87 protein-coding genes (2 of these 87 cut by a window edge) are annotated in these 115343 nt (G+C 71.0%); 36 read left to right on the top strand and 51 right to left on the bottom strand.

What is annotated here, in order from left to right:
* Both LV79_RS14370 and LV79_RS14365 read left to right on the top strand, forming a co-directional pair.
* Positions 1–37: the 3' end of a hypothetical protein gene (locus tag LV79_RS14370; RefSeq protein ID WP_253836504.1), read on the top strand. 923 nt of this gene lie to the left of the window's left edge; only the last 37 of its 960 coding nucleotides appear in the window; its start codon lies beyond the left edge, outside the window; the stop codon is at positions 35–37.
* A gap of 160 nt (positions 38–197) precedes the next feature.
* Positions 198–743, top strand: a complete 546-nt coding sequence (locus LV79_RS14365) for a GNAT family N-acetyltransferase (RefSeq protein WP_253836502.1) — start codon at positions 198–200, stop codon at positions 741–743.
* Positions 744–761: 18 nt separating this feature from the next.
* Here LV79_RS14365 and LV79_RS14360 read toward each other — a convergent pair whose 3' ends face one another.
* Complete coding sequence (locus LV79_RS14360) at positions 762–1796, bottom strand: Dyp-type peroxidase (RefSeq protein ID WP_253836500.1); 1035 nt, start codon at positions 1794–1796, stop codon at positions 762–764.
* A gap of 148 nt (positions 1797–1944) precedes the next feature.
* Here LV79_RS14360 and LV79_RS14355 point away from each other — a divergent pair, with 148 nt between their 5' ends.
* On the top strand, positions 1945–3279 hold the full coding sequence (locus tag LV79_RS14355; RefSeq protein WP_253836499.1) for a right-handed parallel beta-helix repeat-containing protein: 1335 nt from the start codon (positions 1945–1947) through the stop codon (positions 3277–3279).
* 2 nt (positions 3280–3281) lie between these two features.
* On the opposite strand, the gene LV79_RS14350 is transcribed toward LV79_RS14355, so the two are convergent.
* Positions 3282–3998, bottom strand: a complete 717-nt coding sequence (locus tag LV79_RS14350; protein WP_253836497.1) for a hypothetical protein — start codon at positions 3996–3998, stop codon at positions 3282–3284.
* A 180-nt stretch (positions 3999–4178) separates the two neighbouring features.
* On the opposite strand from LV79_RS14350, the gene LV79_RS14345 reads away from it, so the two are divergent.
* The gene (locus LV79_RS14345; RefSeq protein WP_253836495.1) at positions 4179–6656 is read left to right on the top strand and encodes an SdrD B-like domain-containing protein; all 2478 of its coding nucleotides are present in this window, start codon (positions 4179–4181) and stop codon (positions 6654–6656) included.
* 85 nt (positions 6657–6741) lie between these two features.
* Here LV79_RS14345 and LV79_RS14340 read toward each other — a convergent pair whose 3' ends face one another.
* From LV79_RS14340 to LV79_RS14325, 4 genes are all read right to left on the bottom strand, one after another.
* A complete protein-coding gene (locus LV79_RS14340; RefSeq protein WP_253836493.1) occupies positions 6742–7188 on the bottom strand; it encodes a hypothetical protein in 447 nt (148 codons plus the stop codon).
* Between the two features lie 99 nt (positions 7189–7287).
* The gene (locus tag LV79_RS14335) at positions 7288–8388 is read right to left on the bottom strand and encodes an S-methyl thiohydantoin desulfurase family protein (RefSeq protein ID WP_253836491.1); all 1101 of its coding nucleotides are present in this window, start codon (positions 8386–8388) and stop codon (positions 7288–7290) included.
* Positions 8378–9946, bottom strand: coding sequence for a hydantoinase/oxoprolinase N-terminal domain-containing protein (locus tag LV79_RS14330; protein ID WP_253836490.1), 1569 nt, complete (start codon positions 9944–9946; stop codon positions 8378–8380). The genes LV79_RS14335 and LV79_RS14330 overlap by 11 nt, the downstream gene beginning before the upstream one ends.
* Before the next feature lie 14 nt (positions 9947–9960).
* On the bottom strand, positions 9961–11286 hold the full coding sequence (locus tag LV79_RS14325; protein WP_253836489.1) for a purine-cytosine permease family protein: 1326 nt from the start codon (positions 11284–11286) through the stop codon (positions 9961–9963).
* A 210-nt stretch (positions 11287–11496) separates the two neighbouring features.
* Between LV79_RS14325 and LV79_RS14320 the strand changes: the two genes are divergently transcribed.
* The 7 genes from LV79_RS14320 to LV79_RS14290 all read left to right on the top strand — a co-directional run bounded on the left by LV79_RS14320 (position 11497) and on the right by LV79_RS14290 (position 22038).
* On the top strand, positions 11497–12531 hold the full coding sequence (locus LV79_RS14320; protein WP_253836488.1) for a DUF917 domain-containing protein: 1035 nt from the start codon (positions 11497–11499) through the stop codon (positions 12529–12531).
* On the top strand, positions 12532–14037 hold the full coding sequence (locus LV79_RS14315) for a PucR family transcriptional regulator (protein ID WP_253836486.1): 1506 nt from the start codon (positions 12532–12534) through the stop codon (positions 14035–14037).
* 98 nt (positions 14038–14135) lie between these two features.
* Positions 14136–16787 (top strand): CHAT domain-containing protein, encoded by a 2652-nt coding sequence (locus LV79_RS34455; protein WP_253836484.1) that lies wholly within the window; start codon positions 14136–14138, stop codon positions 16785–16787.
* A gap of 308 nt (positions 16788–17095) precedes the next feature.
* Positions 17096–17554 (top strand): cupin domain-containing protein, encoded by a 459-nt coding sequence (locus LV79_RS14305; protein ID WP_253836482.1) that lies wholly within the window; start codon positions 17096–17098, stop codon positions 17552–17554.
* Positions 17555–17930: 376 nt separating this feature from the next.
* Positions 17931–19337, top strand: a complete 1407-nt coding sequence (locus LV79_RS14300; RefSeq protein WP_253836480.1) for a DEAD/DEAH box helicase — start codon at positions 17931–17933, stop codon at positions 19335–19337.
* A gap of 1126 nt (positions 19338–20463) precedes the next feature.
* Positions 20464–20682 (top strand): hypothetical protein, encoded by a 219-nt coding sequence (locus tag LV79_RS14295; RefSeq protein ID WP_253836478.1) that lies wholly within the window; start codon positions 20464–20466, stop codon positions 20680–20682.
* A gap of 174 nt (positions 20683–20856) precedes the next feature.
* The gene (locus tag LV79_RS14290; RefSeq protein ID WP_253836477.1) at positions 20857–22038 is read left to right on the top strand and encodes an esterase/lipase family protein; all 1182 of its coding nucleotides are present in this window, start codon (positions 20857–20859) and stop codon (positions 22036–22038) included.
* A gap of 45 nt (positions 22039–22083) precedes the next feature.
* On the opposite strand, the gene LV79_RS14285 is transcribed toward LV79_RS14290, so the two are convergent.
* The 4 genes from LV79_RS14285 to LV79_RS14270 all read right to left on the bottom strand — a co-directional run bounded on the left by LV79_RS14285 (position 22084) and on the right by LV79_RS14270 (position 27224).
* Positions 22084–24993, bottom strand: coding sequence for a helix-turn-helix transcriptional regulator (locus LV79_RS14285; RefSeq protein ID WP_253836476.1), 2910 nt, complete (start codon positions 24991–24993; stop codon positions 22084–22086).
* A 341-nt stretch (positions 24994–25334) separates the two neighbouring features.
* A complete protein-coding gene (locus LV79_RS14280) occupies positions 25335–26117 on the bottom strand; it encodes a class I SAM-dependent methyltransferase (protein ID WP_253836475.1) in 783 nt (260 codons plus the stop codon).
* 130 nt (positions 26118–26247) lie between these two features.
* Positions 26248–26571, bottom strand: coding sequence for a YciI family protein (locus LV79_RS14275; protein WP_253836473.1), 324 nt, complete (start codon positions 26569–26571; stop codon positions 26248–26250).
* 44 nt (positions 26572–26615) lie between these two features.
* Entirely contained in the window at positions 26616–27224 is a 609-nt protein-coding gene (locus LV79_RS14270; protein WP_253836471.1) for a dihydrofolate reductase family protein, read from the bottom strand.
* Between the two features lie 202 nt (positions 27225–27426).
* Between LV79_RS14270 and LV79_RS14265 the strand changes: the two genes are divergently transcribed.
* Positions 27427–28377, top strand: a complete 951-nt coding sequence (locus tag LV79_RS14265) for a LysR family transcriptional regulator (protein WP_253836469.1) — start codon at positions 27427–27429, stop codon at positions 28375–28377.
* Positions 28378–28407: 30 nt separating this feature from the next.
* Here the strand turns inward: LV79_RS14265 and LV79_RS14260 are convergent, their stop codons facing one another.
* Positions 28408–30897 (bottom strand): collagenase, encoded by a 2490-nt coding sequence (locus LV79_RS14260; protein WP_253836467.1) that lies wholly within the window; start codon positions 30895–30897, stop codon positions 28408–28410.
* Positions 30898–31117: 220 nt separating this feature from the next.
* Here LV79_RS14260 and LV79_RS14255 point away from each other — a divergent pair, with 220 nt between their 5' ends.
* Positions 31118–32266: an alpha/beta hydrolase family protein gene (locus LV79_RS14255; RefSeq protein WP_253836465.1), complete on the top strand. Its 1149-nt coding sequence runs from the start codon at positions 31118–31120 to the stop codon at positions 32264–32266.
* Between the two features lie 6 nt (positions 32267–32272).
* Here the strand turns inward: LV79_RS14255 and LV79_RS14250 are convergent, their stop codons facing one another.
* Genes LV79_RS14250 through LV79_RS14235 form a run of 4 tightly spaced genes read right to left on the bottom strand, consistent with a single transcriptional unit; the run spans position 32273 to position 34752 of the window.
* Complete coding sequence (locus tag LV79_RS14250) at positions 32273–32518, bottom strand: hypothetical protein (protein ID WP_253836463.1); 246 nt, start codon at positions 32516–32518, stop codon at positions 32273–32275.
* A gap of 26 nt (positions 32519–32544) precedes the next feature.
* The gene (locus tag LV79_RS14245; protein WP_253836461.1) at positions 32545–33096 is read right to left on the bottom strand and encodes a hypothetical protein; all 552 of its coding nucleotides are present in this window, start codon (positions 33094–33096) and stop codon (positions 32545–32547) included.
* Entirely contained in the window at positions 33080–34468 is a 1389-nt protein-coding gene (locus LV79_RS14240) for a hypothetical protein (protein ID WP_253836459.1), read from the bottom strand. The genes LV79_RS14245 and LV79_RS14240 overlap by 17 nt, the downstream gene beginning before the upstream one ends.
* Positions 34465–34752, bottom strand: coding sequence for a hypothetical protein (locus LV79_RS14235; RefSeq protein WP_253836450.1), 288 nt, complete (start codon positions 34750–34752; stop codon positions 34465–34467). Before LV79_RS14235 ends, LV79_RS14240 begins: the two co-directional genes overlap by 4 nt.
* Positions 34753–34910: 158 nt before the next feature.
* Here LV79_RS14235 and LV79_RS14230 point away from each other — a divergent pair, with 158 nt between their 5' ends.
* A complete protein-coding gene (locus LV79_RS14230; RefSeq protein ID WP_253836448.1) occupies positions 34911–35522 on the top strand; it encodes a class I SAM-dependent methyltransferase in 612 nt (203 codons plus the stop codon).
* 154 nt (positions 35523–35676) lie between these two features.
* Positions 35677–36099, top strand: a complete 423-nt coding sequence (locus tag LV79_RS14225) for a pyridoxamine 5'-phosphate oxidase family protein (RefSeq protein WP_253836446.1) — start codon at positions 35677–35679, stop codon at positions 36097–36099.
* 1 nt (position 36100) lies between these two features.
* Here the strand turns inward: LV79_RS14225 and LV79_RS14220 are convergent, their stop codons facing one another.
* Complete coding sequence (locus LV79_RS14220; RefSeq protein ID WP_253836443.1) at positions 36101–36529, bottom strand: DinB family protein; 429 nt, start codon at positions 36527–36529, stop codon at positions 36101–36103.
* Positions 36530–36721: 192 nt separating this feature from the next.
* Here LV79_RS14220 and LV79_RS14215 point away from each other — a divergent pair, with 192 nt between their 5' ends.
* Both LV79_RS14215 and LV79_RS14210 read left to right on the top strand, forming a co-directional pair.
* Positions 36722–37024 carry a hypothetical protein gene (locus tag LV79_RS14215; RefSeq protein ID WP_253836440.1) on the top strand — a complete coding sequence of 101 codons (303 nt, stop codon included), beginning with the start codon at positions 36722–36724 and terminating at the stop codon, positions 37022–37024.
* Positions 37025–37302: 278 nt separating this feature from the next.
* The gene (locus tag LV79_RS14210; protein ID WP_253836438.1) at positions 37303–37701 is read left to right on the top strand and encodes a hypothetical protein; all 399 of its coding nucleotides are present in this window, start codon (positions 37303–37305) and stop codon (positions 37699–37701) included.
* Between the two features lie 57 nt (positions 37702–37758).
* Here LV79_RS14210 and LV79_RS14205 read toward each other — a convergent pair whose 3' ends face one another.
* The 6 genes from LV79_RS14205 to LV79_RS14180 all read right to left on the bottom strand — a co-directional run bounded on the left by LV79_RS14205 (position 37759) and on the right by LV79_RS14180 (position 47948).
* Positions 37759–39117, bottom strand: a complete 1359-nt coding sequence (locus tag LV79_RS14205) for a condensation domain-containing protein (RefSeq protein ID WP_253836430.1) — start codon at positions 39115–39117, stop codon at positions 37759–37761.
* Positions 39114–40463, bottom strand: a complete 1350-nt coding sequence (locus LV79_RS14200) for an MATE family efflux transporter (RefSeq protein ID WP_253836427.1) — start codon at positions 40461–40463, stop codon at positions 39114–39116. Before LV79_RS14200 ends, LV79_RS14205 begins: the two co-directional genes overlap by 4 nt.
* The gene (locus tag LV79_RS14195; RefSeq protein WP_253836420.1) at positions 40463–44047 is read right to left on the bottom strand and encodes a type I polyketide synthase; all 3585 of its coding nucleotides are present in this window, start codon (positions 44045–44047) and stop codon (positions 40463–40465) included. The genes LV79_RS14200 and LV79_RS14195 overlap by 1 nt, the downstream gene beginning before the upstream one ends.
* Positions 44048–44057: 10 nt before the next feature.
* Entirely contained in the window at positions 44058–44879 is an 822-nt protein-coding gene (locus LV79_RS14190; RefSeq protein WP_253836418.1) for an ACP S-malonyltransferase, read from the bottom strand.
* Positions 44880–44891: 12 nt separating this feature from the next.
* Positions 44892–45854 (bottom strand): hypothetical protein, encoded by a 963-nt coding sequence (locus LV79_RS14185; RefSeq protein WP_253836416.1) that lies wholly within the window; start codon positions 45852–45854, stop codon positions 44892–44894.
* Positions 45855–46283: 429 nt separating this feature from the next.
* Entirely contained in the window at positions 46284–47948 is a 1665-nt protein-coding gene (locus LV79_RS14180) for a hypothetical protein (RefSeq protein ID WP_253836414.1), read from the bottom strand.
* A 141-nt stretch (positions 47949–48089) separates the two neighbouring features.
* On the opposite strand from LV79_RS14180, the gene LV79_RS14175 reads away from it, so the two are divergent.
* Entirely contained in the window at positions 48090–48317 is a 228-nt protein-coding gene (locus LV79_RS14175) for a hypothetical protein (RefSeq protein WP_253836412.1), read from the top strand.
* A 54-nt stretch (positions 48318–48371) separates the two neighbouring features.
* Here the strand turns inward: LV79_RS14175 and LV79_RS14170 are convergent, their stop codons facing one another.
* Positions 48372–49154: an isocitrate lyase/PEP mutase family protein gene (locus LV79_RS14170; RefSeq protein ID WP_253836410.1), complete on the bottom strand. Its 783-nt coding sequence runs from the start codon at positions 49152–49154 to the stop codon at positions 48372–48374.
* 183 nt (positions 49155–49337) lie between these two features.
* On the opposite strand from LV79_RS14170, the gene LV79_RS14165 reads away from it, so the two are divergent.
* On the top strand, positions 49338–50564 hold the full coding sequence (locus tag LV79_RS14165; protein ID WP_253836408.1) for an SGNH/GDSL hydrolase family protein: 1227 nt from the start codon (positions 49338–49340) through the stop codon (positions 50562–50564).
* 72 nt (positions 50565–50636) lie between these two features.
* Positions 50637–50780 (top strand): Lsr2 family DNA-binding protein, encoded by a 144-nt coding sequence (locus LV79_RS34880; RefSeq protein WP_425547598.1) that lies wholly within the window; start codon positions 50637–50639, stop codon positions 50778–50780.
* Between the two features lie 84 nt (positions 50781–50864).
* On the opposite strand, the gene LV79_RS14155 is transcribed toward LV79_RS34880, so the two are convergent.
* The 4 genes from LV79_RS14155 to LV79_RS14140 form a co-directional block, all read right to left on the bottom strand.
* Positions 50865–51446 carry a hypothetical protein gene (locus LV79_RS14155; RefSeq protein WP_253836404.1) on the bottom strand — a complete coding sequence of 194 codons (582 nt, stop codon included), beginning with the start codon at positions 51444–51446 and terminating at the stop codon, positions 50865–50867.
* Positions 51447–51514: 68 nt separating this feature from the next.
* Positions 51515–52165: a hypothetical protein gene (locus tag LV79_RS14150; RefSeq protein WP_253836402.1), complete on the bottom strand. Its 651-nt coding sequence runs from the start codon at positions 52163–52165 to the stop codon at positions 51515–51517.
* 9 nt (positions 52166–52174) lie between these two features.
* Positions 52175–53416, bottom strand: coding sequence for an RNA polymerase sigma factor (locus LV79_RS14145; RefSeq protein WP_253836400.1), 1242 nt, complete (start codon positions 53414–53416; stop codon positions 52175–52177).
* Position 53417: 1 nt separating this feature from the next.
* Complete coding sequence (locus tag LV79_RS14140) at positions 53418–53768, bottom strand: YciI family protein (protein ID WP_253836398.1); 351 nt, start codon at positions 53766–53768, stop codon at positions 53418–53420.
* A gap of 75 nt (positions 53769–53843) precedes the next feature.
* Between LV79_RS14140 and LV79_RS14135 the strand changes: the two genes are divergently transcribed.
* The 4 genes from LV79_RS14135 to LV79_RS14120 all read left to right on the top strand — a co-directional run bounded on the left by LV79_RS14135 (position 53844) and on the right by LV79_RS14120 (position 60120).
* Entirely contained in the window at positions 53844–54581 is a 738-nt protein-coding gene (locus LV79_RS14135) for a TIGR04222 domain-containing membrane protein (protein ID WP_285470194.1), read from the top strand.
* Positions 54582–54655: 74 nt separating this feature from the next.
* Complete coding sequence (locus tag LV79_RS14130) at positions 54656–55006, top strand: hypothetical protein (RefSeq protein WP_253836394.1); 351 nt, start codon at positions 54656–54658, stop codon at positions 55004–55006.
* 3 nt (positions 55007–55009) lie between these two features.
* Positions 55010–58498 carry a tetratricopeptide repeat protein gene (locus LV79_RS14125; protein ID WP_253836393.1) on the top strand — a complete coding sequence of 1163 codons (3489 nt, stop codon included), beginning with the start codon at positions 55010–55012 and terminating at the stop codon, positions 58496–58498.
* Between the two features lie 77 nt (positions 58499–58575).
* A complete protein-coding gene (locus tag LV79_RS14120) occupies positions 58576–60120 on the top strand; it encodes an exonuclease domain-containing protein (protein WP_253836391.1) in 1545 nt (514 codons plus the stop codon).
* Here the strand turns inward: LV79_RS14120 and LV79_RS14115 are convergent.
* Both LV79_RS14115 and LV79_RS14110 read right to left on the bottom strand, forming a co-directional pair.
* The gene (locus LV79_RS14115) at positions 60117–60500 is read right to left on the bottom strand and encodes a hypothetical protein (RefSeq protein ID WP_253836389.1); all 384 of its coding nucleotides are present in this window, start codon (positions 60498–60500) and stop codon (positions 60117–60119) included. The two genes, LV79_RS14120 and LV79_RS14115, sit on opposite strands and share 4 nt — an antisense overlap.
* Before the next feature lie 307 nt (positions 60501–60807).
* Positions 60808–61704, bottom strand: coding sequence for a patatin-like phospholipase family protein (locus LV79_RS14110; RefSeq protein ID WP_253836387.1), 897 nt, complete (start codon positions 61702–61704; stop codon positions 60808–60810).
* Between the two features lie 451 nt (positions 61705–62155).
* Here LV79_RS14110 and LV79_RS14105 point away from each other — a divergent pair, with 451 nt between their 5' ends.
* Genes LV79_RS14105 through LV79_RS14070 form a run of 8 tightly spaced genes read left to right on the top strand, consistent with a single transcriptional unit; the run spans position 62156 to position 76343 of the window.
* Positions 62156–63112: a quinone oxidoreductase family protein gene (locus tag LV79_RS14105; RefSeq protein WP_253836385.1), complete on the top strand. Its 957-nt coding sequence runs from the start codon at positions 62156–62158 to the stop codon at positions 63110–63112.
* Complete coding sequence (locus LV79_RS14100; protein ID WP_253836383.1) at positions 63109–63975, top strand: HpcH/HpaI aldolase/citrate lyase family protein; 867 nt, start codon at positions 63109–63111, stop codon at positions 63973–63975. Before LV79_RS14105 ends, LV79_RS14100 begins: the two co-directional genes overlap by 4 nt.
* Entirely contained in the window at positions 63972–65201 is a 1230-nt protein-coding gene (locus LV79_RS14095; protein WP_253836381.1) for an aminotransferase class I/II-fold pyridoxal phosphate-dependent enzyme, read from the top strand. Before LV79_RS14100 ends, LV79_RS14095 begins: the two co-directional genes overlap by 4 nt.
* On the top strand, positions 65198–65767 hold the full coding sequence (locus LV79_RS14090) for a MaoC family dehydratase (RefSeq protein WP_253836379.1): 570 nt from the start codon (positions 65198–65200) through the stop codon (positions 65765–65767). The genes LV79_RS14095 and LV79_RS14090 overlap by 4 nt, the downstream gene beginning before the upstream one ends.
* A gap of 5 nt (positions 65768–65772) precedes the next feature.
* Positions 65773–67005 (top strand): MFS transporter, encoded by a 1233-nt coding sequence (locus LV79_RS14085; protein ID WP_253836377.1) that lies wholly within the window; start codon positions 65773–65775, stop codon positions 67003–67005.
* Between the two features lie 22 nt (positions 67006–67027).
* The gene (locus LV79_RS14080) at positions 67028–75697 is read left to right on the top strand and encodes a type I polyketide synthase (RefSeq protein WP_253836375.1); all 8670 of its coding nucleotides are present in this window, start codon (positions 67028–67030) and stop codon (positions 75695–75697) included.
* Between the two features lie 42 nt (positions 75698–75739).
* On the top strand, positions 75740–76066 hold the full coding sequence (locus tag LV79_RS14075; protein WP_253836373.1) for a DUF3253 domain-containing protein: 327 nt from the start codon (positions 75740–75742) through the stop codon (positions 76064–76066).
* Positions 76059–76343 carry a hypothetical protein gene (locus tag LV79_RS14070; RefSeq protein ID WP_253836371.1) on the top strand — a complete coding sequence of 95 codons (285 nt, stop codon included), beginning with the start codon at positions 76059–76061 and terminating at the stop codon, positions 76341–76343. Before LV79_RS14075 ends, LV79_RS14070 begins: the two co-directional genes overlap by 8 nt.
* Here LV79_RS14070 and LV79_RS14065 read toward each other — a convergent pair.
* The 3 genes from LV79_RS14065 to LV79_RS14055 are packed head-to-tail and all read right to left on the bottom strand — an operon-like array spanning position 76340 to position 78794.
* Positions 76340–76720: a PRC-barrel domain-containing protein gene (locus tag LV79_RS14065; protein ID WP_253836369.1), complete on the bottom strand. Its 381-nt coding sequence runs from the start codon at positions 76718–76720 to the stop codon at positions 76340–76342. The genes LV79_RS14070 and LV79_RS14065 overlap by 4 nt on opposite strands.
* A gap of 44 nt (positions 76721–76764) precedes the next feature.
* Positions 76765–77985 (bottom strand): MFS transporter, encoded by a 1221-nt coding sequence (locus LV79_RS14060; RefSeq protein ID WP_253836362.1) that lies wholly within the window; start codon positions 77983–77985, stop codon positions 76765–76767.
* The gene (locus LV79_RS14055; protein ID WP_253836361.1) at positions 77982–78794 is read right to left on the bottom strand and encodes a TIGR02569 family protein; all 813 of its coding nucleotides are present in this window, start codon (positions 78792–78794) and stop codon (positions 77982–77984) included. Before LV79_RS14055 ends, LV79_RS14060 begins: the two co-directional genes overlap by 4 nt.
* A gap of 247 nt (positions 78795–79041) precedes the next feature.
* Here LV79_RS14055 and LV79_RS14050 point away from each other — a divergent pair, with 247 nt between their 5' ends.
* Positions 79042–79629 (top strand): RICIN domain-containing protein, encoded by a 588-nt coding sequence (locus LV79_RS14050; RefSeq protein WP_253836360.1) that lies wholly within the window; start codon positions 79042–79044, stop codon positions 79627–79629.
* 220 nt (positions 79630–79849) lie between these two features.
* On the opposite strand, the gene LV79_RS14045 is transcribed toward LV79_RS14050, so the two are convergent.
* From LV79_RS14045 to LV79_RS14030, 4 genes are all read right to left on the bottom strand, one after another.
* On the bottom strand, positions 79850–80656 hold the full coding sequence (locus LV79_RS14045) for an ABC transporter permease (RefSeq protein ID WP_253836359.1): 807 nt from the start codon (positions 80654–80656) through the stop codon (positions 79850–79852).
* Positions 80653–81591, bottom strand: a complete 939-nt coding sequence (locus LV79_RS14040; RefSeq protein ID WP_253836357.1) for an ATP-binding cassette domain-containing protein — start codon at positions 81589–81591, stop codon at positions 80653–80655. The genes LV79_RS14045 and LV79_RS14040 overlap by 4 nt, the downstream gene beginning before the upstream one ends.
* Before the next feature lie 26 nt (positions 81592–81617).
* Positions 81618–82469: a DUF4097 family beta strand repeat-containing protein gene (locus tag LV79_RS14035; protein WP_253836355.1), complete on the bottom strand. Its 852-nt coding sequence runs from the start codon at positions 82467–82469 to the stop codon at positions 81618–81620.
* A 94-nt stretch (positions 82470–82563) separates the two neighbouring features.
* Entirely contained in the window at positions 82564–83070 is a 507-nt protein-coding gene (locus tag LV79_RS14030) for a YlcI/YnfO family protein (RefSeq protein WP_253836353.1), read from the bottom strand.
* A gap of 467 nt (positions 83071–83537) precedes the next feature.
* Between LV79_RS14030 and LV79_RS14025 the strand changes: the two genes are divergently transcribed.
* A complete protein-coding gene (locus LV79_RS14025) occupies positions 83538–83783 on the top strand; it encodes a hypothetical protein (protein ID WP_253836351.1) in 246 nt (81 codons plus the stop codon).
* Between the two features lie 44 nt (positions 83784–83827).
* Here LV79_RS14025 and LV79_RS14020 read toward each other — a convergent pair whose 3' ends face one another.
* Both LV79_RS14020 and LV79_RS14015 read right to left on the bottom strand, forming a co-directional pair.
* Positions 83828–84622, bottom strand: coding sequence for a GNAT family N-acetyltransferase (locus LV79_RS14020; RefSeq protein WP_253836349.1), 795 nt, complete (start codon positions 84620–84622; stop codon positions 83828–83830).
* Between the two features lie 74 nt (positions 84623–84696).
* Positions 84697–85167, bottom strand: a complete 471-nt coding sequence (locus LV79_RS14015) for a GNAT family N-acetyltransferase (protein WP_253836347.1) — start codon at positions 85165–85167, stop codon at positions 84697–84699.
* 170 nt (positions 85168–85337) lie between these two features.
* On the opposite strand from LV79_RS14015, the gene LV79_RS14010 reads away from it, so the two are divergent.
* The gene (locus tag LV79_RS14010; RefSeq protein ID WP_253836345.1) at positions 85338–87431 is read left to right on the top strand and encodes a M6 family metalloprotease domain-containing protein; all 2094 of its coding nucleotides are present in this window, start codon (positions 85338–85340) and stop codon (positions 87429–87431) included.
* 257 nt (positions 87432–87688) lie between these two features.
* Positions 87689–88921: an MFS transporter gene (locus LV79_RS14005; protein WP_253836343.1), complete on the top strand. Its 1233-nt coding sequence runs from the start codon at positions 87689–87691 to the stop codon at positions 88919–88921.
* Here LV79_RS14005 and LV79_RS14000 read toward each other — a convergent pair.
* The 13 genes from LV79_RS14000 to pgsB all read right to left on the bottom strand — a co-directional run.
* Positions 88911–90290, bottom strand: coding sequence for an amino acid adenylation domain-containing protein (locus LV79_RS14000; protein WP_253836341.1), 1380 nt, complete (start codon positions 90288–90290; stop codon positions 88911–88913). The two genes, LV79_RS14005 and LV79_RS14000, sit on opposite strands and share 11 nt — an antisense overlap.
* A complete protein-coding gene (locus LV79_RS13995) occupies positions 90287–93337 on the bottom strand; it encodes a non-ribosomal peptide synthetase (RefSeq protein WP_253836339.1) in 3051 nt (1016 codons plus the stop codon). The genes LV79_RS14000 and LV79_RS13995 overlap by 4 nt, the downstream gene beginning before the upstream one ends.
* A 67-nt stretch (positions 93338–93404) precedes the next feature.
* Positions 93405–94340 carry an SDR family NAD(P)-dependent oxidoreductase gene (locus LV79_RS13990; RefSeq protein ID WP_253836337.1) on the bottom strand — a complete coding sequence of 312 codons (936 nt, stop codon included), beginning with the start codon at positions 94338–94340 and terminating at the stop codon, positions 93405–93407.
* A 1-nt stretch (position 94341) separates the two neighbouring features.
* Positions 94342–97374 carry a type I polyketide synthase gene (locus tag LV79_RS13985; protein WP_253836335.1) on the bottom strand — a complete coding sequence of 1011 codons (3033 nt, stop codon included), beginning with the start codon at positions 97372–97374 and terminating at the stop codon, positions 94342–94344.
* Positions 97371–99119, bottom strand: a complete 1749-nt coding sequence (locus tag LV79_RS13980; protein ID WP_253836333.1) for a non-ribosomal peptide synthetase — start codon at positions 99117–99119, stop codon at positions 97371–97373. Before LV79_RS13980 ends, LV79_RS13985 begins: the two co-directional genes overlap by 4 nt.
* Positions 99116–106681 (bottom strand): non-ribosomal peptide synthetase, encoded by a 7566-nt coding sequence (locus LV79_RS13975; protein WP_253836331.1) that lies wholly within the window; start codon positions 106679–106681, stop codon positions 99116–99118. The genes LV79_RS13980 and LV79_RS13975 overlap by 4 nt, the downstream gene beginning before the upstream one ends.
* A complete protein-coding gene (locus tag LV79_RS13970; RefSeq protein ID WP_253836329.1) occupies positions 106678–109776 on the bottom strand; it encodes a non-ribosomal peptide synthetase in 3099 nt (1032 codons plus the stop codon). The genes LV79_RS13975 and LV79_RS13970 overlap by 4 nt, the downstream gene beginning before the upstream one ends.
* A gap of 38 nt (positions 109777–109814) precedes the next feature.
* Complete coding sequence (locus LV79_RS13965; protein ID WP_253836327.1) at positions 109815–110546, bottom strand: thioesterase II family protein; 732 nt, start codon at positions 110544–110546, stop codon at positions 109815–109817.
* Positions 110547–110548: 2 nt separating this feature from the next.
* Complete coding sequence (locus LV79_RS13960) at positions 110549–110758, bottom strand: MbtH family protein (protein ID WP_253836324.1); 210 nt, start codon at positions 110756–110758, stop codon at positions 110549–110551.
* 506 nt (positions 110759–111264) lie between these two features.
* Positions 111265–111669, bottom strand: a complete 405-nt coding sequence (locus LV79_RS13955; RefSeq protein WP_253836317.1) for a hypothetical protein — start codon at positions 111667–111669, stop codon at positions 111265–111267.
* Positions 111670–111843: 174 nt separating this feature from the next.
* The gene (locus tag LV79_RS13950) at positions 111844–112926 is read right to left on the bottom strand and encodes an NlpC/P60 family protein (RefSeq protein WP_253836316.1); all 1083 of its coding nucleotides are present in this window, start codon (positions 112924–112926) and stop codon (positions 111844–111846) included.
* Positions 112927–112930: 4 nt separating this feature from the next.
* Positions 112931–113413: a poly-gamma-glutamate biosynthesis protein PgsC/CapC gene (locus LV79_RS13945; protein ID WP_253836314.1), complete on the bottom strand. Its 483-nt coding sequence runs from the start codon at positions 113411–113413 to the stop codon at positions 112931–112933.
* On the bottom strand, positions 113410–115343 hold the 3' portion of the coding sequence (pgsB, locus tag LV79_RS13940) for a poly-gamma-glutamate synthase PgsB (RefSeq protein ID WP_253836313.1). The gene runs 265 nt beyond the window's last position; 1934 of the gene's 2199 nt are visible here — the last part of the coding sequence; its start codon lies beyond the right edge, outside the window; its stop codon occupies positions 113410–113412. The genes LV79_RS13945 and pgsB overlap by 4 nt, the downstream gene beginning before the upstream one ends.

Here is a 115343-nt window from a genome sequence, read left to right as displayed (position 1 = left end):
CCCGCGCAACCGCAAGCGCGGCGGCGCCAAGAGCTGAAGGCACGGAACCGGGTTGCCCTCGGAGCGCACACCTTCGCCACCCTCGCCCGATTCTCCGACGTGGCCCCCATCCTCATCGGCGGCCTCTGACCTCCCAGCACGACACTCCGCCCGCGTTGGCGGCAAGAAAAAGTGCGGCATCGCCTACTCTCCACGCCATGCGTCTTAGTGCTGAGCGGCTGGTGCTGCGTTCGTTCGAGCCGGGGGACGCGGAGGCGTTCGCGGCCTATCGGTCGGATCCGGAGGTTGCTCGGTACCAGGCGTGGGAGACGCCGTTGTCGGTGGAGCGGGCGGGCGAGGTCGTCGCGGGGTATGCGGTCGATGATCCGGGGGCGGTTGGGTGGTTTCAGTACGCCATCTCGCTCGATGGGGTGTTGATCGGCGATCTCGGGGTGAACCTGCACGAGAACCGGATGCAGGCCGAGATCGGGTTCACCATCGCGGCGTCGTCGCAGGGGCTCGGGTATGGCACTGAGGCTGTGGCGCGGGTGCTGCGGCATCTGTTCGTCGACCGGGGACTGCACCGGGTCTCGGCGGAGTGCGACCCGCGCAACGAGGCGTCCGCGCGTCTCCTGGAACGGGTGGGCTTCCAGCGTGAGGGCCTGCGACGGGCGAACACCTGGCTGCGCGGCGAGTGGACCGATGACCTGCTGTTCGGTCTCCTGGCCGCCGACTACCGCGCTGGTCAGCCAGGGGTCCGTTGACCCTCAGCGGTGTGGCTGCTAGCGGAAAACCGTTGCGCCCAGCGGGTGTGTGTCGTCGAAGCCGGGGAGTATCAGGAACGTCGCGCAGGCGGTCGTGGTGGTGAACGGGAGCAGCGCGTCCCCGTTGCTCATGTGGGTGAGGGTCTTGGTGAACGTCCGGATGTCGTTCTGGAAGCTGATGAAGAGCAGACCGGGGACGGGGTCGGTGATGCTGTAGGAGCGGCGCAGCATGAGGCCGACGCCCACCGCGGCGGGGTGGGCTCGGCGCACGTGGGCGTCCGCGGGGATCCGGTAGCGGCCGTCGGGGGTCTTCGCGGTGAGGTCCGGGTCGGAGGCGATGGTGCCGCCGGAGAGTGGTTCGCTCGTGTGGCGGCGTCGGCCGAAGACCGCTTCTTGTTCGGTGACGGGCAAAGCAGCGAATCGCGGCAGGTCGAGCTGGATGCGGCGGAGTACGGCGATGGTCCCATCGGTGGCGGGACCATCGGGAAGCCAGAGGTTCTGGTGCTGCTGGGCGGTCGTGCGCGGGCCGACGATGCCGTCGGTGAAGCCGAAGAGGTTTCGCGGCGCGGTGTGGCCACCCTCCACCGGGACGGTCGTGCCACGGTGGCCAGACTGCCGCCACCGCTCTCGCAGACCGCGGCTCTCCAGCAGGGCAGCGGCCGCGATCGGCGGGATCATCGGATCGCTGGCGCAGATCTGCAGCAACAGGTCGCCGCCGCGCGCCGACGGTGGGATCTGCTCGTGGGGGAACTCCGGGAGGTCCTCCGCACCAGGAAGTGCTGGGTCAGCCATGCGCACGAGCCTGGGGCCGATGCCGATGGTCACGGTGAGATCACCCGGTGGCAGGCCGAACAGCCGCGCGTCGGCTCCCGCCGTGAGCGCTTGGACGGTCTTACCGAGTTCGGCCACCAGCGGACCGACAGCCACTCCGTCGTGGAGATCTGCCACAACGACCAACACGGTGGCCTGGGCTTCCTGGGGCGCGACGATCCCCGCCTGGAAACGCCCGGTTGGCGGTACCGGAGCGATCGCCGTGGAGGTCTCCCGCGGCACGTCGGACTCGCACGCCGCGGTGAGGCTCCCGACCGCAACAGCCGCTGTAGCACCGAAAAACGCACGACGTGACGGTTGGCGCACCGGTGGAGAGTGCCACATTCGCCCTGCTGTCGGCGAATCCGGCCACCGTGCCAGACTGGGACCCATGCTTGGTCGAGGTCTCGCCCCGGTCTTGGCGGTACTGGCACTCGCGGGCTGCGGCTCCGACGGTGGCGGACCGGGCAGTGCCGGACCGGGCAGTGGTGTGCGACCCGAGGGCGCGCACGTGACGATCCGGGTTCCCGCTGACGCCCCGACGATCACAGCGGGCGTATCCCTCGCACGGCCCGGGGATCTCGTGCTGGTCGCACCCGGCGTGTACCACGAGTCCGTCAAGGTCAGCACCGAGCGGGTCACCCTTCGCGGAGAGTCCCGGGACGGGGTCGTCATCGACGGGCGGTTGCGGCAGCCGAACGGGATCGTCGTCACCGCGCCCGGCGTCGCGGTGCAGAACCTGACGGTGCGCGGCAACACGCAGAACGGGGTCCTGGTCACCGGGTCGGCGCGGGCCGCCGCCGGGTCACCCGGCCAGGGCGGCTACGACACCGGCGACGAACCGGTCACGTTCCTGAGATCCTTTCTGGTCTCCCACGTGACCGCCACCGGCAACGGCCTGTACGGCATCTACGCGTTCTCCGCCCAGGACGGGGTCATCGAGCACTCGTACGCCTCAGGTTCGCCCGACTCGGGCATCTACGTGGGGCAGTGCAAGCCCTGCCGCATCGTCGTCCGGGACAACGTCGCCGAGCTCAACGCGGTCGGCTACGAGGGCACCAACGCCAGCGGCGAGATGTACGTCGTCGGCAACCGCTTCGCCGGGAACCGGGTCGGTCTCACCACCAGCTCCGACCACCAGGAGAAGCTGCTCCCCCAACAGGGCGCCACGGTCGCGGGCAACCTGGTGTCGGACAACCAGCAGGCCTCGACACCGGAACAAGCCGACGGCGGCTGGGGTATCGGCATCGGCGTGGACGGCGGTAGCGACAACACGTTCGTCCGCAACCGGATCACCGGGAACGCGAACGCGGGTCTGGTGATCACCGCGACCTCCGACATTCCCGCCAACGGCAACGAGGTCGTGGACAACGTGTTCGCGACCAACGGCGTCGACATCGGGTGGGCGTTCCCCACCGCCACTCGCGGCCAGGGCAACTGCCTGCGGGGAAACGACTTCACGACCACGGCACCCGCCGGGCTCGCGACGTCCGCCGCGTGCCCGACCACCGACGTGTCGCCTTCCGGCACGTGGGCACGACCGAAGCCGCCCCGTGGTATCCCGTTCACCGACGTAACAGCGCCTGGCCCGCAACCGCAGTTCCCCAATGCCACTACCGCCGGTCCGACCGTCGTCCCCGATGTCCCGGTGCTACCGGACCTCGCGAACATCCCGCTGCCAGCGGTGTCCCTCCTCGCCGATCAGGCAGTGGTGCGTCTTGAATAGCGCTACGGCGTGACACCGGGTGCGGGTTGTACGGGCACGTATGGCCGGGCGTTGAGGTCGATGACCACCGGCTGGGGTTCGGACGCCACATCGGCCTCCACCCGGTGCAAGGTGCTGTCCGAATCCACCCAGTAGCGGACGTTGCCCGCGGTGTCCGGCTTGGCGCGAGCGGCTGGACCGGCCATGACGTCCACGCGGCGGCCGCGCACCTGGTCGTCGCGGACCCACGTGGCGCCGTTCTGCGGCAGCAGTTCCGCGTTGTCCGGCCGGTCGTTGCCCAAGCCGAGGGTGATCAGCAGCGCGCTGTCGAGCGAACTGCCGGACGTGGTCAGCGGACGCTGGTGCCAGCCCGAACCCGGTGGTGTGACAGGGGGTTCCGCGAGGGAGTCCGTCATCGGATGGACGAACACCGCGGTGCTGTTCCACTGGATCAGCCCATCGCTGGACGTGTCACGGCCGGTGCCGCGCACCACGCCATAACCCAGATGGGCCCGGTAATCGACCGACCCGGTGATCACCAACCCGCCCGAGGTGGTCGGCACGGTGATCGTCACCGCGCGACCACCCGCCTGGTAATTCAGGAACCGCGTGACCGCCAGCCGGTTCGCCTCGTCGGTAGTCAGCGGACGCGGGCCCCTTGGCGTCGCGGGGGAATTGGCGATCAGGGTCACTGCCACGCCGATCGCCACGGCGGCCACGACAGCGGTGACGACCACCATTCGGCGTCGCGGTGACCACGAACGCCGCGCAGGACGTTGTCGAGCTCGAATGCTCCGCACGCGGCGTGATCTTAACGGGCCGCTGGTTCACCCCCCTGATTCACCCGGTCGCCCGCACCCAACGAGTCGCCGTTCTGGTTGTCTGTGGCGGTTCGCGACGACTTCCACGAGGGGACGGCGATGCGCCGGACAACCTGGCGACGCACGGTCGGGCAAGCACGGGTGGGATTCGCCCTGGCACTACTCGCGTCCAGCGCGATGATCGGGACGTCCGGTGTGGCCGCAGCGGACGCGACGGACGGAACCCTGACGGTCCAGGTATTGCGAGACTTCTTCGGCACCGGTGTCATCAACGCGACGATGGACGTACCGCAGCGGGGTATCGACGTCCGGGTGTCCGACCGCGGGGGCCGCCAGGTCACCGGAACCACTGACGCCACCGGCAAGGTCGTGGTTCCGCCGTCCACCGCGCTGGTCGGCGGGAGCTATCGCGTCGATGTCACGATTCCGGCCCCCTACAGCGACTACTTACAAGCGGCGCCCGCCTCGACGGCGACCAACCACTTCGACAGCTTCACCACCTTCGTAGAAGTGGCGAACGGCAAGGACGCTTCGGTGGTCACCGGGGTGTGGAACGCGGCGGACTTCACCCTGCCGGACTCCCGCTACTTCGTGCCGATCCAAAGTGGAGGAACCGGCACGGACACCCGAGCGTTGGTGTCGTTCGGCGTGAACACCCGCGGCACGTGCCCCGCCCAGATCGCGTGCCCGACGACTCTCGCCACGCAAGCGCAGGTGGGCACGACCTTCGGCCTGGTCTACGACAAGTACCGGAATCGGCTGTTGCAGAGCGCGTTCGCTCGGCGCCACACCCTCTACGGCCCCGATGGCGGCGACGCGATCCACGCCGTGCCGGTCGATGGCAGCGGCGCACCCACGCTGTTCGCGAAGGTGCCGGGCGCCGCGGTGACGCCGCACGACACGGCGAACCTCACCAAGGACGCCGCGTTCACCGAGGCGCCGACGAAGGAAAGCATCGGCGGCCTCGCGTTGTCCGAGGACGGTTCCAAGCTGTACGCGGTGAACCTGCTGACCCGCAGCCTGGTCACGTTCGACGCGACCGGCAGCACCGCCGCGGCGCCCCAGGCCACTGTGCCGATCCCCGACCCGGGCTGCGCGGCGACCGCTGACTGGCGTCCGTTCGCTGTGTCCACACACGACAACACGCTCTACGTCGGCGGGGTGTGCAGCGCGGAGAGCACCCAGAACCGGGCGGACCTCAAGGCTGTCGTCTACGCCTACAAGGGGTCGCAGTTCACCGCGGTGCTGACCCAGCGGCTCGACTTCGCGCGCGGCGAGGTCCTCGTGGGCTCGACCGGCAGCGCGCAGGGCAGCCACTGGAACCCGTGGGACACCGCACTGGCGACGTGGGGCACGCACGATGTCGGTGGCGGCTCGATGATCGACCCGCAGCCGCAGCTGGCCAGTCTGGCCTTCGCCCGTGACGGGTCGATGATCCTCGGCTTCCGCGACCGGTTCATGGACGTGGTGGCCTGGGGTGGGCTGGACCCGCGGCCGGGCAACAACGCCGCGCAGAACGGGTTCTCCGGCGGCGACATCAACATGGCTTGCGTGAACCCCGCTGGCGGGTACTCCTGGGAGGGCACCGGGACCTGCCCCGACCACGCGGCCACCACCAACAACGGCCAGCAGGGCGCCGGGGTGGTCGAGTACTTCCCCGGTGACTACTTCGCCCCACAAGGGCCGACGACGCGCGGACCGCACCAGGAGGCCGCGCAGGGGGCGGTCGCCTATATCCCCCAGCAGCAATGGGTGGTCAGCACGCAGATGGACCCGACGACCCGCGTCATCACCGGCGGGACCGGGTACTACGACATCACGACCGGCCAGGGGCCCGGCAACAACCCGAACGCCAACGCGTACGAGTTCGTCGGCCCGAACCAGAACGGTTTCGGCAAGGCGGGCGGGCTCGGCGCCCTCGCCTACCAGGCGGCGAACGCGCCCGTCCAGATCGGCAACCTGGTGTGGTTCGACGGTGACCACAACGGCGTCCAGGACCCGGCGGACGTACGACTGCCCGGGGCGACGATCAACCTCCTGGACGCCAACGGCAACCAGGTCGCCACCACCAAGACCGACGCCGCGGGCGAGTACTACTTCGGCGGCGTGGGCGCGACCTACACACTCACCCGAGGCGCGAGGTACACGGTCCAGTTCAACGTGTGCACCGCGAACACGGACAAGGTCCCCGGCAAGCCCGCCGCGACCGACCTGCGGTTCACCCTCCCCGTGGCAGGCACCGACCGTGTCCACGACTCCAACGTCACCCCACCAACCACAGGCCAACTCTGCGACGGATCCACCCCCGTCACAGCCCCCAACACCCCCGGCGAGGTAAACCACACAATCGACGCGGGCGTGTACATCCCGCAGCCGCCGCCGACAACAACACCCGCCCCCACCACACCCCCACCAACCACGACCTCACCGCCCCCCGCCCCGAACAACTCACGCCCACCCCTACCCGACACCGGCGTCTCCGGCATCCCCTGGCTCCTAGGCCTGGGCGCCCTGACACTGGCCGCAGGCACCGCCCTCATCCTCGTGACCCGAAAGCGCCGCCCGAAGCGAGACTGACCCCATGCGGGATTGCGGTTCTGGCTGTGCTCGGCGCTGGTGCGCCGGTGGTTGTCGCGGCGGATGCGGTGGGGCGAGTGGCGGGTCAGTCGTGCCAGAGTTGGATGAGCCAGCGTTCGATGCCGGAGGTGAAGGTTCCCTCGGCGAGGTCGGTTGCCGCGTCGCGGTTGCCGACGTGGATGCGGGCGTGGTGTGAGCCCGGGTGGGCGATCGGCAACGTGTGTGTGGAGAAGGACGCGGTGACGGACTGCAGGCGGACCGCTGAGTCGATGTCGCAGGTCAGTTCCAGGACCTCGTCCCAGTCGCCGGGTGCCGTTGGCGGAACACCGTCCCAGAGTTCGAGGCGCACGGTCGGGTAGTGGTCGTTGGCGGCGCTGTGCAGCAGCAGGCCGCCTGGACCTCCGACGGCCGTCCACGGCCCGGCTGGAATCCCGACGGCCAGCGCGTGGCGCATCATGCTGACCTCCTGCACGGTGAACTGGCCGTACTCGACGTCCACCATGTCGTCGAGCTCCCCCAGCAGGTTCGACATCCGGACCCCCTCCGTGTCAGTGAAGGCGATGGTAGCGGGGTCCTTCCTCAGGCCCCCGCCGACATCAGGCACCGGAGCGGGCGGTCGCCGTCAAGGTGCCTAGACCGGGGCGAGGGCCTCGACGGGGGTCCAGGGGTCGTGGAGGCCGAAGGCTTGCGGGCCGAATACCTCCAGGGCTTCGGGGGTGCGCATGATGGGTGGGGTGGACATGGCGAAGATCTTGACGCGTTGGCCGTAGCGGAGGGATTCGGTGGTGATGGGGTTGGCGGTCTGGGCGTCCAGGACGGAGATCAGGTCGGGGACGATGGCCAGGACGCGGCCGTCGTGGTGGGCTACGAGGTGTTCGTTCTGGAAGGTGAGGGTGACCGCGGTGTCGCCGTCGAAGGTGCTGACGGTGGCTGTGCCGCGGACGAAGCCGTCGGAGCTGCTGCGTTCCACGTCGATGACCTTGCCCTCCAGGAGGACCCGGCCGGACCCGTAGATCGACCGTTCGAGGGCCTGGCCCAGCGCGTCGAACGGGTCGCGGTGGTGTTCTCGGGCCTCGCGGATGCACCGGCCGAGGGCGAGCGCCAGGCTCATCGTGCCGGGGATGGCGGTGCGCTTCACCTCGGCGCCGGTCATCGGGTACTCCGCGATGTAGGACACGCCGCCCATCCGGATCGTGACCCCGCGGGCGAGCCACTCCATCTGCTTGTTGTCCACCCCAGTGTCGATGACCGTGGTGTGGCCGTTCGAGTCGCAGATCGCGATCGGGGACCCGGACACCCCGTACACGCCGAAAGTCTCCATCTGGAGTTCGGGGAACGCCCTGCCCATCCCGTCCCCGTCCACGATCGGGATACCCGCTCGGGCCGCGACCAAGAGCGGGATCATCGAGTTGAGGCCCCCGCACTCCATCGGGATGATCGCGTCAACCGCACGCCCCAGACGCCTCTCAAGCGTGCGTAGGGCCGTGACGGGCTCGTCCCCAGACGGGATCTTCTCCACGACAACGGTCGGTGCCCCCATGAACGCGCTGGCCACGACGAGGTCATCATCATCGACCTCGTCAGTGGTGAGCAGCCTGATTGTCCTGCCGCGCCGCAACTCCTCGCTGACCAGGAGCAGGCCGATGTAGGGATCCCCTCCCCCGCCGGTGCCGAGCAAAGCCGCTCCCCTGGCCAGGTCGGGCAGGTCGTCGAGCGTGATGTCAGTGGCCACGTCGGCCTCCCATGTCGTTTCCGAAGACGAGGTCTCCCACAGCCTTGACGCGAATCCGGGTGACGTTCCCCGGCAGATAGGCCAAAGGAACCTCCTCGACCTCAACAATCTGCACCGTTTGGGGACGCGCTCCCGCCGCGACGGCCCGGTCGACCGCTTCCTGCTTCGCGGCGTCGAGCACCGATTCCCGGGTCCCCGACGCGACCGCGAACATCCGGTCTACTTCCCCACCCACCTGGGCGATCGCGGCACCGATGGCGTTCGCGACGCCGGAGTGCTCAGGCCGGTGGACCTTCCCAGACCCCTCAAGCATCTCGGGCACCAGGATGTTCCCTCCACCAACCGCGACCACGGGAAGAGGCGTCGCACTGGTCCGCATGCGGTCGACAGCGGACGCGATCTCCCGCGACATGTGCGCGAGCACGGCGTCCACAAGGGACGAATCAAGATGGGCCACCAGGCTGGGGTCGCCGATTTCCGCGATCCCAGCGGCGACAGCGATGTCCGTGGCCGTGAGCGTGTCCCCACCGAACACCAGCCCCTCCTGCCGGATGCGGTACCCGACGCTATCCGGTCCGACGGTGGGCTCACCGAGACGCACCCGACTCCCTCCCCCGATGCCGATGGACAGGACGTCGGGCATCCGGAAGTTGGTGCGGATCCCGCTCACGCTGACCTCGGTCGTCGCCTCGCGCGGGAAGCCGTTCTGCAGGATGCCGATGTCGCTGGTGGTCCCGCCGACGTCGATGACAGCGCAGTCACCAAGCCCAGAAAGGAAAGCGGCTCCACGCATCGAGTTCGTCGGCCCCGACGCGAAGGTGGCGACGGGGTAGCGCCGGGCGAAGTCCACGTCCATCAACGTTCCGTCGTTCTGGCTCAGGAACAGGGGTGCGCGGATCCCAGCGTCAGTCAGCGCGCCGGAGAGCCCGTCGCAGATGTGGCCCGCGAGTTCGCGCAGACAGGCGTTGATGATGGTCGCGTTCTCCCGTTCGAGCAGCCCCATGCGGCCGAGTTCGTGGGACAGGCTCACCGCCACGCCGGGGATGTGCTCCGACAGGATGTCGCCGACCTCGACCTCCAGCTCGGGGTTCGCCGGTGAGTACACAGAGGACACCGCGATGCTGCGGATCCCCTTCAGGGCGATGTCGTCGGCGACCCGCTTGATCTCGTCGCGGTCGAGGTGGCTGATCAGCCTGCCGTCGTACTCGTTGCCCCCGTGGCAGAGGTAGCCCTCCCCCTTGATCGCCGCCACCAGGTGCTCGGGCCACCCGACGAGCGGCGGCAGGGCCCGGGTCGCGGGCAGTCCGAGGCGAACCGCCGCCGTGGGGGCCAACCTGTTCGCTTCGACGATCGCGTTGATGAAGTGCGTCGTGCCGATCATCACCGCCCGCACGTCCAGCGGGTCGAACGGCGACGCCTTGCGGAGTTCGGCGATGGCCGTGACGATGCCCGAGGTCACGTCCGGTGTCGTCGAGGTCTTCACCTCGGCCAGCACCCGGCGGGCGTCCATGAGCACGGCGTCGGTGTTGGTGCCGCCGACATCGATCCCGATTCGCATGGCAGTCCCCCGGTTCAGGCGTGCTGGTCGTCGGCCGGCTGAGCGGTCCCGGTGCGCGATATCCCCAGCGGCCGCACCAGGCCCAGCTTGCCCGCGACCAGGTACAGGACGAACGAGGCGACCAAGGCGTTGATCGAGGCGATCCCGAAGTCCACGTAGTACCCGACGGCCCACGACAGCCCCCAGACGACCAGGGTGGTGGGGACCCAGGTGGGACAGCCGGCGGGCAGGTCGTCACCGGACTCGTCCAGGTCCGAGCGCCACAGCTTCACGAAGAAGTACTCCGCGATGATGATCCCGGCCAGCGGCGGGAAGGCCACGCCGAGCACGATCAGGAAGTCGGTGAACTTCTCCAGGATGCCCGCGGCGGCCAGGACGCTGCCGATGCCGCCGACGGTCAGCGTGACCAGCCCCCGGTGCAGCTTCACCCCGAAGACGGTCTTGCCGAAGTTGACCACGCCGAGCGAGGCGGAGTAGAGGTTCCAGTCGTTGATCTTGACGGTGCTGGCCACGATGATCAGGGTCCCGAGCAGGCCCGCGCTCGAGGTCACGATGCCGATGATGTCGCTGGTGCCCACGGCGTGCGCGAGCAGCACCCCGACCAGGGCGATCACGTACTCGCCGATCGTCACCCCCACGAAGGTCTGCTTGACGACGTCGCTCGTCGAGCGGTTGAACCGGGTCATGTCGGGGGTCATGACCATCCCGACGATGAACCCGCCCGCGACGAGCGTCGTGCCCGCGGCGAGGCTGATCTGCGGCCCCGGCGCGGGTGAGCTGACCAGGTCCGACAGGGAGTGCTTGGACAGCTCGCTGATCACCGCGTAGCCCGCGAGCAGCAGGAACGCCGGGACGGTGATGTAGGCCGTCCACGCCATCGAGCCGAACCCGTACATCACGATCCCGGTGACGGCCATCCCGAACACCAGCGCCCAGCCCCAGGTCGGGAGGACGCCGATCAGCTCGGTGAGCCCGCGCGCGGAGATGGCGCTTTGCACGCCGAACCAACCGATCAGGCTCAGCGCGATCGCTAACCCGACCAAGCTGGACCCGTAACGGCCGAAGCCCGTCCAGCGGGTCAGCACCGACGTGGAGAGGCCCTCGCGCTGGCCTGCGATGCCGGTGAAGATCGCGACGACCTCCAGGATGACCGACCCGAGCGTGATGGCCAGGACGGCCGACCAGAACGACATCCCGAAGCCCAGCGTGGCCCCGATCAGGAACTGCGAGAGGCACGAGAGCTGCCCGAAGCGCTGGACGCAGACCGACCACCACGAGTAGCGGGCCCCGGCGGGCACGCGTTCCAGTGCGTAGTCGTCGACTCCCTGGGTGGATGACATGGCTGACCCTCCTGAGTTCCGGGTCAGCCTGTGATGCGGCTCACCGAGAGCCAGAGATTAGGCCGTGCGTCGTCCGCGGCGCAGTGTGCACTGTGTCCGTTCGACCTGGACAGAGGAGTGCACTATGCCCCCTTCGCCACTAGCCTCGGTGGTGGCGATCGGAGTAACCTCCGTGGTCCGCTACCGCTCCGACCTACGGACACCACGCCTATGTGGACGATCGATCGTGAGACGCTGCCCGCTCTTGAGCTGGGTGCGGCGTTGTTGGGATCCGGTGGCGGAGGCCAGACCACCCTGTTCCGCGTGCTCGCCGAACAAGCGGTGCGGGACCACGGGCCGGTCACCGTGATCGATCCGAGCGAAGCCCCGGATGACGTCACCGTGGTGCACGTCGGGCTCGTCGGGGCGATCACGGCGTTCGCCGAGAAACCTATGGGCGGCGGGGAGTTCACGCACGCGTTCACCAGCCTCGTCCCGACGGGTGGCGGGCCGCACCTGGTCGCCGGGTACGAGGGCGCCGGGGCCAACGCCTTCGCCGGGATCCTCGTCGCGGCCGAGACCGGCACGCCGCTGCTGGACGTCAGCGGGATGGGGCGAGCGTTGCCGCGGCTCGACCAGACGACCTACACCGCGGCCGGGTTGAGCATGTCCCCGTTCGCGCTCATCGACACCAGCGGAACCCTTGTCCGCATCGACACCGACACCCCGTCGGAGGCCGAGCGCCTGCTCCGGGCGAACACGGCGCTGCTCGGTGGGTGGGCCGGCTTCGCGGGCTACCGGCTTCCCATCGCGCGGGTACGGCAGCACGGGGTCGCGGGCACGCTGCGCGCGGCGACAGATCTCGGCACGGCGCTCCTGGAGGTCGACTCGACTGCGAAGTCGGTCACCGGGGCGCGGCACCTCGCGTCAGGTCGGGTGATCGAGGTCGAGTGGCGGCACGGCTCGTCGTTCGGCGCGGGCAGCCTGACCCTGCGCACCGCCGACGACCAGCGGGTGCTCAGGATCGAGATGCAGAGCGAGTTCCTCGTGGTCATCGATGACGGCATCCCGGTCGCGACCACGCCCGACATCATCTGCCTGCTCGACCAGCGATCGCTGCGGCCGATCCAGGCGGAGCGCGTGTCGGTCGGGTCTGAAGTTCACGTTCTCACGCTCGGTGCGCCTGCCAGGTGGCTTGAAGAGGACGCGCTCCCGCTGGTGGACCCGCGTGCCTTCGGCTACTCACTCGACTACGTGGGGCTGTAGATGGCCAGACCGTCAGTGCGAAACCTCCTCGCCGAGCAGCCGCTCGACACAGCCACGGTGGTCGGCGGGTCGGCCAACCTCGATGTCATTCCGACCGAGGTGCTCGCTCTCACGCCAGGGCGAACTCCCGACGTGCCGCGCGGGGCGATCGTGGTCACCGGAGCACTCGAGGGTTACGAACTCGAACTGCTGCTCCGCCGGGCGCACGACCGCGAAGCGAGCCTTGTCGTCACGGCTGTAGACGCGCGGCGACGGCTCCTCTCCTCGACAACGGTCCTCGCCGAACGCCTCGCCCTGCCCCTGGCGGTGATCGAGGGCGATCCACTTGAGACAGCGCGCAGGCTCTGGGTGCGGATCCACGAACCCGCGTCCGAGCACGGGCTCGCGTTGGCACGACTGGCAAGGCGCCTGCAGGGTGTCGGCGACGCGAAGACCGTGATCAAGCTGCTGGACATCGAACTCGGCATCCGCAGTGCACTGGTCGGCGCCGAGCACGTCGTCCTCGCGGGAACGGAACCTGTTCGCGCACTGCACATCGACACACGCGGTGGGACGAAGACCTGGCGGGACCGCGACGGTTTCACGTGCCTGGTCCCCATCGAGGTCGGTGACCGGGAACCCCCGCGGCTGTGGCTCGTCGCGGAGACCGGCGAGATCGGCGACGACGACGCCGTCAAGATCGAGAGCGCGCTGAACCTCGCCGCCTGCTCGATCACCGCGTGGGCCGCCACCGAGCGGCTGCGGGCCGAGCGCGACGCGACGTTCCACTCGACGGTCCTGGCCGAGCTGCTCGGCTCGGGTCCGCAGGTCCCCCGGCGCGTCCTGAGCCAGGCGGTCGCGGCGGGGTGGCGGCTGGAGGGGTGGCACATCGGCGTGCACCTGCTGCTGGTCGGCGGCTCGGCGCCGGAGGACGTGCGGTCGAGGACCCGCGACGTCCGCGACGCACTCGCCGCCCAGCACCTCACCGGTCCGCTGGTCGAACGGGGCGACGGCTGGTCGACGTGGATCACCGACGGCACGGAGGCCACCCCGCAACGACGCCGCGACATCGTCGGCAAGCTCAACACGATCCTGCCGCTCGTGCCCGAGTCGACCCTGGTGGCCGGGGTCGGACGCCCGCTGCTCGGCGCCCCCGGCCTGGTCGAGACCCTCGTCGAGGCGCAGGAGCTGAGTCGGTTCGCGGGCTCCTCGCGCGGGCGCCAACGAGTGGAGTTCGCGGACGAGGCCGGTGTTCGACGCCTCCTCGCCGCGGCCACCTCGGAGGACGTCCGCGCCAGGTCCCAACGCATGCTCGGCGCCCTGCTCTCCCCCGCCAACGCCGACCTCGCCCGGACCCTGGAGACCTACCTGGACCTGGAGTCATCCGCCACCTCGACGGCCGCCCGCCTCGGGATCCACCGCAACACGGTGGTGAAACGGCTCAGCAGGATCGAGGAGCTGCTCGGCGCGAACCTGTCGGACCCCGAAGTCCGCCTTGCCCTGCACCTGGCGTGTCGGGCCAAGTAGGGCACCTTCGCACCGGGCGGTCGCCCGCCACTCCCCGGTCCGTCAGGAAGAGACAGCGTCCCGACATCGGGTGGGACGGGGACGGAAGGACAGTGCCAGTGGACGACAGCGGGGCCATGACCACCGAGGCGGTGCTGGCCCGGTGTTCGCACACGCTCGGGCGGGTCGAGGTGGGCGAGGTCGACGTCGCGGCGGTGGCCGAGTTCATCGTCGACCTGCGGCGGGTGCCCGAGGAGCGGCCGGAACGCGCGCGGCTGGCGGCGGGGATGGTCGGTGCGCTGGTCGAGCGGTCGAGGACGGCCTGGACGCGGGTCGTGCCGATGTTCGGTGATCTGCTGGCCCTTGCTGATCCGCCGCCGCCTGGGCCGGAGTGGCCGGTGGTGCGGGCAGGTGCCCGGGCGGCGTACCTCGCGCACTGCCTGATGGGACTGCCCGATCTCGATCTCGTTGCCGCCGAGCAGGAAGCAGCCGAGTTGGTCGCGACAACGGCGGGCTCACCGCGCCACCACGTTTTCGCTGTGCTGGCGCAGGAGGCGGTGAAGCAGAGCGCGGCGACTCGTGACGGTGATGAAAGCGTGCGGCTGAGGTCCCTGGACCGCCTCACGGCGCTGTTGACACTCTCGGACGACGACCCCCGACGAGAACTCATCGACCACCTCCGGGCGGGCCTCGTGGCCAACCAGAGCGGAGACGGCGCGGAGGTGGTCCGGCGACTCCGAATGTTCACCGAAGCCCATGGGGAGAATCCCATTGGTGATGGCATGCAGGCGATCTTCGCCGACGCCCTCGCCAAGGTGCAGACGCTGGCAACAGTGATCGAGACCCCGTCGACCGAGAGGATCCAGGCCGAGATCGTCCGGCTGCGCGCCGACTCCGTCGGGGTGGACGACGACTGGATGGCGGCCAAGATCGCCACCACGGCGATGCTGTTCAGGTTCCAGCAGGAGACCGACCTCGGCCGCGTCGAGCAGGCACTCGACGAGTGCCGGGAGCTGGTCGCGGCCGGGCAGAGCCGATTCGTGCACCCCTACGCGCTGGCCGCCCTCGCCTTCGGGCTGCTCCGGCGCGCGGAACTGGCGGACACCGTGGACGGGCTCGACGAGGCTCAGGCCGTGCTGCTGGACGCGAAGGCGCTGATCAACGGTCCGCAGAGCCCGTTGTGGCCACTGGTCAACGACTTGCTGTCCCACGTCGGCCACTACCGCGGTGACCACGGGGCCGCGGCCGAGTCCGGGGTCGAGGGCCAACTCCGGTACGTCGTGCGCGCGCTGCTGGAGTCCGACACCGCCGGTGCCAAGGTCGCGATCGCCGACGCGGTGGGCGGCGCGGTCAGGTACGCCCGCGGGTTCCTGCTGGCCGACCGGGTCGAGGACGCGCTGCGGGTGCTCGACACCGGGCGCGGGCTGATGCTGTTCGCCGAGGTCCTGCGGCACGACCTGCCCGACCGGCTCACGGCGGCGGGGCGGATCGACCTGGCCCGGCGCTGGGCGGCGGGCGAGGACGAGTCACCCGCGCTGCGCGACGAGGTCGTCACGGCGTTGCTCGGGTTGACCGGCCTGCCCGGCGACCCGCTGCGGCCGCCCGCGCTGACCGAGATCACCGCGGCGTTGCGCGCCACCGAAGCCGACGCGTTCGTCTACCTGGTGCCCGGCGGCGCGGGCCTGCCCGGGCTGGCGGTCGTCGCGCCAGCCGAGGGACCGCCCGGCTTCGTGGTGCTGCCGGACCTCCACGTGGCGGCGGACACGGAGGTCGAGCGGTACCTGGCCGCGCTGGCGAACCGGTCCCGCGAGCTGGGCCCGGTCGACGGCGAGTTCGCCGACCGGGTCGACGCGCTGTGCGACTGGGCGTGGCGCGCCGCGATCGGGCCACTGCTGGAGTCCTTCGCCACCCGGACCGGGGGCGCGGTCCCGCACCTCGTGCTGGTGCCGATGGGTGACCTGGCCCGCGTGCCGTGGCAGGCGGCGCGCCGACCGGACGGCACGCACGCCGTCGAGCTGGCGGCGTTCTCCCTGGCGGTGTCCGCGCGGCTGTTCTGCCTGGCCGCCGCCCGGACACCGGTGCCGCCGTCGTCGAACGGCTTGATCGTGGCCGATCCGGACACCGGTGGCGCGGGTGCCCCGCTCGTCGCGGCCCGGCGGGAGGCGCACGAGGTGCGGCAGGCGTTCTACCGGGACGCCCGCTACATCGGGCGCGGCGGGCCCGCCGGGTCCGACGCGGGAACCGTCGCGCAGGTCCGCGCCTGGCTGACCGACCAGGACGCCGGGTCGATGCTGCACCTGGCCTGCCACGGCACGTTCACCACCGACCCCGGCGGCACCACGGCGTCCCTGCTGCTCGCACCGGACGAGTCGGGCGCGGGCGCGCTGACCGCCGACGAGATCGTCCGGCTGCTGGCGTCGGTGCCCGAGCGCGACCTGGGCCTGGTGGTCATGGCCGCCTGCCACACCGGCCGGTCGATCCACGGCTACGACGAGGCCTACAGCCTGGGCACGGCATTCCTCGCGGCGGGCGCCCGCACGGTGCTGTCGACGCAGTGGGCCATCCCGGACGAGTCGACCTCGTCGCTGATGTACCTGTTCCACCACTTCCACCGGGAGGAGGGTTTGGCCCCGTGGCGGGCGCTGCGGGCGGCACAGCTGCGGATGCTCGACCCGTCGCTGCCGCTCCCCGAGCACATGCCTGACCCGCTGCGGGTCGCCGCCGACAACCACGTCGTCTCCTGGGCCGGTTTCGTCCACAGCGGCCAGTGACCGATGGCGCGCGGATCCCACCTCGCGCCGTTGGTGATCAGGTGGGCTTCATTCCTTGTGCTGGCGGAGGAGTGCATGTGTCGCGGCGGCGGCGCCCGCGCGGACGGGGATGTCGTTGTCGGGTCTGCTGTACAGGTGGGGGGGGTGAGCCAGTCGACGAACTCCGAGTCACCCGCCACGACCGCGTAGGCCGCCGGGGACGTAACAGCAACCAGCGCACGGAAGGGGTCCTTGAGAACGTCTCCACGCGTTGACAATGCGCTATCGTCGGGGCGTGATTCGCGGGGGCTGACCAGGAACGAGGACCGGTGACAAGTCCGTACGAGCACCTGTTCGTCAGGAAGATGCCGAACTGCCTCGACGACCTCGTCAACGAGGGCGCCGGGTCCGGGGTCGTGGAGCCGCCGAACATCGGGGAGGCGCTCGCGTTGATGCGGTCCCAGGAGGTGCCGGAGAGCAAGATCCACCTCACCTACTGCTGGATCACCGAGTGCGACAGCCCGGTGGAGTGGGTCAAGGAGCACGTGCACGACTACGACGAGGTCCTGATCTGGCACGGCAACGACCCCACCGACCCCGACCACCTCGGCGCCGAGATCTACTTCGACATCGAGGGCGTCCGGCACACCGTCACCACCAGCGGTTCGGTGTACATCCCGGCGGGTGTGCGCCACTGCCCGCTCGGGTTCACCCGGGTCGACCGCCCGTTCCGGTTCAGCGCGCTGTCGCTGAGCCCGAACTACGCGTCGGCGGACAAGACCGCGTAGCTGGTCACCGCGCCCGCCCCGCCCGGTATCAGCGGGGCGGGCGTCGCGAATGGACGTATGGCGCACAACGGGCGCGGAAGGCGGACGCGAGAGGTCACCTCCGAGGGCGGCTTGACACCGCGTGGCCACGGCCGGCTCCCACTGGTCGGCAGGTCAGCTGCCTCGATGGTGAATGTCATCGGACAGGGGGCCGGTGGTCCTGTATGGTTGGTGGCGCGGTCTCACCTGCATCGCTGCGGGCTGCCTTGGCATCGTGCCTGCGACGCGCGCTTGGATTTGGCGGCGTGTGTCGCGCAGACCGTCCCTCGACGTTCCGGAGTTCCTTATGGCGGCTCGCCGCCCCCGCACGACCAGTCCGTCCACCACCGGTCCGGCCATGACCAGTCCGGCCACGACGGCTGAGGACACCCCCACCAGCGGGCGCACCTTCGACCAGCTCGGCGTGCCCGCCGCGCTGGTCGACGTGCTGAGCGCCCGCGGTATCACCACCCCGTTCCCCATCCAGACCGCCACGCTGCCGGACTCGCTGTCCGGTCGTGACGTGCTCGGTCGCGGGCGGACCGGGTCGGGCAAGACCTACGCGTTCGCGCTGCCCCTGCTCGCGCGGCTCGCGGCGAGCACCCGGCCGCGGCGCCCCGGCAAGCCGCGGGCCCTGGTCCTGGCGCCGACCCGCGAGCTGGCCGACCAGATCGCGGCGACCGTCGCCCCGCTGGCCGAGGCCCTCGGGCTGACCGCCACGACGATCTACGGCGGCGTCCGGCCCGGGCCCCAGGTGGCCGCGCTGCGCGCCGGGGTCGACGTGCTGATCGCCTGCCCCGGCAGGCTCGCCGACCACATCGCCACCGGGCGCGCCCACCTCGACGCCGTCGAGGTCACCGTGCTCGACGAGGCCGACCACATGGCCGACCTGGGCTTCCTGCCGGTCGTCACCAAGCTGCTCGACAAGACCCCGCGCGGGACCCAGCGGCTGCTGTTCTCCGCCACCCTGGACGCGGGCGTCGACGTGCTAATCCGCCGGTTCCTGTCGAACCCGGCCACGCACAGCACCGACCCGCCGTCCGCGCCGGTCACGGCCATGACCCACCACGTGCTGCACGTGCAGCCCGCCGCCCGGCTCCCGGTCCTCGTCGACCTGGTCGCCGCGCCCGGTCGGGCCGTGGTGTTCACCCGGACCAAGCGGGGCGCGACGAAGCTGACCCGCCAGTTGGTCGCGGAGGGCGTCCCCGCGGTGGAGCTGCACGGCGACCTCGGGCAGACGGCGCGCACCAGGAACCTGCTGGCGTTCACCGACGGCCGGGTGAGCACGCTGGTGGCCACCGACATCGCCGCCCGCGGCATCCACGTCGACGACGTCGCCCTCGTGATCCACGCCGACCCGCCGGTCGAGCACAAGGCCTACCTGCACCGCTCGGGCCGCACGGCGCGCGCCGGGGCCTCCGGCACCGTCATCACCCTGATGACCGACGCCCAGGTCGCCGACGTCCGCGACCTCACCCGCAAGGCAGGCGTCACCGCCACCACCACCCGCCTCCGCCCCGGCCACCCCCTCCTGGCCGAACTGGCCCCCGGCGAACGCACCTTCGTCGCACCGACCGCGGCCACCCAGCCCGCCCGCGCCCCACGCGCCGCCCGGAAGCCCGCCGGCGCCAAGCGCCAGCAACCCTCCACCCCCAAGCGAACCCGCTCAGCCGTCCCAGCGGCCGCAGCCCCCGTCGCCGTGAAGACCACAAGCGTGGCCGCCTTCTCCGCAGGCTCCCGAGCAGGCCGCCGCGGCGGCCGATAGGGATCCCGACTTCTGGGCTGCCAACCACCGCGAGACTCTTCGCGGTGGTTGGCCCGTCTAGTGCGAGGCAAACCCGGCTGGGTCGTCCCACTGGCGGCCCACCCGATCGCACCTCCGGCAGCCAACTCCAGTCGCCGGGTAGCGCCCGCAGGCCCTTGAAGCACGTCCGCAGAGCCGCCTCCAACGACACCGCGTCGGTCCGCACCAGTCCCCCGTCACCGACCCCCGGCCCGGACAACACCATCGTCCACCGACTCCCACCCTCAGCGGCCCGGACGCAGTCGACCTTGAGCAACACGGCGATCCCGCGCTCCCCCATCAACTTCTCGACGTCGATCACGCCACGATTGTCTCCATCCCAGTCCCCCAATTCCTGCGAGACAACACCAACTGTCTAGTTCGGAATTCAGTAGACCAACTGAGGCGTCCCGACGCGAAGTTGCTACTCACTGTGCTTGGGGCGTGGTGGTGCTGGGGGCGGGTCGGAGGTGGCGGGATTGTTGGTATTGTCGGGCCGCGCCGGGATGGCGGGTGGACTGGGGAGAGTTGAAACGTGCTGGTTAGAGCTGTGGCTGTGGGTTGAGTTGCGCTATGTCGTTGGCTGCGTGCGGGGGCGCGAAGGAGGCCTCGCCCGCTGTTGCGACGACGTCGGGGACGTCCGCGGTGGTGACGACTTCCGCGGCTCCGGTTACCAAGCGTTACGGGGATGTGGGTGGGCTGGTGCGGGCGTTGGAGGCGGCGAACTCCGGGGGGTCGGCGAAGTTCACGACGGACGCGGGCTTCGATTCGCCGGATTACAAGGCTGAGGGGGTGCTCAATCTCGGCGCGGGGACGCTCAGTGGGAAGGTGAACCGGCGGCCGGGTGCGCCCGAGGAGCTGCTCTTGGCCGAAAACCGCGCCTACCTGCGCGACGACTCCGGGTGGTTGTTGCTCCGGGTCGACTCCAGTGACGAGAGCAGTGCGATGATCTCCCGCCTGTTCGACGCCTACACCGAGATCGACCCCAAGCGCGTCGTCGCCGAGATCGCGGAGTCCGGGAAGCTGGTGAAGCAGCGGCCCCGCACCCCGCGACGCCGCCGAGGAGCAGTACTCGATCGACCTGAGTCTGCCGGACTCGCCCGTCAAGATGCTCGGTGCCACAACCGAAGCCGTCACCTACGCCGCGCAGTCCGGTGCGCCCGTCGAGCTCGACATCTGGGTGGACCAACAGAACCACCTGACCCACTACGAGGCGCGGGCCAAGTTCGGTGGCACCGCGACCATCATCAAGACGACTTTCCGCGAGTGGGCCGCTCCAGCCACCATCACCGCGCCGGATCCCAACGAGGTCATGCTCATCCGGTGAGCCGCGTGCGTCCTGATGGGTGGTAGCCGGTTCGTCGGTTCGACGGGGTGTGGGTGTGGTTCCACTGGGCGTATGAACTGGTCCGGCTATCAGGTGACGAGGGGTTACGGCGCCTGCCGGGGCGCGGCCAGGGTGGGTGTGGTTGATCAACTTCCACCCCTGGAGCGTTCACCGATGCCCGAGCAGGACCAGCCCGTCGTCGAGCCCTTCGGGTTCCTCGCACCGCTGCCCAAGCCGATCCCCACCCCCGCACCGGAACCGGACGAGACCTGGTCGCTGCCCGGTGGCACGGCGTGGGTCTACTACGCGGAGGGTCAGCAGGGCCTTGTGCGGCCGGTGATCCTCGCCGACGGCTTCAACAGCGGGCCCAGCGACCTCAACGAGCTGTGGGACGGTCTGGAGCGCGGCGACTTCCCGTTCATCTCCCGGCTGCGGCAGCAGGGGCGCACGCTGGTGCTCATCGGCTACGACGAGCGCAGCGAGTCGATCCTGCGCAACGCCGAGGCCGTGACGGCGGCGATCCTGCGGACGGGCGCCGAGCAGGTCGGGGACACCCGGTTGCTGGTCGGCGGGTTCAGCATGGGTGGCCTGGTCACCCGGTACGCGCTGGCCAAGCTGGAACTCCAGCGGGTCGACCACCGCGTCGGCGTCTACCTGTCCTACGACAGCCCCCACCGCGGCGCGTGGGTGCCGATCGCGCTGCAGAACCTGGCGCACTTCCTGACCTCCGTGCCCGCGTTGTCTGAGCAGATCAACAGCCCGGCCTCGCGCCAACTGCTCTGGCGTCACGTGGAAAGCGTCGGTGCCGAGCCCCGCGTCGACCCGCTGCGGGAGGAGTTCCTCGCCGAACTCGACCGCGTGGGCAACTGGCCGCGGATCCCTCGCCTGCTGGGTGTGGCGAACGGCGTCGGCAGCGGGGAGGGCAACGGGGTCCCGGCCGGCGAGAGCGCGCTGTCGGTCGAGGGCGGCTGGTTCACCGGGACTGACCTCAGGACCCAGTCGGCAGGCGAGGCGGATGTCGCCCGGCTCAAGGGTTTGCTCAACGAGCACGAGATCACCACGTCCGGGCTTCCGGAGCTGGACGGCGCGCCGGGCGGCACCTTGGAGACGTTCGGCATCGCGGGCGACAAGCTCAAGGTCACCGGCAAGGTGACGATCACGCACCGCACGGTCGGGTTCGTCCCCACCGTCAGCGCGGTGGCCATCGGCGACCTGGACGACCCCTACGCGGTCGTGGACAACCTGGCGCCCGAGAGCAGCGAACTCGACGACTTCCTCGTCGCCAGCAAGAACGAGCCGCACACCAAGATCACCGCCGAGCTCGGCGAGTGGATCCTGGACCGCCTGCCCGACTAGGCCAGGTCATGGGCCCGGGGCAGACATCAGCCCCGGGCCCACGCGTCAGCCGAGGTCCTCGCCCTGGAGTTCGGCTCGGGACGTCACGCCCAGCTTCCGCAGGACACGGGCAGCGTGTTGTTCCACCGTGCGGGACGAGAGGAACAGGACCTCGGCGATCTCCCGGTTGGTGTGGCCAGCGGCCAAGAGGCGGGCGACCTCTTGTTCACGCGGCGAGAGGTCGTTGCCATAACCGCGGCGGCCTCGACGGGATGGTTTGGCACCGCCCGCGTTGCGGAGCAGGTGGCGGCACCGGGCAGCGTCGCGGGTGGCGCCCATGGTGTCGAACGTATCGATGAGGGTCGAGAGCGCCTCCGCGCCCTTGTCGGCGTCGCGGTTCAGGGTGCAGACGGCTTCGCGTTCGGTGACCAAGGCCGCGTAGTACGGGGCGGGAAGTCTTTCGTAGCGGGCGATCGAGTCCCGGTAGTGCACGAGCGCGGCGTCGATATCGCCCCGGGCCTCGGAAAGGCGACCCCGGCACTGGGCGAGGGCAGCCGCGCTCAGCGGCACGTCAAGGGCGGCGATCCCCTCGGCCATCGACTCCACGAACGTCTCGGCGTCCAGTTCCCGGCCCGCTGCAAGGAAAGTCGCCACAGCGGCTGGGCCAAGCTCCGGCGCCCAAGCCCACACTCCCTTGGCGCGCAAGATGTGCACGCCCCGGTCAACATCCACACAGGCCCGGACGACGTCGTCCTGCGCGAGCGCGGTCAGTGCCAGCGCGGCGCACCCCGCGATGGCCACCGGCGTGATGGCCTCCTCCGGGGTGAAGGCGCCGGTCTCGGTCAGGTAGCTGGTCGCCTCGCCCCACTCGCCGCGGGCCATGGCCAGGGACCCGAGGATCAGGCACAGCTCGCTGGAGTTGGGGAACAGGTCGCGGTACTCGTCGAGCAGCCGCAGGGACCGGTCGACGAGGCCGTCCCAGTCGCCGGTCAGCCAGTCCAGGCGGGCCCGGGTGACCCGACCGGTGCTGGCCACGAACGGCGCCCCGCTCTCGGCGGCGTGCCGCAGCCCGCTGCGCAGCAGGTCGTCGGCGAGCCGGAAGTGGCCGCTGGAGGTGCACGCGTCGGCGAGGTTGCAGTGGACCCTGGCGAGCTGGCGCTGCTCCCCCAGGGTGTCGACGGTGTTCGGCAGGGTCTCCAGCGCGGGGATCACCGCCGGGTCGCCGATGTGCAGGCGGGAGCCGAGTTCGTTGGCCAGCAGGGAGAGCCGCAGCTCCGGGTCCGCGGTGAACTGCCGGTCGCGGGTGGTGCGGTCGAGCCACACGCCGAACTCGGCCAGCGGGATCATCCCGGTGAACGGCTGCGCGAGCACCGAGGTGCCCTTGGCCGCGAGGTCCGGCCGTTCGCTGAGGTCGGCGATCGCCATCTCGATCTCCGAGCGGCCCTCCTCGGCGCCGCCCGCCTGCCGGATCAGCAGCAGCCCCCGGTAGAGCCGCACCTCGCCGCGCGCGGAGGTGGACAGCCTGCGGTCGACCAGCAACCGGTCGAGCGTCGTGGTCGGGTCGATCTGGTCGATGCCCAGGTGCGCGACCTGGCCGAGCTTGACCGCCAACCGGTCGACGTCGGCGGCGGGCACCGACGGTTCGGCGAGCAGGGCGCGCAACAGGGACGTCGCCGCGCCCGCGTCGCCGATCTCGGTGGCGTGGTCGGCGGCCGCCTCGCCGTAGCCCAACCACGCGGCTGTGCGGCCCGCGCGGTGGCTGTGCTCGGCGAGCTGCACGAGCGGGAGCGGGTCGACCAGCCGCAGCGCGTCGATCGCCCGGTCGTGGAGCTGCTGGCGGTCCGGGCCGCTGAGCGTGTCGTAGACGGCCTGCTGCGCCAGGGCGTGCCGGAAGCCGTAGCGGCCCGCGTCGACCTCGTGCAGCACCTGGCCGTCGAGCGCGTGGGTGAGCGCCGCACGGACCCGTTGGTCGCCGAGGGCGGCCACCTCGCCGAGCAGCTCGGCCGGGGCGGGTACGCCGAGCACGGCCGCCGCCTGGGCGAGGCGGGTCGCGGTGACCGGGAGCGCCGCAAGCCGTTCGGCCATGGCGTCGCGCAGCAGCACCGGGACCTCGACAGTCTCCAGGAGCCTGCGCGCGGCGGTGCTGTCCGCGTGCACCGCGCCAGCCGGGTTGCGCAGCGCCCGCAGCGTCTCCTCGACCACGAACGGGATGCCCGCGGTGCGCTCGCGCAGCTTCGTGGCGAACTCGAGCGACACCACGTCCTCGCCGAGGATGGCCGCGGTCAACGTCCTGACCTCTTCGACGTCGAGCGGGCTCAGGCGCAGCACGACGCTGGCGATCCCGGCGGGCGGGCGGTACGCGGTGCCCAGCGGCATCCCGCCGGGGACGTCCTCGCGCCGGTAGGTGACCACGATGGACAGGGTGGGCGGCGGGTCGCCCATCAGGAACCGCAGCAGCTGGCGAGAGCCGCTGTCGGCCCAATGCAGGTCCTCCACGACCAGCAGCACCGGCCCGAGCGCGCCGAGCAGCTCGCGCAGCGCGCGGAAGACCCGGTGGCGCTCCGTGCGCGGGTCACCCGTCGAGACTGGCGGGTCGGGCAGGAACTCGGCGATCTCCGGCAGCAGCGGTCCGACGACACCCGCGACCGGGCTCAGCTTCGGGCGCCGCCGCGCCAGCAGGTCCGACGTGCCGCGCAGCGCCTCGAGCACCGCGCCGTAGGGGAACGGCTCGCCGACCGGCTGGCAGTAGCCCATGAGCACCAGCAGCGGGTCCAGGTCGGTTGCCAACAGCTCGCGGACCAGCCTGCTCTTGCCGACCCCGGCCTCGCCCTCGATCATCACCACCGCGGGCTGGGCGGGGACGGTGGAGCGCAGCGCGGCCAGTTGGTCGTTGCGCCCCACCAGCACCGGTGAACTGGTCCGCATCAGAGCCGAACCGCCGGACCGCCGCGCACCCGGCTTCGCTGCCCGCGTCATCGACTCACTCCCACCCACCGTTGGCCCGCACGCTCCCGAAGGGGACCTCCGGAGCCTAGGGGCCAGGCAGGACAACGGACACTCCAGTCCGCTGGCCCACGCCCGCGCGCCCACTCCGGCGGGATCACCCACCAAGATCAACTTACGTGGTGGGGCCCGCCCTCCCGAGTTCCGGGGTCCCGCGTTCGACCCTAGCGAGGTGGGCGACTTGTCAAGAGGGGCGCGGAGAAGCTGTGGATGGCTCGGGGCATTGTGGACAACTCGCACCGGGGAGGCCGCTCGGTGTCCGGCAGGATGACGATCGGCGGGCGTCACACTGACGAGTGATTCTTGCTGGTGGTCTAGCCGCGGGTGCCTGTGACCGACACCAGCGGGTACGACCACACCGCGAACGCCGGGTCTTCGAGCAGCGCGTAGAAGGCGGCCAAGGTCCGCGGGGACACGCCCGCGGCGGCCAGCGGTTCGGCGAGCTGCTCCACGTTCACCCGGTGCAGCTCGATCTCCTCGGACCCGCCGCGCCACAGCGCCGTCGTGGTGTCCACCCGGACGTCTTGGAGCCCTCGTGCGATGAACGCGTCCGGCAGGGACCTGGCCCAGGTGGCCCCCACCTCGCGGGACTCGAAGACACCCAGCAGCGGCGCGTGCACTGCGTCGAAGGTCGCGACGTGGTGCGGGTCCGCGGTGCGCGGGGTCAGCGGGTGCCGGAGGTCGAACTCCTCCACGACGAGGCGACCGCCGGGCTTGAGGGCGGAGACGAGCCGGTCGAGGACGGCCTGGCGGTCGGGGAGGTGGATCAGGACCAGGCGGGCGTGGATGAGGTCGAAGGTGCCCCCGGGCAGCTCGTCGGTGACCACGTCGTGGCGGCGGACGGTCAGGTCGGGCCGGTCGGGCGCGGGGATCCACCGGGGGTCGATGTCGGTGACGAGCACCGAGCCGCCCGCCCCCACCTGCTCCGACAGCCAGTGGCCGATGCTGCCGTCGCCGCCACCGACCTCCCAGCAGGTCCAGCCCGGCGCGACCCCGGCCGCGGCGAGGGCGGCGTGGCTCGCGGGGTCGAAGGCAGCAAGCGCGGCGAACCGGGTCTTGGTGCGGGTGTCGGCGTTGTCGAACACGTAGTGGGTCATCGCGCTGCCTCCGGTCCGGGGTCGACCCGCAGGATGGCACTCCACCCACCGACCCGACCCGGCGTTCACCCGGCGGCAGGAACGGACCACACGGGTGGGCCAGGCCGACCGACCCCGGCGGTCGCACCGATCACAGGAAGGGCCGCACCTCGACCTTGCGGTTGCACGCCCTCGACCCGTCGGTGGCCAGCCTGAGGGCGACGTCCAGGTCGGCGGCCTCGATGATCCAGAAGCCGACGAGGAACTCCTTGGACTCCAGGAACGGCCCGTCGGTGACCAGCGCCTGCCCGCCCCGGTTGTCGACGACGGTGGCGGCGGTGGGCGTTCCGAGGCCACCGGCGAAGACCCAGTGGCCCTCGGCTTGGAGGCGGTCGTTGAAGGCGTCGATGGCCACCATCTCGTCCTCGGGGGCGAGGTCGGGCGAGTCGTGGATGACGGAAAGCAGGTACTGCATCTCGGGTCTTCTCCTCTGGTTGTGCGGATCAGGTGGTCGACGGGTCACTCGGGCGTCGCGTACCGGGGGCGGCCGTTGGGACGGTAGACGTGGGCCACGATGCCGTTGGGGAACACACGCGTGTCGACCAGGTCGAGGGCGATGTCGCGACCGGATGCCGGGAACAACCGGGTGCCCTCGCCGACCACGACGGGGACGACCAACAGGGTCATCTCGTCGACGAGGTCGCGCTCGAGCAGCCACCGGACCAGCACCCCGCTGCCGTGCACCTGCAACTCCCCCGTGCCGTTGGCCCGCAGTGCGCGGATGGCCGACTCGACGTCGCCGGAGAGGATCGTCGTGTCCGCCCACAGCGACTCGGTGAGGGTGTTCGACGCGGCGTACTTCGGCCGCTCGTTCAGCGCGTCCGCGATGGGGCCGCTGCCCGGTGGCATCGTCCCCCAGTACCCGGCGAACAGCTCGTAGGTCCGCCGCCCGAGCAGGAACGCGTCGGCCCGCTGGATGAGGTCGCCGACGAACCGCGCGGACTCGCCGCCGAACAGCGGCCTGGCCCACCCGCCCCGGTCGAACCCGGGGTCGAGCTCCTCGTTGCGCCCGCCGTTCGCCTGCATGACCCCGTCGACCGAGACCTGCGTCGTGACCGTCAGCTTCATGGCCGTGGTTCCTGTTCGTCCCGGGCGGCCCCGTGGCCGCCTCTCACCACCGCAACGAACGGCTCGACGCCGATCCGACAACCCGGCCCGAACTTTCTTCGAAGATCTTTCCGCCGGGCCAGCCGAGGAGCGTTGTTCGACCACTGTGGACGGGCCTCGTCGCGGGGTTCCGGCAGGTCGGGACCGGGGATAGGCTGCTCGGATGGACCTGGAGATCCGGCACTTGCGGGCGGTCTGCACGATCGCCGAGGCGGGCAGTCTGTCCCAGGGGGCGACGCGGCTGGGGATCTCCCAGCCGTCGCTGTCGACGTTGTTGCAGCGGGTCGAGCGGACCGTGGGCGGTCGGCTCTTCGAGCGCAGCCGGACCGGTGTGGTGCCGACCGAGCTGGGCACGGACCTGGTGCGGCGCGCCCGGGTCGTGCTGGCGGAGCTGGACGCCTTCGGCGCCGGTACCTCGGCGGACGCGGGCGGCCCGATCCGGTTCGGGACGGTGCACATGGAGTGCGTCGCGACGCTGTTCGAGCGGGTGGAGCGGTCGTTGCCCGGCGCCGAGGTGTCGATGCAGATCGAGCCGTCGAGCACCGCGCTGGCCCGCTCGCTGACCCTCGGGCACCTGGACGTGGCGGTGCTCGGGATGGCCGAGGACCACGACATCCCGCTGCCGAGGGACATCGGGCAGCGCATCATCGTGCCGTGGGTGCCGGTGTACGTCGCGTTGTCGGCCGAGCACCCGCTGGCGAGCGCCGCGGCCGTGCCGCTGGCCGGGCTGGCGGACGAGGCCTGGATCAGCCCGCCGGGTGCGGACGACGGGTCGCTCGCCGCGTTGCGAGCCGCGTGCAGGCAGGCGGGGTTCACGCCGGACGTCCGGTTCGAGGTGCCCAGCGGTGGTGGGCGGCGGCTGATCGCGGCGGGTCGGGCCGTGCAGCTGGTCGAGCCCACCTCGCAGGGCGGACCGGGGATCGCGGTCCGGCCGCTGGCGGGTGAGCCGATGCGGATCCGGCTGCTGCTGGCGTGGCGCAGGCAGCGCATCGGCTGGGAGCAGGCCAACCGCGTCTACGCCGAGGTGGTGGCCGCCTACTCCGAGCAGGCCATGGCGAGCACGGTGTTCCGGCCGTGGTGGGAGGACCACCGCGAAGCCCGCCCGCCGGCCTGAGCCGACGGACGGGCACCCTGCGGAGAAGGGTCAGTAGCGGCTCGTCACGACGACCCCCGCACAGTCGTTCGCGCCCTTGAGGCTGACGTAGAGGTAGCCCGCGGGCGGGGCGGTCACGGTGATCGCCTCCTGGTTGGTGGCGCTGGTCGAGCGGTGGGTCGCCGTCGACGTCGTCGCCCACGCGGTGGTGCTGGCGTACAGATCGCAGTTGCCCGTGCCACCCGAGGTCGCGATGCTCACCCGAGCGGTTCCGGACGGCACCGACAGGTACAGGTAGTCGTAATTGCCGCTGCTGGCCGAACGGGCGGAGCGCTGGCAGTTCTTGCCCAGGACCCTGGTGTCCGTGCCCCCGCACTCGGGCAGCGCGCCGGAACCGATCGTGACCGCCTTGGTCGCGGTCACCGCCGCTCCCCGGTCATCGGTGACCGTCAGGCGGACGGTGTAGGTGCCGTCGGCGGCGTAGTTGCGGCTGGGCGAGGTCGCGGTGGACGTCGTGCCGTCGCCGAAGTCCCAGCGGCGCGACGCGATCGTGCCGTCCGCGTCGGAGGAGCGGTCGGTGAAGGTCACCGCGCGGCCGTTGACCGAGGCGGTGAAGTCCGCGACCGGGGGTTGGTTCGTGGTGCCGCCACCGCCGCAGTTCCCGGCGGCGCAGGCCGACAGCCAGGTGTACCAGTCGCTGTCGTAGCGCGAGCCGATGGTCGTCTTGAGCACGGTGCGGGCCGCCGCCCAGTTCCCGGACCGGTAGTGGCCCAGGACCGTGGCCACGTCGGCGGGGTGGGACTGGATCATGTACCGGACGGCCAGGTAGCCCCATCGGTAGATGCGCGTGGTGTCGTGCGAGTAGGTGGTGTCGAACAGTGCGCTGAGCGCGTAGGTCCGCTTGCCCGCCTCGGCGATGGCGGCGTCGTAGGGGACGTTGCGGTACTGGTAGGAGACGTACTCGGCGAAGCCCTCGATCCACCAGATGGTCGGCGTGGTCACGTTGGAGGTGAAGTCGCCCGCCATGTCGAACCGGCCGTCGAGGTAGTGCGTGTACTCGTGGTTGAGGTTCCAGATCTGGAACGTCGGCCGCACCCACTCCGCCTCGTAGGCGATGAACCGGGCCTGGTTGCCCGCCGCCGAGGGGTCGCCCTCCAGGTACATGCCACCGTTGTTGGTGTCGATGCCCCACATCACGCCCGCGTAGGTCTGGTAGTCGGTGCTGGAGTCGTAGACGACGACCTCCAGCGCGGTGTTGCGGTCCCCGGTCACCGGGCCGGGATCGCTGACCACGCGGTGGAAGTACGCGTCCTGGTTGAGCAGGCTGGCGCAGGTCTGCGACAGCTCGGTGGCGGTCATCTCCTGGGCGCGGATCCGCAGGGTCGACGCGCAGGTGTGGTTGACCGGCAGGACCTCGGCCTGGAGCCGGTTCTGCAGGTCGCAGGCCCCGTAGTAGGCGCAGTTGGCCTTGTCGTAGTTGTCGACCATCTCGGCGACCCCCACCCACAGCGGCGCGGTCACGCCCCGGATCGCGGACACGTCGGTCAGCGCCTTCGCCTTCGGCCTCGCCGTGGCCCGCAGCGCCGAGTGCTGGAGGAATCGGCCCAGCTCCCGCCCGGCGTTGGAGGTGAGGTAGGCGCGCTCGGTCGAGAGCAGGCCGAGGTTGCGCACCGCGAACGCCCGCAAGGTCTCCAGCACGCTCGGGTCGGCGGTCACCGTCGTGACGAACTCCGGGACCTGGTGGCCGCGGAACAGGACGGTGTAGACATTGTTGACGGCGTTGAGCATGTACCACGACTGGTCGTAGGTCGAGTTGTAGCCGTCGAGCAGCCGCTTCACCACGAACAGGTAGCGCGCGTTCTCCTGGGCGCTGTCGATGAGGGTGACCGTCTCGGCGAGCGTCTCACCGTTGGCGTCGCTGACCGTGAACGCCCGCGGGTTCGCGAAGAAACTGTCCAAACCAGACCGAATGGCGGAGCGCATCGCGGTGCCGTACGGGCCGACGACGTCCGGGTTGTACCACTGGACGTAGTAACCTGCCCGCAGGTAGAGGACGAGCTGCGCGGTCCCGGTCGCGTTGGTACCGGGATAGGTCGACCCGTTGTCGCGCAACCCGTAGGCGACGTAGGTCATCTGGTCCTCACGGAAGGCGCGGTTGGCGTCGGTTCCGGTGAGGGAGAACAGGGTGTTGACACAGTCCGTTGTGGAGGAACGGATGAAGTCGACCAACGCCCACCCGGTCCGACTGGTGAACCCGCTGGTGTCACACGCGGCCAACGCACTCTTGGGGCGCGCGGCCACGTCGTAGTCGCTGCGCTGCTGGGTTTTCGACGCGGACAGGGGCGTTCGCCGCGCGACGGGTAACTGCTCTCGGGCGATGTGGTCCGCATCCTCGGCGACCCCAGCCGACGGCGGCAGAGTCGCGCTCTGGACGGCCACCGGCCGACCGGACGCGGACGGGGAGAGGACAACGACTAACAGGGCCAAGGCGCTGACGACCAACACCAGCGGCCCGGTTTTCCGGACACGCGAAGGGGACATGGGTTTTCCGTTTCTCGGCACGGCCGCTTCCGCGACCATTCGGCGGAATACGCAGGGAACCGCCTGCTCAAGCAGACTCACACAGCCCGAACACACGTGGTCATGCCACTCGTCTATAGAACGGCGCTATGGATCGACCGCGTATGCGGGTCGCGGATCGGGGTCAGGTCCGGGGATGACCCCGATGGCGGCGCGCTTGTGGTCCGGCACTCTCGAAGGCATGGGTTCATTCGGACGACGTGGTGCGCTCGTGGGTGCGGCGGGGGTGGCGGCGGGGATGCTGCTGCCCGCGCGGGCCGGGGCGGAGAACACCGTGTGGTTGCCGACTCCGCGTGGTGGGCACGCGGTGGGTGCGGTGACGACGCGGTTGGTCGATCGGGGTCGGGTCGATCCGTGGGGGTCGGGGCCACGGGAGTTGATGGTGACGGCGCACTACCCGTCGGCTTGGTCGGCTGGGTGTGCGCGGTTGCCGTACATGCTGCCGAGGGCCGCCGCGCACTTCGGGGCCGTCAGCGCGTCGCGGTACCTCGGGCTGGACCTGCCGTGGGTGGCCTGGGACCGGGTCGTCAGCAACGCGCGAGTGGGGGCTCCAGCGGCGGCGGGTGGGCCTCGGGCGGTGGTGCTGTACTCGCCAGGGCTTGGCGAACCGCGGACATGGGGGACGGTGTTCGCCGAGGAGTTGGCCAGTCGCGGGTTTGTGGTGGTGTCGATCGACCACACCCACGAGTCACCGGAGGTGGAGTTCCCGGATGGTCGACTGGTGACGCTGGAGGTACCTAGCGACCCGGATGCTTTCGTTCGCAAGGCGTTGGCGGTCCGCGTGGCCGACGTTCAGTTTGTTGTGGACAGTCTGGCCAACTGGCTGCCGCGCGATGTGCGGGTCGACCTCAACCGGGTGGGGATGTTCGGCGCGTCCATGGGTGGGTCCGCCGCCGCGGTGGCGATGGCCTCGGACGCACGGATCCGCGCAGGGGTGAACCTGGACGGGAACCTCACCTACCCGGACGGCTCGCTCCTCCCGGTCGCCGAGTCCGGCCTCGACCGCCCGTTCCTGCTGATCGGCAAGGACGGCCCGACCAACACCGGCCCCGGCTGGCAAGCGTTCCGCGCCAGCACCCCGGGGTGGAACCGGCACCTGACCCTGCTCGGCGCCGAGCACGCGTCCTTCACCGACGCACAAGCCCTTCTCCCCCAACTGAACCTGCCCGCCGACCGGCTGACCAGCTACCTGGGCACGCTGCGCCCGGCCGAAGCACTCCGCACCCGCCACGCCTACACCATCGCGTTCTTCGACCACGCCCTCCGCGGCCACCCCACCACCCTGTTCGACGGCCCGTCACCCGCCTACCCGGCGATGGGGTTCGCGTAAAGAGCGTCAGAGATCGCTGGGAGGCTTGTCGCGGTGGCGCAGGGATCGGTGGGCGAGGGCCAGGATGAGGGCCACGGGGGTCAGGACCGCGGCGAAGAGGACTCCGGCGAAGATGCCGTAGCCGTGGGGGTCGCGGGTGAGGCCGGTGGCGCTGAGGACGACCGAGGCGACGAGCAGCACGATCAGCGCGACGGTGATGACCAAGGCGCCGAACACGAGGCGGCGCAGGGTGGTGCGCAAGGGGGTGTTCATGGTCGGCTCCGTGGGGTCCGCCGAGATCAGCCGGGGTCGGGGGTGCAGACGGTCAGGAAGGACTTCTGGTTCTCCCGCTGGACGTCCGTCGGGTCCAGCCAGCCGCGTTGGCCGAACAGGTAGCTGCTGGGCGGATGTTGGGCCGATTCCCGCAGCACTCGGTGGACGTCGACCCTGGCGCCGTTCGCGCGGGGGCCGTCGACGGAGAAGTTGATCGACTCCGCCTTGGTCCAGTCGTAGTCCGTGGGCAGCGGCACCCGGACTTCGAGCGCGCCGTCAGGACTCGAGCCGCCGGTGATGTCGAGCAGGTCCATGCGTTCCAGCGGTACCCCTGGTGGCGGCGCGGCCCAGACCACCTGCTTGCTCTTCGAGGTACCCGAGTCGAAGATCAGCGTCACGCCGGTGACGCCCTGGCACGGAGTTCCCGTCCACAGCTTGAGGATGCCGTCGTCGACGCGGAACCCGGCCGCCGGGGGCAGCGAGGGCTCGTACTGCGCCTTGGTGTCGCACGCCGTGGTCAGTGCCGCCACGAGCAGGGCGGCGCCGACGACGTGCGGCCACCTAGCGATATCCGCCATCGGACAGTCCCGCGTCTTCCTCGGTCTCGTTGCCGCCGGTGACCTGCTCCCACACGTAGGAGGCGAGGAAACCGGAGTAGCCCTCGCGCGCCCACTGCTGGGAGTGGCGCTCCTCGTGGTGGAGCAGCCGGTCCATGTCGAGGTCGCCCCGCTGGGGGCCACCCTCGCCGTCGTACCACGCGTGCCCGGACGCGGCCACCTCGCGGAGCTGCTGCGCGGGGTCGGCGGGGTTGTCGATGTTGAGCATGAACGTGTCACCCCAGGTGGTCCCGCCGCGCTGGCTGAACTGGTCCTGGATGAGGTTGCCACCCAGGCCCATCATCATGCCGTTCGGGGTGGTCACCAGGCGGCCGCCGTTGCCGTGGACGAACGCGACGTCGTCGTCGTAGCTCCAGGAGTTCGCCCGCTGCCGGTCGACGATCCGCTGGAGCTCGTCGGACCCGTACGGGGTGGGCGCGAAGTCGCCGCCGCTGTAGTCGGTGCCCGCGTTCATGATGTAGGTCATCCGCACGGCCTTGGCGGCGTCGTCCCCGCTGATGTCGGTGGGCATCAGGAAGTACGACTTGGAGGTGCCGTCGCCGTCCTCGTCCTCGCGGATCTCCTCCATCCCGTCGAGCACCGCGAAGTCCTCCGGCGTGATGTGGTGGTCGACGATCATCTCCTTGATGGTGTCGACCGGCACGCCCCGCAGCACGGCGTTCTCCAGCCACTGCCGGTAGTGACCGGACGCGGGCGGCCCGGTCAGCAGCCCCGCGTCCCGCAGCGACTGCTCCATCGCGGCGACCTGGGCGTCGAGCTCCCCGCCCTTCTTGGCACCGGCCAGCGTGGTCGCGTCGTGATCGCTGACCTTGCGGTCGTGCGCGAGCTGCATGACCCGGGCCAGGGCGGCGTCGATGCCGTTCGCGGCGGTCAGGATCGCCTTGGTCTCCTGCTCCAGCTGCCGCCTGATGGTGTCCCGGTGCCGCCTGGCCTCCGCGAGTTCCTCGGCCTCGTACCGCGACCGGGGCTGGGGGTCGGCGGGCTTGTTGTCCACGATCGCGCCGTCGGGGGCGATGCCGAACTGGTAGGTGGCGGCGAGCGAGTCGTTGTTCGCGACCCGGGACGTCAGGGTCGTGACATCGTCCGACGCGACCTGCAGGGCCCGCTCTACGGCGGACAGCTCCACGATCAGGATCTCGGCGTTGTTGCGGGTGTCGCCCAGGGAGTTCCGTGCACGCTCACCCGCGGGACCGTGCCAGTCGGGCAGCCTCCGGGCGTCGTCGAGCTCGTCCTGCAACCCGATGAGCTTGTCCCGCCGCCCCCGCAGGTTGGTGGCCGCGGCGTCGAGCGCCTCCGCGTCCCAGGTGCGGACGTCGTCATACCCGATGGTCATCCCCCGAACGCCCCTTCCGCGGAGTCCTCATTCTCGGCATAGGCCGTCGCGGAGGCCGCCACCGACTCACTCCACTGCCGGATCTCGCCCGCCCACCCGGACCCGCGCTCGTTGAACGTCGACTCCAGCGCGGGGGCACCGCTCGCCGCTACCCCACCAGGCAACGCCGTTGCGATCGCGCCTAGACCGTTGCCCGGCTCCACCACCCTGGCCTGGTCCGCCGCGGACCCCGCCGCCGTGGCCGCGCTCCGTAACTGGCCGATCTCAACCTCGTACCCACTCACCCGCGCATACCCCCTGACCTGGTCATCTGCCGGCACTGTACGGGAGTTCACCGGCGGGCACAGCCGGTTCGCGGACACTGTGGACACACTCGGGTGCACCTGATCCCCGCTGTCGCGAGAAGCTGGACCTAACCTTGGCCGGTGACTGGGGGGCGATCGTGAGCCAGAAACACGGACTGGTGGCGGGAGCGGCGGGCTACGGGGGCGCGGCCGACTCGTTGGCCCGCCAGTACGAGGCGTTGGTCTTCGACGAGGTCCACGCCGCGGTGTTGGGGTGGGTGCCGGACGCGCCTAGTCGAGTGCTGGATGTCGGGGCGGGTTCTGGGCGTGACGCCGCTGCTCTCGTCGCACGCGGGCACGCGGTCACGGCCGTCGAGCCGACCCCGGAGTTCCGGGCGATCGGCGAGGCGTTGCACGGTCCGACCCTTCGGTGGCTGGACGATTCGCTCCCGGAACTCCGATCGGTGCGCGGCGTCTTCGACCTCGTGCTGCTCAGCGCTGTCTGGATGCACTTGGACCCCACCGAGCGGCGCACCGGCATGGCGAGGATCGCGGGCCTTGTCGCCCCTGGCGGTCACGTGATCCTGACCCTGCGCCACGGCCCAGTCCCTCCGGACCGGCGGATGTTCGACGTGACCGCACCCGAGACGATCGACCTGGCCGGGCACCACGGCCTGCGAGTGGTGCACCACAGCGAAACGGCGGACGCGCTGGGCAGACCCGGCGTCCGGTGGAGCTCTCTCGTCCTGACCCGCGAGGAGCAGGCATGACCGACGCCTTCTACCGCGTCGAACGCTCCCCGTGGTCATCGTGCGCCCCATTTCCCCCAGCCGAGCGTCCTTCTCGCAAGCGGTGGTCGATCACACGGGTGGTCCGGACTCCTGTTGACTGGGGGTGACCTGGGACCCCGTCGGAAGGGCTGTGATGAGTGGCAGTTCGTTGACCAGTGCGGATCTGGAGTTCCTCGGGCGGCCGCTGCACGGGTTGTTGTCGGTGGCGGCCGGGCCGGTGCCCGCGCAGCCTCGGCCGGTGTGGTTCGAGGCGACCGAGGAGGGGACGGTTCAGCTGTTCACCGGGCCGGGGACGGTCAAGGTGCGGCGGTTGCGGCGTGATCCTCGGGCGTCGATCGTGGTCGTGGCGCCGGTGGGGGAACGTGAGCGGTGGGTGTCGGTCGCGGGGACCGTCTCCGTGGAGGTGGACGGGGCGCATGAGTTGGCGGCGCGGCTGGCGGCTCGGTACTGGGACCTCGACGACCCGACTCGGGCCGCTGACCTGGCGGGGATCCTGGCCGAGGAGCAGGTCCGGTTGGTGATCCACCCGGAGACCGTGAACCGGTTCGCGTACTGACTCACGGGTCGATCTGCTCGCGCAGGATGTCGCCGTGGCCCGCGTGGCGGGCGAATTCCTCGATCATGGCGAGCAGGGTCCACCGCATGCTGACCTCGCCTTCCCGGGGGTTGACCTTGGTGTCGTCGAGGGCGAACCGGGCGGCGATCTCGCGGGACCGCTGGCTCGCGCGTTCGAACTCGGCGATCACGTCGGCCAGGGACTCGTCGTCGGTGACGGTGAAGGTGCCCTCGTCGCGGCGCGAGTAGCCGTCGCAGTCGGCCTCGTCCAGGTCCGCCCAGAACCGCTGGAACCAGATCCGCTCGGCGGCCGCGGCGTGCTTGAGCAGGGAGATGGGTGTCGTCAGCGACGGGACGAGCCTGCGGCGGGCGTCGACCTCGGAGAGGCCCCGCGCGGTGTCGATGAGGGCGGCCCGGTTGCGGTCGAGCATGTCCTCGATGATGGCCCGCTCGGTGCCGTTGGTGATCCTGTTAATGGCGTTGACTCCGTTCGGAAAGCCGCGTGGTGCTTGGGGGTGTGCATATGGACGCGGGCAGAGACACCGCAGTCGGGCGAGTCACCGGGCAGATCCAGTGACCGCAGAGACCTCACTCTACCGCTGTCCATCCGGTAGAAAGGCGGCATGACCGTCATCTACGCCGTCCGGGTCCAGTTCACCGACGAAACCGTGCGCGACAACTACCTGCGGTGGATCACCGACGGCCACGCTGCCGCGGTCGTCGCGGCGGGGGCGCGGTCGGCCGAGGTGGTGTCGCTGGCGGACGGGGCCCTGGAGATGCGGTACGCGTTCCCCGACCGCGCCGCCCTGGCCGCATACGAGTCGGGACCCGCGATCGCCCTGCGCGCCGAGGTAGCCGACCTGTTCCCGCCCGACGCGTTCACCGTGACCCGCAGCACCGGGGAGATCGTCGCCACGTTCGACTGAGCCGCGGGGTTCACTGGGGCCGCTGGGTAGGGCTGACGCTGCCGGGTATGACTGAAGCCGCCGGGGCAGCTAAGGCCGCTGGGTTCGCTGGGCTGGCAGGGTTCGCACGGCTGGCAGGGTCGACCTGGGGTTGCCGGGTTCAGGTGGGGCGCGGGGCAACGTGCGGGCCACGTGGGACGTCCCAGGGGGTGACCCGATCCCGGGGTGCTGGGCGGGATCGGTGATCATTGGTGGACGGGTGGGCGCGGTGTCGCGCCCGCGGGTGAAGGGGTAGCGAGATGGCACTGGCCGACCTGACGGTGAGCGCGGACAACGATGGGCCGTGGGTGGCTGGGGGAACCGGGACCTACACCCTGTCCGTCAGCGCCGACCTGGCCCACGCGCAGTCCGACAAACTGGTCACCCTCACCCACACCCTGCCGATGGGCCTCACCCCGACCGCCGCGGACGGCGACGGCTGGAGCTGCGCGATCTCCGGCCACCGCGTCGTCTGCCTGTCCAGCCGCACCGTCGCCCCCGGCCAGTCCTACCCCCCGGTCACCGTCACGGTCCAGGTCGGCAGGCACGTCACCGGCAGCACCGAGTCCATCACCGCCCTCTCCGTAGCGGGCACCGAGGCGAACACCACCAACAACACCTTCGCCTCAGCGGTCCACATCGACCCAGCCACCCGCTGACACCCCGTGACATCGGGGTTCGCCCCGGACACGGCGCTGATCGCCGATAGTACGAGGTCATCCCTGCCCAGGTAACCCAGAGCGATCCAGCAGGACGTCGGCTTCGGACCATTGGATGGCCAGGTGTTCGAAGGTGTGGAGGAAGGTCTCCAGGGCGGCGCGCGGGAGGATGGTGGTGTCGGCCATGGCGCCTAGGTGGATTCGGGTGGGGGTGCCTCGGACGTCCAGGTAGAGGGACATGGATTCGGCGTCCGAGGTTGCTGGCCAGGTCAGGGTGGTAGCGGTGAGGGCGGTGGGTGGGGGTCCTTTGGGGAGGGTCGACCACATGTCGTTGAACTGGACGCCAGGGGGTAGGGGCTGGGCGGAGGTGCGGAGTACCTCGCGGGCGGTGCGGTTGTCGTAGCGGGAGTGGGCGCGGGCCACGGCCATGGTGCGGGTGGCTGAGTCGAGCAGGTCCGCGAGGGTGTCACCGGTGAGGTCGGCGACGGTGTGGACGACCTGGTTGAGGGTCGTGATGCTGGCGGCGACGTCCGGGGTGGTGCGGTTGCTCTGCATGATGTCCAGCCGCAGCCGGGGTTCTGGCCAGAACGAGCGCACCAGTGCCGTGGTGATGGCCAGCAGGACCACCGAGGTGCTGGTCCGGCACCGGCGCGCGGTTCGGCGGACCGCGTCCGCGAGCAGGTCCGACTCCAGGTCCGCCCCGATGAACCGGGGCGACTCCGCGACGGCCTGCGGCGGGATCGGAGCGGGCATCCGGTCCAGAACGGACCGCAGGTGCCGGATCGCGTCGACGTTGCGGAGTTGACCCTCCGGCGAGCGCTCGGCGAGGGCCAGGTCCAACGGCTGCGCGGCGCGGCGCACGGGAGGCAGCGGCGCGCCAGAGGTCTTGGCGTCAAGCATGGCGGCCAGCTCACGCACCAGTGCCTCAGTCGCCGTGTAGTCGGCCGCCAAGTGCGACAGCGTGAACGCGATCACCACCGGGATGCCTTCGTGCAGCGCCACCGACAGCCGCAACGGCAGCTCGACCGAGTGGTCCAAAGGACGGGCAGTCCCCCGCTCCCAACAAGTCGCCACGATGTCCTCGAACTGGACCGGGTCATCAGCGGGACGGTCGTACACGTCGACCGGCAGCGTGCCCGAGGCCAGCACCCGCTGGGTCGGCTCACCGCCTGCCCGCTGCGAGACGTGCGTGCGCAGCGATTCGTGCCGCACGAGCAGTTCGCCGACCACGTCCAGCACGTCCCCCAGCTCCAGCAGCAGCGGCACCGGCAGCCAGCGGGTCAGGAAGAAGAACGGCTTCACCTCCGGGTACCACTGGGCGAGGCTGTCCCACGTGCCTTGTTGGCCCCAGCACAGCGGCCCGGTGCGCGCGGTGCCGCCGTGGAACTCGACCACGGCCTGGCTCTCGGTGATCACGTCGGCACGACCTCTCTGTGGACCTGGGGGACAAAGAGCACGCGGCGCAGGCACAGCACCGAGTAGGTCAGCCCGGCGGTCCACCCGGCGACCACCGCCCACATCACCGCCTCGACGCCGAACGCGCCGTGGAACAGGTAGGCGAACGGGATCTGCACCAGCAGGAACGCGATCACCGTGCAGATCAGCGGCGCGGTCGTGCGGCGGGACCCGTTCAGGTACCCGTGCAGCACCACCATCAGCGTGTAGAGCGCCAGGAACGGGTAGATGATCAGCAGGTACCGCTCGGTCAGCGCCCGCGTCGCCGGGTCGTCGGTGAACAGCGCGGCGATCGGACCGCGGGCCACCAGCACCACGGCGGACGCGATCACCGTCAGCACGGCGGTCAGGCCGAGCGTCCGCACCAGCCCGGTCCGCGCCCTCGGCTGGTCGTCCGCGCCGAGGTTCTGCGCGGTGAACGCGGTGATCGCGCCGGAGAAGTCCAGGAACAGCATCGCGGTGACCTGCTCGACCCGGGCCACGATGCTGAACGCGGCCAGCACCACCGGCCCGAACGCCTGCAGGATCCAGACCAGCACCATGATCCCCAGCGCCAGGATGATGTGCTGGCTGGCCAACGGGAATCCCAACCGCACGGCGTCCACGAACTCGCGTCGCACCGCGGGCCGCTCACCGGTCCTGGCCACCGGGTACTTGCGCGCGGCCACCACCAGTCCGACGACCAGCGCCGCGGTGGACGAGATCGCTGTCGCCAGCGCGGCACCGGCGATCCCCAGGTCCCAGACCGCGACCAGCAGCAACACCAGCGCCGCGTTGGCAATGCTGCCGAAACCCGCCACCCACAACGCTGTCCGCGAGTCACCGAGTCCACGCAGGTAGGCGCTCACCGCGGCTGTGCCGAAGATGCCCGGGAAGCCGAGCGACAGGGTGCTGAGGAACACCGACGCGTCGTGCGCCAGTTGTCCACGCAGGCCCATCACCGCCAGCGCCGGGTCCACCAGGGCCGTCGCCACCAGCACGCACCCCACCGACCAGACCACCGTGACCAGGGCCAGCGACAGCACCACCCCGCGCCGGGCATCGGCGTCCCCGGCGCCGCGCAGGTGCGCCAGCCGGATGGTGAACGCCGTGCCCAGCCCGATGAACATCGCGTTGAGCAGGTAGAACAGCGGGCCAGCCGCACCGATCGCGGCGAGTCCGTCGACGCCCGTCCAGTGCCCGACGACCACGCCGTCGACCAGCAGGTACCCCTGCTGCAACAGGTTCGCGGCGGTCAGCGGGAGCGCGAACCCGAGCACCTTGCGCAGCGGCGGCCCGGTGGTCATGTCGGTGGCGTCGGCCCCCATCAGACGGCCTCGGGGTTCATGTCGGCGAAGGTGACCAGGTCCTCGATGTGGTAGGCGATCTCGCTCACCGTGCGGTCGGCCAGCAGGTCGGCCACGTCGTAGGCGACCCCGTGGACCGTGGCGATCGTGCTCGCGACGGTGGCCGCCATGATGGAGTCGCCGCCTAGGTCGAAGAAGTCGCCCTCGACGTCGAGTTCGTCGTACCCGAAGGCGAGCGCGAGGCACTGCGCGACGGTCCGCTCCACGTCGGTGACGTCGTCGCGGCCGGTCAGCTCGACCTCGACGGCGGCGACGGTGGCCTTGGTCTTGTCGGCCGCCGCGCGCAGCCGCTCCCGCAGCGCCAGCATCTCGTGCTCCACCTTGGCCTCGATGTCGGCCGAGAGCGCGACGTCGTAGGACCGCAGCAGGTGGATCAGCTCGCCGCGGTAGTTCAGCTCACCCGCGAACAGCCGCGACCTGGTGGACCGCAGTCCCGCCTCGAGCACGTCGAGACCGGTCTCGGTGGGCAATGCCTTGAACATGGTGTCGCCGTTGGTGCCGAAGTCGACCGCCATGCCGATCTCCTTCCACGCCACCCAGTCCAGGGCGATGACGTGGCAGGGTCCGCCTGCCTGGGCGCGGGCCAGGTTGTCCAGGTAGTAGTTGGCGGCGGCGTAGTCGGCCTGGCCGGGCGCGGGGAAAACCGAGGCCACGGAGGAGAAGTGCGCGATGAAGTCCGGCCGGTCGGCCTCGGTCAGCTGGTCGAGCACGAAGGCCGCGTGCAGCTTCGCCCGCACGACAGCGTCGAAGTCGGGCCGCTCGCGGAACATCACCGTGCTGCCACCGGGTAGGCCTGCCGCGTGCACGACGCCGTCGATGCGGCCGTGGTCGCGCTGGATCTCGGTGATGGCGGTCCCGAAGGCGGCCGGGTCCCCCGCGTCCGCCGCGACGACTCGCACCCGGGCGCCGGTCTGCTCCAATTCACGCACGGCGGCGATGCGGCGAGCCACCGGGGATCCGGTCGGCACCGCCGTCACGTCGTCCCAGTGCTCGCGCGGTGGCAGTCCGGATCGGCTCAGCAGCACCAGGTTGATGTCCGGCTGAGTGGTGGCGAACCGGGCCGCGACAGCGAGACCGAGCGCCCCGGTACCACCGGTGATCAGGTAGGTTCCGCCCGACTTCAGGTGCTCAGCAGGGCCGTCAGTGTCGACTTCGGACACTTCGACGAACACCTCGCGCAGCCGCTTGTCCCCGCGCAGAACCGAAAGTCCACGATCCTCGGACAGCACCTCGGCGCGCAGCGCCTCCGGGGACACCGCCGGGTCCACGTCGACGTGGCTGACCTTGATGTACGGGTACTCGCGCTCGACGACCTTGCCGAACCCGACCAGTGCCGCGTTCTCCGGCACCACCTGCTCCCCCGGCACCGCGCACACCGCCGTCCTGGTGAGCACCACCAATCGGGTCTTCACCCCGGCCGCCATGAGCGACTTGGTCAGCTGGAACAGGCCGTCGAGGTTCTTCGCCACCCGTTCGTCCACATCGGACACGTCCAGCACGGCCTTGTCCTCGAAGGCGGTCGCGTGCACCACGTGGGTGATGCTGTCGTCGACGAGTCGCGCCACCTCGGCGCAGGCGGCCGGGTCGGTGGGCTGGAAAGGGGTGCCACCGGGTTCGACGGGTTCGCCGATCCGGATGAACCGCACGTCACCGAGTCCGGCGGCGGTCAGGGCCTCCTCGGCGTCGGTGTCCGGGTCCACGATCGCCAGCACCCGAGCAGGACCCGTTGACACGGCGGACAATGGAACCTCTCGGAGCTCCACGTCGTGGGTCACCGGGTGCCGCTCGTCGTGCGTGGTCAGGTTCATCGTCTCGCGCCACGTGTCCGGGAACTGCACCCACGCCAGCGTCTCGTCGAACACGTAGCCAGGCAGCCGGACGATCCGCGGCTGTCGATCAGTCGGCTCCAGGTCGACCTCGCCATCGCGCAGGAAGGCTGCCGCGGCCGCCCCCAACGACCCCTGCGGGAGCGGGTCGCGCTGCTCGACCAACAGGCCCGTCAGTTGACGGCGCAGGTCAGCGGCATCGGTGACGACGACCGCGATCCGGTGCCGGTGCCCGCCGCGGGAGACCCGAGTCGTGTGGCAGACGTCGGCGATGTCCAGGTCGTCCAGCCCGCCCGCGTCGATGAACGCGATGTGCCGCTCCACGGTCCAGATCAGCGACTTGATCGTCGCCGCGCTGAGCACGAACAGCTGCGGACCGGTGGACGCGGGCCGCTCGTCGACCGCGACGTGCTCCTCCAGCACCGCGTGCGCGTTGGTGCCGCCGAGGCCGAACGCGCTCACACCCGCGCGGCGCGGCCCGTCCGGCTGCCACGGCCGCGCCTCGGTGGGCAGGTACAGCGGGCCGGAGGTGAAGTCCAGCTTCGGGTTCGGCGTCCGGTAGTTGGCCTGCGGCGGGATGACCCCGTGGCGCAGCACCGCGATCGCCTTGATCAGGCCGACCACGCCGGAGCCCTCGAACAGGTGGCCGACGTTGGCCTTCACCGTGCCGACGGCGCAGAACTGGCGGTCGGTGGTGTGCCGGGCGAACGCGCGCTTGATGCCCTCGTGCTCGATCGGGTCGCCGACCCGGGTCGCGGTGCCGTGCGCCTCGAAGTAGCCGATGGTGCGCGGGTCGACGTCGGCGTCGCGCCAGGCGCTGAGCAGCAGGTCGGCCTGGGAGTCGCTGTCGGGGTTGGTGATCCCCTCGGTGTTGCCGTCGTGGTTGACCGCGCTGCCCTTGAGCACCGCGTACACCTGGTCGCCGTCGGCCAGCGCCCGGTCGAGCCGCTTGAGCACCACCGCACCGGAGCCCTCGCCGAACCCGGTGCCGTCCGCCGCCTCGTCGAAGGTGCGGGTGACGCCGTCGGAGGACTCGATGCCGATGTTCGAGTGCTGGTGCTTGACCGGCGCGAACACGATCCGCGCGCCGCCGACCACCGCCAGGTCGCAGTCGCCCAGCAGCAGCGCGTTCTTGGCCTGGTGCACCGCGACCAGCGTCGCCGAGCACGCGGTGTCCACCACCATGCTGGGCCCGCGCAGGTCGAGCAGGTGCGAGAGCCGGTTGGCCAGCATCGCCGGGATGTTGCCGGTGATCGCCTGCTGGCCCACCGACGGGTCGACCCGGCTGATGTAGTCCAGGTAGGTCGAGCCCGGGTTGACCGCGAAGCCGACGAACACCCCGGTCCGGCTGCCGCGCAACCTCTCCAGCGAGTAGCCCGCGTCCTCGAAGGCCAGGTACATCGCGCGCAGCACCATCCGGTGGTGCGGGTCGGTCAGCGTCGCCTGCCGGGGGTTCATGCCGAACGCGGTGTGGTCGAAGTGGTCGACGGTGTCGAGGAAGTAGCCGTTGTGGTAGTCGACACCCGGCTCGGGGACCGGGTCGATGCTGGTCGCGCGCAGGTAGGCGATGTACTCGGCGAGCTTGGCCGCCCGGTCGGCCGGGAACGGCCGCGCGGTGCCCGACCCGGTGCTGACCAGCCGCCACAGCTCGTCGAGCCCGGACGCGCCGGGCAGGTCGACCGATAAGCCGACGACCGCGATGTCCTTGTCGTGCCCCATGACTCCCCGCTCAGTGGATCCGGGTGACCAAGGCGGTCACCGTCCGGCCGTTGACCTCGTCGAACTCGGTGACACCCAGCGCGCGCAGGGTGTGCACCACGCGCACCCACTCGACCGGCTCGGCCAGCTGGCGGGCCAGCAGGTCGGCGCCGTCGGCGGGGTCGAACAGCTCGCCGGTGACGCTGGAGACCACCGGGACCGCGGCGGGCGCGAAGGTCTGCTCGGCGAGCACCTCGCGCAACCGGGCCGCGGCGGGGGCCATCAGCGGGGTGTGGAACGGGCCGCTCACGTTCAGCGGGATGACCCGCGCGCCGGGCAGCGCGGCGATCGCCTTGCCCGCCACGGCCAGCTCCGCGCGGTCACCGGCGATCGTGGTCTGGGTGTCGGCGTTGAGGTTCGCCAGGAAGACGTTCGGCAGTCCGGTCTCGACGAGGGCGCGGCGGACGAACGCGGCGGGCACGCCCTGCACGGCGGACATGCCGCCGCCGGTGACCTCGGCCATCAGCTCGGCGCGCCTGGCCACCAGCGCCAGTCCGTCGGCCAGCGTGAGCACACCGGCGGCGACCAGCGCGTTGTACTCCCCCAGGCTGTGCCCGGCCACGCAGTCGGGCCGGGGTTGCTCCGCCGCGAGGAGCGCGTTGACGAAGAACACCGCGGGCTGGGCGAAGCGGGTGTCGCGCAGCCGGCGCAGCGGGTCGCGGGCGCACAGCTCCTCGATCGAGTAGCCCAGCACGTCATCGGCCAGCGCGGTCGCCTCGGGGTGGCGGGCGAACAGGTCCGTCCCCATCCCGCGCTTCTGCACGCCTTGACCCGGGAACAGCAGACAACGCACGGGTAGCTCCTCTCAGTGGGCTTGTCGCAACGGCTGGAAGCGGACGGCGGGGGCGCACTCGCGGGCGAACCGGCGGGCACCCGGTCCGGGGCCCGCGTCCAGGACGGTGTCGGCTCCCGCGTCGGCGATCGCGTGGTGGACGGCGCTCGCCCAGTCGTTGGGCCGCACGAAGACCTGGTGCAGGTACTCGTCGACGAGGTCGTCCGCGGTGCGCAGGTCTTGGCCGCCGTCGGCGGCGTAGACGGGTAGCGCGAGGTCGCGCGGGCTGGGCAGGGGGCCTATCGCGGGCAGGTCGTCGCGCACCTGGGCGGGGAGGTCGGCCAGCAGGGGGCTGTGGAAGGGGATCGTCGTGGGCAGGTCGGTCCAGGCGCCGGAGGCCGTGCTGGTGAGTGCGCGCAGGTCGGCGGGCGGGCCGGTGAGCACGTGCGCGGTGGGGGTGTTGACCAAGCCGATCGTCACGGTGGGGTGATCGGCGAGCAGGGCGCGCAGGTCGGCGGTGGTGGGGCCGGCGACAGCGCTCATCGGGCTGCCCTCGTCGGGGACAAGTCGCTGGGCGCGGGCGAGGCTGACCAGGACCAACTTGACCGAGGCCGACGCCAGCGCGAAGAAGTCGTCCAACCGGCGGCTGTTGGTGCCCGCGACGATCGCGGCCTGCAGGCCGATGCTGTGGCCCAGCGCGCCCCGGGTGTCGTCGGGGAGGGTTCCCGGTTGCAGGAGGCAGAGTTGGTGCACGTGGACCAGCACGCCGGTCGCGGTGGAGTCCAGGACCGGGGGCTCGACGCCGTCCAGCCACTTCGCCAGCGGCATCCCCCCGGGCAACGCCGTCGGCCCGAGGTGTTCGACCACCTCGTCGAGCGCGCGGTACACCGACTGGAAGAACGCCGCATTCCCGGACCGGCGGGCGGCGTGCCGCAGCACCGGGATCAACGCGTCATTCCGCGCGCCAAGACCGTCGAACAGGACAAGCGGGCGCATCACACCTCGACCATTTCCTGATAACCGAAACAATGGGGTAACCGGGGATTAACCGGGAGCCGACCACTGCCGACCTTTGTGCACAGTCCAGCCGAGTTCTCCCAGTTCCGACCAGCACTCCAGGCGTGTCGACCCGTACGCTAATACCGCACCATCCCGATAGACAATTACCAACCGCCGCCCTCCACCCGAACGGCCCAGTTCCTCACGGATGGTCACCGCGACACAATTCACCTGTCCGCCGCCGGATATCTTTCACCGCCCCGCACCGCCGTTACCCGCCGCTGGACGGCACCGAAATAAGCCATTCAGGGAAAGAATTGTGGGGTGCCGAACGAGACAAGTACGGGCCCTAGGGGTGGCGATCCGCCACTCCCCACCCGCGGGGCAGTGCCCCCATCGGCGAGTGGGTGTGCGCCTCTCAGGGCGTCAGGAGAACAGGGCGGCCAGTTCGGTGAGGCCCCGGTCGAGGCGGCGGAAGTAGGTGGCGCGGCTGAGGTGGAGGTCGGCGGCCACTCCGACGTGATCGCGGTGGCCCCGGACGTAGTAGCCGTGCAGGGCGCGGCCCGCCTCGGCGAGCGTGGGGTCTGGTGAGGCCGTCAGGTGGTCGAGGCCGGTCAGGATTCGGGCGCGGAGTGCGGACGGGCCCCGGTCGGCGAGCGGGTTGCCTGCGAGGGCGGCATCGTCGCGGAGGTGTTCGAGGGCCTGTTTGACGTCGCGGCGGGTGTCTCCCGGGGTGGTGAGCCGGTCCAGCCAGGCGGGCAGTGCCGTGAGGTCCTGGTGGTAGATCGCCGAGCCCCGGGCGCAGCCGTACGGGTCGTGCCGCGCGGCGCCGACGTGCCGGAAGCCCAGGACGCGGGCCAGGTCCTGGTACCGCGGCCACGACGTGGCCACCACGATCCGGCGGGCACGCACGCCAGCCACCACGATGTGCCGCAGTAGAGCGGCGCGACGCGGCGAGTCGTCGCACACCGCCATCCCGACGAGCACTCCCCCGCCGTCGGCCAGGTCGCCGGTGTGCTGTTGCAGGACCGGTTCGATCGCCGACACCGTCCTCGCGTCGATGCGCGGCAGGTACGCCATGCCGACGGCGCGGTCCTCGTCGTGCACCACGTGGAAACCGTCCGGGCTGTGGTCGAGCCACCCGGCGAGGAGCCGCTCGCACCGGCGCACGTCGAGATCCCGGCGCTTGGCCCACCAGCGCACCAGGGCGGCGATGCGGTCGTGGTCGCCGGGACCGGCCGGGCGCGGGCGTGGGCTGTCGTGGCCGCCGGGGAACAGCGCGCGGCGGATCGTCGGGTCGTCGGTGAGGAAGAGCGCGTGCTCGGTGAGCGTGGCGCGGTCGCCGTCGTCGCGGGCCGTGGTGAGCATCAGGCGGGTACGGGCTATCGCGGTGGTGACGTCGGCGCGACGAGCGACCGGGCGGCGCCACCGGGCCCGCAGCTCGAGGAGGGTGCGGAACGGTTCGGCCACGGCCAGGCCCCTGTCGGTGGCCCGCACGAGGTCGACCTCGGCCACGGCGGTGAAGAGGTCTTCGGCCTGGTCGGGGAGGAGATCCTCCAGCAGTTCCTCGTCACCTTGGCCGACGACGGCCAGTACCTCCAACGCGGCGTCACGGGAGTGCGTGACACGGGCGAAGACGTCGCGCAAGGCGTGGTCGGCGAGTGCACCCGCGGCGTCGGCGGGAATCGGGGTGAGCAGCGCCTGGCAGAGGCTGCGCGCGACCAGAGGCACTCCACCCGCGAGCCGCACGACCACGTCGTCGGCCACGCCACGAGCCAGCGCGAGCCGTTCGATCTCCGCGTCGCTCCAGCGGTGGACGCGAACAACGACGGCGTCCCCCAAGGGCATCGGCGCCTGACTGGTGACGACCGCGCGGGGACCGTCAGGCAGGTGGCCGTCCGCGTACTCGGCCCGACCGGGTGCCTCGGCGGCGATCGCGGCGAGAACCGCGGACTTGCCCACACCCAGGGGTCCGACCAGGTTCACGACCAAGGGCCCGTCACCGTCGAGCAGGGACAGGACCCGCTCGACGACCGCGCGCTGCGACTCACTGTGGACCCGGTCGCGCACGGGAACCACGGTGGTGCGCATGACCGAGTCCCTCCCCCGACGTTCCTGATCATGCTTTCTACCCCAGCGGCGCCCTGGATCTGAGACGCGGGTGAGACTCCACGCCCCCACAGCGCCCCTAGCGTCGGCGGCAGTGACCCGAGGGAAGGACCCAGTCACGTGATGAAGAGATTCGCAGGCGCCGCGACCGCCGTCGTCCTGAGCGTCGGCCTGCTGGTCGGCGCGGCCGGAACCGCCAGCGCCAAGCAGTGCATCCCGACCGACGAGGTGAAGGAGACCTACACGTTCGCCTACGTCGTGGACGGCACGAGCGTCTACGTGTACGTGGGCAGCAACGGCGGCAAGTACTACTCCAGCAAGTGGCGAGGCGACAGCTTCAACGAGTGCTGACCGCTCCTGGGCGCCCTCACCTGAGGGCGCCCAGGGCACGACTCGTCGACAACCTCAGTTCAGGGGGCGGGTGCCCTCCGGGACGCCGCCGCCCTGGAGGGCGGATTCGACCAGTTCGGCCAGGGCGGTGAGGGCGACGCGCTGGGACAAGGGGCCGAAGGAGACGCGGGCGACGCCCAGGCGCTCCAGTTCGGACAGGGCCGGGGTGCCGGGGATGGCGATCAAGGTGAGGCGCTGGGGGCCGACGGCGTCCACCAGGGCGGTCACCTGGTCGGTGTCGAGCTTGCCGGGGACGAAGACCACCGGGGCACCCGCGTCCAGGTAGGCGCGGCTGCGGGCGATGGCGTCGGCGAGGACCTCGGCCGGGTCGCGGTCACCCGCCTTGACGAAGACGTCGGTGCGGGCGTTGAGGACGAAGTCCGGCACACCCTCCGCCGCCGCGGCCTCGATCACGGCGGCGACCTGGGCGGCGGCCTCGGCGATGGGCTTGACCTGGTCCTCCAGGTTCGCGCCGACCACACCGACGCCGATCGCGCGCCGCACCGTCTCCGCCGCGTCCCCGTAGCCGCCTTCCAGGTCGGCGGTGACGGGCAGTTCGGTCGCGTCGACGATGTTCTTGATCTCGGCGATCATCTCGGCGACCGGGATGATCTCGCCGTCCGGGTAGCCGCGACTGGCGGCGATCGAGTGGCTCGCGGTGGCCAGCGCCTTGGTGCCCGGGATGTCGGCGACCACCTTGGCGGTGATGGCGTCCCACACGTTGACCACGGTGAGCAGGGCGGGATCGCGGTGCAGGCGCAGCAACTCCCGTGCGCGCTCCGACTGGTTGCTGGGCATGGTGACTCCCCCGACTCGGTATGGCTGGTCCGTCCGCGATCCTGGCCGAGTTCCCCCGGGCGCGCCAGGTGAGCCGCGTTACGACCCCGCTTGCCCGCCGGGAAAACGGTGCTGGAGGGTCGGCGGTGGTGGCGGTAGGTTGATCTTTGGTCTGTACCACTACTCGTCATGGGGGTTGGGCGGATGAAGAGGCTCGTCGTGTTGGGGTGTGCCGTCGCGGCAGGGGTCGCGCTCTTGGCGCCACCCGCTGTGGCGGACACCGGGCGGGGATGGGCGGCTACCTGGGCCGCGTCGGCGCAAGAACCTCATCCGCTGGTCAGCCCGGTGCACGCGGTCGAAGGTTTCGACAACGACACTGTTCGGCAGGTGGTGCGGATCAGCGCGGGCGGGCCCGCCGTCCGCGTGCGACTCTCCAATGCGCACAGCACCAGTGCGTTGCAGGTGGGCGGGGCGACCGTCGCGGTTTCCGCTGAGGGTGCGGCCATTCGGCCCAGCACCCTGCGGCACCTGACCTTCGGCGGTAAGCGGACCGCGGTCGTCCCGGCGGGTGGCGAGCTCGTCACGGACCTGGCTTTCCTGCCCGTGGCCCCGTTGCAGCGGTTGAGCGTGACGCTCTACTTCCCGACCAAGACCGGGCGGGTCACCGGGCACACGTTCGCCGACGCGTCGAGCTACCACGCCGAAGGTGATCACCGGACCGACGCGCCCGCGGGTGCGTTCGGTGAGACCACGCAGTCGTTCTACTACGTCAGCGGCGTCGACGTCGTGGACCTGTCGCCGCGACGCGACGTGGTGGTGGCCTTCGGCGACTCGATCACCGAGGGAGCCGGGTCCACGCCGGACGGCAACAACCGCTACCCCGACGAGCTGGCCGAACGCCTCAGGGGTCGGGTGCCCGTGGTGAACGCGGGCATCGGCGGCAACCGGGTGCTCAACGACTCCACCTGCTTCGGCGACAAGGCCGTCGACCGGTTCGCCAGGGACGCACTCAGCCAGCCGGACGTGCGCACGGTAATCCTGTTGGAGGGCATCAACGACATCGGTATGAGCGAGATCGACTTCGAGTGCGCCCTGCCCAACACCCGGGTCACCTCGGCGGAGGTCATCGCGGGCTACCGGAAGTTGATCCGCCAGGCCAAGGCCGCGGGCGTGCGGATCGTCGGCGGAACCCTGTTGCCGTACAAGGGGTCCGACTACTACCGACCGCAAGGCGAGGTCGTGCGCGACCAGGTGAACACCTGGATCCGCACCTCCGGCGAGTTCGACGGCGTGGTGGACTTCGACCGAGCCCTGGTCGACCCCACCGACCCGGACGCGCTCAACCCCGCCTACGACAGCGGCGACCGCCTGCACCCCAACGACGCGGGCCACCGCGCCATGGCCAACGCCGTCGACTTGGCACTCCTGTAGGGCGATCCTGGCAGCACCCAGGTCGTCGCCGGGTGCTGCCAGGATCGTGGTCGGCTCGGATACACTTTGACCGTGTCAGAAGAAGAACTGGGTGCCGTTGACGACAACGCGGCCGAACAAGCGGTTGAGCCCGATCATTTCGCTCTCATCCGCGAATGGGCGCGCGCGAACGGTCATGAGGTCACCGAGAGGGGCACGAGGAAGCCTCCAGAGTAACGGCTCCTTGGTGACACGCACGATGAACTCCCCGGCTGTCGAAGTTCTCCAGTGGTCTCACCAAGTCCTCCGCCGAAATCCCTGCTAAGCCGCACCAGAGCGCACTTGGCGCTTGAGTAAGAGCAGCAACACCAGGGCAAGCGCGACCGGCGGCCACCACGGCACCACCGGGACGACGATGGCGGCAACGGCCATGAGCGCGGCGAGTATCCCCGCCCCTAGGCCCAAGACCGGTCGTCCGGCTAACGAAAACAGCGCGAACGCGAGCAACGCGAACAGCGGTGGCACCGCGAAGAACCTCCACACCGGAGTCGCCCACCCCCGGTCGACCCAGGCGTCGCCAACCCGGACGAGCACGCCGTCCCAGGTATCCGCTGTGAGCCGAGACCCGGTCGGCGCGATGCCGGGGACCTCGTGGCGAGCGCCAGAGGGCAGTTCGACGGTGATGGTGGAGCCGCTGGCGCCGTGCTCGCTGCCCGGGTAGAAGGTGGTGTCGACGATGGTGGCCGTTTCGTGGGTCAGGCAGGTGTCGGGGCAGGCACGGGCCGACTCGATCGCGGTCTCGCGGACCGTCCAGTAGCCGAACAGGCACACGAGCACGATCGCGACCACAGCGGTCACCACAACGCCGCGGGTGACCCGTCTGGAACCCAGTTTCTCCGACACAGGCGTGATAGTAGAGCGCCTCACCGACAAAACCGGTCACACTTCAGGGCCCGGCAAGGGCGCGTGAGTCAGGGGCCGGTGTACCGCAGCACTGGACGGGCGTGTGCCGTGCCGGGGGTGAAGTGGTGCGGGATGTCGACGACGGCCGCGAGGTGCTCATGGGCTTCGTGCGGCGACATCGTGGGCGGGTACGTGACGTGCGCGGGGACGCAGTCGTGGATTTCGGCGCGGAAGGCGTGGTGGTACTCGGTTTCCCCGGCGTAGGACAGGGCGATGCGGGCGGTCCAGTCGATGCGGTGGCGGCCGTCGGGTTGGCGGGTGGTGGTGAGGGTGTGGTCGGCGCAGGTGTCGTGGCCGAGGAGTTGGATCTGGAAGGCGTGGCGGGCGTCCGGGCCTTCGGGGAGGGGGTCCAGGGTCAGCGTGCGGGGTTCGGGGGTGGTGAAGCCGAAGGGTGAGCCTGGTGTGGCGGCGAGGAAACCGTGGTCGTCCAAGGGTTCGATCAGGCAGCCCTCGTAGTTCGTCCACAGCTCCGGCGAGTCCCACTCCCTGACCCGGTCCGCGGGTTCCTCAGGCATGCGCTCGGCGTCGTAGTCCTCGGTGATGAGGATCGGGTCGAACCAGAGAGCGCCGTCGCTGTCCAACCCCGCCACCCAGTCGAAGGTCGCGATGCGATGCCCTTCAGGCCACGGGTTGCCCTCGAACCAGATCCGTCCACGCACCAAGCAACCCTAACTGTCGAGGGCGTCCAGGCGGGCTTGGAGTAGGGCGCGGTCGGGGGTGGTGGTGGCGTGGGTCAGGGCTTGGCGGTAGGCGGTGGCGGCTTCGGGGTGGCGGGACAGGCGGGTGAGGAGGTCGGCGCGGGCGGCGTGGTACGGGTGGTGGCGTTGGAGGCGCGGGTCGTCAGCCAGGGCGTCGAGGAGGGCCAGGCCCGCGGCGGGGCCGTCGCGGAGGGCGATGGCGGCGGCGCGGTTCATGGCGATGATGGGGGACGGGGCGATGGTGAGCAGGACGTCGTAGAGGGCGACGATCTGCGGCCAGTCGGTGGTGGTGATGTCGGCGGCCTCGTCGTGCAGGGCGGCGATCGCGGCCTGGACCCCGTACCGACCCGGCGGCCCGCCTCTCAGGGCGGACGGCACCAGGGCCAGGCCCTCTTCGATCATGGTCCGGTCCCACGCGCCCCGGTCCTGCGCGTCGAGCAGCACCGGGAGCCCGTCGGGGTCGGTCCGCGCGGCGCGCCGGGCGTGGATCAGCAGCATCAGCGCCAGCAGCCCGGTGACCTCCCGCTCACCGGGCAACAGCCGCCGCAGGATGGTGGCCAGCCGGATGGCCTCCTCCGCGAGGTCCAGCCGTTGCAGGTGCGGGCCGGTGCTGGCGGCGTAGCCCTCGGTGAAGATCGAGTACAGGACCTGCAGGACCCCGGGCAGCCGCTCGGGCAGCTCCTCGGGCTCCGGGACGCGGAACGGGATGCGGGCGTCGCGGATCTTGGCCTTGGCCCGGGTGATCCGCTTGGCCATCGTCTCCACCGGCACCAGGTACGCCCGCGCCACCTCCGGCGTGGTCAGCCCGGCGAGGCACCGCAGGGTCAGCGCACCGCGGTCCTCCTCGGCCAGCGCCGGGTGCGCGCAGGTGAAGAACAGCCGCAGCCGCTCGTCCGGCAGTCCCCCGTCCTCGGCGACCACCGGTGCCTGTTCGGCGCGCTCGGCCTCCACCCGCAGTTCGGCCAGCCGCGCGGTGTAGGTCCGGTCGCGGCGCAGCCGGTCGACGGCCTTGCGCCGGGCCGTGGTCATCAACCACGCCCCCGGGTTGAGCGGCACCCCGTGCGCGGGCCAGTGCGCCAACGCCGCCTCGATGGCGTCGGACGCGGACTCCTCGGCCAGGTCGAGGTCGCCGAAGCGGCGGGTGAGCGCGGCGAGCAGGCGGCCGTGCTCCTCGCGGAACACGGCCGCCACCCGGGCGTTCTCCTCGGCCACCTCAGGCCCCGAAGTCGGCGATCGGCCGGACCACCACGGAGCCGCTGCCGCGCGCGCCGGGGCAGCGCGCGGCCCAGTCCAGCGCCACGTCCAGGTCGGGCACGTCGATGACGTAGAAGCCGCCCAGCACCTCCCGGGTCTCGGCGAACGGCCCGTCGGTGACGACCCGCCCACCGTCGGCGCCGACGTGCACGCTCGTCGCGGTGACGAGGTCGGCCAGCGACTCCCCCGACACGAAGATCCCGGCGTCCTTGACCTGCTGGTCGTAGGTCATCCAGTCCTCGACCGTGCACTCGGCCGCCCCGCCGTCGGCCCCGACCGCGCCCGCGTTGATCAGCAGCATGTACTTCACTGTCGCACTCTCCTCGTCCGTCTCGCGCCCGGCGGCACCGCCGGGACGACACAACCACGAACGGCCCCGCGCCGGATGGACACCCCGCCGGAGATTTCCGTCCGAACCTGGCGTTCAACGCGGGCTGGTATATGTGGCGGCGGCGGAGGGGGCAGGGTGGATTTGCTGGGGAACGAGGAACTGGGGCTCCTCGCGGGTGGACCGAAGCGGGCGGCGGAGGTGGCGTTCGTGTCACTGCTCGACGCGGGCGCGGTGCGGGTGTCGTGGCAGGGAGTGGTCAGCGCGGTCGCGGGCGAGCACCCAGCTCGGACAGCGCTGGAGGACGCGGTGGTGCGGTTGACGCCCCAGCCGGTCGAGGCGCTGATCTCGGCGGTGGCGACCAGCGCCGCGGCCACCGACCTGCGGGCGGGGTTGGCCGACCGCGGCTACCTCAAGCCACTCAGGACGATCTTGGCGGCCAGGGCGCTCGTGGTGGTCGCGGCCGTGGCGCTGCTCGCGGTCGTGACCACGGCACCGACGATCTGGGTGAGCGTCGCGATAGCCGCGGCGGTGGCCGCACTCCCGGTCCTGGTGGGCTGGTCCCGCAGGCTGACCGACACCGGGCGCGAGCAGCTGGCGAAGCTGGTGGGGGTCGCGATCCTGTCGAACCGGCTCGCGGTGGTGGCCCGGCTCGGCCTGATGGGTCACGTGGGTGACCTGCGGGTCTGGCGGGCCCTGGACCTGCCGCTGCCCGCCTCGTTCTCGATGCGCAAGAACTCCGAGGGCGGCTACTCCGACGGCGGGTGCGGGGGCGGGTGCGGCGGCGGTGACTGATCGTCGCGTAGCGTCCGCCCACCCCGCGGCGACGTCCCCGGTGGTGTGATCGTCGATCGACGTGGAGGCAGCGGATGACCGGAGCGCCGGACCCGGTGGTGGAGGCGGCGGCGGTCGCGGCGGCCGACCGGGTGGATCCCAGCGGCAAGCTGCGCGGTGACGTGCTGGGGGCGCTGCACTCGACCGACCGCACCGCCGACCGGTACAGCGAGATCGTGGACATCGCGGCCCTGGTCGTCGCCGTCGCCACGTTCGTCTGGACGGTGGTGCAGGCGCGGCGGACCAAGGCCGAGCCGCCGCCGAAGCCCGAGGTGGTGGCACGGCGGATCAGGGTGGAGTTCCCGTTGGCGGACAACATCTCCCCGCAGCAGCGCGACCTGATCGTCGACGTGGTGGTGGAGCGGATCCTGGCCGAGGAGCGGTAACCGGTGCGGGTCGAGTTCCCTGGCGACGGCAGGGCGGTCGTCTCGGCCGTCGCGGATGATCTCGCCGTCCTGGACGAGTCGACCAGGGAAGACCTGCGCTGGTACGTGGAGGACTACCTGCGGGCACCGTTCGGCGTCTACGCGGAACGCGGGCCCCAGGTCGCGGCCAAGCTGACCCAGTGGGGTCACGACCTGTTCCGGGCGATCTTCGCGAAGGCCGGGGCGGGCTACCGGGAGTGGCGGGCGAGCGCGGCCCCGGAGGTCGTGCTGTGGTCCGACCAGGCGGAGTGGCTGGGCCTTCCCTGGGAGCTGTGCGCCGATCCCGCGCGGCCGTCCCCGCTGGCGCTCGACGGGGTGCGGATCACCAGGGTCCTGGAGTCCGCCGAGCAGGTCCCCGCGTTCGCCGTCACCGGCCAGCGGCTGCGGGTGTTGATGGTGATCTCGCGGCCCGAGGGTCCACAGGACATCGCCTTCCGCGCCATCGCGCGCCCCATGCTCGACGCGATCGACGACCAGGCCGACATCGTTGTGCTCCGGCCGCCCACCCTGGACGGTCTCGCCGAGGCGCTGGCGGCCGCGCGGGACGAGGGCAGGCCGTTCCAGGTCGTGCACCTCGACTGCCACGGGGAGCTCGCCGACGAGGCCGTGCTGCTGTTCGAGCGCCCCGGACAGGGCGCGGAGCGGGTGCGCGCCGCCCAACTCGCCCAGGTCCTCGCCGACACGCGGGTCCCCGTCGTGGTCCTCAACGCCTGCCAGTCCGGTGCCGTCGGGTCGGCGGTGGAGGCGGCTGTGGCGACGAGGCTGGTCGCGGGCGGTACCGCTGCCGTCGTGGCGATGGCCTACGCGGTCTACGCGACGGCGGCGACGGTGTTCATGACCGGCTTCTACCGCGTGCTGTTCACGGGCGGGTCCGTCGCCGAGGCGGTGGTCGCCGGTCGTGCGCGGATGGCCCGTGACCCCGACCGCCCCAGCCCCGCCGGGCGCCTGCCGTTGCGGGACTGGTTCGTCCCCGTCCTCTACGCGCGCGGCGACGTGCGGTTCACCCACGTCGATCTCCCCGGCCCGCTGACTCGACGAGACGATCCGCTGGCTCCCACGGGCGCCTTCATCGGCCGGGACCCGGAGTTCCACCGGTTCGAGAGCGCCGCGGCGACCTCCGGCGCGATAGTGCTGCACGGGCCCGCGGGTGTGGGCAAATCCGAACTGGCCAAGGCGCTGGGCCGGTGGTGGCGCGGTACCGGGGGTGTTCGGGCGCCGGAGCACGTGGTGTGGCACTCCTTCGAGCCGGGCGTGCCCGTCTCCGGGGTGGACGGGGTCCTGTCCGCGATCGGGCTCCAGGTGCTGGGCACCGCGTTCAGCGCGCTCGACGACCAGCGGCGCCGGAAGGCCGTCCGCGATCTGCTGCGGCGGGAGCGGCTGCTCGTCATCTGGGACAACTTCGAGTCCGTCCCCGACGACCAAGTGACCGACCTGCTCGACCTGATCACCGGCCGCGGCGTCTTCCTGATCACCAGCAGGGGCCCGGAAGCGCGCCTGGGTGAACTCATCCGGATCGAGGTGAGCGGACTCTCGCCGGAGGACGCCGCCGAGTACACCGACGCGCTGCTGGCCCCGTTCCCCCGCGCATGGCCACGCAGGCGGACGAGCGCGTTCCGAGAGCTGCTCGACTGGCTGGACGGCCACCCGCTGGCCATGCGGCTGGTGTTGCCGCACCTGGACACCGAGGAGCCGGGCGCGGTGCTGGCGGGCCTGCGCGGGTTGGCGGATCTGCCCGCGAGCTACGGCACCGGCAGGCTCGGTTCGCTCGACGCGAGCATCACCTACTCGACCTCCCGACTACCGGACCGGTCGCGGGAGCTGCTGCTCGTCGTCGCCCTGTTCCAGGTGGTGATCGACCACGACGTCCTCAGCCTGCTCTCGGTCCACACCGCCACGCCGCCGCGCCTGCTCGACGTGTCCCAGGCGGAGTGGACGGCGCTGCTGGAGCGGGCAGCCGGGATCGGGTTGCTGAGCGAGATCGGCGGCGGCGTCTACCGGCTGCACCCGGCGCTACCGGGGTATTTCCTGGAGCGGTGGCACCCCGTGGCCGAGGTGATCTCCGCCCGTCGAGCCATGGTGGACGCCATGGCCATGCTGGCCACGTGGGCGTACCGCCAGGTCCAGGGTGGTGACCCGCTCCTGGGTCACGGTGTGGCCGCGTACCACCGGTCCAACCTCGCCCAAGCGCTCAGCGACGCTCTCGACGGACGCCTGTGGCCGCAGGCGATGCAGCTCGGCCTGCTGATGAACGAGGAGTGGGGGTGGAGCGGGCGCACTGCCGAAGCCCGGATGTGGACCGATCGGGTCCGGCTGGCGGTCGAGGACGAGGACGGCGAGCCGCCGACCACCTACGACACGGGCAGCTCACTCTGGTTGTTCTTCATCAGCGCGCAACTGAACCGGTCGCCTGAGGAGGGCTCGGAGGATCTGTACCGCAAGGTTGTCGCGACGCTCCTCGCCCAGCCAGAGGACGACCAGCGACAACGCCAACTTGCCGTGGCGTACAACCAGTTGTCAGGGCTCCTACGCTCGCGGGGGCGGTTCGACGAGGCTGAGTCCGTGCTCGCCGAGGTCCTGGAGATCGCGCGGGCGTTGGACTACCCGCAGGGCGTCAGCAGCGTCCACCACTCGTATGGGGACATCGCCGTCGCACGCGGCCAGTGGGACGTGGCCGAGCAGTGGTACTCCCTGTCCCAGCAGGAAAGTGAGGCGGCACAGGACCTTCTCGGGGTCGCGACCTCGTACCAGGAGTTGGGTAGGATCGCCTGGTTGCGTCGCGACTGGCCAGCCGCCGAGGAGCGGTACCGGAAGGCCCTGGAGATCCGCGGCAGGCTCGGCGATCACCCGGGGACGGCGGCCGCGCTGAAGGCTCTCGGTGAGGTCGCGCAGTATCGCGGCGATGCCGACGAGGCAGAAGCCCGCTACCGGGAAGCCCTTGTCCTGCAGGAGAAGACCGGCGACAGCTCGGGTGTCGCCGCGATCTCCTACGCGCTCGGCGAGCTGGCCGCCGACCGGGAGTGCTGGGATGAGGCGGAGCAGTGGTTCCGGCGCACACTGCCCATCCACACCGCCGTGGCTGACGACTCCGGACTCGGCCTGTCCCATCATGCCCTCGGCCGTATCGCGGAATCACGGGGCGACCTGACCGAGGCGGATGTCTGGTACCGACGCGCCCTCGCGGACTTCACCGCCGCCGGTGCTCCTGTCGGGGCCTGCTCCAGCCATGGTGCCCTCAGTGCCACGGCGGCGATGCGCGGTGACCTCACCACGGCCCTGGAGCACATCGTGCGCGCCGTGGTCCTGTTCGACCACTTCCCCTCCCCCGGTATGGGACCCGCGCCTGAGCACCTCCGAGCGCTGACGGATCGGGCGGGCCTCGGTGCCCTGGAGGACGCTTGGCGGCGGGTGACCGGGGTCGAGATACCCGAGACCGTCCTCGCGCACGTGGTGTAACGAGATCGCTTCGTTGAGCGACGATGTCGGGTGTAGTGATCGAACAGGTGGTCGCCGACAGGAACACGGGAGCGCGCGTGGGGTTGCTGGACATCTTCCGGCGGAAGGACAAGCGGCCGGGGGGTTCGCTCGTCTCGCCGGAGGTGGCAGGTGCGGGGTTCGCGGTCGTCGACGTGGAGACGACGGGGTTGTCGCCCAGTGGTCACCGCGTGCTGGAGTTGGCGATCGTGCGGGTCGATCCCGTCGGGACGGTGGTCGACGAGTGGGTCAGCCGGTTCAACCCGGAGGGACCCGTTGGGGCCACGCACATCCACGGCATCACCGCGGCTGACGTCGCGGGCGCGCCGAGGTTCGCGGAGGTGACGCCGGAGATCACCCGGCGGTTGGCGGGGTACGCGGTCGCCGGGCACAACGTGCGGTTCGACCTGGGGTTCCTGCGGGCGGAGTACACCCGGGCCGGGTGGGCGTTGCCGTTCCTGCCGTCGACCTGCACCCTGCAGCAGAGCTTCGAGCACCTCCCCCGGCTGGACCGGCGGAGGCTGGCCGACTGCTGTTCCGCCATGGGCATCCGGCTCGACGGCGCGCACTCCGCGCTCGGCGACGCCAGGGCCACGGCGGCGCTGCTCGGCAAGTACCTCAACGGCCGCACCGGGTACCCGCCGAGCCAGGAGCTGCTCGGGCTGCCACGGCAGGGTTCGGCGGTGTCGTGGCCCTCGGCGCCCGGTGGGGCCCGCTTGCCCGAAGATCACGTTCGCCAACGGATCTCGCTCGACATCGCCAAGCCGGTGGCCGCGCCGTTGGTCGAACTGTTCCAGCGGGCGTCGCTGGGGGACGCGCTCGACGATGGCGCGCCTGAGGGGTCGTTGCCGTACCTGGAGTTGCTGGCCGAGGTGCTGGAGGACGGCGTCCTCACCGACGACGAGCGCGCCGCGTTGCGTAACCTGGCCGGGCTCTACGACTTGGACGACTCAGGTGTGGCGGCCGCGCATCGTGGGTTCCTCCTCAGCCTGGCCCACCTCGCGCTGGACGACGGACGCGTCAGTCGCGCGGAGAAGACAGAGCTGACAACGGTAGCCGGGCTGCTCGGTGTCGCGCAGGCAGAGCTGACCGCAGTTCTGGACGACGCTGAGGCCGCACGTGTGTCCAGGCTCTCGGCCGACCTCAAGCCGCTGCCGTCGGACTGGAACCACGGCGAACCGTTGCGGGTCAACGACAAGGTCGCCTTCACCGGCTGCGACGACACCCAGCGCGCGCGGTTGGAACAGCGGGCCGAGCGGCTCGGGGTCCGAGTGATGAACAATGTGTCCCGACGGACAACGCTCCTCGTCACCGACGGCGGCTTCTCCGGCGGGAAAGCCGGGAACGCCAAGCAATACGGCACCCGCCGCGTCCACCCCGACCAGTTCGACGTCCTCCTCACCCACCTGCAGCCCGCCGCCGCGCGCCGGGAACCTGCGGGCCTGGAGCCAGGCACGATCTCGCCCGAATCGGTGCGGGCAACCGCGGCGACCATCCGCGCGTGGGCCCAGCTCAACGGCTACACCGTCAGCGAACGCGGCCGCCTCCCGCTCGACGTGACCACCGCCTACCGCCACGCCCACGCCGACGCGTCACCGAACTAGTGCGGCCGCCGCCAGTCCCAGTCAGGTTCGCGGCTGAACCGGGCTAGGACCTCGGCGAAGTCCAGAAGCTGGCCGTGGTCCGTGTCGAGCACGCCAGTGAGTCCGGGTAGGACAGTCTCCAGCAGGGACCTGACGCAGGCCGTTCCCCGGTACTCCAGCATGACGCTGGCGAAGGCACCCACGCGTGCGTTGACCTCGGCGATTTCGTCGTCGTCGAAATCAGACTTGACGGAATCGGTGACGTTGACCCCGTACTGGCACTCGCCGACCGTCAGGATGTCGAAATGCTCCGCCTCGATGTACTCGCCGACCTCGCGCAGACGGGCGCACAGGTCACGCTTGCCGGACTCGGTGGTCAACAAGACGACGATGGGTCGCACGGCGGTCTCCTGCTGATCGGCTGATCACACCTTCTCATTGGGCAGGGTCGCGTGCCATGCCTGGCCGAAGTGTCGGATCAGCGGCGGGCGCGATGGCCTTCGTGAATGCGCTACGGCTGAGAGGTGTGTGCGCTATTCGGAAGCCTCATGCCATCGTCTCCATACCCTCAGTGAAGGTTCGGGCCGCCAGCAGAACACCCCAGCAGACAGCCCCCAACCGCACGGTACCCGCCCATACGCTCACGCTGGCCTCGCGCGGATCTACGTCACAGGCCAGCCCGAGGCGGTCCAAGGTGGACGTTGCTCCTCAGCGCCAGAAGTCGGTGAGGTGTTCGGCAACGGACCTGCCCTGGTTGTAGCCCGCGCGGGCAGCGGGTGGGCGGTTCGACGGGTCCATCGCGTTGGCCCCGAAGAAGGCAGCGGAATCGGCGTCCGGGACGATGGTCTCGACTCGGCTACCGGAGGCGCGGAGTTCGTCGACCTGTGCGGCGAGGTGGTAGCCCCACTCCAGTGGCGCCCGTGTTCTGCCACCGAATGGCGACAACACCAGCACCCGGTCATATCCAGCCGCTAGGTCGGCGTTCTCATTCGACCGGTAGCCGCCGTCGATGTAGTGGTTGTCGCCGATGGCGTGGGGCGGGAAGGCGCCGAAGCCCTGGGCGCAGCTGGCGGTCACCGCGTCGACCAGGTCGACTCCGCTGTGACGGTCGAATACCACCGGCTCACCGGTACGGGCATCGACGGCCACGATGAGCACCGGACGCTGCGGCCAGTGCAGGCTGGGCAACCGAGAGGCCACGACCGCGCGCCGCGCGTCCCCGGAGTCGCCCGATGCCAGGTCGAGTGCGGCCGCGCCCATCCTGCGGCGCATGTCGGCCGCGTCCACAGAGCCCGCGATGAAGCCGCTCGTCAGCTCCAGGAGGTCCACCACCGCGACACGGCCCGGTCCACCGGCAGGCGGTGGTGCGGCGATGAGGATGTCGGCCAGCAGTCCTGCCGGTCGGGCCGGGCCGGTGATCTGGGCCGCGACCGTCGAGCCAGCCGATGTCCCGATGATCAGGTCGGCCTCGGTCACGTCCACCCCGGCGGCGCACAGGCCCGCGATGACGCCGATCTCCCACGCGTTGCCCGCCGAGCCACCGCCGCCGAGCACCAAGGCGCGCGCGGCGGACGTCGACGGGATCGAGGAAGGGGTTGTGTTCATGGGGGTCGCCTTTCGCCAAGTGCCTGGCGGGCGCTCCCGGTGTGCGACTGGGTCAGCCGCGCGACCTCGGGGGAGCACCCACTGTGGATACCGCGTTCATGGGTCTCACCTCCTGAGGTCGGATCGGCGGAACGCTAGCACGCGGTGGCCCGGGCGACAACGGCATTCGACTCGCTGAAGATCCAGAACGATTCCAACAGGACGTAACAGACGCGCGGTAGCCCCCAGCACCGCCGATTGGGCCACACCGGTACGCCGTGGTGGCGGCAGTTCAGCCAAGCGGCTCAGGGGAATGGGACCGATCGGCCCTTCTACGGTCGAGTCCGGCCTATTTGGATAGCGGTGTGGGGTGCGCGGCGGGCGAACCCGCCGCACTGCGGGATGTCACTGAGGGGGCGGGATCGCCCGTGCGACAACAGGTCCGGAGGACGCCGTGACGGCAAGTGGGGGCATGCGAGCCGCGGTGATGCGGCGCGTGGGCGGACCGGAGGTGCTGGCGGTGGCCGACGTCGCGCTCCCCGGGGCGGCGGACGGGCAGAGCCTGGTCGACGTCACCTACGCGGGGATCAACTTCGACGACATCGAGCGCCGAGCCGGGGACGGGCCCACACCCGAATTGCCCGCGGTCCTGGGGGTCGACGTCGTGGGGCGCAGGCGCCGGGACGGGCGGCGGGTCGTGGTGCTGATGCGGCACGGCGGCGGGTACGCGCAGGTCGCGGCCGCCACCGACGCCCATTCGGTCGAGGTGCCCGATGACATCAGCGACGAGCAAGCCATCGGCGTGTTCGAGCAGGGCGCGACCGCCTACGGGGCCTTGACGCTCGCCGGTCGGGTGCGGCCGGGCGAGTCGGTCGTGGTGTCGGCGGCGGCGGGCGGGGTCGGGCACCTCGCGGTCCAACTGGCCGTCGCACTGGGCGCGCGGCCGGTCATCGGAATCGCCTCGACTGAGGCCAAGCGGGCATTCGTCCGCGACCTCGGGGCAGACCACGCGCTCGAACCCGGGGCGGACGTGCGCGACGTGACCGGCGGCCGCGGCGTCGACCTGGTCATCGACGCGACCGGCGGGGACTCGACCCGCGCGCTGCTGGCCGGTGTGGCGCCGTTCGGCCGCTTGGTCAGCTACGGCTGGCGCGCGGCGACCCCCGACCGGGGCGTGGTCACCGTGTCGACCGGGGAGCTCACCGACCGGTCGATCGGGTGCGCCGGGTTCTGGATGCGCCACGTCGTCGACGACCGGCCGCTGCTGGAGGCGATCACCGACGAGCTGTTCGGCTACGCGCGCAAAGGCCTGCTGCACGCGCACATCGACCGGATCGTCCCGCTTGACCGGGTCGGCGAGGCGCACGCGGCCGTCGCCGATCGGCGCACCACGGGCAAGGTGCTGGTCGACGTCCGCCGGGAGGGGTGACCGTGTTCTCCCGCTACTGCCGCTCGGTCCTCAGCGTCCCCGCGACCGCCCCGCTGCGCTTCACCTCCTGCCACCGCTCGGGCGCCGACATGTGTGTCGTCGACCTGGAGGACTCCGTGTCCCCGCACCGCAAGGACGAGGCACGCCAGGGCGCGCCCGAGTTCTTCAAGGACCCGTCGGCGCCCAGGTGCGGCATCCGGGTCAACGCGGTCACCGATCCCGACGGTCTGCGCGATCTGCTCGCGCTGCCGCATTACCCGGTGCGACCGAGTTTTGTGCACCTGCCGAAAGTGGAGTCACCGCGCGACATCGAGATCGTCGACCACGTCCTCGGCGACGACCCGCCCGACCTGTTCGCGGTGATCGAGACCCCGCGCGGCGTGCAGAACCTCGCCGCCATCGCGGGCGCGGGCTCCAGCCTGCGCGGGCTGATCTTCGGTGCGGCCGACTACGCCGCCGCGCTGGGCATCGCACTGGACTGGGAACCGCTGGTCGCCGCGCGGGCCATGGTGGTCAACGCGGCGCGGGCGGCCGGTCTGCTCGCCATCGACTCCCCCACCTTCGAACTCGGCGACGTGGCGCTGGTCCGAGAGGAGGCGATCAAGGCCCGGCGGCTCGGGTTCAGCGGCAAGATCGCCGTGCACCCGCGCCAGGTCCCGGTCCTCACCGAGGTCTTCTCCCCCGACACCGACCAGCTCGCGCACGCGGGCCGCATCGTCGCCGCTGGCGGCAACGGTGTGGCCACTGTGGACGGTCGGATGGTCGGCAAACCGTTCTTCGAGGAATCCCGGCGGCTGCTCGACGAGTTCGGCCACCCGCCCGCCCAGCCGCTGCTGCCCCACCCCGATGGAGGACTCCGATGACCGAGACCGTGGAACGCGAGATCGCCGGACCGAGGACCTACCGCAACAGCGCGGCGCTGGTCGACAACGCCGACCCGGTCTGGCAGGCGGCCGCCGACAACGGCCTGATCGACATCGCCGTCGACCACGAGTCCAACAACCGGCTGGTGGTGCCGGAGACCGGGCACGCGTTCGCGAACATGTGCTCGTGCTCCTACCTCGGGCTCAACCGGCACCCCGCCGTGCTGGAGGGCGTGGTCGACGCGGTGCGCGACACCGGCACCATCGAGCTGATGACCTCCACCACCCGCATCCGCCCGACGATCCAGCGCAGGCTGGAGGAGGAACTCGGCGACCTGTTCGGCGCGCACGCGCTGCTGAGCACCACGTGCAGCACGGTCACCGCCGGGTTGTTGCCGCTGCTGGCCTCGGGTCACCTCGCGCCGGGCGGCCCGCGGGTGATGATCTTCGACCGGTACGCGCACTTCTCCATGGCCTACGTGAAGGCGACCTGCGCGCAGGAGTCCCTGGTGCTCACCAGCGGTCACAACGACATCGACTTCATCGCCGACGCCTGCCGCAAGTACCCGAGCGTGGCCTACGTCGCCGACGGCGCGTACTCGATGGGCGGCGCGGCGGCGCTGGACCAACTGCTGGAGCTGCAGGACCGCTACGGGCTCTACCTCTACTTCGACGACTCGCACTCGCTGTCCATCATGGGTGAGCGCGGCGAGGGCTTCGTCCGCTCCCGCACCGCACCGGGGCCGCTGACCACGATCGTCGCCAGCCTGGGCAAGGGGTTCGGCAGCGGCGGTGGGGTCGCCCTGCTGCACAACGCCGCGCAGGCGGAGTTCCTGGCCCGCCACGGCGGTCCGCTCGGGTGGTCGCAGAACCTGTCGGTGCCGACCATCGGTGCCGCGCTGGGCAGCGCCGCGATCCACCGGTCGCCGGAACTGGGCGAGCTGCAGGCCCAACTGCGGGCGAACCTCGCGCTGTTCGACGAACTGCTTCCCACTCCCCTGTCGGGCAACGGCTTGCCGGTCCGGCGCATCGACGTCGGTGACGCGGATCGGGCGGTGCGATTGTCGACCGAGCTGTACCAGCGCGGCTTCTACAGCTCGGCGGTGTTCTTCCCGATCGTGCCCAAGGGGCAGGCCGGGCTGCGGGTGATGATCCGCGCCGACATGGACCGGTCCGACCTGACCGCGTTCGCCGCGCACGTCACCGAACTGTCGTCCGCCGAATGAGCGCGACGACGGACTCGCCCGCCGACAAGGATTCCACTGTGGATGGCCACCCCCTCGGGTACAAGCAGGTCGGCGCGAACCGGTTCCGGGAGGTCGTCGGGTTCTGCTACGAGGACCTCATCGTCGGCGCCGTGATCGAGCACCGGCCGGGGCGGACCGTGACGGAGATGGACAACGTGCTGATGTCCATGCTGAGCATGAACGCCGCGCCGCTGCACATCGACGCCGCCTACAGCGAGAAGGGCGTGTGGGGCAGGCCGCTGGTGTCGAGCCTGGTGACGTTGAGCATCGTGGCCGGGATGGCCGCGCGCAGCACCAGCGGCAAGACGCTGGCCAACCTCGGGTGGGACAACATCCGGCTGCCCGGACCGGTGTTCGTCGGCGACACCCTCTACGCGGAGAGCGAGATCACCGGCAAGCGGTTGTCCAAGAGCAGGCCGGGCGAGGGCATCGCGCACTGCCGGACGACGGGCACGAAGTCGACCGGGGAGGTCGTGCTGGTCTTCGAGCGCAGCTTCCTGGTGCCGACCCGCGACAGCGACGGCGCCGACGCGGCGGGCTACTGACGCCCATGACGACCACGGACATGCGCCGCTTCCAGGTGCTCATCGCGGGCAACGCGACCTCGTCGTTCGGCAGCTTCCTGAACATGGTCGCCCTGCACCTGTTCGTCTACGAGGCGACCGGCAGCGCGTTCGCGACCGGGGTGTTCCTGGTCGTGCGGATGGCGTGCGGGTTCGTGGCGGGCGTGTTCGGCGGGGTGGTGGCCGCCCGGTTGCCGCGCCGGGCGGTGATGATCACCTGCGACCTGGTGCAGGCCCTGGTGCTGCTGGTGTTCGCCATGCTGCCCGCGGACTCGCGGGTGCACATGCTGCCGGTGGTCGCGGTGTCGATCGGGTTGCTGACCACCACCGGCGGGATCATGTTGCGCAGCAGCGTCCCTGACCTGGTCGGGCCCGAGAACAGGTTGCGCGCCAACGGGCTTCTGGTCACCGGGCGGGCCATCTCGATGGCGGTCGGGTTCGCGTGCGGCGCGCTGCTGGTGTCGGCGGTCGGCTACCAGGTGGCGTTCCTGATCGACGCGGCGACGTTCGTGGTGTCGGCGGCAGTACTGCTGACCAGCCCGTTGCGGTTCCCGGCTCGCAGTGGCGAACCGGGGAAGAGGAGCGGGATCCCGGGGCGGGCGGCGGTGACCGCGCTGGCCGCGGCTCCCGCTGTGCTGGCCATTGTGCTGATCCGCGTGGTGGACGCGTTCGGCTCGGCGTCGCACCAGGTCGGCGTCCCGGTGCACGCGACGCAGACGCACCCGGACGACCCGGCGGCGTTCGTCGGCTGGTTCTGGGCGGCGTGGGCGGTCGGGTTGTTCCTCGCGCACCAGGTCGCGTCGCGGGTGTACCGGGGCGATCCCCGGCGGGGCGAGTGGGGTTTCGTGGTGGGGACGGCGGTGATGTCGGCCGCGTTCATCGCCGCGTTCACCGACAGCGCGTTCCCGTTGGTGCTGCTCGTGTTGCTGTTGGCAGGCCTGGCCGACGGGTTCACCGAGATCAGCTACACGACCCGGGTGCAGGCCGAGCCGGAGCCGTCCCGCGGGCAGTTCTTCGGCATGGTCGCGATGGCCGAGAACGCGGGCTTCGGGATCGGTGTCCTGGTGGCGGGTGGGCTCTTGGACCTCTGGCGGCCGCTCACGGTCGTCGGGCTGATGCACGGGTTCGTGGTCGTGGTGGCGTTGGTCTACCTGCTCACCCGCCTCGCGCGCGGCGGGTGGCGGGCTGGGGCCGAGACCGTGACGGCTGAGCGGGGTTGAGCGGATGACCGGAGGAGATCGGGTGCGGCGAGATCGGCGAGTCGCGATCATCGGGATGGCCGCGCGGTTCCCCGGGGCGGATGGCCCCGCGCGGTACTGGCGGAACCTGATGTCCGGGACGGTCAGCGCGAAGCGGTGCACCCGGGCGGAGCTGATCGCCGAGGGGGTGCCTGAGTCCGTTGTGGACCACCCGGACTTCGTGCCGGTGACCGGGGCGCTCGACGACATCGCGGGGTTCGACGCGGCGCTGTTCGGGGTCAGCCCGGCGGAAGCGGCGCTGATCGACCCGCAGCAGCGGCTGTTCCTGCAGATCTGCCACGAGGCCTTGGAGAACGGCGGGTACACCGGAGCCACTGAGCGGGTCGGCGTGTACGCGGGCAGCGGCATGATGCTGTACTCGCTACGGACCTACCTGCGTGAGCGCCTCGGGGACACGGACGTCAACGACCAGCTGGCCGCACTTCAGGTGGCACTTGGCAACGAGCCGGACTTCCTGCCGTCGCGCGTCTCCTACCGGTTGGGGTTGACCGGTCCGGCGGTGTCCGTGCGGGCCGCGTGCTCGACCTCGCTCGTCGCCGTCCACACCGCCATCAGCGCGCTGGTCGCCGGGGACGCGGACCTGGCGCTCGCGGGCGCCGCGGCCCTGCACGTGCCCCGCCTCGCCGGGTACCGCTTCCAGGACGGCTCCATCCTGTCCCGCCGCGGCGAGTGCAGGCCGTTCGACGTGGACGCGGACGGGACCGTGGGCGGCAACGGGGTCGCGGCCGTCCTGCTGAAACCGCTGGAAGCCGCGTTGGCCGACGGTGACACGGTGCACGCGGTCATCCTCGGCTCGGCGATCAACAACGACGGCTCCGCCAAGATGAGCTACACCGCACCGGGGCTCACCGGGCAGATCGACGTCCTGCGGGCCGCCCTCGCCGCCGCCGACGTCGACCCGGTCAGCGTCGGCTACATCGAGACGCACGGCACCGGGACCGCGCTGGGTGATCCGATCGAGGTCGAGGCGCTGCGCTCGGTCTACGGGGACCGGCGCGATCCCTTGGTGCTGGGGTCGGTGAAGGCCAACATCGGGCACTTGGACAGCTGCGCCGGGATGTCCGGGTTGATCAAGGCCGTGCTGGCGCTGGGGCATGGGACCGTTCCCCCGCAGGCGAACTACCGGGCGCCGAACCCCGCGCTCGGTCTCGGTGGCGGTCCGCTCGTGGTGTCGACCGAGGCTCAGTCGTGGCCGGTGGCCGGGGTGCGGCGGGCCGCGGTGACCGCGCTGGGGGTTGGCGGCACGAACGCCCACGTGATCCTCGAACAGGCACCGCCCGCACCTGAACCCGGCGAGCCGACGCCCTGGGTGGTGCCGCTCTCGGCCTACGACGAGGGGGCGCTGGCCCAACTGGCCGACCGGATGGCGGACGCCGTGGTCGACGCCCATCCGGCTGATGTGGTGACGACCCTCGGGGCCGGTCGGCGCAGGTATCGGCACCGGCTCGTGGCGTGGGGCGACGACGTCGGCGCGGTGTTGCGATCCGGCGGGTCCGTTGCGGGAGTAGCCAGCCATGTGGGGCCGGTCGTGTTCGCGTTCGCCGGGCAAGGCCTGGACTGCACCGGTGCGGCGCGGAGCCTGATGGTGCACCCCGTGGCGGCGGCGGTGCTCCGGCGGTGCGCTGACCAGCATCAACGCACCTCGGGGACCGACATCCTCGCACCGTTGCTCGCCGATGCGCACGAGTGGACCACTGCCACGTTGCAACCCGCGCTGCTGGCGTTGCAGCTGGCCCAGGTCGCGTTGCTCGACCACCTCGGGGTGCGGCCGGACCTGGTGGTCGGTCACAGCGCGGGCGAGTACGCCGCCCTGTGCGTGGCGGGCGCCTTGTCCGAGGAAGACGCCATGCGGCTGGCCGGGGCGCGTGGGGCGTTGCTGCAGGACGTCGCCCCGGGTGCGCTGCTGGCGGTGTTCGACGAGGTCGCCGCGCTGCCCGGGCTTGAGGTGGCGGTCCGCAACGGGCCAGGTCACACCGTGTTCGGCGGGCCTGTCGACGCTGTTCAGGCAGCGGAGGCGATGCTGACGGCCCAGGGCGTCGACTGGACTCGCCTACCTGGCGACCGGGCGTTCCACACGTCCATGGTCGACCCCGTGCTCGACGACCTGACTCGGCAGGCGGCCCAACTGGACTGGCGACCCTTGCGGTTGCCGCTGGTCACCGGCGCCGGTGTCTCGCTGGCCCCTGGGACCGTGCTGGGCGCCGAGCACGTGCGCACCCAGACCCGATCGACCGCCGATTACCGCGCCTGTGTCGACCGTCTTGCGGCTGACGGCGCTCGCACCTACGTCGAACTCGGCCCGTCCGGCGCCCTCAGCGCTCTTGGTCGCACGTGGCCCACCACGACCTGGCTCCCCGTTACCCGCCGCAGCGCCGACAGTGTCATCCCCGGCCTGGCGTCGATGTTCTGCCACGGCGTCGAGGTCGACTGGGCCGCCTTGCACCCGGGTCGGCGCGTCCCCCTACCCACCTACCCGTTCCGCCTGGTCCGCCACTGGGCCACGCCCGCCGCCGAGGAGACCCCCATGCCGAACGGCACCACCGCACCGGACGGCGTCGCACTCCCAGCCGGCGAGGTGCTCTCGGACGGCGAGGTGCAGGTCCGCGAGGTCGTGCGGCGCAAGGTGCGGGAGTTGGCCGCGCACTACCTGGGCGACAAACCGGACCGGGTCAGCGCGGACGTGGCGTTCGTCGACATGGGCGCGGACTCCCTGCTCATGGTGAACATGGTGCGCGACCTGCACTCGGCCTTCGGCGTCCGCATCCCCATGCGCGACCTCTTCGCCGACGCCGACACCCCCGACCGCCTCACCGCCGCGATCGTCACCCGCATGTCCCCCACCCACCGAGACGCCCTGATCGCCCCCACCCCGACTCCACCCGCTCCCGACCAGACGGCGCCACTCGCCCACCTGGTCCCGCCCATCCACACCGCCCCGCCGACCCAGCCGCTGGTGCCTGCCCCGCCCGTGCAGGAGACCAGGCCGGCCGCGCTACCGGCAGCACCTGGGCACGAGGGCATCATCCGGGACCAGCTCGCCCTGATGGGTCAGTTCGCCCAGATCATGGCCGACCAAGTCGCTCTCCTCAACGGAACACCCCGCGCTCCTGCGGCACCGCAGTTGCCCCCGGTCGTGCAGGCTCCCGAACCCGTTGCAGTACCGTCATCCCCGGTCAGCACGCCGCGACCAAGCCCTGTCATCCACGCACCCCTCACGCCGGTTGTCCAGGCCCAGGTGCTGGCCGAACCTGTCGCGGTCGAGGTGGAGCAGACAACGCCTGCGTTCAGTTTGTACTTCTTCGGCGACTACCCGCATGGGGTCACCGGGGACAAGTACGCCGCGATCCTCGCCGCCGCGCGGTTCGCGGACCGGAGCGGGATGCACGCCGTGTGGTTGCCGGAGCGGCACTTCGACTCCTTCGGCGGTGTCTTCCCCAACCCGTCGGTGCTCGCGGCGGCGATCGCGGCGCAGACGGAGCGGGTGCGGATCCACTCGGGAAGCGTGGTGCTGCCGTTGCACGACCCGATCCGGGTGGCCGAGGAATGGTCCGTTGTGGACAACCTGTCCGGCGGACGCGTGTCCCTGGGGGTGGCCTGTGGTTGGCACGCCAGGGATTTCGTCCTGGCACCGGGCGTTTACGGGCGGCACCGCGAGGCGATGTACGAGGGCATCGACACGATCAAGGCGCTGTGGCGGGGCGAGGCCATCACGCGCCCCGCGGGCAACGGCGAGCCGGTGCAGATCCGGCTTTTCCCGCAACCGGTGCAGTCGGAACCCGAGTTCTACACCGCGATCCTGAGCAGCCCCGACAGCTACCGCCAAGCCGCCGCGCGTGGACTCGGCGTCATCACGAACCTGATGTCGCAGAGCGTCGACCAGCTCGCCGCCAACATCGCGCTCTACCGCGAGACCCGGGCCGAGCACGGACTGGACCCCGCGGCCGGACGGGTCGTCGTCCTGCTGCACACCTACCTCGGCGACGACACCGCGCGGACCAGGGCGGCGGCGTTCGGGCCGTTCTGCGACTACCTGCGGTCCTCGTTGTCGCTGTTCAGCCAGGTGACCAACAGCCTCGGTTTCAGCATCGACCTGGAGAACACCCCCGCCGACGACCTCGACTTCCTGCTGACCCGCGCCTATGACCGGTACTGCACGGATCGGGCGCTGATCGGGAGTCCCGCTGACGTCGAGCCGATCGTGCGCCGGTTGGCGGACCTCGGGATCGACGAGATCGCCTGCTTCGTCGACTTCGGTCTACCCCCGGACCAGGTCACCGCCGCGCTCCCGGTGATCAGCGAGCTGCGGTCGGCGTTCACCGGCAAGGCCCGGCCCGAGCCCCACGACGTGACAGCGCTCCAGGAGACGGCGGTCCAAGAGGCAGCCGGTCACGAGACCGCCCTTCAGGAGACAGCGGTCCAGGAGATGACCACGGCAGAGCGCCAGATCTGGTACCTGGAGCAGGCTTTCCCCAACCGCCCGACGTACAACGAGACGATCGTCGTGCGGCTCGACGGTGATCTGGACGTCCCCGCTCTGCGGTCGAGCATGGCGGCGGTCGTGGCCCGGCACCCGGCTCTGCGGTCGGTCTTCCGCGCGGTCGACGGCGAGCCGCGACGGGTCGTGGCCAGGTCGCGCGCCATCGAGCTGCCGGTGGTCGACGACCTCGGTGCCGATCCGCGGGCGGCGGCGGTGCGGATCGCCGCGGCCGAGACCGCCGAACCCTTCGACCTCGCGCGGGGCCCGCTGTTCGAGCCCAAGCTGGTGCGGTTGAGCGCCCGCCGCCACCTGCTGGTGCTGCGCATGCACCACCTGGTCATCGACACGTGGTCCGCCGGGATCCTGTCCGAGGAGATCGCGGCCTGCTACCGGGCCGCGCTCGCGGGCGGCACACCGGAACTGCCCGCACCCGGCGCCCGGCGGCCGTCGACCCCGGTGTCGAGCGAGGCGCTGGCGTACTGGACCGACCTGCTCGCCGACGCGCCGACCGAACTGGCACTGCCGATCGACCGGCCCAGGCCCGCGCAGCCCACCGGCAGTGGGGCGACGACCCAGGTCGACCTGGACATCGCGACCACAGCGGCTGTCCGCGAGCTGGCCAGGCGGATTCGGGCCACGCCGTTCATGGTCGTGCTCGCCGCCTTCGCGGTGGCGTTGCGCAAGCTCAGCGGTCAGACGGACATCATGGTGGGCACCCCGCTCGCCCATCGGCCGGACGGCACCGAACGCACTGTCGGGTTCTTCGTGCACACCTTGCCGTTGCGACTGCGGACGCCCGACGACTCGACGTTCGCCGACCTGGTGCTGGCGGTGCGCGAGCAGGTGCTGGGCGCGCAGGAACACCAGGAGGTGCCGCTGCCCGACATCGTGCGAGCGCTCGGCGGCCCGTCGGACCCGCTGCGCAACCCGCTGTTCGACGTGCTGGTGCGGATCAACAACGAGGCACCGTTCCAATTGGACCTCCCGGACGTCGAGTCGACCCTGACCGACGCGGTGATCGATCGCACCGTCACAGATCTGGCGCTGCTGCTGACAACCCTCGGCGACTCCCTGCGCGGGAAGCTGAACTACTCCGTCGACCTCTTCGACGCGGCGACGGCGGAGCGCGTGGTGTCGACGTTCCTCTCGGTGCTGACGGCCGGAGTCGCCGACCCGGAGCGAGTCCTCGGCGACCTCATCACCCTCACGGGCACCGAGGAGAGCGAGCTCGCGGCCTGGCAGGACGGCGGTCCTAGGCTCAGTCCACCTGCGGCCATCCACGCCCAGGTGTCCGAAGCGGATGGCGTGGCGGTCGTCGACGAGTCCGGGGAGATGACCAGGGCGGAGCTGTTCGCCAAGGCAGCGGCCATCACGGCGGCTGTGGGGGTCGGACCCGAGGCGATCGGCATCCACCTGCCACGCAGTGGTGACGCTGTCGCCGCACAACTCGGCGTGGCACGAGCCGGACGAGCGTTCGTGCCGATCGACCCAGCTCAGCCGGCCGCACGGATGGCGTTGATGATCGCCGAGTCCGGGGTCGCCGCGGTGGTGACGCGCAAGGCGCTCGCGGCCACGGTGCCCGACGGGATTCCGATGGTGTTCATAGACGACCTGCCCGACGAGCGCACAGACGAGGTTGTGCTGACCTCGCCGGACGAGGTCGCCTACATGCTGTTCACCTCCGGGTCGACCGGCGCGCCCAAGGGATGCGTCATCGAGCACCGGGCGATCTCCAACACGCTCGACTGGTATTGCCGAGACTTGGAGATCACGTCCGCCGACCGGCTGTCGTGGTTCTGCGCGCCTGGGTTCGACCTGTCGATCACCGAGGTGTGGCCCGCGCTCCGGACCGGCGCCGCGCTGCACGTCGTTCCGCCGGAGTTGCGTCTGGATGCTGTTGGGCTGCGCGATTGGTTGGTGAGCAGCGGGATCACGGTGACGATCGCGCCGACCCCGATCGGGGAACTCCTGCTGGAGCTGGAGTGGCCGCCGTCGCTGCGGCACCTGCTCATCGGTGGCGACCGGCTTCGGCGACGTCCGGCGGCGTCCGTGCCGTTCACGGTGTGGAACATCTACGGGCCAACCGAAACCGCCGTGATCACGACGTGGACCCAGGTGTCCGCGTCCGGTGACGGGCCGCCGTCCATTGGCAGGCCGGTGCCGGGGATGTGGCTACGGGTGCTTGACGCGGCCGGTCGGCAGGTTCCCGCTGGGGTCGCCGGGGAGCTGTACATCGGTGGGGCGCAGCTGGGGCGTGGGTATCTCTCGGCTGAGCAGACGGCGGCTCGATTCATCGACCACCCCACGCACGGACGGCTCTACCGGACCGGCGATGTCGTGCGCTGGCGGTCGGATGGGGAGCTGGACTTCCTGCACCGCAACGACGCGCAGGTGCAGATCCGGGGATACCGGGTGGAGCCAGGGGAGGTCGAGCACCAACTGCGGGCCTTGCCGGGCGTGCGCGAGGCGGCGGTTCGGGTGCTCGATGACATCTCGTTGGCTGCGTATGTCGTGACGGCGGAGCCTGTCGCATCGTTGCGTTCTGCGCTGGCGACCCGGGTGCCGGAGTACATGGTGCCGTCGTCGTGGATGGTGTTGCCCGCGTTGCCGTTGACCGCCAGCGGCAAGCTCAACCGATCCGCACTGCCCGCGATCTCCGCGACACCCGAGACAGCCGCGCCCGCAAGCGAGGTCGAGCAACGGCTGCACGACGTGTGGTGCGCCGAGTTGGGCCTGTCGTCAGCAAGCGTGACGGCCACGTTCTTCGAACTCGGCGGCCACTCCCTCGCCGCGATGCGGATGGTCAACCGGCTGCGCGCCGAGTTCGGACCGGCGCTCGGGGTGTTGGACTTCTTGCGGACACCGACCATCCGAGGGCTTGCGGCGTTGCTGGCGCCTCCGGTCGCGGTGGAGCGCACCGGGCCCGCGAGCACGGGGCAGCGGCATGGGTATCGGTTGACGCGGGCCAGTTCCGTTCCGAACGTGCTGACCATCGCGACGCGGTTCACGTTGCGGGGCGAGGTGGACCGGGAAGCACTGGTGGGCGCGTTGACCGCATTGGTGTCCCGGCACCCCGCTCTGCGCACCCGGTACCGGCTTGAGGGCGACTCGTTGCGGCAGGAGGTGCTGGCGGCGCGGCCGGTGACGATGCCTGTCGTGCCGGTTGCTCTGTCCGAATTGGACGATGCCGTGCTGGAGTGGGCGGGGCGGCCGTTCGACCTCGATGCCGAGGCCGCGTTCCGCCCGGTTCTCTTCACCATCGCCCCGGACCGGTCCGAGCTGCTGTGGTCCATGCACCACTCGTTCAGCGACGGGTGGTCCTTGGGGGTCATGATCAGCGACCTCGGGGCGCTCTACCGGGGCGAGGCGCTGCCTGAGCTGGCGACCGACTACTTGGACTTCACGAACTGGGAGCTGGAGTACCTCGCCGCCGAGTCCACGCGCTCGCTGGTGACGTCGTGGGTGACCCGGGTCCGGGAGACCAAGGCCGGGCCGCTGCTGCTGCCGACGGATCGTCCGCGTGGTGCGGGGCTCACGGGGGTGGGGGCGTCGGCTACCGCTTTGCTGCCCACGGCCGTGGTCGATCAGGTCACGGCTGTCGCTTCCGCCCACAACACGACACCGTTCGCCGTGCTGCTGGCCGCCTTCGCCGCACTGGGCCACGAACTGACCGGCGCTGACGTGATCGCCCCCCAGACCAGCGCCGCGAACCGCCCCCTGGAGCGCTTCGAGAACGTCGTCGGCGTGTTCACCCACACGTCGTGGCTCCTGGTCCAGGTCGCCGGTGCCACCAGCTTCGCCGACCTCATCACCCGCGCCACCACCGCGTTGTGGGAACGGCTGGAGGTCCAGTCCATACCCACCGCCCTGCTGAACGCCTCCGCCGGATCCCCGTTCGACGGCACCCCACCCCGAGTCCTCTTCGGCCTCTCCGCAGGTGCCCTACCAACACTGGATCTCCCCGGCATGCCCCCGGCCGACGCCGTGGACATCGACTTCCCAGTCGCCCGCGCCGAACAAGGCTGGGCCCTGTCCATCACCCCCGAAGGCCTATCCCTCTACGTCGAATACTCAACCGACCTCTTCGACGCCACCACAGTGTCCGGGTGGGTCGAACGCTATGTGGCACTCCTGACCCGCGGCCTGGCCGACCCGGAGGCCAGCGTGTGGGAGTAGCGCCGCGTTGCTGAGTTGGTCCGCCGGTGCGACGCTGGTTGGGTGACTGGAGATCCCGGGCCTCGCCGCGAGTTGGGGCGGGTTGGCACGGAGCAGGCTCGAGTCGCGTTGGGGAACGGGTCTGATGCTGAGCGTCTGCGGGCAGCGATTCTGGCGTTGGCCAGCGCGCGGGGGGCCGGCAGCAGCACGTGCCCGTCCGACGCCGCGCGGGCGGTGGCCGATGACTGGCGCCCACTGTTGCCCCTAGCCCGTGAGCTGGCCATCGACCTCGCCCGGACCGGCGCCGTCCGCCTCACCCAGCGTGGGCGCGTTCTCGACCCTGATGCCCAGCTACGCGGGCCGATCCGGATCCAGGTCGCCGATGACTGAGCACACCCCGGACGGGCGCTACATCATCGTCAACGGGCGCCGCTGGCGGGCCACCGACCCCGACATCCCCGAGTCGGCGGCTGCCCAGTTGCGCGCCCTGCTGATGAAGGCCCGCCGAGACATCGCCGCAGCTCACCGCGCCCAGGACCCGGCGGCAGAAGAAGACGCCCGGGCGAGGGTCCACGCCGCCAAGGTTGCCCTGGGCGAGCGTGGCACCCCGTGGTGGGGGCAGTCAGCGGCCGAACGCCGCCAACGTTGGGAGCACGGCCTGACCTAACGGCGGGCCAAGCGCCGCTCGGGGCGCTCGCCGTAGTCCAGGTGGTAGTGCGCGAACAGCTTCGGCTCGTCGGCCGCCGCCAGCTCCCCATCCACCGGGATCTGCGGCGCGTCCCGCACCAGGTCCTTCCCGTACCGCACCCGCACGGCCTTCGGCGTCACCGTCGCCCCACCCACCGGCACGAACGCCAGGTGCCGGGTGACCAGCCCGAACTGCACCGTCACGAACGCGGGCTCATCACTGAGCGTGTCCACATACACCGCCTCAAGCGTCCCGATCTTCTTCGACTCGGGGTCGATCACATCCAGCCCGGCCCAGTCACGCAGGTTCTCCACGGGGAACATGCCCCAGGAGTACCCCGCCCCAGCACCGGTCACCCTCCCCCACCCGAAACACGACCGCCGTGGGTGAGTTCCGAGGGTCAACGCGAGGTGAGCGGGAGGTCGCGCAGGTGGCGCAGCGGGGAGAAGACGACCCAGCCGACGGCTAGCCAGGCGCCTAGGGCGGAGATGAGGAGGACGGGGCGGAGGCCCACCGCGTCGCCGAGGAGGCCTGCGAGGATGGCGCCGAGGGGGATGACGCTGCGGATGGTCCAGCGGACGGCGGCGTTCATCCGGCCGCGCAGCTCGGGTGGGCACACGGCTTGGCGGTAGGTGATCTGCAGGATGTTGTAGAGGACCACGCTGAAGCTGTTGGCGAAGAGTCCGGCGGAGACCATCCACACGCTGGCGGACGCCGGGATCAGCACGGTCAGGCCACCGACGGACAACTTCCCCAGCCACAGCATGCGAGCCTCGCCCAAGCGCGACGCCAGTGACCGCACGAGCAGCCCACCGACCACTCCCCCAGCACCGCCGATGCCGAGCACGATGCCCGCCGTGGCGCTGGAGGCGCCGAGGTCCCGCACGAGGAACACGACGACGAGCGTGGTGGTGATGGCGTCGAAGAAGTTGGCCGTGGCACTGCACGCGACCACGCGGCGCAGCACCGGGTGGTTCCAGGCGAAGCGCAGGCCGCCCAGGAGGTGCTCCCGGATGGGGAGCGTGGCTGGTGGGCTCCGACGGTCCCGGGCGCGGATGAGCAGGAGGGTCCCGGCGCTGGCAGCGAAGGACGCGGCGTCGATCAGGAGCACGTCCGGGGCGGGCATGAGCAGGACGGCCAGCCCGGCGAGGCTCGGACCGAGAACGGTGGCGACGGCGTTGGTGGTGGCGATGCGGCTGTTGCCTTCCGTCAGCCGATCCGGTGGGAGCAGTTCGGGAACATAACTCTGCCAGGACACCTCGAACAGGACGGTGAACGTGCCGAGCAGGAACGCCGCCACCACGAGGTGTTCGATCCGCGCCGCACCGAAGGCAGCCGCAAGGGGAACAGCCGCGGCGACCACGCACCGGACCACGTCGCACACCACCATGAGCCGCCGCTTCGCGACCCGGTCGATAACGGCCCCCGCGGGCAGCGGCACGAGGAACCAGGCCACCGTCGCGGCGGCACTGAGCAGCCCGACCTCGGTGGTGGACGCGTCGAGCGTGGTGACGGCGATCAGCGGCAAGATCAGGAGCGTGGTGGCCGAACCGAGGTCGCTGACGGTCTGACCGGCCCACAGCAGGGCGAAGTCCCGGTCCTGCCAGAGCGCACCGCTCACGCCGCGGTCTTGTGGAACGCCACCACGAGCTCGACGACGAGCCGGTACGCGTCGACGTGATCCGGCGTCCACCCGGCCGCACCGAACAACTCGTCGTGGATGACGATCCGGTAGATCAACGCGCGCACCAACATCTGGTCCCAAGAGGACAGATGCGCCCACCGCTCGATCAGCGCTGGTTCGCCGCCGTACCAGCACAACGCGTCCGCCACCACAACCGCCGCGGCCCACTCGGCAGGCCGCCAGTACACCGCCCAGTCAATCACCGCGGGGGCCTGTCCCTCGGCGAACAGCACGTTGCCGGGCAAGTCCCCGTGCACCACCTGCGACACCATCTCGACCGGCCGCCACACCTCCAGCAACGGCCCCAACAATTCCGCCGCCACCTCCGAGGCCGCGACCGGCACCTCGCCCCAGGCGACCCGGTCCGCTACGACGTACGCCCCATCCCTGCGGTCAAGGAACCCCGGCCTGTCCAGTCCCGCGACGGCCGCGTGGAACGCGATCCCCGCCCGCACCTCGTCATCGGCCCGCCGGACGTCCGCCGCCCCTTCGACGAACTCACTGGCCTCCCACCCCTCGACGACCCACTCCCCGCTCGTCGCCCGCACCGGCCGCGCCACCCGGACCCCGGCGCCCGCCAGCCCATCGAGCACCCCGGCCCGCCACACCGTCTCCGCCAGATCCCCCACCGACTTGACCACCACCCGCCCAGCCCGCCACGCCTGCCCGCCGGGCAACCACACAACCTCCCCCGCGACCCCGAACGCTTCCAGCACGTGCTCAGCAGGACGCCCGCTCAACCCCATGTGCCCGATCGTAGCGTGGCCATCACCTGAATTTCACATACCACCATCCAGGCCATGGCCGCTTTACTTCGGACTTTCCGGGCCACGACCGGCAATATCCGACGGCCGCCACCGGAGACGATTGATCGACCCTCGCTTCGCCGCTTACGCTTCCCAGGACGAGCGAGCCCGCTCGGCACCGGAAATGGTCGCGGGGCACGCGGATCTCTTTGTCGCGTTCGCGACCAGGAAATGAACTGGGGAGTTCATGAAAAGAACGCTGAAAACCATCATCGCCGGGGCCGCGGCGGCGCTGTCGCTGCTCGCACTCCTGCCCGCAGGCGCGTCAGCGGCGGCCACGCCGCCCAGCCCCCTGCCGCCGGGCACGGCTATCACCGCGGCCACCCTGGCCGCCGCCGGGCCCGCGGCGGTCTACCACGTCCGGATCCGCAGCCTCTACGGCAACGGCAACCAGTGCCTCGACGCCGACGCCACAGCGGGTGGCAACGGCACGAAGGTGCAGCTGTGGGACTGCAACGGCAGCACCCAGCAGACGTGGATCCTCTACTCGAGCTACAACGACTTCACGAACCTCAGGTTCGGCCGGTGCCTGGACGCCGACCTCAACGGCGGCGGCGCCAACGGCACCAAGCTGCAGCTGTGGGACTGCAACAACACCACGCAGCAGGACTGGTACCAGTACTCGGGTGACCAGGCCATCTACAACGGGCGGTTCTACAACAACCGCAACACCGTCCTCGACCGCGACATCACCCAGGCGGGCAACGGGGCCAAGGCACAGCTGTGGGCCAAGAACTTCCAGTCGCAGCAGTGGTGGGTGATCGAGATCGTCTAGGGGACGTCTCAAAACCAGCGCTCAGGTAATCCAATCGAGGCCGGTCCCCTCGGGGCCGGTCTCGATTCATCATTCGACCACGCAAGTCCCCACACGAAATGAACACAAACATTTCACCTGGCATACCCGGAATCGACGATGAGCGAGCAACGGTGGCGCTCACCGGAGAGGGCGGCAAACGCCGACGACCCGCGAGGCGCGGGTCGGGGCGAGCGGGGTGTCAGGCCGCGAGTTCGCGGGTGAACAGGCGCTTGGACCAGAGGTAGCCGGTGAGGGCGATGGCGGCGGACCAGGCGAGGGCGAGCCAGGCGTGGTTGCCGAGGGGGCGGTCCATCAGCAGGCCGCGCAGGGTCTCGATGATGGGGGTGAAGGGCTGGTAGTCGGCGAACCAGCGCAGGACCGTGGGCATGGAGTCGGTGGGGACGAAGCCGCTGCCGAGGAAGGGGAGCAGGACCAGGGGCATCGGCAGGTTGCTCGCCGTCTCGACGCTCTTGCTGACCTGGCCGAGGGCGACCGCGAGCCAGACCAGGGCGAAGGTCACCACGATCAGGAACCCGGCGGTGGCCAACCACTGACCGGCACCGGCGGCCGGGCGGAAGCCGACCAGCAGGGCGACGCCGATCACCACCGTGAGGCTGATCACGGCCTGGATCACGCTGCCGATGACGTGCCCGGTCAGCACCGAGACGCGGGCGATGTGCATGGTGCGGAACCGGGCGATGACGCCCTCGGCCATGTCCATGGCGACCGAGATGGCGGTGCCCTGGATGGTGGCCGTCACCGTCATCAGGATGATCGCGGGGGTGACGTAGTTGACGTACTCCGCCCGCCCGCCGGACGGCCCGCCGAGGCCCGCGCCGAGGGTGCCGCCGAACACGTAGACGAACAGCAGCAGGAACACGATCGGCATCGCGATGAGGGTGACCGTCATCGATGGGTAGCGCAGCATGTGCTTGAGGTTGCGGCGCAGCATCGTCACCGAGTCGCGCAGCGGGTAGAACCGGAGGGCTTGCGGGGCCGTGGTCATGGCGTGGTCACCTTCTCGTTTCCGGTGAGGGCGAGGAAGACGTCGTCGAGGTCTGGGGTGTGGACGGACAGCTCGCTGACCGTGATGGCGCGGTCGTCGAGCCGGTTGAGCAGGTCCCGCAGCGCGCCGACGCCGCCGTCGCTGGGCACCCGCAGGGCGAGCGCGTCGGCATCGCGAGACACCTCGCCCAGTTCTCGGGCGGCGTGGTCGAGCGCGGCTTGGTCGGCGAAGCGCAGCAGCACGTGGCCGCCGGGGATCCGGCGCTTGAGCTCGGCCGCCGTGCCCTCCGCGACCAGCCTGCCGTGGTCGAGCACCGCGATCCTGTCGGCGAGCTCGTCGGCCTCTTCCAGGTACTGCGTGGTGAGGAAGATGGTCACCCCGTCGGCGACCAGCTCGCGGACGATCGCCCACATGCCGCGGCGGCTGCGCGGGTCGAGCCCGGTGGTCGGCTCGTCCAGGAAGATCACCCGGGGGTCGCCGATCAAGGTCATCGCGAGGTCGAGCCGCCGCCGCATGCCCCCGGAGTAGGTCGAGGCGGGCTTGGCCGCGGCGTCGGCCAGGTCGAACCGGTCGAGCAGGTCGGTGACGCGGCGGCGGCCGTCCGCGCGGCCGAGGTGGTGCAGGTCGGCCATCAGGCGCAGGTTCTCCGCGCCGGTGAGCAGGGAGTCGACGGCCGAGAACTGGCCCGTGACACCGATCGCGGCCCGGACGGCGTCGGCCTCGGTCGTCACGTCGTACCCGGCGACGCGGGCACCGCCGCCGTCCGCGCTGATCAAAGTGGACAGGATCTTGACCGTGGTGGTCTTGCCCGCGCCGTTCGCGCCGAGCAACGAGAAGACGGTGCCGGTCGGGACATCCAGGTCGAGTCCGTCGAGGACGACCTTGTCGCCGAACGACTTGCGCAGCCCGGTCGCCGAGATGGCTGAGGTGGTCATGGTTGTTCGCCCTCCAGGGGTGCGGGTCAGGAACGGCGGACGGTGATGTCGCCGCACGAGGTGTGGGCGCGGACCTCCACGGTCTCGCTGGTCTCCGCGGGCTTGCGGTCGGAGCCGGTGAGCAGGTTGCGCACGTGGCCGAACTTGGTGTCGGCGTCGAGCCAGGCGGCCGTGCCCTGGGCGATGCCGATCTCCAGGTCGCCGAGGGAGGTGGCGAGCACGGTGGAGCCGCGGGCGACCTCGCCGACGCGCACGCCGCCGTTGGCCGTCTTCGCGTCGACCCCGGCGCCCGCCCGGTCGACGGAGATGGCGCCGTTGGCCGAGCGCACCCGCAGGTCACCCCCGACCGCGTCGATCTCGACGTCCCCGTTGGAGTTCTTGACCGAGGCGGTGCCGTCGACGGCGCCCAGCGTGATCTTCCCGGACCCGGTGTGGACCTCGGCGTTGCCGGTGACCCGGTCCGCGACGACGTGACCGGCACCGGTGTCCGCGCGCAGCGGCCCGGTCCACTCCAGGTGGAGGTTGCCCATGGCGGTCTTGAACCGGCACTCCCCCAGCCTGCCGAGGGTGCGGAAGTCGCCGAGCTGCACCTGGCCGGACACCCGCGAGCCGTGCGGCAGCTCGATGGTGACGTCGACCGACCTGGTCTTGCGGGAGAAGTCGAAGGCGCGCGCCTTGGGCCCCTTGACCAGCAGGGTGCCGTTGGCGTACTCGGCGCGGACCTGCTCGGCGGCCTTCACGTCGGAAGCGTCCGAGTCGTCGGTCGGGCGCACCTCGACGACGGTGTCGGCCCGGTCGCCCGCGGTGATCCGCACCTCGCCGACGACGCCGAGCTCGACGGTGACGGAGATCGGTTCCGGTGTCTCGAAAATGGGCATGGCTGTCCCCTCGTGGTGTGTCCTGGTGGCGTCCCCGCAGGTCGGGGACGTGTGGTGTGGCTAGACGTGCGGTGTGGCTAGGTGGGTGGTGTGGCTAGTGGACCCAGCCGGTCAGCTGCTGGCTGCCGCGCTTGCCGCTGGGCTCCGGGCGCTGCTCGCGCTCGGGCTGGCGCAGCGCCGCCGAGGCGGCCCGGACCAGCCAGGCGTTGACCGAGCGCCCCTCGGTGGCGGCGGCCTCCTCGATCGCGGTCTTGAGCTGCTCCGGCAGGCGCACGTTGATCCGCGCGCTCGGGCCGTCCTCGGCGAACAGCGCGCGGTCCTCCACGCCCGCCTCGGCGGTCTCGCGCACCGGCTCCTCCGACGGCGTGTGCACGACGAAGCCCGGGTCGCGTCCGCGCAACCGCAGCTCCACCGACCCGGGTGCCAGATCGCTGGTGATCTCGTCGGCCGCGGCCGACAGCGCCTCCAGCAGCGTCATCCGGATCGCCGACTCCAGCGGTCCGGTCAGCCGCTCGACCAGCGCGCGCGCCTCGTCGCCGCCCGCCTCGGCCAGGGTGGCGAACTCCTGCCCGAGCTTCGTCACGTACGTGGTCAGATCCATGGCACCATTATGGCACACGTGTGGCACACACGCCAAGAGTCTTGGCTCAACTAGGTGCCAAAAATGGCACCAGATGGCACACGGCGCGGGAACGTGCAGGTCAGAGGCTAGAGGACAGTTCGAACTCACCTCAGGTAGCGCTGCGGCGACAGTAAGCGAACACACGGCGGCGCCAGCGACTGACCGAGCCGGGCACTTTCCGCAGCCGGGGTCCCGGTACGACACGTGCGCGCGCTCCGCTAAAGCCCGCGTCGCGCTGTGATCGCCACCCGGCCGCACGCGGGCCGCCGCGGAGCCGACTACCTCGACCTCGTCGCACGAATCGCGGAATCGACGGCATATCAAGCTGATCAGCTGATGGAGTCCACTGTGGATAGACGGCCGCCGAACCCGTCCGGACCTATCCCGGCCGATCCGCGCCGCCGTAGGGTCGGATCACCTGACCACAGGATGACGGGAGCTCGACCGTGACCAGACGCGCCCGCACAGCCGCCGCCCTCGCCGCCGCCGCACTGGCCGCGATGCTGCTGCCCGGCACCGCGCACGCGATCCGCTTCGACCGGATCGGCCCGTTCGCGACCAACTGCGACTGCATGGCGAGCAAGACCTGGACCGAGGAACAGGGCACCTACCTCGTCGTCCCGCAGGGCGGCACCACCTGCCCGCAGGAGGCCGACGGCTACTACTACCACTCGGCCTGGCTCGACAGCTGAGCACCGGCGCCACCGCCAGGGGTGCCCCGGCGGTGGCGCGGGGGTCAGAGGCGCTTCTCGAACAGCACCGAGGGGACGCCCGCGACCAGGGCCTCGCCGGTGACGGTGAACCCGCTGCGGCGGTACAGCGAGATCGCGGCGGCCTGGTCCGCCCTGGTGTCGAGCACCAGCCGGGTGAGCCCGAGCGCGGAAGCGCGGTGCTCCAGGTGCTCGAGCACCCGGCGGCCGAGGCCGCGCCGCCGCCACCGGGGGTGCACCCCCATCCGCCTGACCTCGGCCGCGCCGTCCACGGTCCGGCGCAGGCCGCCCATGGCGAGCACGAAGCCCCCCAGCGAGCCGACGACGAAGTCCCCGCCCGCGTCGAGGTAGTACCGGGCGACATCGGTGAGGTCGTCATCGCGCGATCCGGCCGAGTCCACCGTGCGCTGGTGCAGCTCCACGATCGCCGTCGCGTCCGCCAGGACCGGCTGCCGCAGGCGCGCCGCCTCGGTGACCGACTTGGGGACCAGGTCAGCGACCACGCGCAACACCGCGGCGTGGTCGGGTGCCAGGTCCTGCGCCTGGGCCAACGGCCACCAGCGGGCCGCCCGCACGCCGCCGCCGACGGGGATCAGCTCGGGCAGCAGCCCCGCGTGCACGACCCCGGCCCGGCAGGGCACTTGCCGCAGGTCAGCGCCGGTGAGCTCCAGGCCGGTCTGCTCGGCGACGTCGCGCACCACCGTCCCCCGGCCGCGGACCATCCCCACCGGTAGCGCCCAGCGCCCCGCACCCCGCTCGACGAGCAGGATGTTCCACCGGTCAGGCCCGGCCGCGAGCACCGCGACTTCCGCAACAGACACCAGTCAGCTCCCTCAGTTCCCGCGACCCTATCGGTGCGGGCCAGGTGGCTCGCTCGTGGACCGCCGCGAGTGGACTAACGCGGCGCGCGCAGGCGGAAGCGCAGGAAGACGTGACCGTCGATCGTCGTGTCCCCGTCGGGGGTGAGGCCGAGGCGACGCAGGGCGTGGGCCTGGCGGCGGCTGGGCGGGAGCAGGACGGTCACCGAGTCGGGGGCGGGGTCGGCGAAGACCCGGCGGGCCACCTCGTCGTAGATCGCCCTGCCCAGCCCCCAGGCGCGCTTGTGCAGGACGAGGGCGATGTCGACGTCGTCACCCTCGGGCTGCGGGCCGCCCCAGCCGACGAACTCGCCGTCGGCGACGAAGGCCCACGGGCCGTACCCGTGTTCGGCCCAGATCTGCTCCTTGGCTGCGACGAAGCCCGCGCACGCGGCCTCGTCGAACCGGCCCGAGGCCAGCGGCAGGTGCTTGCGCACCGCCGGGTCGTCCCACAGCGCGATGAGGTCGGCCGGGTCGATCCCCGGCAGCCGCACGAACTCGATGCCCACCCCGACATCATGGCACCGCGGCTCGGATCCGATGTGGACGGCCCAGGTATCGTAGTGCCGGGCGCCCGGCGGCACAAGAACCCGCCAGTACAGCGATTTCCGTTAACTGGCAAGGGTTTCGCCAGCGCCATTGATCGTTAGCATGAGCGCACCGACACCTCGGAGGCGGCATGTACCCCAGCAGGCGCCCTCTGCTCCTGATCACCGCACTGTTATCGGTCACGGCGTTGACCGCAGGCACCACGGGGGCGGCCGCCGCTCCACCGAATGGACCGGACAACCAGTGGCAGTACGACCACTGGCCGCAACAGCAGCCGTGGCAGCAGACCCGTGACGAGGTCCGGGTGGCGGCGCTGGCCGGGTTCCCCGGTCCCGTCGACCCGCAGAACTGGGTGAACCCCGACCACATGACCTGGGAGCGGGACTACCGCAAGATCCCCGGAACCACGTGGGCCGACCCGGCGGCGCAGGGCTCGGTGCGCACGTTCAAGGGCGCGCTGGTCCTGTTGGACTACTCGAACCAGCCGTTCGTCGTGACCCAACCCGCGCACTCCACGGTGTTCGGCAACCCCAGCACCGACGCGCACGACATCCCCCGCGACCGGGTCGGGCAGTACTACCAGGACTTCCTCAACAAGCCGGGCACGCTCAACCACGGGCACACCGTGCACGAGTACTGGATGGAGAACTCCGGCGGCCGCTACGGCGTCGACCTCAAGGCGTTCGGCCCCTACACGGTGCCGGGCAAGGACCACGAGTACGGCATGGAGTTCCAGGCGGGCACCGCGTGCCCGGCGGGCGACACCTGCACCCGCGACCTGCGCACCGACGGCAGGGCCGCCTGGGTCGCCGACGTCGGCGCGCAGGTCCCCGCCGGGTACGACTTCGTCTACTTCCTCTCCGCGGGCCAGGACGAGACCAGCACCTGGCAGGAGTTCGGGTCGATGAAGTTCCCGGCCAAGGAGGACGTCACCGAGGCGTTCGGGCCGCCGGACGACGCGCTGCCGAACTGGGCGCGCACCCGCTACGTGGACTGGACCTCGTGGGCGTCGGCGTCGACCATGTGGCCCAACGCGGGCAGCGGGTCCTCGACGCAGGCGGAGAGCTCGGGGCAGGGCGTCTACGCGCACGAGCTGAGCCACCTGCTGGGCATCGGCGACAACTACAACAACCCGTTCGGCAGCCCACCGCGCCGCGACTACAGCGGCATCTGGGACATGCTCTCGCGCGGGTCGTTCAACGGGCCGGGCGGTCCGCACTCGCGCTGGGTCATCCCGGCGACCGGCGGCGCGTCGATGGGCGCGCAGCACATCCTGCGCAACAAGATCAAGCTCGGGATCGTCGATGAGCGCAACGTGCTGCGGCTCTCGCGGGAGGCGCTGGCCCAGTCGGGTCCAGTGGTCGCGCAGGTCACCGCGCGCGCCGTGCAGCCGGGCGCCAAGGGGCTCTCCGGGGTGAACATCGCGTTCGGCACGGGCGACCTCTCCCCCGCGTGCGACATCGCCACCAACCCGTACTGCGACGGCGGCGGGTACGAGAACTACACCGTCGAGGTCGTGGACCGGATGGGTTCGGACTCGTTCACGCCGGACTCGGGTGTGCTCTTCGCCAAGACGAAGAACGAGGACCGGGCGCCGTTCGCGTGGGTGGTCGACGCGAACCCGCAGGACATCGGGATGACCGACTACGTGCTGCCGGACGGGCGCAAGGTCCCCATCACCATCGGCGACTACCGGCAACTGTCGGACGCGCTGTTCCACGCGGGCACGAACTCGGGCAGCGAGTACGAGTTCGTCGACCAGGCCAACCGGCTGCACTTCTACGTGCTCGACGTCAAGCGCGACACCAAGGGCGTCCTGTCCTACACCGTCGCCATCCGCTCCCTCGACGGCGCGGGCCCGCAGCGCCGCGGCGTGAAGGTCCTGCCCTCAGCCGCCCGCACCGGCACCAACGGCGTGGCGACCTGCCGCTTCCCGCTGATCAACACCGGCCGCAACGCCAAGCCGAGCGGCCAACACCCAGAAGACGTCAGCGCCTACCTCGACGGTGACGTCTACCGCCTCTCGGCCACCGCCGAGGGCCGGGGCTGGACCGTGCAGGTGCCCAACGCCCTGACCACGGCGAAGTTCGGCCGAGACGTCCAGGTCCCGGTAAACGTCAAGCGGGACGGTGGGCCTTTGCTGACGAAGGTGAAGCTGACAGCCACCTCCGAGAGCAACCCGGCCGTGACCGCCACAGCCACCTGCGTGGTGGTCGGCCACTGACGATGAGGTCCTGGAGCTGAGCATTTCGGGGGGTGCGGACCACTGGTCCGCACCCCCTTCTTTCGCTGGGAGTCAGTCCGCGGCAGGAAACGGCCTTGCCCAGGGTGGCGGGGCACGGCACCAAACTTTAGTCCACACAGGATTCAACCGCGCCACCCAGGCGATCTCCTTGCTGTGGAACGGTGTGGCGTTGCCCGCGACAGGTTCCGTCGTTAGGCTCGGCCCGACTGGCTGACGACACCTCTGGGGGTTTCCCGGTGCGGCGACGTGGTCCTCTGCTCCTGCTGCTGGTGGCGAACACGATCTCCGCGTTGGGTACCGGGATGACCTTGTTGGCCATCCCCTGGTTCGTGTTGCACGTGTCGGGTAGTGCGGTGCAGACCGGGTTGGTCGCGGCGGCCGAGACCGCTGGGTTGGTGGTGGCGTCGGCGTTGGCGGGGCCGGTGGTGGACCGGGTCGGGCCTCGGCGGACGGCGGTGGTGGCTGATCTGGTGGCCGCCGGGGCGGTGTCGCTCATCCCGGTGTTGCACGGGCTGGACCTGCTGCGGCTGTGGGTGATCGTCGTGTTGGCGCTGCTGCTCGGGCTGAGCCGGTCGCCCGGGGACGCGAGCAGGCTGACGCTGGTGCCGTTGGCCGCCCAGCGGTCCGGGGTGGCGCTGGAGCGGGCCACCAGTGCCTACGAGGGGTCCACCCGGGCCGCGCGGATGCTCGGTGGACCGGCGGCGGGCGCCCTGATCGCGTTGTGGTCGCCGCCGCCCGTGCTGCTCATCGACGCCGCGTCGTTCGCCGTGTGCGCGGCGATCATCGGGCTGACCACCATCGCGGCGCACAAGCAGGCCACCGGCGACCCCTCGACCTCCCGGTTCCGCCGCTACGTCACCGACCTCCGCGAGGGGCTCAGCTACCTACGGCAGGACCGCCTGGTGTCGGCGTTCATCCTGATGACGATGGCCACCAACGCGATCGACGCCAGTTTCGCGACCGTCATCCTCCCCGTCTACGCGGACCAGGTGCTGCACAGCACGCTCCAGCTCGGGTTCCTGGTGAGCGGCTTCGGCCTCGGCGCGCTGCTGGGCACGATCGCCTTCGCCTGGGCGGGCCCCCGCTTGCCGAGGTGGCCGACGTTCACCGTGTGCTTCCTGCTGACCGGCGCGCCCAGGTACCTGGCGCTCGTGGCCGAACCGCCGTTCCTGGTCCTGCTGGCGGCGATCGCGGTGACCGGGGTGACCTTCGGCGCGCTCAACCCGATCATGAGCACGGTCGAGTACGAGCGCATCCCCGAGCACCTGCGCGGCCGGGTGCTCAGCGTGGGCGCGGCCGGGGCGATGCTGGGCATGCCGGTCGGCACGCTGCTCATCGGGTCGCTGGTCAACGCCGCCGGGCTGCACACCGCGCTGGTGTCCGTCTGCGTGGTGTACCTGGTGGTCACCCTGTCCCCGCTCCTCTTCCCCGTGTGGCGCCAGATGAACCGGCCACCGGTCATGGCGTGATCGCCGAGCGGTCGAGTTTCCCGTTGCTGGTCAACGGGAGTTCGTCGAACACCAAGACGTCATCGGGCACGAGGTGACGCGGTAGCCAGGTCTTGAGGTGGGCGCGCAGGTCCCGTGGAGTGAGCGCGCGACCTTCGGGTGTCGTGGCGCGAGAGGCGTATCCGAGGAGGCGGCCCTCTCGCAGGAACACGACCGCGTGCCGGACGCCGGGGTGGGCGTGCAGGACGGCTTCGATCTCCCCTGGTTCGATCCGGTGTCCACGGTGTTTGAGCTGGTCATCAAGTCTGCCCAGGCAGCGCAAGCCACCGTCGTCAGCCCGGCGTCCCAGGTCGCCCGTGTGGTACAGCCGTCCGAGGGGCCACGTGCGGAACCGGGCCCTTGTCGCCTCGGGCGCGTTCAGGTAGCCCTCGGCCAACTGAGGTCCCGCGACGCAGATCTCGCCTTCGTCAGCGGGGTTTCCGTCCGCGTCGAGCAGGTGGATCTCGGTCCCGGGGAACGGGTGTCCTACCGACAAGGGCACCTGACTGTCCTTTTCGGTCAGGGTGGAATAGGTGACGCCGACGGTGGTCTCGGTGGGGCCGTACTCGTTGACCACGAGGTCGGCGTGATCCAGCCAGGGTGCGACCAGCGAGGGCGAGACCTGTTCCCCGCCGAGCACGAGGGTGCCGATCCGGTGGGTGGGACGTTCGCCGTCGAGCCAGTCGGTCACCGCGGCGAGCTGGCTGGGGGTGATCTTGAGCAGGCCGACCGGTGAGTCGCTGACGAGCAGGTCCGCCACGCCCTCCACACCGCTGAGCGGGGTCGACTCCGGGATGACGTGCACCCGGCCACCGGCGGCCAACGGGACCCACACCGAGGTGATCGTCGCGTCGAAACCCAGCGTGGAGTGCCAGGGCGACAGGCCGGTCGCCCCGGGGTAGGCGTTGACCGCGCAGGACACGTAGTGCCCGAAGGCGCCGTGCGAGACGACGACTCCTTTGGGGTGCCCGGTCGAACCCGATGTGTAGATCACATAGGCCGGATCCGTTGGCAGCGGCGATATCGGGTCGGCTGGAACGGCGCCGGGGCGATCCTCCACGGTGAACACGGCGGATGGCTTCGCGTCGCCCATGAGCAGCTTGACGCGGGCGTCGGGGTATGCCGGGTCGACGGGGACGAACACCGCTCGGCTGCTCCAACAAGCGATCGCGAGGGCAAGTGCGTCGACTCCCCTGGGCAGGCTGACAACGACCCGATCGCCCGGGATGACACCGCGTTCGCGCAGCGCGGTGACCCAGCGGCGTGCCAGGAGGTCCAGGTCGCCGTGGGTCAGGGCGTCGACCGCTATCGCCGTGTGGTCTTGGCGCGCGAGCAAGTCGACGACGGTCACCGCTGGATCCCCATCGCGTCGAGTTCGTCCAGAATGGAGGGGCGCGCCTTCTTCGCCTGGGCGGACTCGTTGTCCACATAGGCCGATTGGGCGCGGATGGTCGGCGACTCGAACACCACCCGCAGCGGGACCTCCACCCGGGTCTCGGCCGCGATCTGGGAGATCACCCGCAGGATGTGCAGCGAGTGGGCGCCGAGGGAGAAGAGGTTGTCGTCGACACCGATGCCGCTGTGGCCCAGGGTCCGCTCCCAGAGTCCGGCGAGAAGCCGTTCGGTGTCGGTCCGCGGCGCGACGCCTCCACTGTGCCACTGGGGCGTCGGGAGGGCCGCGCGATCGACCTTGCCGGTCCTGGTGACGGGCAACTCCGGGAGTACTACGACGGTAGAGGGGACCATGTGCTCCGGGAGCGTTCGAGCCGCGTGCGCACGGAGGTCTTCCGGTTCCCGCTCGACCACGACGTAAGACACCAACCGGTCCTCGTGCACCACTGTCACCGCTTGGCGAACGTCGGGGTGGGCGGCGAGGGTGGCGCTCACCTCCCCAGGTTCGATCCGGTAGCCCCGGACCTTGACCTGGTCGTCGACCCGGCCGAGGAACTCGATCAGGCCGTCGGGGCGTCGCCTGGCCTTGTCGCCTGTCCGGTACATCCGAGTTCCGTTGCCCGCGAACGGGTCTGGGAGGAACTTGTCAGCGGTCAAGGCTGCTCGGCCGCGATAGCCGCGTGCGACACCCGGTCCACCGATGTAGATCTCCCCCGGTATCCCCGCGGGCAGGGGGCGCAGAGCTGGATCGAGGACGTAGACGGTCGTGTTGTCGATCGGGCCGCCGAGGGGGACCGGTTCGGCGCCGGTGAAATCGTTAGGCGCGGTCCAAGTGGTGGCGAAGGTCGTGCACTCGGTCGGGCCGTAGCCGTTGACCACACGCAATCCCGGCAAGGCGTTCACCACTGACGCGACTTGGCGGGCCGCGACGGCCTCACCACCGGCGAGTACCTGGCGCAGTGGCGCGAGGAGTTGGGGGTCGGTGTCGACGATCTGGTGGAACAGGCTGGCGATGAACCACGCGGAGGTGACCCGTTGGTCCCGCAACAACCTGCCCAGCGCCTCGACCGTCGGGGCGTCGGGGCTGAGCACCGCTGTCGCGCCGCGCAGGAGGGTGCCCCAGAGTTCCAGGGTGAGCACGTCGAACGGGATCGCGGAGCTGACCAGGACCCGGTCGGTCGGGTGGATCGGCGCGTAGCTCATCGGTTCCAGCAACCGGACCACGGCGCGGTGGGGCACCATCACGCCCTTGGGGTGACCGGTGGAGCCTGAGGTGTAGGTGATGTAGGCGAGTTGGTCGGGCGAGCGCAGGGGGACGGACAGCTCGGCGGTGCCGGGGGTGTCGACGGGTACCCAGGTCACTCCGGGCAGCGGTGGGTCTGTCGCGGCGATGACGAACTCCACGCCGCTGTCGGCGACCAAGCGGGACAGGCGTTCGGGAGGGTAGGCGAGGTCGAGCGGGAGGTAGGCGGCTCCGGCTTTGAGGACAGCCAAGAAGGCGATGACGAGGTCAGCCGAGCGTCCCAGATGGACGCCGACCACGCCCTCCGCCCGCACTCCGCGTTCAACCAGGTGGTTGGCCATCCGACTTGAGCGACGATCCAGATCACGATAGGTCAAGTCGTCCTGATTGGACACTACGGCGACAGCATCGGGATTGTCGGCAGCCTGTCGGGCGAATAGCTCGTGCACGCCTGCCGACGGGTAGTCGACGGTGGTGTTCCGCGAGTCTATTTCGGACAGCAACGGGAGGTCGGCGACGGGGAGCGACGGGTCGGTGACGGCGGCGTGGAGCAGCGTGAGGATGGCGGTCATCCAGGCGCGGACGGTGCCCTCGCGGAGCAGGTCCGCCCGGTAGATGACGTCGAGGTCCGCGCCATCGCCCTGGACGGCGAACGCGACGGACAGGGCCCTTGGCGCGCCGCGGGAGCTGCCCGGGGTGCTCAGTTCCGCGTCGAACGGCCCGAGGTCCGGCGCGCGCGTGGTCTCGACGTTGAAGCTGACCGGGAGGGCCGGGTCGCTCGGGGTGTTGACCTGGCCGAGGTGGCGCAGCAGGCGGGCGAGCGGGACCTGGTCGTTGTCCTGCGCGTCGAACACGGTGTCGCGGACCTCGGTCAGCCACTGCTCGAAGGTGCCGCGGGTCGGGCCGAGGCGCACCGGCAGCAGGTTGACGCAGTGGGCGACGAGGTGCGCGTCCTGCGGGAAGCGCCGTCCTGCCGTGGACACGCCGACGACCAGGTCGTCCTGACCGGTGAGCCGGGTGAGGAAGGCGGCGAACGCGGCGAGGAGGGTGGTGAACAGGGTCGCGCCGTGCCGGTTGCCCAGCGCCCTGGCGGCGGCGAGTGTGTCTCGGGGCACGGGGAGTTGGAGCCGACCGCCCGCGGGGAGGGTCGGCGGGAGGTCGGTGGGGAGCCGCAGCCGGGGGAAGCCGTCGGCGAAGCGGTCGGCCCAGTAGCGCTCGGCGTCGGCGATCTCGTGCGCGCGCTCCACCGACCGCCGCCAGCGCAGGTGATCGGCGAAGGAACCCGCGGCCGTCAGCTCGTCCCCGCGCAGGAGGGCGGCGAGGTCGTCGAAGATCACCCCTAGCGAGAACCCGTCCGCGATGACGTGGTGCGCGGTGACCACCAGGACGTGCTCATCGGGGGCGACGGCGACGAGCTGGAACGCCGCGAGCGGGGCGGTGGCCAGGTCGAACGGCCGGTTCTCCGCCGCCGCGACCACCGTCGCCAGCCCGACAGGACTCGCCAACTCGACGACCGGCACGTCGACCGCCACCCTCGGGTGCACGACCTGGTACTCCCCACCAGCCGCGATCCCCGTCCGCAACGCCTGATGCCGATCCACCAGCGCCTGAACCGCCGCGACCACCGCGTCCCGCCGCAGCACCCCCCGCACCCGCAACAACCACGTCCAGTTGTAAGCCGCGTTCGCCTGATCCCCGAACTGCGCCGCCAACCACACCTCATGCTGCGCATCACTCAACGGCACCCGCAACGGCACAGCCATCACCAACCCCCCAAACCGAACACGGACACCTCGGACACCCATATCTCGCACCACACGGCGGGCGGCATCAGGTGTTGTCCGGGCCGAAGAGGGCGGTCATGGCGGGGGTGGTGAGGGGGCCGGTGTAGGAGCGGGGGTGGTGGGTGAAGAGGTCGGGGAGGCGGGTGTGGATGGTGGGGAGGGTCCAGGGGGTGCCGTTGTGGGCGACGGCTGTGGGGGTCCAGCCTTCGTAGAGTTCTATGACGTCGGCGAAGACTCCGAAGATCTGGCCGGTGATGGGGGCGGCGGCGTCGGTGAGGAGGTAGGCGACGAGGGGGGCGGTGTTGTCGGGGCTGAGGAGGTCCCAGGTGGGGTCGGCGTCGGGCAGGGCGGTCGAGTTCTCGGTCATCCTGGTGCGGGCGGACGGGGCGATGGCGTTGACCGTGACGTTGTAGGGAGCCATCTCCATGGCGACGACGCGGGTCAGGGCGGCGACCCCGGCCTTGGCGGCGCTGTAGCAGGACTGCCCGGGGTTGCCGAGCAGGCCCGCGACGGACGTGGTGTTCACGATCCGACCGGCCACGGGTCTGCCCTCGCCCGCCTCCGCCCGCCAGTGCCTGCACGCGGCCTGGCCGAGCAGGAACGGGCCGGTCAGGTGGATGCCGAGCAGGTGCTGCCAGTCCTCCAGCGGGATGTTGTGGAACATCCAGTCCCGCAGCGTCCCCGCCGCGTTGACCACCCCGTCGAGCCTGCCCCAGTGCCGCACCGCCGTGGCGACCAGCGCCTCCGCGACGTCCGGCCGGGTGGTGTCCCCGGACAGCGCCACCACCTCGGCGCCGGACGCGGTGAGGTCAGCGGCCACCGCGGCCGCCACCGACGGGTCCTCCCCTTCCCCGTCCCAGTCGCACCCGAGGTCGTTGACCACGAGCCGCGCCCCCTCAGCGGCGAGCAGGCGGCAGATGGCCCCGCCGATCCCGCCCGCCGCCCCGGTCACGACGACGACCTTGCCCCGCAACGCCCCCATGTCAGCCTCTCTCCCGCAACGCCGCGAGCTGCTCCCGCATGAGCTCCAACTGGGCCAGCACCACGGTGACCACCGACGGGGCGGGCTCTTCGGGTTCCACCGGCTCCGGCACCTGCTCGGTGGGCCGCAGGCTCAGCACCTGGACGGCGAGCGTGTCGACCGTCGGGTACTTGACCAGCAACTGCCGGAACGGGATGCGCACCCCCAACCGGTCCCCCACCGCCCTGGCCAACTGGGCGATGACCAGGGAGTCCGCGCCCTGGTCGAGGAAGGTCACGTTCCCGGGGATCTCCTCCGGGGCGCCGCCGAGGAAGTCGCTCACCACCTTCCGCAGGTCGGCGCGGACCCCGTCCAGATCGGCGGTGCTGCTCGGTGTGCTCATGGCGCTGGTCCTCGTCGGTCGCGTCCCGGGCGGACTGGGCGGATCAAGCGGGCTGGACGAGTGGGGGTGGGCAGGAGCCCAGAAGGAGCGGCGGTCGAACGGGTACGTGGGTAGGTGCACCGACCGCGCGTCCGTCTCCGGCCAGGTCATGGGCACCCCCGCGCACCACAACGCCCCGACGGCACCGCGGAACACGACCGGCTGGGGACGGGTGTCGGCGCTGTGCGGCAACGACGACACAGCGACCACACCCGAGGCCCCATCGGCGTTGCGGCGGGCCAGCGACGTGAGCATCCGGCCAGGCCCGACCTCGAGGAACGTCCGGTGGCCTGCGGCGAGCAGGGTCTGAATGGCGTCACGGAACCGCACCGGCCCGCGCAGGTGCTGGACCCAGTACTCCGGGGTGGTGAGGTCATCGCTCCACTGGCCGGTGGCCCCGGACACGACGGGAAGCGTGGGCGGCCGCAACGGGAGTTCGCCGATGAGGTCGGCCAGAGCAGGCAGGATCGGCTCGACCAGCGGTGAGTGGCTGGCGACATCGAGGCCGACGACCTGGGCGTCGACCCCATCAGCGGTCAGTGCGGCAGCGAAGGCGGCGACGGCGGTGTGCGGTCCGGCGACCACCACGGACTCGGCCGCGTTGACCGCCGCCACCACGAGTTCCGGGCTATCAGCGAGCCGGTCCAGCACCTCGACCTCGGTCAGCGGCACCGCCAGCATCCGCCCCGGCGGCAAATCCTCCATCCGGCTGCCACGAAAGACCACGACGCGCAGGGCGTCCGCCGGGGTCAGCACCCCAGCGGCGCAGGCAGCGGCGTACTCACCGCTGCTGTGGCCGAGCACCGCGGCTGGGCGCACCCCCCACGACTCCCACAGCCGGGTGAGCGCGTACTCGACGATGAACAGGCCGACCAGGGCGGAGCCCGGCGCGGTCGCCCCGCCCTCGGGAACGTCACCGCCACGGACCAGCGCGTCAACGGCTGGCGACGAGTGCAGGTCGAGAAGCTCGTCCGCCGCTGCCCGGAAGACCGGTTCGCCCTGGTAGAGCCCGGCCGACATGCCAGCGTGCTGCGCGGCCCCGCCCGGGTAGAGGAAGACCACCCCCGGCGGGTCATCGGGTGCGGCGTGACCGCTCGCCGCGGCCAACTGCTCGACCGCGTCCGCACGATCAACCGCCGCGATCGCGGTCCGGTAGCCGAACTCGGCTCTACCGCGCCGAAGCGTGTGCGCGACGGCCGCCAAGTCCGGTGCACCCGTGCGCAGGAAGCCCGCGAGATCCTCACGCCGGGCGGCCAACGCGGTCGGGGTGCGCGCGGAGAGCACCAACAACTCCAGACCATCCGATGTGGACGGATCAGGGCGAACCGGCGCGGCCTCGACCACGACGTGCGCGTTGGTCCCGCCGATCCCGAACGAGCTGACCCCAGCCCGACGCGGCTCTCGTGGCCACGGCGCCGTCTCGGTCAGCACCCGGAACGGCGTGGCGGCGAAGTCGATCTCCGGATTGGCCGAGCGGAACCCGAGGCTGGGCGGAACGACGCCGTGGCGCAACGCCAGCACGACCTTGACCAACCCGGCCATCCCCGCGGCGGCGTCCGCGTGCCCGATGTTGCTCTTCACCGACCCCAGCCAGCACGACTCCGCGGGCAGCGGCCCGAACGCCCTGGCCAGCGCGGCCACCTCGATCGGATCGCCCAGCGGCGTCCCAGTCCCGTGCGCCTCGACATAGCCGATTGACTCCGCGGGCACCCCCGCCACGGCCAGCGCTTCCTCGATCACGGCGGCCTGCCGGTCCACACCCGGCGCGCTGAAGCCGACCTTGCCGGATCCGTCGTTGTTGACGGCCGACCCGAGGATCACCGCGTGCACCGGATCACCGTCGGCCAACGCATCGGCCAGGGGCTTGAGCACGAGCACGCCGACACCGCCGCTGGGCAGGCTTCCGTTGGCATCAGCGTCGAACACACGGCAGTGCCCGTCGTCCGAGGCCATGCCCTCGTCACGCAGGTAGCCCCGGCCCTGCGGTGCGCGCAACGCGACGGCGCCTGCGAGGGCGGTGTCGCACTCACCGTTGAGCAAGCTCTGGCACGCCAGGTGGACGGCCACCAGCGAGGTCGAGCACGCGGTCTGCACGGTGATCGCGGGACCAGTGAGGCCGAGCGAGAACGCCGTCCGAGTGGCCAGGAAGTCCTTGCCGGTGCTGAGGTCGAGCAGCTTCGGCGAATAGGTGCTCGCCACGGTCGGGTCAGTGCCGAGCAGCCGCCGGTAGTCGTCGGAGCCTTGGCCCGCGAACACACCGATCGAGCCGGAGAAGGCCGCTGGGTCGCAGGCTCCGTCCTCCAGCGCCGCCCACGCGGTTTCCAGGAACAGGCGGTGCTGTGGGTCGAGCAGCCCGGCCGCTTTGTCGGTGCAGCCGAAGAACTTCGCGTCGAACAGGTCGATGCCGGGCACATCGGCAGCGGCCGCGACGTAGTCGGGGTGGTCGATCTCCGCCGCGTCGACGCCCTCGGCGAGCAACTCGTCGCGGCTGAACCGGGTGATCCCACTACGGCCCGAGACGAGCAGGTCCCAGAACTCGCTGGCATCGCGCGCGCCCGGGAACCGGCAGGCCATCCCCGTGATCGCGATCCGGCCTTCCGTCTCGGGGCTCACCGGTTCCGCCTCCGCGCCAGCCGCTTGCCCGCCCGTTCGGCGCCACCCGACGGCGCCTGCCCCGCGTCGGCGGTCAGGTGCGCGGTCAGGGTGGCCAGGGTCGGGTTGCCGAACAACGCGGCCATGTCGAGCTTGCGGCCCAGTCGTCTGCTGATCTGCTGGCGGACGCGGACCAGGCGCAGCGAGTCGCCGCCGAGGTCGTCGAAGAAGTGGTCGTGCGGGCCGATGTCGGGGACACCGAGCACGTCGACGAGGATCTCGATCAGCGTCCGGCGCACCTCACCGGTCGTGCCGTGCTCGGCGTCCGGAGCGGCGGTCGGGTTTGCCCACCGGGGCATGGGGAGCGCGGCGCGGTCGAGTTTTCCGTTGGGGGTCAGGGGGAACGTGTCGAGCACCAGGATCGCGGTCGGCACGAGGTACTCCGGGAATCGCGTCCGCAGGTGGGCGCGGAGTCCAGCCTCGTCGACATCGCCCACTACGTGCCCGACCAGGCGGTGGCCACCGTCGGCGTCGCGCACCGCGCTCACTGACGCCGCACGGACCAATGGGTGCTCGCGCAGTGCGTTCTCCGGCTCCAGCGGGTCGACCTGCTGGCCCCGGATCTTCACCTGGTGGTCGACACGGCCCAGGAACGCCACCTCGCCGGTGTCGGTCACCCGGCCGCGATCGCCTGTGCGGTAGAGCCTCTGGCCGTCGGCGAACGGGTTGGGCAGGAACCGCTCGGCGGTCAGCGCGGGTCGGTGCAGGTAGCCGCGCGCGAGCCCGGCGCCGCCGAGGTAGATCTCTCCTGCTGTCCCCTGGGGCACGAGGTTCAGACCGGCGTCGAGCACGTGGATGGTGACTCCGTGGACAGCGGTGCCGATCGTCGGCACTTGGTCGCCGCGCACCCGGGCGACCGTCGCGCACACGGTGGCCTCCGCGGGCCCGTAGGCGTTGAGGAACTCGAACCGGTCGGCGAAGCGCTCGGCCAGGTCGATGCCGCACGGCTCACCCGCGGAAACCAGCGTTCTCAGGCCGGTGTCCTCCAGCGGGATTCCGACCACAGTGGAGGGTGACAGGGTGGCGACGGTAATACCGGCGGCCACGACGAACTCGACCAACTCACCGTGACGCTGCTCGGCGGTCGGTAGCACCAGGCAGGCACCGGTGAGCAGCGCCATCGACACCTCCCACACGAACGCGTCGAAGCTGAGCGGCGAGAACTGCAAGATCCGGTCGCCCGGTCCGGAGCGGACGACCTCGCGTTGCCCGGCCAGCAGGTTGACCGCGCCCGCGCGGGTCAGCTGCACGCCCTTGGGCACCCCGGTCGACCCGGAGGTGAACACGCAGTACGCCAGGTTCTCGGGCAGCGCGGCGACCGGGGTCCTTGTGGCCCCTCGGGCATCCGGCGCCACGACCACCGTGCCCTCAGCGACGACCAGCGCTTGGTCGGTGATCAGGAACGGTGCCCGCGCGAAGGACAGCATGAACTCGATCCGAGCGGGCGGATAGTCCGGGTCGAGCGGCAGGAACACCCCACCGGCCTTCAGCACCCCAAGCCACGCGACAAGCAACGCAGGCGACCGGGGCAGGCACACCGCGACAACCCGCTCAGGCCCAACACCGAGCGCGGCCAAGTGCCCGGCCAGCCGGTCGGCGCGCTCGTCCAACTCCCGGTAGCTCAGGTCGACACCGTCATGACGAACGGCAGGCGCGTCCGGGTCCCGCTCGACCTGAGCCGCGAACTCCGTCACGAGTGTGGTCATCTTGGGCTCGCCCCCTCACTGATCTGCGCGGCCAGCTCAGCCACTGTGGGGTTGGTGAACAGGGCTACCAGGGGCAACCCGGGGTCTAGCTCCGCGCGGATCCGGGTGACCACGGTGACGGCGATCATCGAGTGGCCGCCGAGGGCGAAGAAGTTGTCGTTGATGCCGATCTTGGGTAGTTCCAGGGTCTCCTGCCAGATGTGGCACAGGCGGGACTCGATGTCGTCGCGTGGGGCGACGTACGGTTCCACCACGACCGTCTCGCCGACAAGGGCGCGGCGGTCCAGCTTTCCGTTGCTGGTCAGGGGGAACGCGTCGAGCAGGCGGAAGACCGAGGGCACCAGGTAGTGCGGGAGGTGTTCGGTCAGGTGCGACCGCAGTGCAGCCGGGGTGACGTCGTCTTCGGTCGGGACGACGTAAGCGGCCAGTCGTGGGGTGCCTTGGTGGTCCGGCTCGGCCTTGACCACGGCGCCGTCCACCCCGGGGTGGCGCATGAGGGCGGCCTCCACCTCCGCCGGTTCGACCCGGAAGCCGCGGATCTGCACCTGGTTGTCGGTGCGGCCCAGGAACTCCAGGGTCCCGTCCGGCGACCAGCGGGCACGGTCCCCGGTGCGGTAGAGGCGAGCACCGTCGCCGAACGGGCTGGGAACGAACCGAGCGGCGGTAAGGCCTGGCTGTCCGATGTAGCCACGGGCGACACCGACGCCACCCAGGTAGAGCTCCCCCGGGACGCCTCGCGGGACCAGTCTCAGTTGGCCATCGAGCACGAACAAGTCAGTGTTGGCGATCGCTGTGCCGATGGGCGATCCGACGGTGGGGATGTCCGCGCCGATCAGCGTCTGGGTCGCGAAGACGCTGCACTCGGTGGGGCCGTACTCGTTGCGCCACCGCACGGTCCCCCGCTCGACCGGCAGCCTGCGCAGCACGTCGCCGCCGGTGAACACCTCGACCAGGGTCGGGACCGCGGCAACGAGCCGGTCGGCGAGCACTTCGAAGACCGGCGTGGGCAGGAAGGCGTGGGTGACACCGGTCGACGCCAGCCAGTCGAGCAGCGCGGTCGGCGACTGCCGGTCCTCGTCGCCCGCGAACGCCAGCGTGGCGCCGGAGGTCAGGCTCATCCAGATCTCGCACACCGAGATGTCGAACCCGATCGACGACACGGCGCTGACCACCGCGCCCGGGCCGGGGTTGAGGTGCTCACGGTGCCACTGGATCACATTGGACAGTCCACTGTGGTGGATCTGCACGCCCTTCGGTCGACCGGTGGAACCAGAGGTGAAGATCACGTACGCGGCGGACCCCCCAGTGCGCGTGATCTCCGGTGGAGTGGTCTGGCCTGCGGTGATCGGGTCACGATCGAGCAGGACGACCTCCACCCCCTCGGGCAGCTTGTCCGCGTGCTCACTGGTGGTGACGACCACACGAGCGCCCGCGTCCGTCACCATCGCGTCAACCCTGGACTCGGGTTGGCGCAGGTCGATGGGGAGGTATGCGGCACCGGCTCGCAAGATCGCGAGGATGGAGCGGGCGAAGTCGCGCCCGGCGGGCAGCCACAGGGCAACCACGTGCTCCTCGGCGACCCCTAGCGACCGCAGGTGGTGAGCCAGGTCCAGCGAGTCACCGGCAAGTTCACCGAAGGTCGTCTCGCCGGTGGCGTCGCGCACGGCGACGGCGTCTGGAGTGGCCGCCGCGTGCGCCAGGAACTCGTCGACCACTGTGCTGCCGGGCAGGTCGACGACCTGTCCCCGGCCAAGCGCCAGCAAGTCAGCCGTGTCCCGTTCGGACAGTACCGGCGCGGCGGAGATGGCAAGGCCGGGGTCCGTGACCACCGCGTCGAGCAATCGCAGGTAGTGCTCCGCCCAGCGCCGCAGGGTGTCTTCGGTGAACAGTGCGGCGTTGCCGATCAGCACGGCACCGATGTCGCCGGGGTCGAAGTGGACACCCGGCGCGTCGTCGAGCAGACCCGCGGGGTTCTCGAACAGGTGGCACTGGAGGTCCAAGTCCGACCGGGTACTACCGCCCGCGAACGCCCGGGCGACCAGACCTGACAGGGCGAACCGCTCCCCTGGGGCGTTCATCAGCTGGAACAGGGCCTGCACCAGCGGGTGGCGGCTCTGGTCGCGCTCCGGGCGTAGACGCTCCACCAACTGCTCGAACGGCAAGTCCTGGTGGGCGAACGCACCGAGCACGTCCTCGCGGACGCGGGCCAGCACCTCGCGGAAGTCCGGGTCGCCGGAGAGGTCCGCGCGCAGGACCAGGGTGTTGACGAACAGCCCGATGAGCTTCTCCGACTCCCCGGTGGGCCGCCCGGCGACCGGGGTGCCGACCGGGACGTCCGTGGTGCCGCTGTGTCTGCCGAGCAGCACCTGGTAGGCGGCCAGCAGCACGGTGAACACCGTCGCCCTAGCCTCGGCGCCGAGATCAGCGACCCGGCGGCGCAGCTCAGCGGGGATCCGGAACACGTGACTGCGGGCCGCGTCGGCCAACACCGGTGGACGCGGGTGGTCGGTGGGCAGGTCCACACTGGTCGGCAAGCCGTGGAGGCGCTGCGTCCAGTACGCCAACTGGCGTTCCCGGGCCTGGCCCTGGAACTGCTCGCGCTGCCAGACGGCGTGGTCGGCGTACTGGATCGGGAGTTCGGGGAGCGTGGCGGGTTCTCCGGCCAGCGCGGCCCGGTATGCCTCCGCGAGTTCGACGTTGAACAGTCCGGCGGACCAGCCATCGGAGGCGATGTGGTGGGTCACGAGCACCAGCACGTGGTCCGTCGCGCTGATCCGGAACACGTGGGCCCGGATCGCGAGGTCGGCGCTGAGGTCGAACGGCCGGGCGATCTCCTCGTCGACCCTCGCTCGGATCTCGCTGTCCGGCACCTCGTCCACCAGCAGCGGCATCGGGTCCGGCGCGGCCATGACGATCTGTCGTGGGACGCCGTCGTCCTCGACATACCGGGTGCGCAGGACTTCGTGCCGCGAGACGACCGCGGTCAGAGCGTGCTGTAGCGCGTCGATGTCGAGGGTTCCGGTGAGCCGCTGCACGACGTGCATGTGGTAGAGCGGCGACCCAGGGAGGAGCTGGTCGATGAACCACAACCGCTGCTGGGCGAACGACAGGGGCAGCACGCGGTCGCGTGACACCGGGCGCGGCGGGGTGACACCGGACCCCTTGGCGTCGCGCAGACTCGCCGCCAGGTCCGCGACGGTCGGGCCATCCATGAAGTCGCGCAACGGGATCTCGGCGTCGAACACGGTCCGCACCCGCGACAGGACCTGCATGGCCAGCAGGGAGTGGCCGCCCAGGGCGAAGAAGTCGTCGTCGACGCCGACGCGGGTCCGACCCAGGACCGCCTGCCAGATGTCGACCAAGGCCGACTCCACCGGTGTGCGCGGTGGCCGGTGCCCACTCGTCGGGTCGTCGCCGGGCGCGGGCAGTGCTCGTCGGTCGGCTTTCCCGTTCGCGGTCAACGGGATCGCGTCCAGCAGGACGAACTCGGTCGGGATGAGGTAGCCGGGCACCGCGCCCGCCAACTCGGCTCGCACCGCCGGGATCAGGGCACTCGCGGCGTCGCGACGACGGCGTGCCCGCAAGGGGTCATTGGTCAACTCAGCGAGCGACAAGTCCGGGCCTGGTGGCGTGGAGGGGAATTCGATGCGATCCGCCACGTCCGGGCGTGCCAGGACGACGTCGAGCAAGTCCTCACCCAGGTCCGAGATCCGCACCAACACCTCGAGCCCGGTTTCCAGCGCCCACAGCTCCTCCGGGTGCATCCCGGTCGGGTCGCTGGCCAGCAACCGCCCCGCCGTGGCGGTGCTACTCGGGTCGCCAATGGCCCGCAACGCCGCGATATCCCGCGTCACCCGCGCATTGGGCACTCCCCGGACACCAACAGCCTCAGCAGCGCCCGTCGCCTGCAAGTCAGCGATCGAGTTGGTCCACTGTGGAACAATGCCCGGTTCCTGTGGGCCGACGGTGATGACGACGTCATAGCGGTAGAGGTTCATCTCAGTAACGGCATGACCGTGCTTGGGAAGCACGTCCACTCGACCACCAGCAGGGGTGCGCGCCACCACCTCTCGGAACAGGCGAGGAGCGATGACCAGTTCGGTCTCATCCGCGAGTTCAGCCGCCAAGCGCTGGCGCAGGATCGCCGCCGGGTCGCCCTCGTGGGCCTTGGCCAGGACGACGGCCGTGTGGAAGGCCTCCAGCGTGCCGTATCCGCGCACGTCACCGACGAACACCGTGCCGCCGGGCCGGACGACCGTGACGGCCTGGCGGACGACCTCGGCGAGGTAGTCGGCGCCCGGGAAGTACTGCACGACCGAGTTGATGACGACGAGGTCCACCGAGCCGGGAGCGAACCCGGAGAAGTCGGTGGCCTCCCTGGTCAGGAGCCGTACGTTGTCGAAGCCCGCGTGGTCGAGCCGGTCCCGCAGGGTCGCGGTGGTGGCGGCGGAGAAGTCGGTGGCGGTGTACTCGGTCGCCGACGGGGCGAGTCGCCACAGCAGCAGCCCGGTCCCGCAGCCGATCTCCAGCACCCGGCGGGCGCCGAACGCGGCGATCCGGGCGACCGTGGCGGCCACCCACTCGGCCATGTCCGGCTCCGGGATCGGCAGGCCGGTGAAACTGCTGTTCCAGCCGTCCAGGTGCAGCGTCGGGTCGGCGGCGGCGCGGGACTGGGTCTCGTCGAAGATCGCCCGCCACGTGGCCACCTGGTCGCCGCGCTGGCCCGCGTCCACCGGCACCTCCTCGGGCACCAGGTACCCGACCAGCCTGCGCTCCCCCGGCACGTCCTCGCGCACCGCGGCGACAGCGGCCCGGACCCCGGCGCACCCGCGCAGCGCCTGCTCGACCTCGGCCAGCTCGACGCGGTGCCCGCGCACCTTGACCTGGTCGTCGACCCGGCGCAGGAACTCCAGCGTGCCGTCGGGCCGCCACCGCACCCGGTCGCCGGTGCGGTAGATCCGCTCCCCCTCGGCGAACGGGTTCGGGAGGTACCGCTCGGCGGTCAGCCCCGGCCTGCCCTGGTAGCCGCGCGAGAGGGCCACGCCGCCGATGTAGAGCTCGCCGGGGTCGCCTATCGGGACCAAGCGCAGGGCGGGGTCCAGCACGTACACCGTCGTGTTGGCGATCGGGCCGCCGAACGGCACGCGAACGGTCGCCGGGTCCACCTCCCGGGGCACGTGCTGGCTGGTCGTGAACGTGGTGGCCTCGGTGGGGCCGTAGCAGTTGCTGATCACGATGTCCGGCAGCGCCGCGTACGCCCTGGCCACGTGCGCCGCGGATGTCGGTTCGCCGCCGGTGAGGACGTGCCCGACGCCGTGCAGGATCGTGGGGTCGGTGTCGACGATGAGGTTGAACAGCGAGGTCGTCAGGAACACCACGGCGGGCCGGGTGGCGTGGAACAGCTCGCCGAGGCCCGCCGGGGTCGGCACCCGCTCCGGGGAGATCGCGCAGGTCGCGCCGTGCAGCAGGGCGCCCCAGATCTCGAAGGTCGCCGCGTCGAACGACAGTGTCGCCAGGTGCGCGATCGTCGAGTCCGGCCCGAGGTCGGCGTAGTCGGCGCCGCGCACCAGGCGCAGCACGGACCGGTGGGTGACCTCGACGCCCTTGGGTCGACCGGTGGACCCGGAGGTGTAGACGACCAGGGCCACGTTGTCCGGGCGCGGACTGGGCAGGTCACCGGTCGCGGGCGGGTACTGCTGGTCCACCCGCACGCGCCGGGTCCGCGCTGGGAGCGGCACCTGGTGGGCGGCGGAGGTGATCGCGATGTCGATGCTGGAGTCGGTGACCATGAACTCGACGCGGCCAGCCGGGTAGTCCGGGTCGATCGGAACGTAGGCGCCGCCTGCCCGGGACACGGCGATCAGGGCGACGACGGCGTCGATCCCGCGCGGCAGGGCTACCCCGACCCGGACTTCCGGGCCGACGCCGAGGTCACGCAGGTGTGCGGCCAGCGCGGATGTCCGGCGATCCAGTTCGGCGTAGGTGACCCGGTGTTCGCCTTGGACGAGGGCGATGGCGTCGGGGTCTTGGTCGGCGAGCACGGCGGGCAACGACCGGTCGCCGTCGTACGGCACGGCGGTGTCGTTCCACGCCAGCTGCCGGGCCGTGTCCCGGGAGGCGCGCAGCTCGCTGATGGGGCGGTCGGGGTGGTCGACGACCAGGTCGAGCAGGTCGGTGAACTCGCGGACCAAGCGTGCGACGGTGTCGTGCTCGAACAGGTCCGCGCTGTGCACGAACACCCCAGCGAGGTCGCCGTCCTCGAGGTCCAGCTCGCCGTCGAGCACGCCCGCCGGGTTCTCGAACAGGTAGCACTCCAGGTCGAACCTGGTCCGGGCGCCGTCGTGGGCGAAGGACGCGCAGCGGGCACCGTCGAGGCGCAGCGGGTCGGCCGGGGCGTTCATCAGCTGGAAGGCGACCTGGGTCAGCGGGGTGCGGTCGGCGGCCCGGTCCGGGCGCAGGCGCTCGACGACCTTCTCGAACGGCAGGTCCTGGTGGGCCAGCGCGCCGAGCACCGCCGTCCGGGTCCTGGCCAGGGCCTCGCGGGGCGTGGGGTCGCCGGACAGGTCGCCGCGCAGCACCAGGGTGTTGACGAAGAACCCGATCAGCGGCTCCAACTCGGCCCTGGTCCGACCCGCGACCGGGACCCCGACGAGCACTTCCCGCGCGTCGCAGAACCGGGCGAGCACGGCCTGGAACGCGGCGAGCGCGACCATGAACAGCGTCGCCCCCTCGGACCCGGCCAGGTCGGCGAGCCGCCGCCTGGTCCGCGCGGGCACCCGGAACATGACCTGACCCGCGCGGTGGGTGGGGACGTCCTGGCGGAACCGGTCACTGGGCGGGGCGGCGTTGAGCGGGGCGCCCGCCAGCTGCTCGACCCAGTAGCCGAGTCCGGTCGCGGTGGCGTCGTCGGTGAGCTTCTCGCGCTGCCACACGGCGTAGTCCGCGTACTGGACCCGGAGGGCGGGCAGCGTGACGGGCTCGCGGCGGTGGTGCGCGCGGTAGAGGGCGGTGAGGTCGCGGGCAAGCACCCCGGCCGACCACCCATCGGAGGCGATGTGGTGGACGGTGAACAGCAGGACGTGGTCTTGGTCGGCCAGTCGGAGCACCTGGGCGCGCAGCATGGGGTCTCGGGCGAGGTCGAACGGGGTGGCCGCTTCCTCGTCGGCGAGAGTCTTGGCCACTTCCTCGCTGGGCGATGCCGAGAGGTCGACCAGGGGGAGATCGATGGGCGCGGGCGGGTCGATCACCTGGTACGCGACCCCACCGTCCACTTCGTACCTAGTGCGCAACGGCTCATGCCTGGCCACAAGATCACTGAACGCCCACCGCAACGCCGGGATGTCCAACTCACCCGTGACCCGGTACGCATAGGGCATGTTGTAATACGCGGTCCCCGGCGCCAAATGATCCAAGAACCACAACCGCTGCTGCGCGAACGACAACGGCAACCGCCGCCCCCGCCCCACCCCCACAATCCCCCCAGCCCGCTGCGCCAACACCCTCTCCACCAACTCCCGCCGCAACGGGTCCAACGCGGCCAGCCGCTCCGCAGAACCGGTCATGACGGGGTGTCCTCTCTGGTCAGGGTGGCCAGGCGGCGTTGGACCTCGGCGTTGGGGAGGTTCTCGATCTCGGCGAGGAGGGTGTCGAGGGAGGTGGCGCGGATGAGGGTGGCCAGGGCGGTGATGGTGCGGCGGGTGAAGAGTTCGACCACGGGGAGGTCCACGCCGAAGCGTTGGGTGATTCGGGCGGCTAGTTGGGCCGCGAGCAGGGAGTGGCCGCCGATGGTGAAGAAGTCGTCGTTGGTGCCGACCTGGTCCAGGCCTAGGACGTCCTGCCACAGTGCGCACAGGTCGGACTCCACCTCGTCGCGTGGGGCGAGGTAGGTCGTCGCGGGGGTCACGGGGAGTTGGCGGAGCGCGGATCGGTCGAGTTTGCCGCCGGGGGTGAGCGGTAGGGCGTCGAGTGCCACGATCGCCGACGGGACCAGGTAGTCAGGCAGCGACAGCGCTACCCCAGCGCGAATGTCCTCTATGGACAAAGTGCCAGGCGCGACGAAGGCGATCAGGCGGTCGTTGTCGACGAGCACAGCGGCCGCGCGGACCCCCGGCTGACGAGACAGCGCCAACTCCACCTCAGCAGGCTCAACCCGATGACCCCGCACCTTGACCTGGTCGTCCCCACGACCCAGGAACTCCAACGTGCCATCAGGGCGTCGCCGAACCCGATCACCCGTGCGATAGATGCGGTCACCGGCACCGAACGGGTTGGGCAGGAACCGTTGCGCGGTAAGACCCGAGCGACCATACCCGCGCGCGACACCCGGTCCAGCCAAGTACAACTCGCCAACCCGAGCAGGCCGCAGGGCACCATCCAGCACGTAGGCCACCGTGTTCCCAATAGGACAGCCGATCGACACGCGAGCGGTATCCGGGCGAATCGTCGGCGACACCCGGTCCAGCGTGGACCACGTCGTGACCTCGGTCGGCCCGTAGCAGTTGCTGATCACGGCCTCCGGCACAGCCGCGAAAGCCCTCGCCAGGTGCTCAGCCGACGCCGCCTCACCGCCGGAGTACACGTGCCCGGCACCGGCGATGGCGGTCGGATCCAGGTCGATGACGGTGTTGAACAACGCGGTGGTCAACAAGAGCGCGTCCGGCCGGTGGTCGCGGGTCAGCGCAGCGATCCCGGCGGCGGTCGGCATCGGCTCCGGCGAGATCACGCACGTCCCGCCGTGCAGCAGCGGCACCCACACCTCCACGGTCGCCGCGTCGAACGACACCGACGAGACGTGCCCCACGACCGGGTGCTCGGGCCACCGGCGGCAGAACACCAGCCGCAGCACCGATCGGTGGCTGATCTCGACGCTCTTCGGGGTGCCGGTCGATCCCGAGGTGTGGAACACGACGGCGAGGTTGTCGGGGTGCGGACTCGAGGTGAACGGCTCGGCCCCGTGGGCATCGTCGACGAACACGCGGCGAACGTCGTCCGGGAACCGCTCGTGGACCTCCCGAGCGGTGACGACAATCCGAATGCCTGCCTCGCGGACCATCAAGCCCAGGCGTTCGGCGGGGTACAGCGGGTCCAGCGGCACATACGCCGCCCCGGACCGGCTGATGGCCAACATCGCCACCACGGCGTCGATCCCCCGCGAGAGCCCCAGCCCGACGCGGACCTCCGGTGCCGCACCGAGCGCGCGCAGGTGTCCGGCGATGGCCGACGAGCGCTGGTCCAGCTCCCGGTAGGTGAGACGCTCTTGACCGCACACCAGCGCGATCGCGTCCGGCCTGGCCAAGGCCTGCTCCGCGAACAGCTCGGGAATCGTGCGGTGCCGCGGAAAGTCAACGGCCGTGTCGTTCCAGTCCGGGTGTTCCACAACGGCGGGCAACACGCCCTCCGGGTCCGCCGTCGCCGCGTCGAGCAACGCCACGAACCCGTCGGCCAGCTCCGCGATCGTGGCCCGGTCGAACAGGTCCGCGCGGTAGATGATCGAGCCGCTCAGGCCACCCGCGGGGTCCGGCACGAGCGAACAGCCCAGGTCGAACTCGGCGGTGAGGGCGTCATCGGCGAACGGTTCGGTGCGCAGACCGGGGAACGGCACGGGCGCGTCCGGCAGGTCCAAGAGCTGGAACGCCACCTGCACCACCGGGTGCCTGCGCACATCCCGTTCCGGGCTCAGGAGTTCCACCACCCGTTCGAACGGCAGGTCCTGGTTGTCCAGCGCGGCCAACACCGTGTCCCGGGTTCGCGCGACCAGGTCGGCGAAGGTGCGCACCCCGGCCAGATCTCCCCGCAACACCAAGAAGTTCACGAACAGGCCGACGAGCCCCTCCAGCTCCGGCCGCCGCCGACCCGCCACCGGTGACCCGACCGCGAGCTGGTCGACCCCGCAGAACCGGCTGAGAACCAGGTGGAAACCGGCCAGCAGCACCATGAACGGGCTCGCGCCACTGGCCCGCCCCACCCGCGCGATCCGCAGGCGCAGGTCGTCCGGGACGTGGAAGGGGAGCTCCGCGGCGGTCCCGATCGGCGTGTCGGGCCGGACGCGATCGACCGGCAAGTCCAGGACCAGCGGGAGATCCGCCAACTGCTTGGTCCAGTACTCCGCCTGCGCGCGCAGGTCGTGGGAGTCCAGCCGGGCGTTCTGCCACAGCGCGTAGTCCCCGTACTGCAACGGCACCGGCGGGACCCCGCGCCCGCCGTAGAGGGCGCTGATCTCCCGTTCCAGCACGCCGAGGGACCAGCCGTCGAGCGCGATGTGGTGGCCGACCACCGCGACCACGTGGTCGTCAGCACCAAGCCGGACAACGACGGCCCGCAACACGGCTCCGGTCGCCAGGTCGAGGCCCCGGCTGACCTCGGAGATCACCTTCCGCGCCGCAGACTCGTCTCCCGCCTCCACCACAGGGAGCTCGACATCCCGCGCGGCGCCCACGACCTGGTGCGGCACACCGTCGGGCGCGGTGTAGCGGGTGCGCAGGACCTCGTGCCTGCGCACGACCTCCGTCACCGCGCGGCGCAGCGCGGGCACGTCGAGCGGGCCCGAGACCCTGCGCACGAGGGCGGTCGTCGGGACGCGGTCGGGGAACGCGGCCTGCTGGAACCACAGCCGCCGCTGCGCGGGGGACAGCGGCACGGGCCGACTAGGTCCGGTCATGGGATGTCCTCGCTGGGTAGTCGCGCGCCGGAGGGTGACTAGAAGGCGGACCGCAGCAGTCGTGCCTCGGCCAGGTGCTCGACGACGACGCGCAGGTGGGCGCGCACGGGATCGGGGTGCTCGACGACGAAGAAGTGGCCGCCGGGGAACACGGTCGCCGAACCGCCGGTCCCCCGGGTCGACCAGGCACGCAGGTCGTCGCGGGTGACGCCCGGGTCGTCGGCGCCGCCCACCGCCACGACGGGGATGTCCAGCGGCGGCCGGTCGAGTGGCTCGGAATAGGTGGCCAGCCGCGCGACATCGGCGCGCAGCGCGGCCAAGAGCAGGAGAGCGGTCTCGGGGTCATCGCGCACGGACGCCGGGAGCGCGGTGGTCAGGTCGGCGTCCGGGTCGAGCACCGGCAGCCGATCGGGCGCGGGAAACGCGGCCACCGCGAGGAACAGCGGCGGGTCCGCACCCAGGTCGCGCAACTGGTGGGCGACCTCGAAGGCCAGCAAGGCACCCGCGCTGTGCCCGAACACCGCGAACGGGCGATCCGCCTCCGCCACCACGGCGTGCGCGAAGTCGGCAGCCAATTCCCGCAAGCCCGACGTCGTCGCGTCGCCGACCGTAGACTCACGGCCGGGCAGCACGGCGGTGCCCGTGCGCAGGTCGCCGCCGGTCAGCGGGGCGAAGCAGGACGCGCCGCCGCCGGCGTACGGGAAGCAGAACAGCAGTGCGGGCGCGGTGTCCGGCCCCGCCCAGCGGAACCTCGGTGGTCGCGTCGCCATGGTCAGGCCGGGGCGTCCATGGCCAGCCGCAGGCTCGCCGGGCGCAGGTCGGTCCACACCCGGTCGATGTGGGCGAGGCAGTCGGCCTTGCTCCCCGAGACCCCGGTCGCCCGCCACCCGGCGGGCACCTCCCGGTCCAGGAACCACACCGAGTACTGCTCCTCCCCGTTGACCACTACCACGAACCCGGTTTCCGGCGCGTCGATGTCCACACGACCTCCCTCGAATGGAACTCCCCCTGCCGTGGACGCGAAAGAATCGGACAATCCCGCCTGAATTCGGCCGCTCGATCACGCCACCGGGGGAACGTAACAGCCTGTCTCAACACCCGACAACGGGTCGGGTTCACACCACCCATTCGGCGCAGGAAGCGGCCGTTGGGGTAATCCGCGCCCCCTGGCCGAAACACGTACCGAACTCGGCGGGCACCCGGGTTTTCCTACTGATAGCAGGGATCGCACCGCGCGGGGGCGGCGATCGACCCCGACCGACCGGTCCGCCCCCATTCCGCCGCGCACCCCCGTCCCCCGCCCGGTGGAGCATTGCGTTGACCCGGTCGGTCCGAATTGGCATTGACCCACGACCGGGCTGGCGCTCGATTACGTGGCGAACCGGCGGCGAATTCGGACTGAATTTTGCCGCAGGCCACTTATGTCCACCCGACCGTCCCGGGGGAGAATTCGGGCGTCTGGTCACCCGGTGGACGGTCGCGCCGGGATCACGCGTGGTCGAGCAGGTGCCGCGAAGGGCCGTAGTCGATCTTCCAGTCGGTGTAGACGCCGACCGCGTCGTCGGTCAGGCAGCGCAGGCCGACGCTGATCCAGCGGACCTCGCCGTCGGCGTACTCGGCGAAGCCGACCGCGACCGCGAACGTCCCGCCGCCGCAGGGGCACTCGCACTCCCCCGGTTCCGCGTGGTCCCAGTGCTCCGCGCTGTCGGCGATGGCGGTGATCTCCTCGCACGCCACGCAGAACCGCTCAGCCCACCCCTGCGTGTCGTCCACAGCGACCCGGAACTCCCGTCCACCGCAGACACAGACGGAGTCGACCACGTGCGCCACGGGATAGCCGCCCGCCTGGTGGTCACGCAGGCAGTCGGCCAACAGCGGGTCGTGGACTGTCATCGGCGCTCCCGGTCGTGGTCGTGGTGGCCGCGCCATCGCACCAGGTCCGCGATCGGTCCACAAGGGTCGCCCTCCACAGTGGACCAGTTGTCGGAGCCAGCGGGCCAGTGGTCAGAGCCGCAAGGCCAGTCGTCGGAGCCGGCAGGCCAGACGTCACAGCCGGAAGGCCAGTCGTCAGAGCCTGCGGGCGGAGCGCCAGGCGGTGGAGTAGTGGCCGCCGTCGTCGAGCAGCGAGGTGCCCGCGACGTCGCCGAGGGTGGGGCCGTTGATGCGTTCCCGGCTGGAGACGAACCGGTGGTGGCCCCGGTCGTCGAGCCCGAGGTAGATGCCGACGTGGTCGAGGGTCTGCGGGTCGTCCTCGACCTCGAAGAACACGAGGTCGCCCGGTTGCAGGCGGGAGTACTCGGTGGCGCGGCGGAACTGGTTGCGCACCAGTGCCACGCCGGGGCCGAACTCGGAGATCGCGTAGGCGCGGCGCGGGATGCCCTGGCCCTGGGTGTTGGTGCCCAGCAGCGGCATCCCGAGCCGGTAGCCGAAGACCAGCCGGACGTAGCCGGAGCAGTCGACCGAGCCGTAGCGGCTCTTGTCGGGTTGCTCGGACGGGCCGTCGGGGAACTCCCACGGCACGCCGAGGTAGTCGTAGAAGTCGGACTGCTCCTGCCTGCCCACCCCGGTCGGCTTGACCGGGCCGAACGACGCGTCGCCGCGGTAGCGCACGCCCGCCTCGTCCCGGGCGTCCGGGGCGCCGATCAGGTACTCGGTGGCCACCTGCAGGACGTCCGGGCTGGTGTCGTCGCGGGCGGTGGCCCACCACTGCTCGAACCAGTCCGCGTGCTCGGCGCCCTCCGCCCACGGGCGGGGCAGCAGCCGCACCCAGGAGGTGGTGGTGACCGTCGCCGCGGTGGCCTCGGGCTCGGCGAAGGTGCGCCGGGGGCCGGTGATGACCGCGGTCCTGGCCTCGTCGGTGAACACGGCGAGGACGGCGCCCGCGGTGTCGCGCAGCATCGTGCGGTCCGGGTCGGCGAGCCGCTCGTAGACCGGTTCGCCGCCGCCGTCACCGCCGCTGAGGGTGCTGACCTCGGGTGTCGCGGGCTCGGCCGACCGGGTCGACAACCACACCACGACCCCGGCGACCAGGGCGGCGACCACCCCGCCCGCGACCAGCAACCGGGTCCGGCGGTCGGGCCCGCTGGGTGTCGTGCTCTCGCTCGCGTCCATGTCGTCGCCCCCTCGGTCGGACTCGGTCGAAGCAGACATCACATCAGACGGTGGGCACGAGCCCCGCGAGCACCCCGCTGGCGAGCACCCCGTAGCCGGCCGCGCTGACGATGCTGGTGGCAAGGATCGTGATCACCGGCGGCTGCCTGACCAGCTGGTAGGCGATCAGGCCCGGCACCACGAAGCCCAGCGTCTGGTGCGAGAACAGCAGCGGGAAGTCGCTCTGGATCAGCAGGAACAGCGTGGTCTGCAGCAGCACCCCGGTGAGCACCACGGCCGCGAACAGCCGCTTGCCGTAGAGGATGACGACCCGCTGCAGCAGCTTGACCACGCCGAAGGTCAGCGCGCTCATCACCACCACGATCAGCGCCCGGCGGTAGTCCTCGACCAGGGTCAGGCCGAGCCAGCCGGGCGTGATCATCCCGCCCGGGGACAGGTTGGTGGTGAGGTAGCAGGCCAACGAGAACACCAGCCCGATGGCCAGTCCGAGCGTCGCGACCTCGGGGGCCAGTGTTGCGGGGTTCATGGCTGCTTCCTGGGCGTCTGGTGGCGTTCGGACGGATCGACCTGACCGGGCGGGCGGGTGCGGGTGGTCGGATCGGGATGGTCGACGTGCGGCTTCTGGACCGGCTCACGCCGCCCCCCGGACCGCCGGGCCCACTCTTGGTCCCCCTCGACCTGCCTACCCCGAGCAGGCGGCTCGACCTCACCGCGGACCGGCGGACCAGGCGGCTCAGGAGCCCGCCGCCGCCCCCGCGCGGGCGGCTCGCCAGAACTGTCCGGCCAACCCCCCTGCTCACCCTCCACCCGCCGCGACCGGGTGGGCAGCTCAGGTGGACGTGACCGCACGGGCGGGTCGACCGGGCCGCGGTACTCGGTGGGCGGCTCCGGCTGGTGGGGCCGCTGAGGCCTGGCGTGCCGAGACTGACCGGTCGACTCCCCGACGGCGCCGTGGAACTCCGTCGGCGGCTCAGGCTGGCGTGGCCTCCGGGGTAGCTCCCGGTCAGGCGGCGCTGCCGCGCGCTGCCGGGCAGGCGTCTCGCCGGGATTGGGCGACTCGGTGGGCGGTTGAGCCGCCCGCGACCGCACGGGCGGGTCACCGGCAGGTCCGTGGAACTGGGTGGGCGGGTCGACATACCCCGACCTGTCCCCCGGCGGCTTGGGGCGACCGGGGTCAGCGGGGTGGGCGATCCCGGCACGGGAGTCAGACCCAGGTGGACGGGTGGGTGCGGGTCGGGGACCGGAGTTCTGGTTGGGCGCGGGGACCTGGCCGGAGGGCTGCGGCGGCGGGGTGCGGAACTGCCCCGGACCAGGCGGCACGGCGAACCGACCGGAAGGCTGCGGACCTGGGAACTGGTCCGAGTGCTGGGGCCGCGGGCCGGAGAACTGGCCAGGAGGGCGCTGACCGGGGAACAGGCCGGGAGGGCGTGCGCCGGGCGGCGGTCCGTGACGGCGCTGGCGGCCGCGGTCGAACACGGGCTCGGGCCTGCGGGGGTCCGGCGGGATCGGGGCCGGGGCCGGTGGGGCCTGGTCGGCGGCGTCCGCCGGGACCTCCTCCAAGCCCTCGAAGACCTCCAGCAGCAGTTCGCCCTGGCCGTGGATGTTGCCGATGGTGACCAGGGACGCCGTGGTGTCGATGTCGGCGAGGATGGCGTCGAGGAGTTCGTGGGCGGGGCGGGCGCCGCCGAGGTCGTTGACGCGGTCCTGCCACTTGTCGTCGATGCTGACCCGGGCGCTGCGGGTCGGGTCGCCGATGAGGATCACGCGGTCGGGGGCGATCTCGGCGATCAGGGCGCCCATCTGCCGGTTGCGCTCGACCCGGTCCGGGCGGCAGTTGATGACCACGTGCAGCGGCGCGCTGATGGACCCCTGGTCGAGCAGCCGCTCGATGTTCATCAACGTGGACTCCGGGTCGTTGGCCGCGAAGACGTTGGCCAGCTTGACCCGCTTGTCGCCCGCGGCGCGGGTCTGCACCGACAGCACGCCCGGGTCCGGCGGGGCGGACCACATGCCGGTCAGCGCCAGCTGCCGGTTGACGCCGAGCAGCTCGGCGACCTTGAGCGCGATCGCCACGTTCTCCTTGAAGGTGACCCAGCTGAACCCGGCCATCTCCGCGTCGGTCACCGACTCGGGGTCGACCGCGATGAGCTCGCAGTCCCGCTTGTCGGCTTCCTGCTGGAGAATCTCCAGCCGCTCCCGCTCTGCGGTCACGCACACCCCGCCGACCGGCATGGACCGGCTCAGCGAGCGCGCGACGTCGTCGAGGGTCGGGCCCATCTCGGCGAGGTGGTCCTCGCGGACGTTGCACAGCACGCCGATGGTCGACTGGATCAGCTTGCTCTGGTTGATCTCCTGCAGGTCGGGCATGACCGCCATGCACTCGATGACCAGCACGTCGGAGCGGTAGGCGGCGGCCCGGCGGACGATGCCGATCTGCTCGACGACGTTGGCGATGC

Origin of the sequence: Actinokineospora globicatena (genome assembly GCF_024171945.1) — a bacterium.
In the GTDB taxonomy this organism is placed as follows: domain Bacteria; phylum Actinomycetota; class Actinomycetes; order Mycobacteriales; family Pseudonocardiaceae; genus Actinokineospora; species Actinokineospora globicatena.
The sequence above is the reverse complement of the archived record's forward strand: the minus strand, read 5'-3'. Positions and strand labels throughout refer to the sequence as shown.

Bases quoted from the DNA above. Each gene is read 5' to 3' on its own strand.
- LV79_RS14365 (WP_253836502.1), top strand. From the start codon at position 198: ATGCGTCTTAGTGCTGAGCGGCTGGTGCTGCGTTCGTTCGAGCCGGGG.
- LV79_RS14355 (WP_253836499.1), top strand. From the start codon at position 1,945: ATGCTTGGTCGAGGTCTCGCCCCGGTCTTGGCGGTACTGGCACTCGCG.
- LV79_RS14350 (WP_253836497.1), bottom strand. From the start codon at position 3,998: ATGGTGGTCGTCACCGCTGTCGTGGCCGCCGTGGCGATCGGCGTGGCA.
- LV79_RS14345 (WP_253836495.1), top strand. From the start codon at position 4,179: ATGCGCCGGACAACCTGGCGACGCACGGTCGGGCAAGCACGGGTGGGA.
- LV79_RS14340 (WP_253836493.1), bottom strand. From the start codon at position 7,188: ATGTCGAACCTGCTGGGGGAGCTCGACGACATGGTGGACGTCGAGTAC.
- LV79_RS14330 (WP_253836490.1), bottom strand. From the start codon at position 9,946: ATGCGAATCGGGATCGATGTCGGCGGCACCAACACCGACGCCGTGCTC.
- LV79_RS14325 (WP_253836489.1), bottom strand. From the start codon at position 11,286: ATGTCATCCACCCAGGGAGTCGACGACTACGCACTGGAACGCGTGCCC.
- LV79_RS14320 (WP_253836488.1), top strand. From the start codon at position 11,497: ATGTGGACGATCGATCGTGAGACGCTGCCCGCTCTTGAGCTGGGTGCG.
- LV79_RS14315 (WP_253836486.1), top strand. From the start codon at position 12,532: ATGGCCAGACCGTCAGTGCGAAACCTCCTCGCCGAGCAGCCGCTCGAC.
- LV79_RS14300 (WP_253836480.1), top strand. From the start codon at position 17,931: ATGACCAGTCCGGCCACGACGGCTGAGGACACCCCCACCAGCGGGCGC.
- LV79_RS14295 (WP_253836478.1), top strand. From the start codon at position 20,464: ATGCTCGGTGCCACAACCGAAGCCGTCACCTACGCCGCGCAGTCCGGT.
- LV79_RS14290 (WP_253836477.1), top strand. From the start codon at position 20,857: ATGCCCGAGCAGGACCAGCCCGTCGTCGAGCCCTTCGGGTTCCTCGCA.
- LV79_RS14285 (WP_253836476.1), bottom strand. From the start codon at position 24,993: ATGACGCGGGCAGCGAAGCCGGGTGCGCGGCGGTCCGGCGGTTCGGCT.
- LV79_RS14280 (WP_253836475.1), bottom strand. From the start codon at position 26,117: ATGACCCACTACGTGTTCGACAACGCCGACACCCGCACCAAGACCCGG.
- LV79_RS14275 (WP_253836473.1), bottom strand. From the start codon at position 26,571: ATGCAGTACCTGCTTTCCGTCATCCACGACTCGCCCGACCTCGCCCCC.
- LV79_RS14270 (WP_253836471.1), bottom strand. From the start codon at position 27,224: ATGAAGCTGACGGTCACGACGCAGGTCTCGGTCGACGGGGTCATGCAG.
- LV79_RS14265 (WP_253836469.1), top strand. From the start codon at position 27,427: ATGGACCTGGAGATCCGGCACTTGCGGGCGGTCTGCACGATCGCCGAG.
- LV79_RS14260 (WP_253836467.1), bottom strand. From the start codon at position 30,897: ATGTCCCCTTCGCGTGTCCGGAAAACCGGGCCGCTGGTGTTGGTCGTC.
- LV79_RS14255 (WP_253836465.1), top strand. From the start codon at position 31,118: ATGGGTTCATTCGGACGACGTGGTGCGCTCGTGGGTGCGGCGGGGGTG.
- LV79_RS14250 (WP_253836463.1), bottom strand. From the start codon at position 32,518: ATGAACACCCCCTTGCGCACCACCCTGCGCCGCCTCGTGTTCGGCGCC.
- LV79_RS14245 (WP_253836461.1), bottom strand. From the start codon at position 33,096: ATGGCGGATATCGCTAGGTGGCCGCACGTCGTCGGCGCCGCCCTGCTC.
- LV79_RS14240 (WP_253836459.1), bottom strand. From the start codon at position 34,468: ATGACCATCGGGTATGACGACGTCCGCACCTGGGACGCGGAGGCGCTC.
- LV79_RS14225 (WP_253836446.1), top strand. From the start codon at position 35,677: ATGAGTGGCAGTTCGTTGACCAGTGCGGATCTGGAGTTCCTCGGGCGG.
- LV79_RS14220 (WP_253836443.1), bottom strand. From the start codon at position 36,529: ATGCTCGACCGCAACCGGGCCGCCCTCATCGACACCGCGCGGGGCCTC.
- LV79_RS14215 (WP_253836440.1), top strand. From the start codon at position 36,722: ATGACCGTCATCTACGCCGTCCGGGTCCAGTTCACCGACGAAACCGTG.
- LV79_RS14210 (WP_253836438.1), top strand. From the start codon at position 37,303: ATGGCACTGGCCGACCTGACGGTGAGCGCGGACAACGATGGGCCGTGG.
- LV79_RS14200 (WP_253836427.1), bottom strand. From the start codon at position 40,463: ATGGGGGCCGACGCCACCGACATGACCACCGGGCCGCCGCTGCGCAAG.
- LV79_RS14195 (WP_253836420.1), bottom strand. From the start codon at position 44,047: ATGGGGCACGACAAGGACATCGCGGTCGTCGGCTTATCGGTCGACCTG.
- LV79_RS14185 (WP_253836416.1), bottom strand. From the start codon at position 45,854: ATGCGCCCGCTTGTCCTGTTCGACGGTCTTGGCGCGCGGAATGACGCG.
- LV79_RS14180 (WP_253836414.1), bottom strand. From the start codon at position 47,948: ATGCGCACCACCGTGGTTCCCGTGCGCGACCGGGTCCACAGTGAGTCG.
- LV79_RS14175 (WP_253836412.1), top strand. From the start codon at position 48,090: ATGAAGAGATTCGCAGGCGCCGCGACCGCCGTCGTCCTGAGCGTCGGC.
- LV79_RS14170 (WP_253836410.1), bottom strand. From the start codon at position 49,154: ATGCCCAGCAACCAGTCGGAGCGCGCACGGGAGTTGCTGCGCCTGCAC.
- LV79_RS14165 (WP_253836408.1), top strand. From the start codon at position 49,338: ATGAAGAGGCTCGTCGTGTTGGGGTGTGCCGTCGCGGCAGGGGTCGCG.
- LV79_RS14135 (WP_285470194.1), top strand. From the start codon at position 53,844: ATGGACACCCCGCCGGAGATTTCCGTCCGAACCTGGCGTTCAACGCGG.
- LV79_RS14130 (WP_253836394.1), top strand. From the start codon at position 54,656: ATGACCGGAGCGCCGGACCCGGTGGTGGAGGCGGCGGCGGTCGCGGCG.
- LV79_RS14110 (WP_253836387.1), bottom strand. From the start codon at position 61,704: ATGAACACAACCCCTTCCTCGATCCCGTCGACGTCCGCCGCGCGCGCC.
- LV79_RS14105 (WP_253836385.1), top strand. From the start codon at position 62,156: ATGCGAGCCGCGGTGATGCGGCGCGTGGGCGGACCGGAGGTGCTGGCG.
- LV79_RS14095 (WP_253836381.1), top strand. From the start codon at position 63,972: ATGACCGAGACCGTGGAACGCGAGATCGCCGGACCGAGGACCTACCGC.
- LV79_RS14090 (WP_253836379.1), top strand. From the start codon at position 65,198: ATGAGCGCGACGACGGACTCGCCCGCCGACAAGGATTCCACTGTGGAT.
- LV79_RS14085 (WP_253836377.1), top strand. From the start codon at position 65,773: ATGACGACCACGGACATGCGCCGCTTCCAGGTGCTCATCGCGGGCAAC.
- LV79_RS14070 (WP_253836371.1), top strand. From the start codon at position 76,059: ATGACTGAGCACACCCCGGACGGGCGCTACATCATCGTCAACGGGCGC.
- LV79_RS14055 (WP_253836361.1), bottom strand. From the start codon at position 78,794: ATGGGGTTGAGCGGGCGTCCTGCTGAGCACGTGCTGGAAGCGTTCGGG.
- LV79_RS14050 (WP_253836360.1), top strand. From the start codon at position 79,042: ATGAAAAGAACGCTGAAAACCATCATCGCCGGGGCCGCGGCGGCGCTG.
- LV79_RS14045 (WP_253836359.1), bottom strand. From the start codon at position 80,656: ATGACCACGGCCCCGCAAGCCCTCCGGTTCTACCCGCTGCGCGACTCG.
- LV79_RS14040 (WP_253836357.1), bottom strand. From the start codon at position 81,591: ATGACCACCTCAGCCATCTCGGCGACCGGGCTGCGCAAGTCGTTCGGC.
- LV79_RS14035 (WP_253836355.1), bottom strand. From the start codon at position 82,469: ATGCCCATTTTCGAGACACCGGAACCGATCTCCGTCACCGTCGAGCTC.
- LV79_RS14030 (WP_253836353.1), bottom strand. From the start codon at position 83,070: ATGGATCTGACCACGTACGTGACGAAGCTCGGGCAGGAGTTCGCCACC.
- LV79_RS14010 (WP_253836345.1), top strand. From the start codon at position 85,338: ATGTACCCCAGCAGGCGCCCTCTGCTCCTGATCACCGCACTGTTATCG.
- LV79_RS13995 (WP_253836339.1), bottom strand. From the start codon at position 93,337: ATGGCTGTGCCGTTGCGGGTGCCGTTGAGTGATGCGCAGCATGAGGTG.
- LV79_RS13990 (WP_253836337.1), bottom strand. From the start codon at position 94,340: ATGGGGGCGTTGCGGGGCAAGGTCGTCGTCGTGACCGGGGCGGCGGGC.
- LV79_RS13980 (WP_253836333.1), bottom strand. From the start codon at position 99,119: ATGACCACACTCGTGACGGAGTTCGCGGCTCAGGTCGAGCGGGACCCG.
- LV79_RS13975 (WP_253836331.1), bottom strand. From the start codon at position 106,681: ATGACCGGTTCTGCGGAGCGGCTGGCCGCGTTGGACCCGTTGCGGCGG.
- LV79_RS13970 (WP_253836329.1), bottom strand. From the start codon at position 109,776: ATGACCGGACCTAGTCGGCCCGTGCCGCTGTCCCCCGCGCAGCGGCGG.
- LV79_RS13965 (WP_253836327.1), bottom strand. From the start codon at position 110,546: ATGGCGACGCGACCACCGAGGTTCCGCTGGGCGGGGCCGGACACCGCG.
- LV79_RS13955 (WP_253836317.1), bottom strand. From the start codon at position 111,669: ATGACAGTCCACGACCCGCTGTTGGCCGACTGCCTGCGTGACCACCAG.
- LV79_RS13950 (WP_253836316.1), bottom strand. From the start codon at position 112,926: ATGTCTGCTTCGACCGAGTCCGACCGAGGGGGCGACGACATGGACGCG.
- LV79_RS13945 (WP_253836314.1), bottom strand. From the start codon at position 113,413: ATGAACCCCGCAACACTGGCCCCCGAGGTCGCGACGCTCGGACTGGCC.